Source organism: Archangium violaceum (genome assembly GCF_016859125.1).
Lineage (GTDB): Bacteria > Myxococcota > Myxococcia > Myxococcales > Myxococcaceae > Archangium > Archangium violaceum_A.
Genome location: NZ_CP069338.1, coordinates 8,417,664 through 8,533,006, shown reverse-complemented (window position 1 = coordinate 8,533,006; position 115,343 = coordinate 8,417,664). Strand labels below are relative to the sequence as shown.

Annotated in this window: 79 protein-coding genes, 2 tRNA genes and 5 pseudogenes (2 of these 86 cut by a window edge); 38 read left to right on the top strand and 48 right to left on the bottom strand. The window is 67.8% G+C overall.

Going from position 1 to position 115,343, the window contains the following annotated elements; translation table 11 throughout:
• From JQX13_RS36470 to JQX13_RS36460, 3 genes are all read right to left on the bottom strand, one after another.
• Positions 1–10,067: the 5' portion of a non-ribosomal peptide synthase/polyketide synthase gene (locus JQX13_RS36470; RefSeq protein WP_203404043.1), read on the bottom strand. Its footprint begins 5,920 nt before the window's first position; 10,067 of the gene's 15,987 nt are visible here — the first part of the coding sequence; the start codon lies at positions 10,065–10,067; its stop codon lies beyond the left edge, outside the window.
• A complete protein-coding gene (locus JQX13_RS36465; protein ID WP_203404042.1) occupies positions 10,064–20,521 on the bottom strand; it encodes a non-ribosomal peptide synthetase in 10,458 nt (3,485 codons plus the stop codon). The genes JQX13_RS36470 and JQX13_RS36465 overlap by 4 nt, the downstream gene beginning before the upstream one ends.
• Positions 20,522–20,687: 166 nt before the next feature.
• Positions 20,688–22,373 carry an AMP-binding protein gene (locus JQX13_RS36460; RefSeq protein WP_203404041.1) on the bottom strand — a complete coding sequence of 562 codons (1,686 nt, stop codon included), beginning with the start codon at positions 22,371–22,373 and terminating at the stop codon, positions 20,688–20,690.
• A 207-nt stretch (positions 22,374–22,580) separates the two neighbouring features.
• Between JQX13_RS36460 and JQX13_RS36455 the strand changes: the two genes are divergently transcribed.
• From JQX13_RS36455 to JQX13_RS36395, 13 genes are all read left to right on the top strand, one after another.
• The gene (locus JQX13_RS36455) at positions 22,581–23,438 is read left to right on the top strand and encodes a transketolase (protein WP_203404040.1); all 858 of its coding nucleotides are present in this window, start codon (positions 22,581–22,583) and stop codon (positions 23,436–23,438) included.
• Complete coding sequence (locus JQX13_RS36450) at positions 23,435–24,475, top strand: transketolase family protein (RefSeq protein ID WP_203404039.1); 1,041 nt, start codon at positions 23,435–23,437, stop codon at positions 24,473–24,475. The genes JQX13_RS36455 and JQX13_RS36450 overlap by 4 nt, the downstream gene beginning before the upstream one ends.
• Entirely contained in the window at positions 24,475–24,681 is a 207-nt protein-coding gene (gene lysW / locus JQX13_RS36445; protein ID WP_203404038.1) for a lysine biosynthesis protein LysW, read from the top strand. Before JQX13_RS36450 ends, lysW begins: the two co-directional genes overlap by 1 nt.
• A gap of 27 nt (positions 24,682–24,708) precedes the next feature.
• Positions 24,709–25,551, top strand: a complete 843-nt coding sequence (locus JQX13_RS36440) for a RimK family alpha-L-glutamate ligase (RefSeq protein ID WP_203404037.1) — start codon at positions 24,709–24,711, stop codon at positions 25,549–25,551.
• Positions 25,548–26,588, top strand: a complete 1,041-nt coding sequence (argC, locus tag JQX13_RS36435) for an N-acetyl-gamma-glutamyl-phosphate reductase (RefSeq protein ID WP_203404036.1) — start codon at positions 25,548–25,550, stop codon at positions 26,586–26,588. Before JQX13_RS36440 ends, argC begins: the two co-directional genes overlap by 4 nt.
• A 39-nt stretch (positions 26,589–26,627) precedes the next feature.
• Entirely contained in the window at positions 26,628–27,488 is an 861-nt protein-coding gene (locus tag JQX13_RS36430) for a family 3 encapsulin nanocompartment shell protein (protein ID WP_203404035.1), read from the top strand.
• Positions 27,489–27,511: 23 nt separating this feature from the next.
• On the top strand, positions 27,512–28,513 hold the full coding sequence (locus tag JQX13_RS36425) for a sulfotransferase (RefSeq protein WP_239014071.1): 1,002 nt from the start codon (positions 27,512–27,514) through the stop codon (positions 28,511–28,513).
• Complete coding sequence (locus tag JQX13_RS36420) at positions 28,491–29,264, top strand: SDR family oxidoreductase (protein ID WP_203404033.1); 774 nt, start codon at positions 28,491–28,493, stop codon at positions 29,262–29,264. The genes JQX13_RS36425 and JQX13_RS36420 overlap by 23 nt, the downstream gene beginning before the upstream one ends.
• Positions 29,261–30,112, top strand: coding sequence for a [LysW]-aminoadipate kinase (locus tag JQX13_RS36415; protein WP_203404032.1), 852 nt, complete (start codon positions 29,261–29,263; stop codon positions 30,110–30,112). Before JQX13_RS36420 ends, JQX13_RS36415 begins: the two co-directional genes overlap by 4 nt.
• Positions 30,099–31,166 (top strand): M20/M25/M40 family metallo-hydrolase, encoded by a 1,068-nt coding sequence (locus JQX13_RS36410; RefSeq protein ID WP_203404031.1) that lies wholly within the window; start codon positions 30,099–30,101, stop codon positions 31,164–31,166. The genes JQX13_RS36415 and JQX13_RS36410 overlap by 14 nt, the downstream gene beginning before the upstream one ends.
• 8 nt (positions 31,167–31,174) lie before the next feature.
• Positions 31,175–32,314: an acyl-CoA dehydrogenase family protein gene (locus JQX13_RS36405; RefSeq protein WP_203404030.1), complete on the top strand. Its 1,140-nt coding sequence runs from the start codon at positions 31,175–31,177 to the stop codon at positions 32,312–32,314.
• Positions 32,315–32,483: 169 nt separating this feature from the next.
• Positions 32,484–32,915 carry a hypothetical protein gene (locus JQX13_RS36400; RefSeq protein WP_203404029.1) on the top strand — a complete coding sequence of 144 codons (432 nt, stop codon included), beginning with the start codon at positions 32,484–32,486 and terminating at the stop codon, positions 32,913–32,915.
• Positions 32,916–32,917: 2 nt separating this feature from the next.
• Positions 32,918–33,403 carry a hypothetical protein gene (locus tag JQX13_RS36395; RefSeq protein ID WP_239014070.1) on the top strand — a complete coding sequence of 162 codons (486 nt, stop codon included), beginning with the start codon at positions 32,918–32,920 and terminating at the stop codon, positions 33,401–33,403.
• 327 nt (positions 33,404–33,730) lie between these two features.
• On the opposite strand, the gene JQX13_RS36390 is transcribed toward JQX13_RS36395, so the two are convergent.
• The 6 genes and pseudogenes from JQX13_RS36390 to sitA5 all read right to left on the bottom strand — a co-directional run.
• On the bottom strand, positions 33,731–33,940 hold the full coding sequence (locus tag JQX13_RS36390; RefSeq protein ID WP_203404028.1) for a transposase domain-containing protein: 210 nt from the start codon (positions 33,938–33,940) through the stop codon (positions 33,731–33,733).
• A gap of 280 nt (positions 33,941–34,220) precedes the next feature.
• Positions 34,221–34,619, bottom strand: a complete 399-nt coding sequence (gene tnpB, locus JQX13_RS36385; protein WP_203404027.1) for an IS66 family insertion sequence element accessory protein TnpB — start codon at positions 34,617–34,619, stop codon at positions 34,221–34,223.
• Positions 34,616–35,029: a transposase gene (locus JQX13_RS36380; protein WP_203404026.1), complete on the bottom strand. Its 414-nt coding sequence runs from the start codon at positions 35,027–35,029 to the stop codon at positions 34,616–34,618. Before JQX13_RS36380 ends, tnpB begins: the two co-directional genes overlap by 4 nt.
• Before the next feature lie 210 nt (positions 35,030–35,239).
• A complete protein-coding gene (locus JQX13_RS36375) occupies positions 35,240–35,464 on the bottom strand; it encodes a DUF2283 domain-containing protein (RefSeq protein ID WP_203404025.1) in 225 nt (74 codons plus the stop codon).
• 20 nt (positions 35,465–35,484) lie between these two features.
• Positions 35,485–35,916, bottom strand: a complete 432-nt coding sequence (locus tag JQX13_RS36370) for a hypothetical protein (protein ID WP_203404024.1) — start codon at positions 35,914–35,916, stop codon at positions 35,485–35,487.
• 330 nt (positions 35,917–36,246) lie between these two features.
• A pseudogene (gene sitA5 / locus JQX13_RS36365) lies at positions 36,247–37,267 on the bottom strand (SitA5 family polymorphic toxin); the annotation flags it as partial.
• Positions 37,268–38,241: 974 nt separating this feature from the next.
• Between sitA5 and JQX13_RS36360 the strand changes: the two are divergent.
• Positions 38,242–40,581, top strand: a complete 2,340-nt coding sequence (locus JQX13_RS36360) for a hypothetical protein (RefSeq protein WP_203404023.1) — start codon at positions 38,242–38,244, stop codon at positions 40,579–40,581.
• Between the two features lie 127 nt (positions 40,582–40,708).
• Here the strand turns inward: JQX13_RS36360 and JQX13_RS36355 are convergent, their stop codons facing one another.
• The 3 genes and pseudogenes from JQX13_RS36355 to JQX13_RS36350 all read right to left on the bottom strand — a co-directional run bounded on the left by JQX13_RS36355 (position 40,709) and on the right by JQX13_RS36350 (position 42,154).
• The gene (locus tag JQX13_RS36355; RefSeq protein WP_203404022.1) at positions 40,709–40,933 is read right to left on the bottom strand and encodes a DUF2283 domain-containing protein; all 225 of its coding nucleotides are present in this window, start codon (positions 40,931–40,933) and stop codon (positions 40,709–40,711) included.
• Positions 40,933–41,125 (bottom strand): annotated as a pseudogene (locus JQX13_RS56585) (AHH domain-containing protein); the annotation flags it as partial. The pseudogene JQX13_RS56585 and the gene JQX13_RS36355, both read right to left, overlap by 1 nt.
• A 147-nt stretch (positions 41,126–41,272) precedes the next feature.
• Positions 41,273–42,154, bottom strand: a complete 882-nt coding sequence (locus JQX13_RS36350; RefSeq protein ID WP_203404021.1) for a hypothetical protein — start codon at positions 42,152–42,154, stop codon at positions 41,273–41,275.
• 1,004 nt (positions 42,155–43,158) lie between these two features.
• Here JQX13_RS36350 and JQX13_RS36345 point away from each other — a divergent pair.
• Positions 43,159–43,596, top strand: coding sequence for a hypothetical protein (locus JQX13_RS36345; protein ID WP_203404020.1), 438 nt, complete (start codon positions 43,159–43,161; stop codon positions 43,594–43,596).
• Positions 43,597–43,640: 44 nt separating this feature from the next.
• Positions 43,641–43,763, top strand: a complete 123-nt coding sequence (locus JQX13_RS55650) for a hypothetical protein (RefSeq protein WP_275424896.1) — start codon at positions 43,641–43,643, stop codon at positions 43,761–43,763.
• Between the two features lie 504 nt (positions 43,764–44,267).
• On the opposite strand, the gene JQX13_RS36340 is transcribed toward JQX13_RS55650, so the two are convergent.
• Together JQX13_RS36340 and JQX13_RS36335 are read right to left on the bottom strand one after the other, a co-directional pair.
• Positions 44,268–44,957 (bottom strand): hypothetical protein, encoded by a 690-nt coding sequence (locus JQX13_RS36340; protein ID WP_239014068.1) that lies wholly within the window; start codon positions 44,955–44,957, stop codon positions 44,268–44,270.
• Positions 44,958–45,783: 826 nt separating this feature from the next.
• Positions 45,784–46,800, bottom strand: coding sequence for a hypothetical protein (locus JQX13_RS36335; protein WP_203404018.1), 1,017 nt, complete (start codon positions 46,798–46,800; stop codon positions 45,784–45,786).
• A 74-nt stretch (positions 46,801–46,874) separates the two neighbouring features.
• Between JQX13_RS36335 and JQX13_RS56580 the strand changes: the two genes are divergently transcribed.
• The gene (locus JQX13_RS56580) at positions 46,875–47,657 is read left to right on the top strand and encodes a helix-turn-helix domain-containing protein (protein ID WP_203404017.1); all 783 of its coding nucleotides are present in this window, start codon (positions 46,875–46,877) and stop codon (positions 47,655–47,657) included.
• Here the strand turns inward: JQX13_RS56580 and JQX13_RS54680 are convergent.
• On the bottom strand, positions 47,622–48,839 hold the full coding sequence (locus tag JQX13_RS54680) for a site-specific integrase (RefSeq protein ID WP_239014067.1): 1,218 nt from the start codon (positions 48,837–48,839) through the stop codon (positions 47,622–47,624). The genes JQX13_RS56580 and JQX13_RS54680 overlap by 36 nt on opposite strands.
• A gap of 106 nt (positions 48,840–48,945) precedes the next feature.
• On the opposite strand from JQX13_RS54680, the gene JQX13_RS36320 reads away from it, so the two are divergent.
• The 5 genes from JQX13_RS36320 to JQX13_RS36300 all read left to right on the top strand — a co-directional run bounded on the left by JQX13_RS36320 (position 48,946) and on the right by JQX13_RS36300 (position 52,260).
• Positions 48,946–49,019 (top strand) — tRNA-Ile (locus JQX13_RS36320).
• A 469-nt stretch (positions 49,020–49,488) separates the two neighbouring features.
• The gene (locus JQX13_RS36315) at positions 49,489–50,004 is read left to right on the top strand and encodes a hypothetical protein (RefSeq protein WP_203404016.1); all 516 of its coding nucleotides are present in this window, start codon (positions 49,489–49,491) and stop codon (positions 50,002–50,004) included.
• The gene (locus tag JQX13_RS36310) at positions 49,992–51,746 is read left to right on the top strand and encodes a sensor histidine kinase (protein ID WP_203404015.1); all 1,755 of its coding nucleotides are present in this window, start codon (positions 49,992–49,994) and stop codon (positions 51,744–51,746) included. Before JQX13_RS36315 ends, JQX13_RS36310 begins: the two co-directional genes overlap by 13 nt.
• A 116-nt stretch (positions 51,747–51,862) precedes the next feature.
• Positions 51,863–52,105 carry a ribbon-helix-helix domain-containing protein gene (locus JQX13_RS36305; RefSeq protein ID WP_203404014.1) on the top strand — a complete coding sequence of 81 codons (243 nt, stop codon included), beginning with the start codon at positions 51,863–51,865 and terminating at the stop codon, positions 52,103–52,105.
• A complete protein-coding gene (locus tag JQX13_RS36300; protein ID WP_203404013.1) occupies positions 52,102–52,260 on the top strand; it encodes a hypothetical protein in 159 nt (52 codons plus the stop codon). Before JQX13_RS36305 ends, JQX13_RS36300 begins: the two co-directional genes overlap by 4 nt.
• Before the next feature lie 72 nt (positions 52,261–52,332).
• On the opposite strand, the gene JQX13_RS36295 is transcribed toward JQX13_RS36300, so the two are convergent.
• From JQX13_RS36295 to JQX13_RS36285, 3 genes are read right to left on the bottom strand one after another with little or no spacing between them, the layout of a single operon-like run.
• A complete protein-coding gene (locus JQX13_RS36295; RefSeq protein WP_203404012.1) occupies positions 52,333–53,361 on the bottom strand; it encodes a lysylphosphatidylglycerol synthase transmembrane domain-containing protein in 1,029 nt (342 codons plus the stop codon).
• Positions 53,362–53,376: 15 nt separating this feature from the next.
• On the bottom strand, positions 53,377–54,114 hold the full coding sequence (locus JQX13_RS36290; protein WP_203404011.1) for a tyrosine-protein phosphatase: 738 nt from the start codon (positions 54,112–54,114) through the stop codon (positions 53,377–53,379).
• Positions 54,111–54,323, bottom strand: coding sequence for a DNA gyrase inhibitor YacG (locus tag JQX13_RS36285; RefSeq protein ID WP_239014066.1), 213 nt, complete (start codon positions 54,321–54,323; stop codon positions 54,111–54,113). Before JQX13_RS36285 ends, JQX13_RS36290 begins: the two co-directional genes overlap by 4 nt.
• 84 nt (positions 54,324–54,407) lie before the next feature.
• On the opposite strand from JQX13_RS36285, the gene JQX13_RS36280 reads away from it, so the two are divergent.
• Entirely contained in the window at positions 54,408–55,364 is a 957-nt protein-coding gene (locus tag JQX13_RS36280; protein ID WP_239014065.1) for a magnesium transporter, read from the top strand.
• Positions 55,365–55,421: 57 nt separating this feature from the next.
• Positions 55,422–56,411: an NAD(P)H-quinone oxidoreductase gene (locus JQX13_RS36275; RefSeq protein WP_203404008.1), complete on the top strand. Its 990-nt coding sequence runs from the start codon at positions 55,422–55,424 to the stop codon at positions 56,409–56,411.
• A 76-nt stretch (positions 56,412–56,487) separates the two neighbouring features.
• On the opposite strand, the gene dusA is transcribed toward JQX13_RS36275, so the two are convergent.
• Together dusA and JQX13_RS36265 are read right to left on the bottom strand one after the other, a co-directional pair.
• Entirely contained in the window at positions 56,488–57,597 is a 1,110-nt protein-coding gene (dusA, locus tag JQX13_RS36270) for a tRNA dihydrouridine(20/20a) synthase DusA (protein WP_203404007.1), read from the bottom strand.
• Positions 57,598–57,780: 183 nt separating this feature from the next.
• Complete coding sequence (locus JQX13_RS36265; protein ID WP_203404006.1) at positions 57,781–58,968, bottom strand: cytochrome P450; 1,188 nt, start codon at positions 58,966–58,968, stop codon at positions 57,781–57,783.
• Positions 58,969–59,196: 228 nt separating this feature from the next.
• On the opposite strand from JQX13_RS36265, the gene JQX13_RS36260 reads away from it, so the two are divergent.
• Positions 59,197–60,237: an agmatinase family protein gene (locus JQX13_RS36260; RefSeq protein ID WP_203404005.1), complete on the top strand. Its 1,041-nt coding sequence runs from the start codon at positions 59,197–59,199 to the stop codon at positions 60,235–60,237.
• 53 nt (positions 60,238–60,290) lie between these two features.
• On the opposite strand, the gene JQX13_RS36255 is transcribed toward JQX13_RS36260, so the two are convergent.
• On the bottom strand, positions 60,291–61,298 hold the full coding sequence (locus JQX13_RS36255) for an ATP-binding response regulator (protein ID WP_203404004.1): 1,008 nt from the start codon (positions 61,296–61,298) through the stop codon (positions 60,291–60,293).
• 131 nt (positions 61,299–61,429) lie between these two features.
• Between JQX13_RS36255 and JQX13_RS36250 the strand changes: the two genes are divergently transcribed.
• From JQX13_RS36250 to JQX13_RS36240, 3 genes are read left to right on the top strand one after another with little or no spacing between them, the layout of a single operon-like run.
• A complete protein-coding gene (locus tag JQX13_RS36250) occupies positions 61,430–62,749 on the top strand; it encodes a trypsin-like peptidase domain-containing protein (protein WP_203404003.1) in 1,320 nt (439 codons plus the stop codon).
• 50 nt (positions 62,750–62,799) lie between these two features.
• On the top strand, positions 62,800–64,890 hold the full coding sequence (locus JQX13_RS36245) for a serine/threonine protein kinase (protein WP_203404002.1): 2,091 nt from the start codon (positions 62,800–62,802) through the stop codon (positions 64,888–64,890).
• A gap of 22 nt (positions 64,891–64,912) precedes the next feature.
• The gene (locus JQX13_RS36240; protein WP_203404001.1) at positions 64,913–65,608 is read left to right on the top strand and encodes a hypothetical protein; all 696 of its coding nucleotides are present in this window, start codon (positions 64,913–64,915) and stop codon (positions 65,606–65,608) included.
• Between the two features lie 22 nt (positions 65,609–65,630).
• Here the strand turns inward: JQX13_RS36240 and JQX13_RS36235 are convergent, their stop codons facing one another.
• Both JQX13_RS36235 and JQX13_RS36230 read right to left on the bottom strand, forming a co-directional pair.
• Entirely contained in the window at positions 65,631–67,001 is a 1,371-nt protein-coding gene (locus JQX13_RS36235) for a general secretion pathway protein GspE (protein WP_203404000.1), read from the bottom strand.
• Between the two features lie 65 nt (positions 67,002–67,066).
• Positions 67,067–67,453, bottom strand: a complete 387-nt coding sequence (locus JQX13_RS36230; protein WP_203403999.1) for a VOC family protein — start codon at positions 67,451–67,453, stop codon at positions 67,067–67,069.
• A 28-nt stretch (positions 67,454–67,481) separates the two neighbouring features.
• Between JQX13_RS36230 and JQX13_RS54675 the strand changes: the two genes are divergently transcribed.
• Positions 67,482–69,506: a response regulator gene (locus JQX13_RS54675; protein ID WP_239014064.1), complete on the top strand. Its 2,025-nt coding sequence runs from the start codon at positions 67,482–67,484 to the stop codon at positions 69,504–69,506.
• A gap of 18 nt (positions 69,507–69,524) precedes the next feature.
• Here the strand turns inward: JQX13_RS54675 and JQX13_RS36215 are convergent, their stop codons facing one another.
• The 9 genes and pseudogenes from JQX13_RS36215 to JQX13_RS36185 form a co-directional block, all read right to left on the bottom strand.
• Positions 69,525–72,716 carry an MYXO-CTERM sorting domain-containing protein gene (locus JQX13_RS36215; protein WP_203403998.1) on the bottom strand — a complete coding sequence of 1,064 codons (3,192 nt, stop codon included), beginning with the start codon at positions 72,714–72,716 and terminating at the stop codon, positions 69,525–69,527.
• A gap of 13 nt (positions 72,717–72,729) precedes the next feature.
• Entirely contained in the window at positions 72,730–76,314 is a 3,585-nt protein-coding gene (locus JQX13_RS36210; protein ID WP_203403997.1) for a flagellar motor protein, read from the bottom strand.
• A complete protein-coding gene (locus JQX13_RS36205) occupies positions 76,311–78,215 on the bottom strand; it encodes a hypothetical protein (protein ID WP_203412373.1) in 1,905 nt (634 codons plus the stop codon). The genes JQX13_RS36210 and JQX13_RS36205 overlap by 4 nt, the downstream gene beginning before the upstream one ends.
• An 86-nt stretch (positions 78,216–78,301) precedes the next feature.
• A complete protein-coding gene (locus JQX13_RS36200; RefSeq protein WP_203403996.1) occupies positions 78,302–79,987 on the bottom strand; it encodes a TolB family protein in 1,686 nt (561 codons plus the stop codon).
• A 264-nt stretch (positions 79,988–80,251) separates the two neighbouring features.
• The gene (locus JQX13_RS36195) at positions 80,252–81,217 is read right to left on the bottom strand and encodes a hypothetical protein (RefSeq protein WP_203403995.1); all 966 of its coding nucleotides are present in this window, start codon (positions 81,215–81,217) and stop codon (positions 80,252–80,254) included.
• 34 nt (positions 81,218–81,251) lie between these two features.
• Positions 81,252–83,090 carry a sensor histidine kinase gene (locus tag JQX13_RS36190; protein ID WP_203403994.1) on the bottom strand — a complete coding sequence of 613 codons (1,839 nt, stop codon included), beginning with the start codon at positions 83,088–83,090 and terminating at the stop codon, positions 81,252–81,254.
• Positions 83,087–83,557, bottom strand: a pseudogene (locus JQX13_RS56575) (diguanylate cyclase domain-containing protein); the annotation flags it as partial. The pseudogene JQX13_RS56575 and the gene JQX13_RS36190, both read right to left, overlap by 4 nt.
• Before the next feature lie 105 nt (positions 83,558–83,662).
• Positions 83,663–83,965, bottom strand: a pseudogene (locus JQX13_RS56570) (response regulator transcription factor); the annotation flags it as partial.
• 162 nt (positions 83,966–84,127) lie between these two features.
• Positions 84,128–86,353 (bottom strand): annotated as a pseudogene (locus JQX13_RS36185) (response regulator); the annotation flags it as partial.
• A 251-nt stretch (positions 86,354–86,604) separates the two neighbouring features.
• On the opposite strand from JQX13_RS36185, the gene lexA reads away from it, so the two are divergent.
• The gene (lexA, locus tag JQX13_RS36180) at positions 86,605–87,267 is read left to right on the top strand and encodes a transcriptional repressor LexA (protein ID WP_203403992.1); all 663 of its coding nucleotides are present in this window, start codon (positions 86,605–86,607) and stop codon (positions 87,265–87,267) included.
• 1 nt (position 87,268) lies between these two features.
• On the opposite strand, the gene JQX13_RS36175 is transcribed toward lexA, so the two are convergent.
• The 5 genes from JQX13_RS36175 to eno all read right to left on the bottom strand — a co-directional run bounded on the left by JQX13_RS36175 (position 87,269) and on the right by eno (position 92,590).
• Complete coding sequence (locus JQX13_RS36175) at positions 87,269–88,405, bottom strand: tetratricopeptide repeat protein (RefSeq protein WP_203403991.1); 1,137 nt, start codon at positions 88,403–88,405, stop codon at positions 87,269–87,271.
• Positions 88,406–88,423: 18 nt separating this feature from the next.
• Positions 88,424–89,467: a hypothetical protein gene (locus tag JQX13_RS36170; RefSeq protein WP_203403990.1), complete on the bottom strand. Its 1,044-nt coding sequence runs from the start codon at positions 89,465–89,467 to the stop codon at positions 88,424–88,426.
• 109 nt (positions 89,468–89,576) lie between these two features.
• Positions 89,577–90,467 carry a LysM peptidoglycan-binding domain-containing M23 family metallopeptidase gene (locus tag JQX13_RS36165; RefSeq protein WP_430384112.1) on the bottom strand — a complete coding sequence of 297 codons (891 nt, stop codon included), beginning with the start codon at positions 90,465–90,467 and terminating at the stop codon, positions 89,577–89,579.
• 2 nt (positions 90,468–90,469) lie between these two features.
• Entirely contained in the window at positions 90,470–91,264 is a 795-nt protein-coding gene (surE, locus tag JQX13_RS36160; protein WP_203403989.1) for a 5'/3'-nucleotidase SurE, read from the bottom strand.
• A gap of 30 nt (positions 91,265–91,294) precedes the next feature.
• Positions 91,295–92,590 carry a phosphopyruvate hydratase gene (eno, locus tag JQX13_RS36155; RefSeq protein ID WP_203403988.1) on the bottom strand — a complete coding sequence of 432 codons (1,296 nt, stop codon included), beginning with the start codon at positions 92,588–92,590 and terminating at the stop codon, positions 91,295–91,297.
• Between the two features lie 97 nt (positions 92,591–92,687).
• On the opposite strand from eno, the gene JQX13_RS36150 reads away from it, so the two are divergent.
• Positions 92,688–93,752, top strand: a complete 1,065-nt coding sequence (locus JQX13_RS36150; protein ID WP_203403987.1) for an ADP-ribosylglycohydrolase family protein — start codon at positions 92,688–92,690, stop codon at positions 93,750–93,752.
• Positions 93,753–93,851: 99 nt separating this feature from the next.
• Here the strand turns inward: JQX13_RS36150 and JQX13_RS36145 are convergent, their stop codons facing one another.
• The 4 genes from JQX13_RS36145 to JQX13_RS36130 form a co-directional block, all read right to left on the bottom strand.
• Positions 93,852–94,031, bottom strand: coding sequence for a hypothetical protein (locus JQX13_RS36145; protein WP_203403986.1), 180 nt, complete (start codon positions 94,029–94,031; stop codon positions 93,852–93,854).
• Positions 94,032–94,415: 384 nt separating this feature from the next.
• A complete protein-coding gene (locus JQX13_RS36140; RefSeq protein WP_203403985.1) occupies positions 94,416–94,841 on the bottom strand; it encodes a type II toxin-antitoxin system RatA family toxin in 426 nt (141 codons plus the stop codon).
• Positions 94,842–94,868: 27 nt separating this feature from the next.
• Positions 94,869–95,834 carry a class II fructose-bisphosphatase gene (gene glpX, locus JQX13_RS36135; RefSeq protein WP_203403984.1) on the bottom strand — a complete coding sequence of 322 codons (966 nt, stop codon included), beginning with the start codon at positions 95,832–95,834 and terminating at the stop codon, positions 94,869–94,871.
• Positions 95,835–95,873: 39 nt separating this feature from the next.
• Complete coding sequence (locus tag JQX13_RS36130) at positions 95,874–96,275, bottom strand: acyl-CoA thioesterase (RefSeq protein WP_203403983.1); 402 nt, start codon at positions 96,273–96,275, stop codon at positions 95,874–95,876.
• Positions 96,276–96,370: 95 nt separating this feature from the next.
• Here JQX13_RS36130 and JQX13_RS36125 point away from each other — a divergent pair, with 95 nt between their 5' ends.
• Positions 96,371–97,993 carry an alkaline phosphatase family protein gene (locus tag JQX13_RS36125; protein WP_203403982.1) on the top strand — a complete coding sequence of 541 codons (1,623 nt, stop codon included), beginning with the start codon at positions 96,371–96,373 and terminating at the stop codon, positions 97,991–97,993.
• A 9-nt stretch (positions 97,994–98,002) separates the two neighbouring features.
• Here JQX13_RS36125 and nadC read toward each other — a convergent pair whose 3' ends face one another.
• The 4 genes from nadC to JQX13_RS36105 form a co-directional block, all read right to left on the bottom strand.
• Positions 98,003–98,845 (bottom strand): carboxylating nicotinate-nucleotide diphosphorylase, encoded by an 843-nt coding sequence (gene nadC / locus JQX13_RS36120; RefSeq protein WP_203403981.1) that lies wholly within the window; start codon positions 98,843–98,845, stop codon positions 98,003–98,005.
• A 23-nt stretch (positions 98,846–98,868) separates the two neighbouring features.
• Positions 98,869–102,597, bottom strand: coding sequence for a valine--tRNA ligase (locus JQX13_RS36115; protein ID WP_203403980.1), 3,729 nt, complete (start codon positions 102,595–102,597; stop codon positions 98,869–98,871).
• Positions 102,598–102,688: 91 nt separating this feature from the next.
• Positions 102,689–103,996: a response regulator gene (locus JQX13_RS36110; RefSeq protein WP_203403979.1), complete on the bottom strand. Its 1,308-nt coding sequence runs from the start codon at positions 103,994–103,996 to the stop codon at positions 102,689–102,691.
• A gap of 123 nt (positions 103,997–104,119) precedes the next feature.
• Complete coding sequence (locus JQX13_RS36105; RefSeq protein ID WP_203403978.1) at positions 104,120–104,935, bottom strand: chemotaxis protein CheW; 816 nt, start codon at positions 104,933–104,935, stop codon at positions 104,120–104,122.
• 46 nt (positions 104,936–104,981) lie between these two features.
• Between JQX13_RS36105 and JQX13_RS36100 the strand changes: the two genes are divergently transcribed.
• Entirely contained in the window at positions 104,982–106,358 is a 1,377-nt protein-coding gene (locus tag JQX13_RS36100) for a GGDEF domain-containing response regulator (protein WP_203403977.1), read from the top strand.
• A 6-nt stretch (positions 106,359–106,364) separates the two neighbouring features.
• On the opposite strand, the gene JQX13_RS36095 is transcribed toward JQX13_RS36100, so the two are convergent.
• Positions 106,365–106,757 carry a demethoxyubiquinone hydroxylase family protein gene (locus tag JQX13_RS36095; RefSeq protein ID WP_203403976.1) on the bottom strand — a complete coding sequence of 131 codons (393 nt, stop codon included), beginning with the start codon at positions 106,755–106,757 and terminating at the stop codon, positions 106,365–106,367.
• Between the two features lie 140 nt (positions 106,758–106,897).
• On the opposite strand from JQX13_RS36095, the gene sinK reads away from it, so the two are divergent.
• Positions 106,898–108,463: a hybrid histidine protein kinase/response regulator SinK gene (sinK, locus tag JQX13_RS36090; protein ID WP_203403975.1), complete on the top strand. Its 1,566-nt coding sequence runs from the start codon at positions 106,898–106,900 to the stop codon at positions 108,461–108,463.
• 81 nt (positions 108,464–108,544) lie between these two features.
• On the opposite strand, the gene groL is transcribed toward sinK, so the two are convergent.
• The gene (groL, locus tag JQX13_RS36085; RefSeq protein ID WP_203403974.1) at positions 108,545–110,185 is read right to left on the bottom strand and encodes a chaperonin GroEL; all 1,641 of its coding nucleotides are present in this window, start codon (positions 110,183–110,185) and stop codon (positions 108,545–108,547) included.
• A gap of 156 nt (positions 110,186–110,341) precedes the next feature.
• A complete protein-coding gene (locus JQX13_RS36080) occupies positions 110,342–110,698 on the bottom strand; it encodes a response regulator (RefSeq protein WP_043408217.1) in 357 nt (118 codons plus the stop codon).
• Positions 110,699–110,788: 90 nt separating this feature from the next.
• On the opposite strand from JQX13_RS36080, the gene JQX13_RS36075 reads away from it, so the two are divergent.
• The 4 genes from JQX13_RS36075 to JQX13_RS36060 all read left to right on the top strand — a co-directional run.
• Positions 110,789–111,865, top strand: coding sequence for a metallopeptidase family protein (locus JQX13_RS36075; protein WP_203412371.1), 1,077 nt, complete (start codon positions 110,789–110,791; stop codon positions 111,863–111,865).
• Between the two features lie 46 nt (positions 111,866–111,911).
• A tRNA-Sec gene (locus JQX13_RS36070) sits at positions 111,912–112,007 on the top strand.
• A 117-nt stretch (positions 112,008–112,124) separates the two neighbouring features.
• Positions 112,125–113,261 carry a site-specific integrase gene (locus JQX13_RS36065; protein ID WP_203403973.1) on the top strand — a complete coding sequence of 379 codons (1,137 nt, stop codon included), beginning with the start codon at positions 112,125–112,127 and terminating at the stop codon, positions 113,259–113,261.
• 90 nt (positions 113,262–113,351) lie between these two features.
• Positions 113,352–115,343 carry the 5' portion of an SEC-C metal-binding domain-containing protein gene (locus JQX13_RS36060; RefSeq protein WP_239014062.1) on the top strand. The gene runs 351 nt beyond the window's last position, so 1,992 of the gene's 2,343 nt are visible here — the first part of the coding sequence; it begins with the start codon at positions 113,352–113,354; the stop codon falls past the right edge of the window.

Sequence of the window (115,343 nt, the reverse complement as noted above, 5' to 3'; positions counted from 1 at the left end):
GCCAGGAAGGCCTCGTAGAGGGCCTTCAGCTCCCGGGCGAGGACCCCCATCGACCAGCCATCCGACACGATGTGGTGCATCGCCAGGACCAGCACGTGCTCCGCCTCGCCCAGGCGCAGCAACGTCACCCGCAGGAGCGGACCCATCTTCAAATCGAATGGCCGCAGGACCTCCTCGTTGAACAGCCGCCGCGCCTCTTCCTCACGATTCCCCTCGGGCAGCTCGCGCAGGTCCACCACCGCCAGGGGCAGCTCCACCGAGGAGGAGATGACCTGGAACACGCCCTGCTCACCTTGCTGGAACGTCGTCCGCAGGGCCTCGTGCCGATGCACCAGCGCACGGAAGCTCCGCTCCAGCGCGCCCACGTCGAGCGCGCCCTCCAGACGCAGCACCAGGGCGAGGTTGTAGAGCGAGCTCCGCGGATCGAAGCGATCCAGGAACCACAGGCGCTGCTGCGCGAAGGACAGTGGCAGAGCACCGTCCCTCGGCACCGGTACCAACGGAGGAGGCCGGGACACCTGTTTCCCACCTGGCATCGACTCGAGCCGGTGCGCGAGCTCCGCCACCGTCGGGGCCTCGAAGAGCACGCGTACTGGCAGCTCCACCCGGAGCTCCTCACGCAGGCGAGACGTCACCTGCATCGCCAGCAACGAGTGCCCACCCAACTCGAAGAAGTTGTCGTGTGCCCCTACTCGCCCCTGGCCCAACAGCGGAGCCCAGAGGTCCGCCACCCGCTGCTCCATCTCCGTCCGGGGGGCCACGAACCCTTCCCGCTCCATTCCCTCCACGTCCGGAGCGGGCAGCGCCCTCCTGTCCACCTTCCCGCTGGGCGTCAGGGGAAAGGACTCCAGGCTCACGAAGAACCGCGGCACCATGTACTCGGGCAGCCGCTCCTTCAGGAAGCTCTTCAGCTCCCCGGCCCCTGGCGCCTGTCCCTCCTTGCCTACGACGTACGCCACCAGCTGCTTTCCTCCGGCACCCACCTCTCTGGCAACGACAGCCACGTCCTTCACCGACGGGTGTTTGGCCAGCGCCGCCTCCACCTCCGCCAGCTCAATCCGGAACCCGCGCACCTTCACCTGCGCGTCCCTACGCCCCAGGAACTCGATGTTCCCGTCCGCCAGGTACCTCGCGTAGTCCCCCGTCCGGTACAGCCTCTCTCCTCTCACTCCAAACACATCCGGGACGAACTTCTCCTGCGTCAGCTCCGGCCGATGCAGGTAGCCCCTCGCCACCGCCACTCCGCCTATGTACAGCTCCCCCGGCACCCCCACCGGCACCGGCTCTCCATTCCCGTCCAGCAGGTGCACGCTCGTGTTCGCTATCGGCTTGCCTATGCTCGGCAGCTCCGGCCACTTCTCCGGCTCCCCCTCCATCCGGTACGCCGTCGCCACGTGCGTCTCCGTCGGCCCGTACTGGTTCTCCAGCACGCACCCCTTCATCCTCCCCAGCCACCCTCTCAGCGCTGGCGTCACCCTCAGCTGCTCGCCCGCCGTGATGACTTCCCTCAGCCTGCTCGGTGCCAGTCCCTCCCTGTCCGCCACCTCCGCCAGGTTCTGCAGCGCCACGAACGGCAGGTACAGCCTCTCCACCCCGCTGCTCTCCATCTTCTCCAGCAGCGCCCTCGCCTCCAGCCTCATCTCCTCGGCAATGAGCACCAGCTCCCCACCCGCTCCCCACGTGGAGAACAACTCCTGGAAGCTCACGTCGAAGCTCAGCGCCGAGAATTGCAGCGTCTTCTTCGCCCCCGAGCGCTCCACCTGCCACCTCATGAGGTTGAGCAGTGGCCGGTGGTGCATCGCCACTCCCTTCGGCACCCCCGTCGAACCCGATGTGTAGATGACGTACGCCAGTGCTTCCGGGCCCGCGAGGGGTTGAGGATTGGCCTCGCTGCAACCGGCCCACGCGCTCTCGTCCGCCTCCAGGTACAGCCGCTTCGCCTCACTGGCCGGTAGTGAGTCCTCGAGCATCTTCTGGGTGAGCAGCACCGGCGCCCGCGACGCATTGAGCATCAGCGCCAGCCGCTCCGCCGGGTACGCCGGGTCCAGCGGCACGTACGCGCCCCCGGCCTTCAGGATTCCCAGCACGCCCACCGCCAACTCCAGCGAGCGCTTCACGCACAAGCCCACCGGCACATCCGGCCCCACTCCCCATGTCCTCAGGTGGTGCGCCAGCCGGTTCGCCTTCCGGTTCAGCTCTCCGTAGGTGAGCCTCTCCTCTCCGAAGCTCACGGCCACCGCTTCCGGCCTCCTGTCCGCCCACGCCTCGAACAACTCGTGCACTCCACGAGCTGGCGCGTACAGCACCCCCGTGTCGTTGAACTCCACCACCACCCTCCTCCGCTCCTCCTCGCTCATCAGCGGCAGCGCCGACAGCTTCTGCTCCGGGTGGGCAACGGCGCCTTCCAGCAGTCGCACGTAGTGCGCCGCCATCCTCCCCACCGTCGCCTCTTCGTACAGGTCGGTGTTGTACTCCCAGACACTCACCAACCCGTTCGGCGTCTCTCGCACGAACAGCGTCAGGTCGAACTTCGCCATCCCGGGCTGAAAGGCGAACTCGTCCACGGACACGCCGGGGAGTGCCATCACCGTCAGCGCGGTCTGGTAGACGAACATGACCTGGAAGAGCGGAGAGCGGCTCAGGTCGCGCATGGGCTGGAGCGCGTCCACCAACTGCTCGAACGGCAGATCCTGGTGGGCATATGCCCCCAGGCACGACTCACGCACCCGGCGCAGCAACTCCCGGAAGCCCACGTCTCCCGACGCATCCACGCGCAGCGCCAGCGTGTTGAGGAAGAAGCCAATGAGCCCCTCCACCTCGCGCCGGTTGCGCCCGGAGATGGGCGAGCCCACCACGATGTCCGTCTGCCCGCTGTAGCGCGCGAGCAGAGCCTGGTACGCCGCCAGGAACGCCATGAAGCGCGTGACGCCCTCCTCGTGGCTCAGCTTCTTCACCGCCTCGGACAGCGCCGCGGGCAGGGGCATCGACAGGTAGGCCCCGCGGAAGGTCTGCACGGCGGGCCTCGGCCGATCCGTCGACAGCTCCAGCACGGGCGGAGCCTCGGCGAGCTGCTGCTTCCACCAGGAGAGTTGCGCCTCCAGCACTTCGCCCTTCAGCCACTCGCGCTGCCATGTCGCGTAGTCCGCGTATTGCACCGGCAATGGCGGCAACGCGGGCTCCTCCCCCGAGGAGAGCGCCCGGTACAGCGTCTCCAGTTCGCGCAACATCAGGTCCAGAGACCAGACGTCGCAGGCGATGTGGTGCATCACGAGCACCAGCACATGCTCGTCCGCTGCCGCGCGCAGCAGCACCACCCTCACCACCGGACCCGTCTCCAGATCGAATGGACGGCGAGCCTCCTGCTCCACCCGGAGCCGGACCGCATCGGAGGGCAATCCCTCCAGGCTCTCCACCGGCAGCGTCAGCACCTGCTCGGGGGCAATCCGCTGCACCGGCCGTCCATCCACCTGCACGAATGTCGTCCGTAGGGACTCGTGTCGACGGACGATCTCCCGCAGGCTCCGCTCCAACGCGGACACATCCAGCCGGCCCTTCAGCCGCACGGCATAGGGAACGTTGTACGTGAACCCACCGGGCTCGAGCTGCTCGATGAACCACAGCCGCTGCTGCGCGAAGGACAGGGGCAACCCGCCCTCGCGCGGGACCGGAACCAGGGGCGAGAGCTGCCGCCCTTGATGGCCCCCCGGCATCGACTCGAGTCGCGCGGCCAGCTCCGCCACCGTCGGGGCCTCGAAGAGCACCCGCAGGGGCAACTCCCGCTGGAGCACCTCACGCAGGCGCGTGGCCACCTGCGCGGCCAGCAGCGAGTGCCCACCCAGTTCGAAGAAGTTGTCGAGTGCCCCCACGCGCTGCTTCAGCAGGGGCGCCCAGATGTCCGCCACCACCAGCTCCAGCTCCGTCCGGGGCGCCACGTATCCCTCGCGCGCCGTCCCCTCCGCCTCGGGGGCCGGCAGGGCCTTGCGGTCCACCTTCCCGTTGGGCGTGAGTGGCAGGGCCTCCAGCACCACGAAGGCCGAGGGCACCATGTGCTCGGGCAGTGTCTGCTTGAGAAGGGCCCTCAGTGCTCCCGCGCCCACCTCCTGGCCTTCGCGCGGTACCACGTAGGCCACCAGCCGCTTGCCCCCGGGTCCGTCTTCCCGGGCCGTGACCACGACCTCGCCCACGCCCGGGTGCTTCGCCAGCGCCGCCTCGACTTCTCCCAGCTCGATGCGGAAGCCGCGCACCTTCACCTGCGCATCCCGCCGCCCGAGGTACTCCAGGCTTCCATCCGGCCGGTACCTCACCAGATCCCCCGTCCGGTACAGCCGGGCCTCCGGCTCCGCGCTGAACGGATGCGCGACGAACTTCTCCGCCGTGAGCTCCGGCCGATCCAGATACCCGAGCGCCAGCCCATCTCCTCCGGCATACAGCTCGCCCACCACACCCAAGGGCACCGGCTGCATCCGCTCGTCCAGCACGTACACGTCCGTGTTGGACACCGGCCTTCCAATCGGCACCACCTGCCCCACCTGCCCGGGCTCCCGCATCCCGTAGCAGCAGGTGAAGGTGGTCACCTCCGTCGGCCCATAGCCGTTCACCAGGTGCTCCGGTGCTCCCTTTTCCAGCACCTCCTTCACCCACCTCGGGTCCGCTGCCTCTCCGCCGAACAGCACGTACTTCGCCGTTCGGAACGCGTCCGGGCACTCAGCCGCCACTTGATTGAAGAGCGCCGTCGTCACGAACACCACGCTCGCTTGCTGCTCGCGCAGGAACGCGGCCAGTGCCTTCGGTGACAGCGCCACCTCCCTCGGTACGCCCAGCAGGGTCGCCCCGTTCAGCAGCGCGCCCCACAGCTCGAACGTCGACGCATCGAACGCCGTGTTGGACATCTGCGTGACGCGGTCCCGCTCCGTGAACCGAACGTAGTTCGTGTTCCGCACCGTCCTCACGATGCCCCGGTGAGGGATGCACACGCCCTTGGGCCTGCCCGTCGAGCCCGACGTGTACATCACGTACGCCAGAGCCTCCGGAGCAACTCGCTGTCCGAGGTCCTCCCCGCTCTCGCTCGCGAAGGACGCCTCCGTCAGCTCCACCACCTTCGCGCTCACCGGCGGCAGCTTCGACACCAGCTCCGGCTGCGCCAGCACCACCGGCACCGCCGTGTCCTCCACCATGAATGACAGGCGCTCCGCCGGGTACGTCGGATCCAGCGGCACGTACGCTCCACCCGCCTTCAGGATGCCGAGCGTCGCCACCACCAGCTCCACCGAGCGGCCAGCACATAGCCCCACTCGCGTCCCCACCGTGACGCCCAGCCGTCGCAGGGCCCTGGCCACCTGGTTGGCGCGCCCGTTCAGCTCCGCGTACGTGAGCCTCTTCCCCTCGTACTCCACCGCCACCGCTGCCGGCCGGTGCTCCACCTGCTCCTCGAACAGGGCGTGGACACTCGCCTCTCTCGGGTACTCCGTTCTCGTCTGGTTCCACTCCACCAGGAGCTGGCGTCTCTCCTCTTCCGTCAGCAACGGCAGCTCGTCGATGCGCCGCTCCGGGGATGCGAGGGCACTCTCCAGCAGCCGCACGTAGTGCGCCGCCATCCTCGCCACCGTCCCCTCATCGAACAGGTCGGTGTTGTACTCCCACTGGCTCTCCCACCCTTCCGCCCCCTCCCTCACGAACAGGGTCAGCTCGAACTTCGCCAGCCCTGCCTCGAAGGTGACCTCTTCCGAGGAGACACCGGTCAGCGACAACGTGGGAGATGGCTCCTGGAGGGCGAACATCACCTGGAACAGCGCCGGGCGGCTCAGGTCTCGCACGGGGTGCAGGGCATTCACCAACTGCTCGAATGGCATGTCCTGGTGCGCGTACGCTCCCAGGCAGGCCTCTCGCACGCGGCGCAGCAACGTCCGGAAGCCCACCTCTCCCGTCGCATCCACGCGCAACGCCAGCGTGTTGACGAAGAAGCCGATGAGCCCTTCCATCTCACGCTGCGTGCGCCCCGCGATGGGTGAGCCCACCACGATGTCCCTCTGTCCGCTGTAGCGCGCCAGCAGCGCCTGGTACGCCGCCAGGAACGTCATGAACGGCGTGACGCCCTCCCGTCGATTCAGCTCCCGGATGACTCCCGAGAGCTCCGCGGGCAGCCTCACCGCCAGCGTGGCCCCTCGGAAGCTCTGCACCGCCGGCCTCGGCCTGTCCGTCGGCAACTCCAGCGCGGTCGGCGCTCCGGCCAGTCTCCCCTTCCACCAGGACAGCTGCGCCTCCAGTACCTCTCCCTTCAGCCACTCCCTCTGCCACAGGGCATAGTCCGCGTACTGCACCGGCAGTGCGGCCAACGCGGGCTCGGCTCCCGAGGAGAACGCCTCGTACAGCTCTGCCAGCTCCCGCACGAGCACTCCCAGGGACCAGCCATCCCCGATGATGTGGTGCATCACCAGCACCAGCACGTGCTCTTCTACGGTGACGCGTAGCAACAGTGCCCGTACCAGCGGCCCCATCTCCAGGTCGAACGCGCGCCGGAACTCCTCCTCCACGCGCCTCTGGAGCTCTCTGGCGCGCTCCCCCTCCGGCAACGCCTCCAGGCTCTCCACGGGCAGCGCGAGCGCCGACTCCGCGGCCACCCTCTGTACCGGCTTCCCATCCACCTGGGCGAATGTCGTCCTCAGGGCCTCGTGCCGACGCATCAGCTCCGTCAGGCTTCGCTCCAGCGCGGCCACCTCGAGCTTGCCCTTCAACCTCGTTACGAACGGCAGGTTGTAGGCGAAGCCTCCCGGCGCGAACTGCTCGATGAACCACAGGCGCTGCTGCGCGAAGGACAGCGGCAGCTCACCGTCACTCGGCATCGGCACCAGTGGTGGAGGCCGAGTTCCTCGCCCCCCGCCCACCGCCGACTCGAGCCGTTGCGCGAGTTCCGCCACCGTCGCGGACTCGAAAAGCAGGCGTACCGGCACATCCAGCTGGAGCACTTCTCGAAGGCGCGAGGCCACCTGCGTAGCCAGCAGCGAGTGCCCACCCAGCTCGAAGAAATTGTCATGAGCCCCCACGCGCCCCAGGCTCAGCAGCGGCGCCCAGACCCCCGCCACCACCTCCTCCATCACCGTCCGCGGCGCTACGTACTGCGTGCCCGTCGCCTCCATCTCCGGAGCCGGCAGCGACTTCCTGTCCACCTTGCCACTGGGCGTCAGGGGGAAGGACTCCAGACGCACGAAGGCAGACGGCACCATGTACTCGGGCAACCGCTCCTTCAGGAAGCTCTTCAGCTCCCCGGCCCCTGGCGCCTGTCCCTCCTTGCCTACGACGTACGCCACCAGCTGCTTTCCTCCGGCGCCCACCTCTCTGGCAACGACAGCCACGTCCTTCACCGACGGGTGTCTGGCCAGCGCCGCCTCCACCTCCGCCAGCTCAATCCGGAACCCGCGCACCTTCACCTGCGCGTCCCTGCGCCCCAGGAACTCGATGTTCCCGTCCGCCAGGTACCTCGCGTAGTCCCCCGTCCGGTACAGCCTCTCTCCCCTCACCCCAAACACATCCGGGACGAACTTCTCCTGCGTCAGCTCCGGCCGATGCAGGTAGCCCCTCGCCACCGCCACTCCGCCTATGTACAGCTCCCCCGGCACCCCCACCGGCACCGGCTCTCCATTCCCGTCCAGCAGGTGCACGCTCGTGTTCGCTATCGGCTTGCCTATGCTCGGCAGCTCCGGCCACTTCTCCGGCTCCCCCTCCATCCGGTACGCCGTCGCCACGTGCGTCTCCGTCGGCCCGTACTGGTTCTCCAGCACGCACCCCTTCATCCTCCCCAGCCACCCTCTCAGCGCTGGCGTCACCCTCAGCTGCTCGCCCGCCGTGATGACTTCCCTCAGCCTGCTCGGTGCCAGTCCCTCCCTGTCCGCCACCTCCGCCAGGTTCTGCAGCGCCACGAACGGCAGGTACAGCCTCTCCACCCCGCTGCTCTCCATCTTCTCCAGCAGCGCCCTCGCCTCCAGCCTCATCTCCTCGGCAATGAGCACCAGCTCCCCGCCCGCTCCCCACGTGGAGAACAACTCCTGGAAGCTCACGTCGAAGCTCAGCGCCGAGAATTGCAGCGTCCTCTTCGCCCCCGAGCGCTCCACCTGCCACCTCATGAGGTTGAGTAGTGGCCGGTGGTGCATCGCCACTCCCTTCGGCACCCCCGTCGAACCCGATGTGTAGATGACGTACGCCAGTGCTTCCGGGCCCGACACGCTCTCCGGATTGGCCTCGCTGCAACCGGCCCACGTGCTCTCGTCCGCCTCCAGGTACAGCCGCTTCGCCTCACTGGCCGGTAGTGAGTCCTCGAGCATCTTCTGGGTGAGCAGCACCGGCGCCCGCGACGCATTGAGCATCAGCGCCAGCCGCTCCGCCGGGTACGCCGGGTCCAGCGGCACGTACGCGCCCCCGGCTTTCAGGATTCCCAGCACGCCCACCGCCAGCTCCAGCGAGCGCTTCACGCACAGGCCCACCGGCACGTCCGGCCCCACTCCCCATGTCCTCAGGTGGTGCGCCAGCCGGTTCGCCTTCCGATTCAGCTCTCCGTAGGTGAGCCTCTCCTCTCCGAAGCTCACGGCCACCGCTTCCGGCCTCCTGTCCGCCCACGCCTCGAACAGCTCGTGCACTCCACGAGCTGGCGCGTACAGCACCCCCGTGTCGTTGAACTCCACCACCACCCTTCTCCGCTCCTCCTCGCTCATCAGCGGCAGCGCCGACAGCTTCTGCTCCGGGTGGGCAACGGCGCCTTCCAGCAGTCGCACGTAGTGCGCCGCCATCCTCTCCACCGTCGCCTCTTCGTACAGGTCGGTGTTGTACTCCCAGATGCACAGCCACCCCTCCGGGGTCTCTCTCACCGACAGCATGAGATCGAATCTCGATACCCCGGACTCGACGACGAGCTCGCTCGCGGATACCCCGGGCAGTTCCAGCGCAGCGCATGGCACCGAGCCCTGGTGAACGAAGAAGACCTGGAAGAGTGGAGAGCGGCTCAGGTCTCGAGCGGGCTGGAGCGCATCCACCAGCTGCTCGAACGGCAGCTCCTGGTGGGCATACGCCCCCAGGCACGACTCACGCACCTGGCCCAGCAGCTCCCGGAAACTCATATCTCCGGAACCATCCACGCGCAGTGCCAGCGTGTTGGTGAAGAAGCCGATGAGCCCCTCCACTTCGCGCCGGTTGCGCCCCGAGATGGGCGAGCCCACCACGATGTCCGCCTGCCCGCTGTAACGCGCCAGCAGTGCATGGAAGCCCGCTAGCAGGGTCATGAACTGCGTGACCGCCGCCTTGCTGCTCAGTTCCTTCACGGCCCCGGAGAGCGCCGGAGAGAGCATCACCCTCCGAGCCGCACCACGCGCCGACTGCACGGGAGGCCTGGGTCGATCCGTCGGCAGCTCCAGCACGGGTGGCGCTCCGGCGAGCTGCTGCTTCCACCATCCCAGATGCGCCTCGAGCACCTCGCCCTTCAGCCACTCCCGTTGCCACATCGCGTAGTCCGCGTACTGCACCGGGAGCGCGGGCAACGCGGGCTCCTCACCCCTGACGTACGCCTGGTACAGCGCGGAGAGATCCCGCTCCAGCTGCGTCAGGGACCACATGTCGCTGACGATGTGGTGCTTGGAGAGCAGTAGCACGTGGTCGTCCGCCGTCACGCGCAACAGCCGGGCCCGGATCACCGGACCCTTCTCCAGATCGAACGCGCGCCGCGCTTCCTCCTCCGCGAGTCGCCGGAGCACCTCCTCCCGCTCGCCCTCCGCGACGCCCCCCAGGCTCTCCACGGGCAGCACGAACCCGTGTTCCGGAGCAATCCGCTGCACGGGCTGCCCGTTCACCAACGTGAACGTCGTCCTGAGCGACTCGTGCCGCCGGAGGAGCCCCGTGAAACTCTTCTGCAGGGCCGCGACATCGAGCGACCCCTTCAGCCGCACGAAGAACGGGACGTTGTACGTGTGGCCCCCGGGAGCGAGCTGGTCGATGAACCACAGCCGCTGCTGCGCGAAGGACAGCGGCAGCGGCGCGTCGCGAGACACCGGCACCATGGGAGGCGGCCTCCGCACCGGCTTCCTCATGGGTTTCGCTCCTTCCGAGCGGAATGGGCTCGCTCCAGACACGACTTGAGCCGCGCCGCCAGCTCCTCCACTCGCGGGCCGCGCAGGATGGAGTAGTGGTCACCCTCCAGCGTGTTCACCTCCACGGCGCTCGCGGCGAACCGCTTCCCGCCCTGCTGCTGGAGCGCGGACGCACTGGCCTCGAAGAGCGTGAGTGTCCCCGGGTAGACCGGTGGCGAGTACCTCCACGCCGCCCGCAGGTTTTTCTCGAACACCCGATGCAGCGCCTGCAGCGGCTGGACTCCGGCGCCTGGTGCGGTGGCCGCGGCCCTGCTGACTTCCTCCAGGGCTCCGCTCAGCGCCTCTGGCTCCATCCGGGCCAGAGTCTCTTCCGAGACAGGAGGCTCCTGGCCCGCGGCTCTCAGCAGATCCCCGTGGAACAGCGCCGCCAGTCGCGAGGCCTCTTGCTGCTCCGGAGACAACCGAGCCACCGCCGAGGACAGGTCATAGCTGTCGATGAGCGCGAGCAGCTCCACGTCCTCCCCCTGCCCTCGCAGCTGGCTGGCCATCTCCAGCGCGATGCTCCCGCCCATCGACCAGCCGCCCAACAGGTACGGCCCCGTCGGCTGCACCTTCCGGATGGCCTCGATGTAGAGCCCCGCCATCTCCTCCACCGACTCGCACGGTGGCAGGTCTCCATCGAGTCCCCTCGACTGCAAGCCATAGAAGGGCTGATCCGGGCCGAGCAACCGCGACAGCTCCACGTACCCCAGCACCGTTCCCCCGACCGCGTGCACGCAGAAGAAGGGCCGCTTGTCTCCGCCTCCCCGGAGCTCCACCAGTGGAGTCCACGGCCCCGCCTCCTGACGCAGCAGGCTGGCCAGGTGCTCCACGGTCGCGTTCTGGAACAGCGCCGCCACGGGCAGGTTTCGTCCCGTGCTCGTCCGAATGCGTGACAGTAGGCGGATCGCCAGCAGCGAGTTGCCGCCCAGCTCGAAGAAGTTGTCCTGCACGCCGACGGGCTGGATTCCGAGCAGCTCCTCCCAGATGCGCACGATCTGAAGTTCCAGCGCCGTGCGTGGGCCAACGAAGGAGCGCGACGATTCCTGGCGGGTGGAGTCCGGAGCGGGCAGGGCCTTCCTGTCCACCTTGCCACTGGGCGTCAGCGGAAACGCCTCCAGACGCACGAAGGCAGACGGCACCATGTACTCGGGCAACCGCTCCTTCAGGAAGCTCTTCAGCTCCCCGGCCCCTGGCGCCTGTCCCTCCTTGCCTACGACGTACGCCACCAGCTGCTTTCCTCCGGCACCCACCTCTCTGGCAACGACAGCCACGTCCTTCACCGACGGGTGTCTGGCCAGCGCCGCCTCCACCTCCGCCAGCTCAATCCGGAACCCGCGCACCTTCACCTGCGCGTCCCTGCGCCCCAGGAACTCGATGTTCCCGTCCGCCAGGTACCTCGCGTAGTCCCCCGTCCGGTACAGCCTCTCTCCTCTCTCCCCAAACACATCCGGGACGAACTTCTCCTGCGTCAGCTCCGGCCGATGCAGGTAGCCCCTCGCCACCGCCACTCCGCCTATGTACAGCTCCCCCGGCACCCCCACCGGCACCGGCTCTCCATTCCCGTCCAGCAGGTGCACGCTCGTGTTCGCTATCGGCTTGCCTATGCTCGGCAGCTCCGGCCACTTCTCCGGCTCCCCCTCCATCCGGTACGCCGTCGCCACGTGCGTCTCCGTCGGCCCGTACTGGTTCTCCAGCACGCACCCCTTCATCCTCCCCAGCCACCCTCTCAGCGCTGGCGTCACTCGCAGCTGCTCGCCCGCGGTGATGACTTCCCTCAGCCTGCTCGGTGCCAGTCCCTCCCTGTCCGCCACCTCCGCCAGGTTCTGCAGCGCCACGAACGGCAGGTACAGCCTCTCCACCCCGCTGCTCTCCATCTTCTCCAGCAGCGCCCTCGCCTCCAGCCTCATCTCCTCGGCAATGAGCACCAACTCCCCACCCGCTCCCCACGTGGAGAACAACTCCTGGAAGCTCACGTCGAAGCTCAGCGCCGAGAATTGCAGCGTCTTCTTCGCCCCCGAGCGCTCCACCTGCCACCTCATGAGGTTGAGCAGTGGCCGGTGGTGCATCGCCACTCCCTTCGGCACCCCCGTCGAACCCGATGTGTAGATGACGTACGCCAGTGCTTCCGGGCCCGCGAGGGGTTGAGGATTGGCCTCGCTGCAACCGGCCCACGCGCTCTCGTCCGCGTCCAGGTACAGCCGCTTCGCCTCACTCTGGGGAAGCGCTTCGCTCAATGTCCGCTGGGTGAGCAGCACCGGCGCCCGCGACGCATTGAGCATCAGCGCCAGCCGCTCCGCCGGGTACGCCGGGTCCAGCGGCACGTACGCGCCCCCGGCTTTCAGGATTCCCAGCACGCCCACCGCCAACTCCAGCGAGCGCTTCACGCACAGGCCCACCGGCACATCCGGCCCCACTCCCCATGTCCTCAGGTGGTGCGCCAGCCGGTTCGCCTTCCGATTCAGCTCTCCGTAGGTGAGCCTCTCCTCTCCGAAGCTCACGGCCACCGCTTCCGGCCTCCTGTCCGCCCACGCCTCGAACAGCTCGTGCACTCCACGAGCTGGCGCGTACAGCGCCCCCGTGTCGTTGAACTCCACCACCACCCTTCTCCGCTCCTCCTCGCTCATCAGCGGCAGCGCCGACAGCTTCTGCTCCGGGTGGGCAACGGCACCTTCCAGCAGCCGCACGTAGTGCGCCGCCATCCTCTCCACCGTCGCCTCTTCGTACAGGTCGGTGTTGTACTCCCAGACACTCACCAACCCGTTCGGCGTCTCTCGCACGAACAGCGTCAGGTCGAACTTCGCCATCCCGGGCTCGAAGGGGAATTCACTCGCGGAGACCCCCGGCAGGGACAACGCGGGTGGCATGAGCTGATGAGCGAACATGACCTGGAAGAGCGGAGAGCGGCTCAGGTCTCGCACCGGTTGGAGCGCGTCCACCAACTGCTCGAAGGGCATGTCCTGGTGGGCGAAGGCAGCCACACAGGTCTTCCGGACCCGACCCAGGAGCTCCCGGAAGCTCACGTCCCCGGACGTGTCCATCCGCAGCGCCAGCGTGTTGAGGAAGCAGCCGACGAGCCCCTCCACCTCGCGCCGGTTGCGCCCGATGATGGGCGAGCCCACCACGAAGTCCGTCTGCCCGCTGTAGCGCGCCAGCAACGCCTGGTAGGCCGCCAGGAACGTCATGAACGGAGTGACGCCCTCCTGACGGCTCAGCGTCTGGACCGAGGTGGACAGACTGGAGGGCAGTGGCAACTCCAGGTGCGCCCCGTGGAAGGTCTGCGCGGGAGGCCTGGGCCGATCCGTCGGCAACTCCAGAACCGGAGGCGCTCCGGCGAGCTGCTGCTTCCACCAGGAGAGCTGCTGCTCCAGCGCGTCCCCCTTCAACCACTCGCGCTGCCACGTCGCGAAGTCCGCGTACTGGACCGGCAGCGAAGGCAGCGAAGGCGCCGCTCCCGAGGAGAAGGCCTGGTACAGCGTCTCCAGCTCGCGCAACAGGACGCCGAGCGCCCAGATGTCGCAGACGATGTGATTCATCACGAGCATCAGCACGTGCTCGTCCGCCGCCACACGCAGCAGCCGCACCCGGATGAGCGGCCCCTTCTCCAGGTCGAACGGGCAGCGGGCCTCCTCCTCCACGCGCTGCTTGATGGCGCTGGCGGGCAACCCCTCCAGCTCCTCCACGGGAACCGAGAGCACCAGCTCGGGAGCAATCCGCTGCACGGGCTGCCCGTTCACCTCCGAGAACGTCGTCCGCAGCACCTCGTGTCGCCGGACGATCTCCGCGAAGCACCGCTCCAGCACGGTCACATCGAGCGAGCCCTTCAACCACGTGGCGACGGGAACGTTGTACGAGTACCCACCGGGCTCGAACTGCTCGAGGAACCACAGCCGCTGCTGTGCGAAGGACAGCGGGAGATCCCCGCCCCGGGGCACTGGCACCAGGGGAGGAGCCACGATCCCCGCCGTTCTCCCCCGCATCGACTCGAGGCGCGCGGCCAGCTCCGCCACCGTCGGGGCCTCGAAGAGCACGCGCACCGACAGCTCCATCCCGAGCGCCTCACGCAAACGCGTGGCCGCCTGCGCGGCCAGCAACGAGTGCCCACCCAGTTCGAAGAAGTTGTCGAGTGCCCCCACGCGCTGCTTCAGCAGAGGCGCCCAGATATCCGCCACCCGCTGCTCCAGCTCCGTCCTCGGCGCCACGTATCCCTCGCGCGCCGTCCCCTCCGCCTCGGGGGCCGGCAGGGCCTTGCGGTCCACCTTTCCATTGGGCGTGAGTGGCAGGGCCTCCAGCACCACGAAGGCCGAGGGCACCATGTGCTCGGGCAGCACCTTCTTGAGGGCGGCCCGCAGTGCTCCCGCATCCACCTCCTGACCCGAGCGTGGCACCACGTAGGCCACCAGCCGCTTGCCGCCGAGTCCCTCGTCCCGGGCGGTGACCACCACCTCGCCCACACCGGGATGCTTCGCCAGCGCCGCCTCGATTTCCCCCAGCTCGATACGGAAGCCGCGCACCTTCACCTGAGCATCCCGCCGCCCCAGGAACTCGAGGTTCCCATCCGGCAGGTACTTCACCAGATCCCCCGTCCGGTACAGCCGGGCCTCCGGCTCCGCGCTGAACGGATGAGCGACGAACTTCTCCGCCGTGAGCTCCGGCCGGTTCAGGTACCCGAGCGCCAGGCCCTCTCCACCCACGTACAGCTCGCCCACCACGCCGAACGGCACCGGCCGCATCCGCTCGTCCAGCACGTAGGCTTCCGAGTTCGAAATGGGCTTGCCGATGGACACCGACGCGGCCCTCTCCGGCACGTCCTTCACCTCGAGCCAGGTCGAGAACGTCGTGTTCTCCGTCGGGCCGTACACGTGCAGCAGTCGCTCGGGAGCCCCCTTCCGCAGCACCTCCCGTACCCACCTCGGATCCGCCGTCTCGCCACCGAACAGCACGTACTTCGCCGTTCGGAACGCGTCCGGGCACTCAGCCGCCACCTGATTGAAGAGCGCCGTCGTCACGAACACCACGCTCGCTTGCTGCTCGCGCAGGAACGCGGCCAGTGCCTTCGGTGACAGCGCCACCTCCCTCGGTACGCCCAGCAGGGTCGCCCCGTTCAGCAGCGCGCCCCACAGCTCGAACGTCGACGCATCGAACGCCGTGTTGGACATCTGCGTGACGCGGTCCTCCTCGGTCACCTGGAGGTACCGGGTGTCGCGCACCAGGCGGACGATGCCCCGGTGCGGAATGCACACGCCCTTGGGCCTGCCCGTCGAGCCCGACGTGTACATTACGTACGCCAGAGCCTCCGGAGCAACTCGCTGTCCGAGGTCCTCCCCGCTCTCGCTCGCGAAGGACGCCTCCGTCAGCTCCACCACCTTCGCGCTCACCGGCGGCAGCTTCGACACCAGCTCCGGCTGCGCCAGCACCACCGGCACCGCCGTGTCCTCCACCATGAATGACAGGCGCTCCGCCGGGTACGTCGGATCCAGCGGCACGTACGCTCCACCCGCCTTCAGGATGCCGAGCGTCGCCACCACCAGTTCCACCGAGCGGCCAGCACATAGCCCCACTCGCGTCCCCACCGTGACGCCCAGCCGTCGCAGGGCCCTGGCCACCTGGTTGGCACGCCCGTTCAGCTCCGCGTACGTGAGCCTCTTCCCCTCGTACTCCACCGCCACCGCTGCCGGCCGGCGCTCCACCTGCTCCTCGAACAGGGCGTGGACACTCGCCTCTCTCGGGTACTCCGTTCTCGTCTGGTTCCACTCCACCAGCACCCGCCGCCGCTCCTCCTCGCTCAGCAGCGGCAGCTCCGACACCGGTTGCTCTGGCCTCGCGATGGCCTCGCCCAGCAGCCGCACGTAGTGCGCCGCCATCCTCGCCACCGTCCCCTCATCGAACAGGTCGGTGTTGTATTCCCACTGGCTCTCCCACCCTTCCGCGCCCTCCCTCATGAACAGGGTCAGCTCGAACTTCGCCAGCCCTGCCTCGAAGGTGACCTCTTCCGAGGAGACACCGGTCAGCGACAACGTGGGAGATGGCTCCTGGAGGGCGAACATCACCTGGAACAGCGCCGGGCGGCTCAGGTCTCGCACGGGGTGCAGGGCATTCACCAACTGCTCGAATGGCATGTCCTGGTGCGCGTACGCTCCCAGGCAGGCCTCTCGCACGCGGCGCAGCAACGTCCGGAAGCCCACCTCTCCCGTCGCATCCACGCGCAACGCCAGCGTGTTGACGAAGAAGCCGATGAGCCCTTCCATCTCACGCTGCGTGCGCCCCGCGATGGGTGAGCCCACCACGATGTCCCTCTGTCCGCTGTAGCGCGCCAGCAGCGCCTGGTACGCCGCCAGGAACGTCATGAACGGCGTGACGCCCTCCCGTCGATTCAGCTCCCGGATGACTCCCGAGAGCTCCGCGGGCAGCCTCACCGCCAGCGTGGCCCCTCGGAAGCTCTGCACCGCCGGCCTCGGCCTGTCCGTCGGCAACTCCAGCGCGGTCGGCGCTCCGGCCAGTCTCCCCTTCCACCAGGACAGCTGCGCCTCCAGTACCTCTCCCTTCAGCCACTCCCTCTGCCACAGGGCATAGTCCGCGTACTGCACCGGCAGTGCGGCCAACGCGGGCTCGGCTCCCGAGGAGAACGCCTCGTACAGCTCTGCCAGCTCCCGCACGAGCACTCCCAGGGACCAGCCATCCCCGATGATGTGGTGCATCACCAGCACCAGCACGTGCTCTTCTACGGTGACGCGTAGCAACAGTGCCCGTACCAGCGGCCCCATCTCCAGGTCGAACGCGCGCCGGAACTCCTCCTCCACGCGCCTCTGGAGCTCTCTGGCGCGCTCCCCCTCCGGCAACGCCTCCAGGCTCTCCACGGGCAGCACGAGCGCCGACTCCGCGGCCACCCTCTGTACCGGCTTCCCATCCACCTGGGCGAATGTCGTCCGCAGTGCCTCGTGTCGACGCATCAGCTCCGTCAGGCTTCGCTCCAGCGCGGCCACCTCGAGCTTGCCCTTCAACCTCGTTACGAACGGCAGGTTGTAGGCGAAGCCTCCCGGCGCGAACTGCTCGATGAACCACAGGCGCTGCTGCGCGAAGGACAACGGCAGCGCATCCGCCCTCGGCATCGGCACCAAGGGTGGAAGCTGGGGCCCCTGCGTGCCGCCCGATATCGACTCGAGCCGCGCCGCGAGCTCCGCCACCGAGGGTGCTTCGAAGAGCACGCGCACCGGCAGCTGAACCTCGAGTGCCTCACGAAGGCGCGAGGCAGCCTGCGTGGCCAGCAGCGAGTGCCCACCCAGCTCGAAGAAATTGTCATGAGCCCCCACGCGTCCCAGGCCCAGCAGCGACGCCCAGACCCCCGCCACCACCTCCTCCATCACCGTCCGCGGCGCCACGTACTGCGTGCCCGTTGTCTCCATCTCCGGAGCCGGCAGCGCCTTCCTGTCCACCTTGCCACTGGGCGTCAGCGGAAACGCCTCCAGACGCACGAAGGCAGACGGCACCATGTACTCGGGCAGCCGCTCCTTCAGGTGGGCCTTCAGTGACGCCACCTCTACTTCCTGCCCTGGCTGCCGCACCACATAGGCAACCAGCTGCTTTCCTCCGGCACCCACCTCTCTGGCAACGACAGCCACGTCCTTCACCGACGGGTGTCTGGCCAGCGCCGCCTCCACCTCCGCCAGCTCAATCCGGAACCCGCGCACCTTCACCTGCGCGTCCCTGCGCCCCAGGAACTCGATGTTCCCGTCCGCCAGGTACCTCGCGTAGTCCCCCGTCCGGTACAGCCTCTCTCCCCTCTCCCCAAACACATCCGGGACGAACTTCTCCTGCGTCAGCTCCGGCCGATGCAGGTAGCCCCTCGCCACCGCCACTCCGCCTATGTACAGCTCCCCCGGCACCCCCACCGGCACCGGCTCTCCATTCCCGTCCAGCAGGTGCACGCTCGTGTTCGCTATCGGCTTGCCTATGCTCGGCAGCTCCGGCCACTTCTCCGGCTCCCCCTCCATCCGGTACGCCGTCGCCACGTGCGTCTCCGTCGGCCCGTACTGGTTCTCCAGCACGCACCCCTTCATCCTCCCCAACCACCCACGCAGTGCCGGCGTCACCCTCAGTTGCTCGCCCGCCGTGATGACTTCCCTCAGCCTGCTCGGTGCCAGTCCCTCCCTGTCCGCCACCTCCGCCAGGTTCTGCAGCGCCACGAACGGCAGGTACAGCCTCTCCACCCCGCTGCTCTCCATCTTCTCCAGCAGCGCCCTCGCCTCCAGCCTCATCTCCTCGGCAATGAGCACCAGCTCCCCGCCCGCTCCCCACGTGGAGAACAACTCCTGGAAGCTCACGTCGAAGCTCAGCGCCGAGAATTGCAGCGTCTTCTTCGCCCCCGAGCGCTCCACCTGCCACCTCATGAGGTTGAGCAGTGGCCGGTGGTGCATCGCCACTCCCTTCGGCACCCCCGTCGAACCCGATGTGTAGATGACGTACGCCAGCGCTTCCGGGCCCGACACGCTCTCCGGATTGGCCTCGCTGCAACCGGCCCACGCGCTCTCGTCCGCCTCCAGGTACAGCCGCTTCGCCTCACTGGCCGGTAGTGAGTCCTCGAGCATCTTCTGGGTGAGCAGCACCGGCGCCCGCGACGCATTGAGCATCAGCGCCAGCCGCTCCGCCGGGTACGCCGGGTCCAGCGGCACGTACGCGCCCCCGGCCTTCAGGATTCCCAGCACGCCCACCGCCAACTCCAGCGAGCGCTTCACGCACAGGCCCACCGGCACATCCGGCCCCACTCCCCATGTCCTCAGGTGGTGCGCCAGCCGGTTCGCCTTCCGATTCAGCTCTCCGTAGGTGAGCCTCTCCTCTCCGAAGCTCACGGCCACCGCTTCCGGCCTCCTGTCCGCCCACGCCTCGAACAGCTCGTGCACTCCACGAGCTGGCGCGTACAGCGCCCCCGTGTCGTTGAACTCCACCACCACCCTTCGCCGCTCCTCCTCGCTCATCAGCGGCAGCGCCGACAGCTTCTGCTCCGGGTGGGCAACGGCACCTTCCAGCAGCCGCACGTAGTGCGCCGCCATCCTCTCCACCGTCGCCTCGTCGTACAGGTCGGTGCTGTACTCCCAGATGCACAGCCACCCCTCCGGGGTCTCTCTCACCGACAGGGTGATGTCGAACCGCGATACTCCCGGATCGACGACGAGCTCACTCGCGGATACCCCGGGCAGTTCCAGGGCGGCATACGGCATTACGCCCTGGAGGACGAACATGACCTGGAAGAGCGGAGAGCGGCTCAGGTCGCGCACGGGCTGCAGCGCGTCCACCAGCTGCTCGAACGGCAGATCAGGATGGGCATAGGCGCCCAGACAGGCCTTGCGTACCCGTCCCAGCAACTCTTGGAAGCTCACATCCCCGGAGCCATCCACGCGCAGCGCCAGTGTGTTGGCGAAGAAGCCAATGAGCCCCTCCACCTCGCGCCGATTGCGCCCCGCGATCGGCGATCCCACCACGAAGTCCGTCTGCCCGCTGTAGCGTGCCAGCAACGCATGAAAGCCCGCCAGCAGCGTCATGAACTGCGTGGCCCCCTCCTTTCGGCTCAACTCCTTCACGGCCCCGGAGAGCGCCGGGGAGAGCATCACCCTCCGGATGGCTCCGCGAGCGGACTGCACGGGAGGCCGGGGCCGGTCCGTCGGCAGCTCCAGCACGGGCGGCGCTCCGGCGAGCTGCTGCTTCCACCAGGAGAGCTGAGCCTCGAGCACCTCGCCCTTCAGCCACTCCCGTTGCCACGTCGCGTAGTCCGCGTACTGCACCGGCAGGGCCCGCGGTAGGGGCTCGCCCGCGCTGGAGAAGGCCCGGTACAGAACGGTCAACTCACGTTCCAGCAGACCCAGGGACCAGGCGTCGCTGATGACGTGGTGCAGGGTGAGCAGCAATGCATGGTCCGCATCCGCCACGCGCAGCAGCCGCGCCCGGATGAGCGGTCCCTTCTCCAGGTCGAACGGGCGCCGCGCCTCCTCCTCCGCGAGCCGCCGGAGCACCGCCTCCCGCTCGCCCTCCGTGGCTTGGTCCAGGCGCTCCAGCGGCAACCTGAAATCCAACTCCGACACAATCCGTTGCACCGGCCGCCCATTCACCACCGTGAACGTCGTCCTGAGCGACTCGTGCCGCCGGATGAGCTCCGCCAGGCTCCGCTCCAGCACGGACACGTCGAGTGGACCCTTCAGCCGGGCGAAGAACGGGACGTTGTACGTGTGGCTCCCGGGAGCGAGCTGATCGATGAACCACAGCCGCTGCTGCGCGAAGGACAGCGGCGGGGCCTCGTTCCGAGATACGGGGACCAGGGGAGGAGGCCTGCGCCCTACCTTGGCGGCCGGCTTCGGCTCGGTTCTCTCGGAGGGGGGCAGCGGAGCAGCGCCTTCGGCCGGAAGTTGCACGTCGCGCACGTTCATATCGACTCGCGTGTCCTGAACCGGGTGGAAGCCCTCCGCGGTGCGAAGAGCCCTCGGTGTGGGAGTGGGGGGAATCCGCGCCCGGGGGGAAAGGCGCGCACGGCGAGACTGCGCCCGCTGCCCGGAGGCAGCGGGAAGACCACGAAATCAGAAGCGAAAGACAGACTCAGGAGGTGCTGCCGGACGTCTCCTTCAAGCGCTCGCGCAGGAGGAACTTGCGGATCTTCCCGGAGGGCGTCTTCGGCATCTCGGAGATGATCTCCAGACGGTCCGGCCAGTACGAGACGGACATGCCGGCCTTGCGGAGGTGCTCCCGCAGTTCATTGAGGGAGGGAGCCTCCTCGCGAGGCACCACGACGGCGCACACCCGCTCGCCGCCGATGCGGTCATCCGCGTGGGCCACGATGGCGACCTCCTTCACCTTGGGATGCGCATACAGCGCCGATTCGACCTCGATGACGGGAATCTTCAGGCCGTGCCGGAAGATGATGTCCTTGAGCCGGCCGGCGATGCGGATGCCGCCGCGTCCGTCATCTCGAGCCAGGTCGCCCGTGTCGAACCAACCTTCCGAATCCACACACGCGTTGTAGATGTCCTCGCGCTTGAAGTACCCGAGGCACTGGCTCGCGCCGCGGACCAGGAGCCGTCCCGCGCCATCCGGGAAGGGGCTCCCATCCTCCGCGGTGGCCGGGGCGATCTTCACCTCCATCCAGGGCACGGGAGCGCCGTCGCTGTTCGCCGGCCAGTCGGGGGGATCCTCGTGCCGGGTGATGGTGACGGCACCGTTCTCCGTCATGCCCCAGAGCGTGTGCAGCCGGACGCCAAAGACATCACGCACCTCGGCGATGAGGTGGGGCGGCACGGGCGTGGATCCGGTGGCCAGACACTTGAGCGTCGTGATCTTCCGGGGCCGGCGCTTCTGCGCCGCGAGCATGTTCAGGAAATACGTGGGAATCCCATACATGAACGAGATTCCATGCTCCTCGATGAGCTTCAGGTGGAACTCGGGATCCGCCACGTCCAGATAGACAGCCGTCGCCCCGAGGAGCACGGGCATCTGGAAGAGATAGGTGAAGCCACTCGAGGCGGTGAGGAGGCTCGGCAGCGAGATGACGTCATCCGCGCCCAGTCCCAGGGTCTCGTTGAGGGCCCGGGTGATGGCGTAGTTCGTGTTGTACGAGTGGACCACGCCCTTGGGCTCGCCGGTGGTGCCCGAGGTGTAGAGCACGTTGAACACGTCGTCCGCACGTGCGGTCAGCTCGTCCAGCGCGCCAGCCGGGTAGCGATCCTCCCACCGGTTGGAGACCAGCCAGGCATCGAAATCCAGCTCTCCCTCCGCCAGGCCGCTCGTCCCCGCGCCGAGGAAGATCCGATGACGCAGCGCGGGGAGCGCCGGAGCCATCTCCCGGAGCATGTCGCGGTGCGAGAACCCGGTCCAGCTCGAGGGGCCGATGTAGACCGGGGCCTCGGTCCTGCCGAGGATGAACTCCACCTCGCGTCGCCGGTAGTCGGGAGGGATGGGCGCGAGGACGGCGCCAATGCGCGCGCAGGCCAGGGCGATCGCGGTGAACTGCCACCAGTTCGGGAGCTGTACGGCGACGATCTGCTCGCGCCCGATGCCCAGCTCGCGAAGGGCTCCGGCGAACCGGTCCATGTACATCCCCAGCTCCGCGTAGCTGATCCGCGTCACGTCGCGCGCGAAGTACCGGGCCGCGACGATCGCCGTCTTGTCCGGGTGGTTCTTGATCGCGCGAAGAAGGTCATCGACAACAGTCTCGTCTCGCCACCAACCCTTCTGGCGATAGGCCGAGCCATTCACCCGCGCGACAGCGTTGCCGAACTTCTCCGCCATCTCGTTCACCTCTCGTGTTGCGGCTTTTTATGTGATTCGAGGGCGCAACCCCTAACACTTTCTGAGCAGCTGGCCAATGTCGGATTTTTTTTTTACATCGGTGCCCAACTTCACACATTGACGAGCCATCTCCTGATTTCCTATAGCGTGATCCCACTAAGCATCGAAGTCACGAATTGCACCCCCCCACAAATCATGACTCGCTCGATGATTGCCGCAACGACAGACGCAGGCCTCGAGTGCCCCTCCGATGACGGGATTGGCGCGCTCGAAGCTCACGCGAAGCACATCCGGCGGCTCATCGTCCGGCTCGCCGCGACCCCGACGGGTTGCCATCTCGGAGGCTCCCTCTCCCTGGTCGAGATCCTCGTGGCGCTCCTCGGGCGCGTCATGAGGACCCGGCCGGGAAATCCCCGCTGGGAGGAGCGCGATCACCTCATCCTCTCGAAGGGGCACGCCGCGGCGGGGCTGTATGCCGCCCTGTCTGAGTTTGGCTTCTTCGATCCCGAGGAGCTGGTCCGGCGCTACAACGCGGAAGGGAGCATCTTCACTGGCCATGTGAATGCAAAGGCTCCCGGCGTGGATTTCTCGACCGGGAGCCTCGGGCATGGGCTGGGCCTGGGGACAGGTCTCTCGCTCGGTTACCGGCTGAGGGGCCTGGGGAATCGTGTCTATGTCATCTGTGGTGACGGCGAGATGGGCGAGGGCTCGAATTGGGAGGCCATTCAGATCGCCTCGCATCAACGTCTGTCCAACCTGACAATAATTATCGACCGGAATCGTGGTCAGAACGATGGACCGACGGAGTCCATCCTGTCGCAGGCTGCGCTCGCGGACCGGCTGATGATGTTTGGGTTCGAGGCGATCGAGGTGGACGGTCACGATCTCCGCGCGCTCTGTAATGCGCTGGAGGCCCCCGCCAAGGGGACGTCCCCGCGCGCCATCATCGCGAGGACCCAGAAGGGCGCGGGCGTTCCGATGTTCAAGGGAAAGGGTCCGCACTACGCGGTCTTCACCCCCGAGCAACTCCGGCGCGCGCTCGTGTCCATGGGAGAGGTCCCATGAGCGGGCCCCAGACGGAGGGCGCGGATCTCGCGAGCGACCCGGAGGCCTGGCTGCGGGAGAACCCCAAGCTCCCCAACCGGCAGATCTTCCGGCATGCGCTGGCGCGCTTCGCGGAACAGGATTCCCGCCTCGTGCTGCTCGAGGCGGACCTCGGCGGCGCGGGAGATCCCTTCGAGGCCCGCCACAAGAGCCGCTACTTCAACCTGGGCATCTGCGAAGCCACGATGCTCGACATGGCGTGCGGCATGGCGCACGTGGGGCACGTCGTCTTCGCGCATACCTTCGCGCCCTTCGGGGCGATGCGGGCCTGCGAACAGGTGCGGCTCGGAATGGCCTACCCCCAGGCGAACGTGAAGCTCGTCTGTGACTACGGTGGCGTATCGGGTGCGTTCTTCGGGCCCACCCACCACGCCATCGAGGATCTCGCCATCCTCCGGGCCATGCCGGGGATGACGGTGTTCTCCCCCGCGGACGGGCTGGAGACGATCCTCGCCACGCGCGCGATGATCGAGCACGACGGCCCGGTGTACATGCGGCTCGGCCGCAACCGGGTGAGCCGGCTGGAGGCCCAACGGGAGGGCTTCGCGCTCGGCCGGGCGCATTGCATCCGAGAGGGCTCGGACGTGGGGCTGATCGCCCACGGCGAGATCGGCGTCTCCGTCGCGCTGGAGGCCGCCTCGCGGCTCGAGGCCCAGGGCGTCTCGGCGCGCGTGGTGAACATGCACACGCTCAAGCCACTCGACGAGGCGGCCATCCTCGAGACGGCGGAGCGGACGCGGCTCCTCGTCACGGTGGAGGAGCACAACATCCTCGGCGGGCTCGGAGGTGCTGTGTGCGAGACCGTGTGCGCGCACGGGCTCGGCCGGCGGGTGCTCCGGATGGGCATCCAGGATCGCTACGATCCGCTCGCGGGCTCCCACGAATCGCTGCTCCTGGGCCACGGGCTCGACGGCGCGAGCGTGGCCGAGCGCGTCCTCGGCTCTTTGTCGCGCCCCCACGCGGTGGCGCCGGAACCTGTCACAACGAGGAGGAACTGATGCAGGTGCAAAAGCAGCTGGAGAAGCAGGTGGACGCGGCGGGAATCAACGGTTGCCCCACGTGTGCCTTCGAGATCGTCGGCGACAGCTACATGGAGGGCGAGGTCGTCACGTGCGAGGGCTGCTCCGCCGAGCTCGAGGTGGTCGGCCTGAAGCCCCTGCGCTTCGCCGAGGCGCCCGAGGTCGAGGAAGACTGGGGCGAATAGTCACCAGACGGAGCGGCTCGTACTCCCATGAAGAAGATCGATCTGATCTACACACGGTTGCGCACGGAAGAGCGGATGATCCTCGACGCGCTCCGGAAGAGGGAGTGCGACGTCGAGCTCCATCAGGACTCCGACCTCGTCCTCCCGCTGGACGCGGAGCGCTGGTCCGGAGGCAACGTCGTCCTGATGCGGAGCATGTCGCTCACCCGCTCTCGGTATCTGGCGGCGATCCTCGAGGTCAAGGGAGCACGCGTGGTGAACAGCTCCCGGGCCATCACCACGTGTGGGGACAAGATCCTCACGAACCTGGCGTTGGCGGCCCACGGTGTTGCGATGCCGTGGTCGTTCGCGGGCTTCGAGGAGGAGGCCTGCGTCGCGGAGATCGAGCGCCGGGGCTACCCCGTGGTGACGAAGCCGGCGGTGGGCTCATGGGGACGCATGGTCGCGCGCATCGAGGGACGCAGCGCGGCCGAGGGCCTCATGCAGATGCGCTTCGAGACGGGAAGCGCGCAGGACCACGTCGGGCTCGTGCAGCAGTACATCGACAAGCCGGGCTATGACCTGCGCGTCTACGTGATGGGCAGGACGGTGGGAGGCATCCGCCGGCGCTCGGAGCACTGGGTGACGAACACCGCGCGCGGTGCGGTGCCCGAGCGGTACGAAGTGCCGGAGTCGCACGCGAAGCTCGCGGAGCGCGCGGCGGCGGCCGTCGGGGCGGACATCGCGGCCGTGGACCTGCTGGAGACCCGGGAGGGGGAGATCCTCGTGAACGAGGTCAACCACTGTGTCGAGTTCGCGCGGAGCATCGAATCCACCCGCCTTCCGCTGCCGGAGCTGATCGCGGAGTACATCGCCGGGGTGCATCCATGACGCGCGTGGCCGTGCTGGGAGCCTCGGGCTACACGGGTGGGGAGGTGCTGCGGTTGCTGCTCGGGCACCCCGCCGTGGAGGTCGTCCAGGCCACCTCGGGTCAATTCGCGGGCAAGCGCCTGGACTACCCGCATCCGAGCCTCCGGGGCATGAGCGCGCTGCGCTTCGTCCCGCATGAAGCGCTGGAGCCGTGCGACGTCCTCGTGAGCTGTCTTCCCCAGGGTGGGCTCATCGAGCGCTGGGCCCGGGTGCGCGAGCTCGCTGGCCGGGTGATCGATCTCAGCGCGGACTTCCGGTTGGCTCCAACGGACCACGAGCGCTGGTACAAGAAGCACCCGCGGCCCGCGGACGTGCCGGAGTTCACCTATGCGCTTCCGGAATGGACGGCCAGCCAGCTCCCCGAGGCCCGCTACGTGGCGGTGCCCGGCTGCATGGCGCACGCCTCGCTCCTGGGAATCCTGCCGTTGGTGCGTGCGGGTCTGGTGAAGCCGGAGATCGTCGTCGATGCGAAGACGGGCTCCTCCGGGGGCGGCGCCACGCCGGATCGCTCGTCCCATCACCCCGAGCGCGCCTCCGCCCTCCGTTGCTACCGGCCCGTGGGGCACCGGCACACGGGAGAGCTCGAGAATGTCGTCGAGCGCCTCACGGGGACGCGTCCGAGCGTGCACTTCAGCGCCACGGCCGTGCCGAGCGTGCGCGGAATCCTGTCGACGGTGCATTGCTTCGCGGCGAGGCCGATCGTCGATGAGAACGAGCCCCTCCGGGCGATCGCGACCGCCTACCGGGAGAAGCCCTTCGTGCGGCTCATCCGGCCGAACACGAGCGCCTCCCCCTTCCCCGAGCCGGGTCCACTCCAGGGGACGAACTACTGCGACCTCGCCGTGGACGTGGATCCCGACAGGAACCGGATCGTCGTCAACGTGGCGATCGACAACCTGGTGAAGGGCGCGGCGGGAACGGCTGTCCATGCCTTGAACCTGATGCTCGGGCGCCCCGAGACCGAGGGACTCGGGTTCCGCGGCCTGCATCCCATCTGAAACATCCCGCAGTCTGGAATTTCCAAACAGGGAGTAGACATGAGCACGAATGGTACCGCGGGGACCGAGGTGTCCCCCGGGCGGGCTTTTGCCGCCGCCGTTGTCTCCCAGGGCACGAAGGCATCCGTGGAGTTCTCCACGACGATCACGGACTCCTTCCCGGGCTTCAAGCGCCGTCCGCGCATCGCGGTCCGCGGCCTCTTCAAGGTCGTGAAGACGGAGCAGCAGCAGGTCAAATACTGGTACGAGACCCGTCCCCAAGCCGAAATCACCGAGCACGTCATCGACGCACAGCTGCGGCAGGAGGCCACGTTCGAGTTCCACTCGGACAAGACGCAGCTGAAGCCGACCACGGCGTGGGTGCAGATCAACCCCGCCCTGCTGGATGATCCGGAGGCGCTCGCGACGTTCATCGACTACCGGCTCCTCGTGCGTCTGTGCACGGCGGAGAACCAGGCGCTCGCGCGTGGCCCCGGTGGCGAGCGCGTGCGCGGTCTGCTGGAGACCCCGGGCGTCACCCGCCTGGCGGCGAAGGAGACTCCGGTGGCCTCGCTCCTGGCGGCGTGTGATCGCGTGGAGCAGGTGGGCGGCTCGGCCGACGGCATCCTGATGAACCCGGCGGACTACTACCGCTACTTCGTCGGACAGGGCAGCCTGCTCAAGGACCTCGCGGACATGGGCGTGCGCATCGCCCGCGCGCGCATGGTCAACCCGGGCACCATCATCGTCGGTGACTACACCGCCGCCGCGACCATCTTCGACAGCGGCCGATCCATCATCCGTTTCGCCGAGCCGCCCAAGGGCATCTTCCCCCGCGAGGGTCTCGCCGTGTGCGGGGAGATCTACGAGGCGCTCGTGGTCCACCTGCCCACGCACTTCTACGTGGCTGCACTCACCTGACGTTGAATCCGAGCGGGGCGCGCGTGTCTCAATCCAACCTCAAGGTCCTCTACATCACCGGGTGGTGCCGCAACGGCAGCACGATCATCGGAAACGTGCTCAACGAGGTGAAGGGTTTCTTTCACACCGGCGAGCTCAGCTTCCTTTGGAAGAATGCCTACGGCAACGGCTCCAACACCTTCTGTGGCTGCGGTGAGGCACTGACCCGCTGCGGCGTCTGGTCGAAGGTGCTCGAGGAGGAGACGCCCCCCGGCCAGACTCCCGCGTCCCATGCTCGGGAGATCGTGAAGCGTCAGACGCGGGCCGTCCGGACCCGGCACACCTGGAGCATCCTCCGGGACGGGACTCGCGCGGAGGATGTGCGCGAGTACGCGGCCATGCTGAGCCGGACGTACCACGCCATCGCGAAGGTGACGGGCAGCCATACCCTGGTGGACAGCGGGAAGCTCCCGTCCGAGGCGGCGCTCCTGCCGCACGTGGAAGGGATTACGCCCTACTTCCTCTACCTCGTGAGGGATCCGCGCGCCGCCGCGCACTCCTGGACGAAGACGAAGCAGTACGTCGTCCCGATGTCCGCGTTCCGCAGCACCGCCTACTGGGTTGGGTTCAACCTGGCCTCCGAGGCCATCATCCGGCGCTACCCGGATCGCTCGTTCTTCCTCCGGTACGAGGACTTCATCGCCGATCCGGCCAACGTGGTGCAGGCCCTGCTCGAGCTCGTCGGAGCGGGAGATGCGACCAATCCGGTGAAGGGCCGGACCGTCGACCTGGGGAAGAACCACACCGTCACCGGCAATCCGGATCGCTTCCGCAACGGGCCCACGCTCCTGCGCCCGGAGGACGACGGGTGGAGGAAGGAGCTCCCCGCCCGCGCGAGGAGCATCACCCAGGCGCTGTCATGGCCGCTGATGGCCCGCTACGGCTACTTCCAGCCCCCGCGCACCCAGGCCCGTCAGGGCGTGGACTCCAAGACCGCGACGAACGACACCCGGGAGGACATCCGTGGAACTGGGACTGGCAGGTAGGGTCGCGCTCGTCGCGGGAGGCTCGAGCGGACTGGGACTGGCCGTCGCCGAGGAGCTGGCGAAGGAAGGTGCTCATGTCGCCATCGGCTCGCGCGACCCGGAGAAGCTCGCCCGGGCCGAGCGCCGGTTGAAGGAGCTCGCCCGCGGCCAGGTGCATGCGACCTCCGTGGACTTGAAGAACCCCGATGCCATCCACCGCTGGGTAGAGGACATCGCCAGCCGCATGGGGGGCCTCCACATCGCGGTGACGAACAGCGGCGGGCCGCCTCCGGGCCCGGCGACGAAGTTTGGCATTTCCGCCTACAGGGATGCCGTCGACTCGGTGCTCCTGCCGCCCATCAGCCTGGCCCTGGCCGCCCTCCCCTACATGAAGTCGGCCCGGTGGGGGCGCCTGCTCTTCATCACGTCCGAGACGGTCGTCCGGCCCGTAGCCCGGTTCGCGCTCTCGGGCTTCTCCCGGCTCGGCATCGTCGGGTTCTCGTCCGCGCTCGTCCAGGAGCTCGGGGACTGCGGTGTCACCGTCAACGTGCTCGCCCCCGGCTACACCCGCACGCCCCCGGTCGAGCGCACCGCCGGAGCCGAGGGAGACATGGACGCCGGGCTGCGCGCCATGGCGGCCCACATCCCGCTGCGCCGGGTGGGACGGCCGGAGGAGTTCGCCGCCGCCGCCGCCTTCCTCGCCAGTGAGCGGGCCTCGTTCATCACGGGGACGGTGCAGCTCGTCGATGGCGGAGCGAGTGTGATCGGATGAGCGCGTCCTGCATCGTGGTCAAGATCGGCGGCGCCGCGGGGGTCGATCTCGAGAACGTCTGCAATGACGTCGCGGAGCTCGTCCGTCAGGGCGAGCGCGTCGTCGTGGTGAATGGTGGCTCGGACGCGGGAGAGCGCCTGCTGAAGCTTCACTCCATCGAGCGCCCCGAGGTGAGCACCCCCTCGGGCAACGTGGTGCGGCTCACGAACGCGGTCACCCTGCGCATCCTGATGATGGCGTGGGTGGGCGAGGTGAACAAACGCATCGTCCTGTCGCTCGGGGAGCGGGGCCTCTCCGCGGTGGGGCTCTGCGGCGCGGACGGGCGGGCGCTCGTCGCGAAACGGAGGCCACCGCTGAAGATCAACGACGGAGGGCGCATCCGGATCGACCGGGAGCACCTCGCCGGAGAAATCCAATCGGTGAACACGCTGCTGCTGGGGTCGCTGCTGGACCAGGGCCACGTGCCCGTCCTCTGCCCTCCCGCGATCACGGAGGACGGCGTCCTGGTGAACGCCGACGCGGACCAGGTCGCCGCGTCCATCGCCACCGCGCTCGGCGCCCGCTCGTTCGTGATGCTGTCGAACGTGCCTGGGTTGCTCGAGAATCCGAATGATCCGTTGACGCTCGTGCGGCACAGCGACGACGTGGAGGGCTGCATGCAGCTCGCCGCCGGACGCATGCGGTACAAGCTGGATGCCGCGCGCAAGGCGCTCCAGGGCGGAGTCCCCGCCGTCTACGTGAGCTCCTCCCGAGTGCATCGGCCGGTGTTCGTCGCCCTCACCGAGGAGTCCGGCACGAAGTTCACCCTCCCTCCGAAGCAGAAGGACGCGACGCATGCGGGCACGTGAGAAGACGATCGATTTCCTCAAGTGGATGGTGGAGCAGTACAGCCCCAGCCACCACGAGCATGCGTTCTCCCGCTCGCTGGCCGAGCACCTGGAGCGCCGCGGTTGGCGCGCGCACACCGACGAGGTGGGCAACACGATCGCGAGCATGGGCGAGGGCAACACGTGCATCGCGCTGCTCGGCCACATCGACACCGTGCCTGGCGAGGTGCCGGTGCGCATCGAGGACGGCCGTCTCTTCGGACGCGGAACCGTGGACGCCAAGGGGGCGATCGGAGCCTTCATCGAGGCCGTCGAGCTGCTCGAGGAGAGCGAGCGTGCCGGGAAGAAGTTCCTGCTGCTCGGGTGCGTCGAGGAGGAGGTCGCCATCACCCGCGGCGCGTTCCATGTGCGCGAGCGCTACCGTCCGGACTTCGTCATCAACGGAGAGCCAAGCGGCGCCCATGCCGTCACCATCGGTTATAAGGGGCTCGTCCGGGCCGAGCTCGAGTACCGCGCGATCCGGCGTCACACGGCTAGCCGCGACTACCGAGCCGCCGCCGAGCACGTCGTCGAGGCCTGGAACGCGCTCCGCGGCCACTGCGACGCGTGGAATCGCGAGCGTCCACTCTTCGAGCAGGACATCCCCTCGCTGACGTCTTTCCAGACGGGCTCGACGGATACCGAGGAGTGGGCCCGGGCCAGCGTGAACATCCGCACTGGACCGCACAGTGATGGAGACCAACTGCTGGCGCTCCTGGGCGGTGTTCCCGGTGTGAGCGTAAAGGCGGTCTCGAACAAGAAGGCGGTCAGCACGGATGGGAACGACGAGCTCTCTCGCACGTTCAAGAAGGCCATCCGCGAGCGGGGCGCCCGGCCGACGCTGCGGCTGAAGACGGGGACCTCCGATTGGAACACCGTGGCGGCGGCGTGGCAGGTGCCCACCCTCGCCTACGGCCCTGGCGATTCCTCCCTGGACCACACGCCCCACGAGCACATCGACCTCAACGAATACGAGGAGGGCGTCTCGGTGCTCGCGCGAGTGCTCGCCCTGCTGCCCGCGAAGTCGGGAGGATGAAGAGCACCATGAGCCATCCGTTCACCGAGGAGCACGAGACCTTCCGCCGGACGGTCCGCCGGTTCGTGGAGAAGGAGCTGGCCCCCCATGCCCTGGAGTGGGATCGCGCGGGCATCTTCCCGAGGGAGGTGTTCCGCAAGTGTGGCGAGCTGGGCCTCTTCGGTATCCACCATGATCCACGGTACGGAGGCAGCGGACTCGACTACTGGTTCGTGACCGTCCTGGCCGAGGAGCTGGCCCGCACGGACAACGCGGGCGTCAGCATGGCGCTGATGGTGCAGGGTCAGATGGCGACGCCGATCCTCGGCGAGGTGGGCACCGAGGAGCAGAAGCGCGAGTTCCTCGTCCCTGCGCTCGCCGGCGAGAAGATCGCCGCACTGGGGATGAGCGAGCCTGGAGCGGGTTCGGACCTGGCGAACCTGCGGACCACCGCGAAACGGGTGGGCGGGGACTACGTCATCAACGGCTCGAAGATGTGGATCACCAACGGGACCCGGGCGGACTTCATCATCCTGGCGGTGCGCACGGGTGGCCCGGGTGCCGCGGGCATCTCTCTGGTGACCCTGCCCACCGACGTGAAGGGCTTCCAGGTATCGAAGAAGCTGGAGAAGGTGGGCAACCTCTCCTCGGATACGGCCATCCTCTACTTCGAGGACTGCCGGATTCCGGCGCGCTACGCGCTGGGCCGGGAGAACGACGGCTTCTTCCACATCATGAACGGCTTCCAGTCCGAGCGGCTGGTGACGGCGATCAACGCCGTCGCGGTGATGCAGCGAATGCTGGAAGAGGCCATCCGGTACGGACGAGAGCGCGAGTCCTTCGGCAAGCGGCTCATCGAGTACCAGGTGTGGCGCCACAAGTTCGCCGAGCACCTGACCGCGGTGGCGGCCGGCCGGCAACTCACCTACCACACGGTGGAGCTCTTCCAAGGGAAGCAGAGGCCATTGAAGGAGATCTCCATGGTCAAGCTGTACACGGGAGACCTCGCCCAGCGGGTGGCCTACGACTGCCAGCAGTTCTACGGAGGCATGGGCTACATCGAGGAGACGAACATCGCCCGGGCCTGGAGGGACGTGCGCCTGCTGACCATCGGCGGAGGGACCTCCGAGATGATGAAGGAGATCATCGCCCAGACCTCCGGGATGTAGCGGCCGGAGGAAAGGCGGGAACTGGCTTCCAGCCCTCTTCCCCTTTCGCCGTGAGACGTTCTGCTCGAACGTGTTGACAACCCCACGCCGCGAGGGCTCAACCCCCTACCTGGATTGAAGATTACGGCGAGTTGCCTGAAGCTCGCATGGCAACCACCAGGGGGGATGCATGCGCCTCTTGAGGCTTTACGCCAGTTCGTCTGGCCCGCCCCTGGCGATCGTCATCGCCGTGGTGTTGGCCTCGGGGTGTGCGGGTGCGGACGCAATTCTCGTGGACAGCGAGTGCAACCAGACGGACAGCACCGTCACCTGCTGCCTGAAGATGAACCCCGGCCAGTACGAAAGGTGTGGTGTAACACCTCCGCCGCAGTCGGCTGAGCGAATCAATGCAGCGGTTCCCAAGCTCCCGACCCGCGCCGAAAAGGAGAGGTGGCGCAAGGACATCTGCACGCCGGCCTATGAGAGGTGCATCGATGCTGGCGGTGGAAGCATCGAGGGCCGCGTCTGGGACGAAACGCAGTGCAAGGCGTGCTTCGAGGCCTGCATGCGCTACGGTTCATGGCCCAAGGAGGCCAACGACAAGCCCTGTCCAGGAGCGTGACCATGCGACGCACACGAAAAGAGCGAGGGCTCGCGCGTGGACGGGAAAAGGACCAGCTCCTCGTGACGCTGCTCAAGGCCGACGCCCCCTACGAGGAGATCAAGCGCGCATTGCTGGAACTGGAGAAACGGTGGTTGCGCGAGGCGAAGACCGAGGTTGAACGCCAGCAGACCCGGCGCAGCATCGCGGAGGATCTCGTTTCTCAGGCGTACTCGTTCGACATGCCATGGGAGGAGTTCGGCCAGTGGCTTCGCCGTGTCCAGCGGCTCGGCTTCTCCAACCTCGCGCTGCGCGTCCACATCGCCTGCCTCTACGTGCAATCGCTCCACCTCTTCCCCCGCAGAGCCCGGGAAGCATGGGAGATGCTCGAGGACGCGGAGCGGAGGGTCCTGCGCATCCGCAAGGAGCACTTCCTCCGGAAGGAGAGCCTGAACGCCATTGCCCACGCGAGGACGGTGGCCACTGTGGGCAGGCCCACTTCCCGATGAAAGGAAGCTGTGCGCCTACGGGAAGGTCACGCCGTCGAGGCTCACGCTTCCGGCTCCGGCCTCTTCCGCCCACAGCTTGAGTGTGTAGGTGCCTCGGACCTCGCGCTCCGCCGCGTTCAGCTCGACCACGATGCGCCCGACCTCCCCGGCAGGAGGGGCTCCAGGGGCCACACCGTTGAGTGCCTGCTTGAGGTCCGTAAATGCTCGCCGGTCCCCGTGACCGAGGAGCTTGACGACGAGCGCAGGGCATGACGGGACGCTCACCGCGGTGCGATGGCCACTGCGGCGCCCGGTCCACTCAGGACATGCAGCAGAGAGTGCGGTGCGTCAGCCCACCTCGGACTGCTCGAGCTGGTTGGGCAGGGGAATCGGGTCTCCACGCAGAGCCGCCAGCGCGGCCTCTCGCAGGTGGCGCTTGGGGTCCACCCCGCACAGCTTCGCTGTCTCCATGAGGCTGTAGTAGAGGGCCGCCACCTCGGTGCCGCGCAGGCTCCGGCTGCCGTAGTGGTTCTTGCGGCCCAGGGCCAGCCCGCGCATGGCGCGCTGGAGCGGCCGAACAACTCCTCGGTGCGCTGGGCCAACTGCCGCTCCAACTCTTGCAAGCGCAGCTGCAGCTCCTTGGCGTCCTGGCCCTGCGCGCTCATCAGCTTGCGCGTGAGCTCCACCACTCGCGCCACCAGGCGCTTGTTCTCCGCCTCCAGCAGGAGGGCCGCCTGTCGCAGCCTCTCCACGTCCTTCTCTGTTTCCAGGTGGAAGCTCATGCACCCGGTAGTGACATGGCTTTACCCTCCCGCGCAAGTAGTCCGTGCCGCATGACTCACGAAGTCACCCCCTGCGCTGTCTGGGGTTGGAAGAGAGGCACCAGCTTGTACGGCTCAGGCGACAGCGGCGCTCGCCCCACCAGCTCGCTGCCCTCCAGGAAGAGGGCCAGCTCCGACACCGTCAGCGCCAGCGGCTGCTCGCCGCTCTCGCGCTGCCACAGCGGGGCGAAGCGTCCCTTCTCCAACCTCTTGGCGTACAGGCACAGGCCGGAGCCATCCCAGAAGAGCGCCTTGGCCCTCTTCCTGTCCCGTCCGACGAAGAGGAAGACGTCTCCCGAGAGGAAGTCCCGCCCCAGCGCCTGCGTCACCAGCCCGCACAACGCGTCGAAGCTCTTGCGCATGTCGCACGGCTGCCCGTAGGCGTACACCGCGAGCCGACGCGTCGAGCCAATCACAAAAGCCCCCGCAACAGCCGCACCGCGTCCTCCAGCGACAGCCCTTCCACCCGCACTCCCCCGGGCCCGTGCACCACCAGCCCCCCTCCTCGCACTGGGGCTCGCTCGGCCTTCACCTCCACCGGTACCAGCGCCGCCCTCGCGGGCTGCTGCTGGCCGGCTCGCCGCGCCGCGCTTCCCCACCGGCTGAGCGTCCAGCTGCTCATGCCCAACTCCTTCGCCGCTTCCTCCACGCTCGCCCCCTGCTTCTGCCGGGCTCGCACGTACTCCAACGCCTCCTGTCTCTGCTCCGTCGTGTAGCGCGCTCTCGGGCCCACTCCTCCCCTCTCGAGCACCACCTTCCGGAACTTCTCTGCCTGCTCCTTCATGTCCATCTCTTCCGCCTCCTTGGTGGTGGCGGACATGCTCATGCCTCTGCCTTCACGTCACGACGGGCTCCGGCGAGCATTTACCGCCAAGATGCACGAATGGGTCGATCGACACCGCTCCTGACTATGTCGAAAAATTTGCAAGACACTCCACTAGCCTCCGGCCCTCTTCCCCTTTCGCCGTGAGACGTTCTGCTCGAACGTGTTGACAACCCCACGCCGCGAGGGCTCAACACCCTACTCGGCAGGGCATCACGCCAGGAGCTCGATTCCGACCAGGACTCCATCCTGGTCGAAGTCGAGCACCACATCGGGGCCCGTGTAGGATCCCATGAGTTCGGCCAGCCTGATCGACTTCGACATCTTGCAGGTCTCACCGGAGTGACTCGGGAGGCGCAAATAGGCCACGGCCTGATCGTCCTCGGAGACTCGTAGCTCGAAGCGCCCGAGCTTCTTCTTGGAATCCGTCTGCTCCATTACGGCCTCCAGGCCAAGAACTACGGCGTTTCCCCCAGCTCACGGAGCTTGCCGCGTGCAATCTCGTTCAGCGGCTCTTTCTGGAGGATGCGGCGATAGAGCCGCACCTTCTCGGCCGGCTCACGTGCCAGCGCCGCCTCCAAGGTGAGAACCTGCACGTGCTCCGGGTCCAACGCCTGGGCCATGCAAAGTTGCCGACTCGCCTCGCCGTCTTCTCCCATGAGGAAATAGATGAATCCGAATTCAACCCGTGCGAGCAGATCCTTGGGCAACAGCTCCAGGAGTCGTTCATAGGTGAGCACCGATACCTCGGGCTCAGCGTAGAACTTTCCTGCAAGCGCCCGGAGTACAGCGGGGTCGGAAACGTGATGGAGCGCACTGCGGAAGGCCCGCTCTGCCTCTGCTCCTCCTGTCTCCAGCACTCGCTTCGCCAGAAATTCGAGATGGTCCATGGGCTCTTTCCCATCACGGGCCCAGGCGCGAATGCGCTCATGGGGGAATGAAAGCGGTGTTGATGGTGATTCGACCGTCCGTGTACTTGAACCAGCGAATGGTCAGGTTCGCAATCCCCCCGAACCTATCATTGATCTTGAGGGTGCTCTCGAAGATGGACCCTTGGGGGGTTGTGGCCAATGCGCTGACCTTCCCATCGAGCTGGCGGACAGCGTCGATGAGAAACCGTCGTTGCTCTGGCCACGTTGGAGCCAGGCGGTCAAGGTTGTGCTTGGGAACGTCTACGTGCGCATCTTTGACCGAAATGTCATCACCGCGCGCCGGGAGCGGAGCGCTCGTGGCACCCGACCCCTGAGCCGACATCGCCACGACGCCCGGAGCAAGTGCGATGGTGATGGTCTCGGCACTCACGGCAACCGTCTCCACCTCCCCCACTGCCGCGAGGCGGATACCCACCTGCGTCTCCGCCTGTGCCGCCGCCTGCATCGCACCGGGCAGCGTCGGCACCTTCGCCACCAACCCCGGCGCCGTGTTGCCGAGCACCACCATGGCCACCATGGCCAGCATGGCGAACGCACGCGCCGCGTTGCGGCCCATCACCTTGCCGTACCGCTCCCCGGCCTCACGCAGTTCGTTGAACGTGATGGCCCGATCCGCCTCGTCCATCAGTCGCTTGAAGCCCACGACGAGACCCCAGAAGGTGTCGACGCCCACGTACGAGATGAGTGTGGCGGTCATCACCGCCGCCAGGCCTTTCGAGACCGTCACGTCGGGAAGCGAGATGAGGACCATGTACGTGGTCCAGGTCCAGAGAACCGCCGCCACCATGGCGTGTGGATCGGCCATGTCCTTGAACGCCTCCAGCATCTCATCGAGCACGGCGCCCTTGGCGAGGGCCAGGGCCAGAGCGAAACGGCCATCCCCGTTGATGATGGGGCTCTCCGTCAACAGGCGGAGACAGTCTCCGGGTCTGCCGGTGCGCTCGCACCAGCGCAGGTAGGCGCGAGTCAACTCCACCTCCGCCGCCGGTGGTGCCCTGTCCTGATGTTCGTCCGGCCCTAGCGGAGTGACGCGACGGCTGAGTGTCTCGTACGTGTACGAACCACTCCGCGCCTCGACATCGAACAACTTCCGGGCGGCGTCCTGGGGTCGAGTGGAGGGCTGAACCTCCCAGGCACGCTTCGCCACGGCCTCCTTGAACTCGTCGCCGTTCAAGTTCACCGGCCTGGCACCAGTACGTGGGGTGAAAACGAGAGTGTCGGCCTGACCCGTGTCCAGGAGCACGGCCCGAGAAGCGGTACCACACCCGGCGAGGAGCACCAGCAGCGCCGCCGTCCAGCCCAGCTTCATGGGAATTACCCCCGATGATGGCCACACCCTGATGAGTAGCCATTCAAATCTGGTACCCTATTGGTCTGACAGTTTCCGATCCTCCCCGTTCTCGGCGGCGTCATCCGAGGGGAGCATCAAAAACGCCGGTGCTTCGGCATAAGGACCTTGTGAGCACCGCCGCCTCCTCGCGGAGCCAAGAGCAGAATGCATTGATGGCCGCGCTCCGGTACCGCCTGGCTGGGATGTCCCCACTTCCACGTCGTACCAGCCGTTGAGTGCCTGCTTGAAGTCCTGAAGGCAGAGCTGCCGCAGGCCCTTCCCGCAGAGCACCTCGGCCACTGCGCAAGGTAGTGGAGGACGTTCCTCCGGCTCCGCTCGAAAAGCTCGGCTTATGGGTACCCGGCGGAATGTCCTGGGAAGTGAAGCGGCGCGGTCCGCTGTTCCCATCCCAGGAGTGTGGAAGGCCGGTCTCGAAGCCCGGCTCCAGGGCCCGGCTGGCCGTCCCCAAGGCAGTCAGATTCACATCGGCTCACCTATCCTCTTGCAGTGGGGCGAAGGTCCCGCTATGAGAGGGCCCACTTTTTGGCCAGGTAGCTCACCTGGTTAGAGCGGCGGTCTCATAATCCCGGCACTGCCCCTCACCTGCTGAACCCCTGGCCATAACCCCCTATTCTTCCTGACCGTGGCTGTTCGCTGGCGTTCACTCGCCACCGGCCGGGTCCGTACAGAATCCGTACAGACCACGAACTCGATCTCCAGCCTGTTGGGCGACCGAGCATTGACCGGTACGGTTCCCGTTCGGGCTGTTGAAGAGGGGCGGCGGTGACCTGGAATCCGCTTGGCTAGCCCTTCGTTTTATCACCAAATAATCTCCGTCGGTACTGCGCCGCTCTACTCCCGCTTCACCCATTCTTCACGGGTGATTCGCACGATCTTGTTTCATCTCGACCTATGCCTATGCGCGCCCGAAACGCGCGCCCGAGGGTACGATTTTGGATAAGCTTCTTAACGACAAGGAACTCCGAAAGCTCGTAAAGGGATGGCCTAGTGACTGGGAGCAGGCTGCAATCCAATTCCGGCGAAGTTACACGCGCATTCTTCTAGAAGAGGATGCCGTTCGAGGTATTGGAAGCCAGCTCCAAAAGGCTGTAGCTGCCGGAAATTTGGGGGTAGCAGTCAACTGGGGACTGCTCGGGCTTCTACTTTCTGACGGCGCTCTGATTCGAATGGCCCGGTACACCGAGGCGCTGCGTGCTTCAGTGTACCCCGAGGGACAACTGCCAATCCTGACGGCGGTACTGACTCAACTCCGCCAACGCGCATCTCTCCTACCCGAGTTGGAGAAGAGCGCAGAGGCTCTCTCGGATTTTCAGAATTACGTCGAGTTGTACAGGGCGACCCGTAAAGATGAGGCAGCGCTGCTCAGCCGTCTCCAAGAGAACTCCGACGTTTCTCTCCACGCACTACTCTCCCTTGCCGAGATCGCCTTCTTTGATTGGCGACCGCGCCCATCGGTGCCACATGCGCGCTCCTTTGACTTACTAGAAAGGGAGGCAATTGCATCCGGTGTCTCCTATGCCCTCGAAGCGTACGACAAGATGCATGGTCTTTCTCTTTCCCAGTTTGGGCGTTTCAAAGAGAGCGACCCGCATCCAAGCACATTCCAAGAAGACGTCCTGCTGGCCTATCGACTGCGCGAACTCATCGATTTAGAGGCGTATGTATATCGAATGGGTTACCGCTGCACCGCTTCATCACAGGGGCACTACCAGATCAGCCCGCCCGATAGCCGTATCGGCATGGCTCTTTCGTTTGGATACGCGCGTCAAGCAGGCGCACCGTTCCTGCACGCTCCAACCCCTCCCTCCAACGCGGTCTCGCTTATTCAATTGTGCGGCGACTTTGTCGAACGACTAGGCAGCAAAGTAATGGCTCTGAAAGGCGATCCAGGAGAGGAGGCACTACGATTCCAACTTCCTGAGCCCGCCTGGAAGCTGTTGGGAAAAGAAATATTCTCAACCGAAGAATACTTCGCTGAGGAGGGAGCCGCGCTTGGATTGACCTGTCAGGAACTGATGACCGACGCGAGCACGCTGGAATCATTCCAACCCAATCCTGGCCTAACCCTGGGCGAAACAATCCGACTCCAGCGCGTCTTTGTCTTCCTGGCTATCGCGCGTCGTCAAGCTCTCGCAAAGGAACAGGTCGATGAGCGCGTGCTCTGGAATTCCCTTCTAGGTGTAATGACCGAAGAGGGCTTAACCAGCATGCTCGTCTCTCTTGGGTTTCGGGAACAGTCCGTAACTGGATTTCTTAAACTTTTCTCCTGGAAAGCGGGAAGAAAATCCTTTCTGGACCTGCAATACCAACCCTTGCTCCAGCTTGGAGATGCAGTAGCTTTGCCCTTTTTTATCTTGGCCTCATCAAATGTGGTCCGCAATGCCCTGCAAGTTTCGAAAACTCGCCTCCACTCGGACGGGCGCAATGATCCGCTCCCCAAGACCCTTGCTGATGTGCTCGAGAAATCGGGCGCCCAGGTAAAGGCTGAAGTTCAATACGAATACCCTGGACTCAATGGCGATCCTATCAATGGCGATCTTGACGTTTTCGCCAAAATCGGAAATCGCGTATTCGCATTTGAATGCAAGCGCCCACTGCATCCATGTAGTGCGTTCGAACTACGGACAACCTGGGACTATCTGGAAGAGGCCGCGTTGCAACTCGACCGAGTGAAGAATCTATGGGAGGACCCTGGATTCAGAAAGTACCTTGGCGGACGACTCGGCTGGGATCTTTCTTCGTGCGATCTTTCCACCTGCATTGTCCTCAGCCACAGATTGATGTCCGGCGCATCGTTCCGTGGGCACCCCATCCGTCAGATTCGCGAACTGTTCAACATGATCAATACTGGCGAGAGTCGCCTATTGATTGGGAACTTCAAACATGCAGTCCGAAATTGGAAGGGCGATCGCTTCACGGCGGATGATCTTGAGGATTATCTATCAGAGGATTCAAAACTATATGGCCCCGTGTGGAAGTCCTATTTCGTGGATGATGTAGTCTGGAGCTTTTCAGACGCCCGACTGACGATTCCCCGCTACGCGATGAGTCCGCTGAAGCAGCTTGCAGCATCTGGCTTGGTAAATGAAGAACTCACGGCCCGGTTGCTAGATCTTGGAGATCAGATTAGTGCAGCCGAACTCACACTCGACAGCAGCGAGCCGAGCATCGAAAAGCTCAGAGTTGCTTACGCGCAAAGAGACGAGCTATTGAAAGAGGTGCAACAGGCCCTCTCATCCTCCAAATTGGTAGACGAGAACGGTGTGGAGTGAGAACGAATCGGCGCAATACACAGATAGTGTAGACTGCTGGGGGGAGATTCATTCCCCCGGCCAGTAGAGGCCCACTACTGGGTGCTCAGCTCAAAGCGGGGCCATGCGCGTCATCATCGGCAGGGCATCACGCCAGGATCTCGATTCCGACCAGAACTCCATCTTGGTCGAAGTCGAGCACCACATCGGGGCCCGTGTAGGACCCCATGAGTTCGGCCAGCCTGACCGATTTCTGCATCTTGCAGGTCTCACCGGGGTGACTCGGGAGGCGCAAATAGGCCACGTCCTGATTGTCTTCGGAGACTCGCAGCTCGAAGCGCCCGAGCTTCTTCTTGGAATCCGTCTGCCCCATCACGGCCTCCACTGCAAAACGGTCTTCAGCTTCAATACACCATCCCTGAGCTGATAGACGACCGCACCACCTCGGCCAAAGCCAGGAACGATGACGCGGTCCGCGTGGACCATGTCCCGAATGGTTCCAGGCAGAAGCCCCAACTTCTCGATTTGCCAACCGAACTCCTGCAAGGGCCGCGCGAGCATCCTGCGCGCAAGCGCATGTTGGATGCAAGCTTCAGCCCTGCGGCAATCGGATACATCACTCCGCCGCCCCCTTGCTGCAACACAGGTGTCGGGAGGCTATCTGAAATCGGAGGCCCGGCATTCAAGGCCGTGCTTACCTCCAGCCTGCGCGTCAGCTCAGCGTAGCCACCCACAGACCGTTATTATTCTGAACCGAGCCACATGAAGTGCATTTCCACACCGCCCCGCCGCCAACCAATGTCCACGCCGCCCCGCTGCCAATTAGAGTGTTGTGCTGGTGGCAGTTGAGGCAATACCCGGTTCCGATGGTGCGACGGATCGGCCACTCCGCGATGAGTTTACCAGCGGGGTCGACCACGCGCACCCCGCCAAGTCGCAGAATTTCTTCTGCCCCCACATTTGGAACGAGAGAGCGTACGAGTTCGCGAAGGATGTCCCCCTGGTAGAATGCGAGATCTTCACGGACCTCCTTGCGCACGCGGATTGTTGTCGGCCTCCAGTCGGGACCAGCGACAACACGGAGCCTCTCCACAGCAGGGTGGGTCAGTTGGAACGAGGTTTCTTCGTCTGGCGATACTTTCATTTCAATCGTCAGCGGCTCAAGGCCACGCCAAGTTGATGCGGGCGGTGAGCGCAGCAGACGGTCCAGCCTCTCGCGGAGAGCATCGAACTCAGCGGGTCGTGCCTCTGGGGCAAGGCCTACTTCGGCGCTGAATCGGACACCTACTGCGCCCCGAAGCACGGCAGGAAGCGAGCCGAAGTCCGATGCGCGAAATCGATCGAGCGCTTGCGTAATCGCGGTCACAGTTGTCGAGTCATGAGCGACCACATCGAGATAACTGCGGACGAGATTGCCTCCGGGAGCAACCTCAACCTCATCGCTGGCGAGTTCACCGGGCTCAGTCTCAGGCACGACGGTGGGGTCCGGGTTCGTCCAATCAACCTTTGCCCCCTCGCCGTGCCGATACCGGAAGGCGTTGATTCCAGTGCGACCGGTTGCGGGTGAAAAGATGCGGTGAGCAGTCAAATACATATCACGCCACCTCGTCGAGTCGGCGCGGAGCGATGGCCCCGTGTGCGAATGCGAAAACATCTGTGTCGAGCCGGACGACTTGACCGGGCACCCGTCGCGCCATCGGTCGAGTTAACTGCATAGGCGGCGGTCGCCGCTCCAGTTCAGCGAGGTCCGACTCACTCAATGCTGCCCAAGCCTCGTCCATCCGGTCGAGCAGTGCATCCTCTTCCGGTGATTCGAACCCGGCATGAGCCCATCTGATTCGCGCCAGTTCAGCACGAAGCCTCAGGTATTGATCAAGGGGCACTGTCATGACGCGATCTTCCTCCACCGAGAACGTGTGGCGGCCAGGAGTCCTTCGTACTCGTCACGACCACAGGCCTTGATCGGCTCGACACTCGCGTGCTTATGCGGCGGCCGTTCTTGATGGATACACAGGCTGCTCGAAATTGGCACGGTAGCCGAGAATACCGGGTCGCGCCCCGTGCCGCCGAGCGAAGGTGGTCGACGATGCTCCGGCAGCGCCTTCGGATCGTCGATAGCGACGGACATTCCGCCCATCAGCGGAACAATGACTCCATCAACAAGGGGCGGCTCGCCAGGTCGGACGCCGAGCGTTCGAGCCGTTGGTGCCACAGTCGGTAGGCCATCAGGGTCCTCCTTCATGGCGCGGAAGACGCTTTGGCCGTCCTTTGCGAAGACTGCGACCACCATCATCGATCCTTACCCTCGTCAGGAAGCCGGGCATGTAGCCAAGCGAAGCAAGTTACCAAGGATAGTTGGATGCCGACCCGAAAAAGAGCCGGTGAGCGACCGTAGCCCATAGTAGGAGAACAAACCACCCCCTCTTGAACTTGCCCTCGTGGCCCCGAATCAGCTCCCATGCGGCCCGGCAACTCCGTGGAGAGTGGCCGGTTAAACCCGCGTGTTCCTCGGAATAAGGCTCATGGCGGTCATCTCCGCTGACGTCCTGACTGGTTGGCCAGTGCGTCTTCATCCAATCCACCCGAGGAGGAATCCAGATGGAACACGTCAGCCTCTCCGCCGAGTTAGGGGAAATTCGTTATGCCATTGAGGGCGCCCACTGGATCGCAGACAGCGTCGCCATGGGCGCGGTGCCCGACCCGGAGCGGGTGCACAGCGCGCCCGTCATCATCAGCGCCATCCTGCTGCTGGTGGAGACCAGGCTGCATCAGCTCGGCCGTGTGCTCCGAGGCGAGGAGAACCCGGCGCACCTGTTGACGCCGCACAACGTCACCGCCGGGGAGAACGCGGACAGGGATGATGTGGTTCTGCGGCCTTGGGACTGGAGCGCAGGGCCGAGGCCGTCTCCGTCCGAGAAGAAGGAAACCGAGCAACCCGGTCCAGTAGCGGGAATAGAGCCTCCTCGTGAGGACAGCCCTCCCGCCCAGCCCGGCACGCAGGGGGCGCAATCGCCCTCCATCGGGGAGCCGGACTGATCGGCTGCGGCCTGTATCGTGCCTGGAGTTCCAGGGGAAGGGAGGTGACGACGATGCTGGGTGCCGTGAAGAAGCTGGCCGCCTCACCAATCACCCTACGGGTGGCAGCGGCCATTTTGATCGGGCTGGCCGAGCACCTGCGCGAGGTGACGCGGCACGGGCGGTGAAGATGCCCGGAGTTGAAGCACGGCCCCTGTCGCACCAATACCAGCGATGATGCTCCCGGTCTTGGCCGGGTGGTGTGGCGGGGGCCGGTTCGTCTCCACGGGCCCCGATCCCGGTGGCACCAGCTCCGGTGCAGTTCCATCGCCGGAGGTCCCCGGTCACTTCTGCCGGTGGTCCTCCAGATTTTTAAGTATCAGGGGTGCCCTACCCCCTCGTGCGCGAGGAGCTGGAGGGCGAACACTGGGTACGGCCATCAGTAACCCCTGGGCGAAGCCCTCCAGGGATCGCGTACCGGGAGCAGCCCGCTGGAGAATCCCCCAAAAAAATCTTGAGAGCCCCCATCCCCCAGGGTCTGGAAGAAGACCAGGGGGCTTACAGGTGGACCTGCGACAAGGGAACCCCTGTCCCCCCCATCCCGGGAGTGCTCACCCAGGTTGGATAGGGCTACCGATTAGCGAGCCAGGGCGAAGAGGGCCCGGAAGAGGCGTCAGAACGAACCCGAGGAATCACTTCACGAGCCGCAGGCGCACGCGCAGCTCCTTGGCCTCGGCCGGGTTCTGGGCCTTCACGGCGGCCACCTGGGCGCGGAGCTGGTCGAGGAGCCCGAGCTGCCGCTGCATGGCGGTCTCCAGCAGCTTGCGGTGCCGCTCCAGCTTCCGCAGGTCCGCGTCGTCCAGCAGCAGCACCTCGGCGGCCAGCCGTTCGCGTACCGCCGCCAGCGCACCCTCGTCCTCAGCCAGCTTCGCGGAAAGGGCCCCCTTCAGTACCTTGGCGGCGTTTCCCAGGGCCCGGTAGGCGTCCGGGTGCATCCGCCCTTCCTTGGAGGTCTCCCGGGCATGGCCGAGCGAGAAAGCGAGGGGCTGTATCACTGCCTCCGGCAGCTCCGGCACCTCACGGACGATCTTCGTGGTGCCATCCACAGCGACCAGCAAGGCGTCGGTCTGCACCGCATCCTGCGGCGCCGGGCAGGCGTCCACGATCTCCACGAAGGCGCTCACGGCCTGGAGTGCGCGGCGGGTGAGGACGAACCTCTCGAACTCGGGCGTCTTCTCCAGAGCCTCCTCCAAACTGGCAAGGCTCCGTCCATTCTCCAGCTTACTCAATCGCTCCAGCTTCCAGGCCGTATCCCCGAGCTGCGCCACCAGGGTGGCTTCGGGCAGGCTGGTGGGCGCCAGAGTGGAGAACCACGAGTCCATGTGCGCCTCGTACTCGGCGGCATTCTCTCCAGGTAGGAGCAGATGCTTGGCACTCAGACCGTGGCGTAAGGAATTGAATGAACTCCGCTCTTTCCCCTCGGGACTTTTCGGACCACCGCGTTTCTTGAACTCGTTGATGGCGGACCTGGCGGTCTGGACAGTAGCACGGATAGAGGGGGCGGACATGCGAGAGATTGTCCAGCAGGGCCATCCTCTGTGGGAAGGGGAACTTCTCGCCTCCGAGCAGGTTGCCGAGAGCAGGGCTCTTCGAGCCTCAACGGGTCTCGGTATCCACCAGGGTTGCTCTCCCTGTTCATCAGGACGAGGCAGATGTTCCACTTCGAGCGGGTGGAGAAGACGAGGAAGAGAGCAACCGTCCCCTAATATGCTGCAATTCTCCGGGACACACTCAGGAGACGAGAGCTGCCTCCATTCCGCTGAAGCTCAGTCGAGGACAGATAGTATCCTGTAAATCCTTTGACTCTTTCTCTTCGAGGGAGGGACCTACTGTTCCCTCCCTCTCCTCATCTATCTTCTATTATATCATGTAATTACATCATATTATAGGACTAGAAGAGAACCCGAGAGAAAGCCGAGGGTTCTCTCGTTGAGAAGAAGGCAGAGGAATTCCAATATACTATGAGCCTTGGAAGGACTCCGCGGAGAAGAGAGAGGAGAACCTCCTCGACAAGTAAGGGTTGGAGGATCTGCAACATACTAGATGCCCTCGACGGGCTCTCCTCCTCTCCCTCTACTTGCTCCTCGACAGTGGAGAAGTCCCCAGATTTACAACATTCAAAGGACCTCCTCCGCTTGGCTCTCGGAATCACCCTGCCGGCCTCACCAGCCCCGTCCCTGTGAACGTCAACCCGAGGGTTTTGGCGGCCTCCTGCTCGTCGTAGCGGCCATCCTCCAGGACGAGCTTCAACCTGTAGGTAGCCGCCCTCTTCCCTGCGCGGTGCCCCGCCACCTTCTCAAGGACATGCTCCAGCAGCAGCGGCTTCAACAGGTGCTGGTACGTGGAAGCCCCTCGAATGGCGTCCGAATTGGTCTTGGCCCCACGCAACCAGGTCGAACGCCAACGGACGTGGTAGGCCCCATCCTCGGCAACCCACTTCATACAGGCTCGGATCCTCTGCATGGCGCGGAAGAAGTAGAAGGCCACCATGGGCCCGTGAACCCGGGCGATGTCCTCGGCGAGCCGCATGTGCTTATGCGAAAGCTTGGCGAAGGAGTTTTCCGGAAGCGCGTTGAGCTCGCTGTGGGTATGGGCCCGGAGCAGCCTCTCCAGGCCTCGCAACGTGCTGGCGTGCCGAACGCCGGAAGCAAGAGCCCACCAGCGGATGCAGGTGTGGAGATCGAGGTTGTGGTCCGGACGCTCCACCACCAGTTGTAGGGAGTGGTCCTGGAGGAGCACTCCCACCAGCTTGAAGAAGGGCTTGCCCTTCGTGAAGAGGGTCCCCCAGACGAGCAGGAGTGAGTTCACGTCAATACTCCTGTTCTGCTCGGCCACCCCCACCAGCGACTGGCGCATGTTGAAGAGGGGGTGACGAGGGTGGATGCCCAGGTCCAGACTCTCCAGCCAGTTGAACTCCGCATCCGATATGTCGCGCGTAGCCAGGAACCGGGAGATCGCCGCCTCTTGCCAGTAGACGTTGTAAAAGTAGGTGCCGAACCCGCGCTCGCAAAACCTGACGAGTTCCTGGACGTTGGAGATGTTCCGGAGCCCATCGTCGATGTACCCGATGAGCGGGTAGGCATCCAGCACGCTGCCAGTAGGCAGTTCCAGCAGGCGATGGAGAGGAGGCTCGTCTCCTGGGTTGTTCTTGGTTCTGAGGTTCATGGTGTCGCTCCAAAGCTCCCCACCTCCGGAGGAGCATGAGTAGTTCAGAGGGTGTGCTGTCCCCGTCTTGAGGGATGATGATGAAACCCTTGCCAGATGAAGAGGGGGCCGGTTCCTCGCTGGCTTCCCAGACACAGGACGACCAAGCTGACGAGCTGGCTCCTGCCAATCAGCGTGGCGTCACCAAGAAGCCCAAGCGCCGGAAGTCGGAGGGCATCAGCCCACCACCGCCTGTGCTCCCGCCAGATTACAGATGCCCCATCTGCCCCCCTGTAATCTCCGTCAGAAATCCCTTGATTCGGGTTATCGACGACCGTGGAAGGTGGTCCGTGTACTCGGCCCCGGCTCACTACCTCTCGGAATCCCGGCCCCAGGAGTGGGTCTGCCGAAGATGCACGGAACGGTGGAGATGGAAGCCGTACAAGTTCCCAACGGAAGCCCAACTCGATGACCCCTGTGTTGAGTGCGGTGAGGTGCTCGACCTCCAAGAGCGAGCCGTGGAGGTGCAACGCCAGCTCCTTGCCCACCTTGCAGGCAGACCTTCCCCCCTGGCCGTTCCAGGCCCGGAGGCATCCCCAGCGAGCAGCAGGCCGGGCCTGACCTGTACCGTGAAGGAGGCAGCCGCCTTGCTCGGGTGTGGGACTACCAAGGTCTATGAACTTCTGAGTCATGACCAGCTCGTGGCCTCGAAGATCGGCCGGAAGCGCCTGGTGCTCCGGGCATCCGTGGAGGCACTGCTGCAAAGAGGAGGAATCGGGTCCACGCCGGAGCGTCCGAAGAAGGCAGCTCCGGCGAAGACCCAGGCCAAGGATGCGAAGGCCCTAGCGGCTGCCATCTCGAAGCTGCCGCTCAAATAGCGAGATGGGATCCTCCGGATGCTCCAGCCGGATGGGGAGCTGAATCATCGGAGGCACCTTCACGCCCTCGTAGAACTTCTTGGTTGTCACCGCCGACTGGTGCCCGATGGTGGCCGCGATGCGCGTCAGCGGCACGCCCCCGTCCACCGGACGCACCTCGGTGCCACACTCGGCGGCCCAGGTGACGAAGGAGTGGCGCAGCTCGCCCATGCATAGCGGCTCCAGTCCCACGGACTTCGCCGCGCGCTTCACCACCTGTCGAATCCACCAGTCCGCCGGAGCCGAGCCCCTGGCCTGGAGGCGCATGGCCGCCGCGAGGGCCTGAGCATCCACGGACTGGACGTGGACCCGCCCCGACTTGTGGATGAAGGTGATGGTGCCCGCGATGGCCCCCTGCCCTTGCAGCACCTTCACCTTCCCCTCGCCGCGAGCCAGCCGGTCAATCTCGGTGCCGTGCATCCCGCACTTGGCGTGGAGCATCAGCACGTCCCGCACGCACTGCACCTCGGTGACGCGGCCCGTCCCCTTCCACCCGTACCTGGCCGACTCCCACCCGCTGATGGCGGCGTAGATGCGCTCGACGTCGCGCATGGAGTAGCCCTTGTCGCGGAGGGCCTTCTCGGGCCGGGCCGGTGGCACCTTGAGCGCGAGCGTGGCGTCCTCGGCGGTGGTGAGCACCGCCTCCTCCTCGCGGAGCCAGGAGCAGAACGCCTTGATGGCCGCGATCCGATGCCGCTTGGCCGGGATGTCCCCCGCCTCCGCGTCGAACCAGCCGTTGAGTGCCTGCTTGAGGTCCTGGAGACGGAGCGTCCGCAGGTCCTTCCCGTAGAGCACCTCGGCCCACTGCGCGAGGTAGTGGAGGACGTTCTTCCGGTGCCGCTCGGTGCGGCCCTGGCTCTTCAGGTAGCCGAGGAACCTCTCCACGGTGGGAAGGTCCAGGAGGACCGGCGCGTTGCCCGGTGTGGTCTCCTCGGCGGCCTTGGCCTCCTGGGCACGGGCCACGTAGGCGGCTGGGTCCCTCCGGAAGAGGGCCAGCTCAGCGAGCGCATCCTTCTCGTTGCCCGCCGAAAGCCTTGTGGTATAGAGCCGCCCGTGGACCTGCTTTTCGAGGACCCACACGGTGTCGCCCTGCTTGTTCACGTAGGTGCGTCCACCGTCCCATCGTCCCGTCCAGCGGGGCATCGAAGTTCTCCAGTCCGTACGAAGTCAGTACGAAGTTGCGCATCGACTGGAGGGGCGGTAGAAAGCAGTCGAAGTTCCGCAGTAAAAGCAGCCGGTTGCACCATTTGGCCAGGTAGCTCACCTGGTTAGAGCGGCGGTCTCATAATCCGCAGGTAGTCGGTTCAAGTCCGACCCTGGCCAAGGCCCCGGAGTCACTTTCCCAAGTGATTCCGGGGTTTTCTTTTGCCCGGAGCGTCCGGACGGGTTCGGAGCAGTTCCCGGCCCACCCGGAGCGTAACTGACCCAATCTCGAGCCGGCCCGGGGTTACACCACCGGGCGCCGCTGGGCACGGGACAGGTGCTCCTCGCCGCTTTCCTCGACCCAGCTGGTACGCCAGCTCCGAGGGCAGCAGCGCCTTGACGGTGACGAGCTTCACCTCCCCATACGGTGTGGAGAAGTGACTCGGCAACGTGCGTGACCCCACTCCCAACAGCACGGCCACCCTCCCCTCTTCGGTGACACTGGAGGGACCCATCCCCGTCTCCGGGTTCACTCGGTAACGAGGGTTCTTCCCACCCACTGTCGGGCGCGTGACTCCCCTGGACGATTTCTCCCCCAACGGGTCTGGAACCGGTGGACTCTGGCGCGGGGTGTGGGGTCACTCCGCCTATGGCATCCATTGCCGACCTCATCGAGCAACACCGCGAGTTCCTGCTCCAGCGCTACCTCGAAGAGGCCAGCCGCCTCCCCTCCGCTCGTGACGTCCAGCCCCAGGACGTCCTCGACAACCTCCCCGAGTACCTCGACTCCCTGATCGCCCTCTTCCGGGAGCAGCACAGGGAGCCCGACCCCATCCGGCGGCGAATGGAGGAGACCCACCTCGGCCTGCGTCTCCGACTGGGCTACACCCGGGAAGACGTGACGGCCGAGTTCGTCCTCCTCGGCCAGCTCCTCTCGCAGCTCTTGGAGTCCCTCCCTCCCGACCAGCAGCCGCCCCCCGAGGACACCCAGCGCCTCTTCGCCGAGCTCCAGGCCGCCAGGGAGCACACCGTCTACCTCTTCGGCATCAAATCCAGACCCCGCCCCCTGCCCTCCCCAGCCTCGAGGTACTGCACCTCAATGAGGAGCGCCTGCGCCTCGCCGTCGAGGCCACCCACCTGGGGACGTGGGACATGGATCCCCTGACAGGCGCGCTGCTCTGGGACGAGCGCTGCAAGGCCCTCTTCGGCCTGCCTCCGGATGCCCCCATCGATTACGACACCTTCCTCTCCCGCGTGCACCCCGAGGACCGTGAGCGCGTGCAGCTCCTGGTGCGGCAGTCCCTGGAGCCGGCCAGCGGCGGCACCTTCCGGGACGATTACCGCGCCGTGAACCCACAGGACGGGAGCGAGCGCTGGTTGGCCTCCACCGGCCGCGCCTTCTTCGATGCGAACGGCCGGGCGGTGCGCTTCCTCGGCACGGTGCTCGACATCACCGACCGGGTGCGCGAGCGCGAGGCCATCAAGCGTGAGAAGAACCGGGCCGCCACCATCCTGGAGAGCATCTCCGAGGCCTTCGAGGCCTTCGACCGGGAGTGGCGCTTCATCTACGTCAACCGCGAGGCAGAGCGCCTCCTGGGACAGCCACGCGAGGCGCTGTTGGGCCGCAACCACTGGGAGGCCTTCCCCGCCAGCCTGGGCACTCCCGTCGAGCACAACTACCGTCGCGTGGCCGCCGAGCGCATCCCGATCTTCTTCGAGAATCACTACGGCCCGTGGGATCGCTGGTTCGAGCTCCACGTCTACCCCACCGAGGAAGGGATCGCCGTCTACTTCCACGACATCACCGAGCGCAAACTCCACGACGCGGAGCGCGAGCGGCTCCTTCGCGAGCAGACCCACCTGCGCGAGCTGACCCAGAAGGTGCTACGCGAGCAACAGCGCACCCTCGAGGCACTGGAGCACGGCGAGGCGTTCTTCATGCTCGACAAGGACTTCCGCTTCATCCTGGTGAACGAGAACCAGGAGCGACTCTCCCAGACGCATCGCGAGGACACGCTCGGCCGTGTCTTCTGGGACGTCTTCCCCGCGGCCGCCACGCCCACATCGCGGTACTGGACCGAGTATCACCGCGTGGTGGAACAGAAGGTGCCGGTGCAGTTCGAGGAGTACTACGCCCCGTTGGATCTCTGGACGAGCGTGAGCGCCTTCCCCACCACCGAGGGGGGGCTGGCCGTCTTCTTCCGGGACAGCACCGAGCACAGGCGCGCCGAGCAGTTCCGCGATCGGCTGGTGGGAATCGTCAGCCATGATCTGCGCAACCCGCTCCACAGCATCTCCCTGGCCGCCGAGCTGCTCCTGCGCCGGGAGGATGTCCCCGAGCCCGTGCTCGCCGGGGTGCGGCGCATCGCCCGGAGCGCGGACCGCATGTCTCGGATGATCACCGATCTGCTCGACTTCACCCGCGCACGCATGGGCAGTGGACTTCCCCTGCAGCGCCGGCCCGGCGAGCTGGTGGAACTGGTGCGTGCCACGCTCGAGGAGTTCGAGGTGACGCACCCGGGCCGTGTCGTCTTCTCCCCGGGGCGGGGCCCGTACACCGGGGAGTGGGATCCGGACCGGCTCGCCCAGGTCGTCTCCAACCTGGTGGGCAATGCGCTGCAACACGGCTCCGAGAACCTCCCGGTGGAGATCTCCCTCCGCGAAGAGGACGGGACATACGTCCTCACGGTGACGAACCAGGGCTCTCCCATCCCCGAGGAGTTGCTGCCCCATATCTTCGATCCCTTCCGCCGCGCCGCGAGCAGCTCGCGCCAGGGACTGGGACTGGGGCTCTACATCGTGCAGCAGATCGTCCTGGCCCACGGGGGCTCCATCTCCGTGGACTCCAACGCGGCCTCGGGAACCACCTTCACCGTGCGACTGCCCCGCGATCCCACCTCACGGTGAGCCGGAGACGCTCCCTCGGAGGCATCGGTGGTTTTTTTGACGGCTCGCTCGCCTGCCCCCCTAATGCCCCCCACAGGCCAGTAGTGGCCTGTAGCAGCCCCGAGGAGGATGTTCCGATGCAGGATGCCAGCGCCAGCCCGATGAGCTCCGAGGCCACCCCCGCCTCAGCCGACTCGAACGGTGGTTCCGACGCCTCCGAGTCCGTGGTCTCCACCCACGTGCTCGTTCCGATCGAGCAGGTCCACAAGCTGCGCGAGCTCGCCCGCCGCACCCGCATCCATCAGAGCGAGTATCTCCGCGAAGCCGTGGAGGATCTGCTCGCCAAGTACGGCCGTCCGACCACTGGAGGCAACCAGTGAGGACCGCCATGCCCATGCAGGGACGCAATCAGGCGCTGGCCCGCGAGAAGGCGCCACCGCCCGCGGACTCCCGTGGGTTCGGCACCCGCGGCAGCAACGAGCGTCCCGCGTCCATCCGCGACGCCATCATCCGCTGGCTCAACGAGGAGCTGTGAGGGACCCGGGCCCGTGCTCGAGCGCGAGGCCCGTGAGCGCCCACCCCGTCCCTCTTCCCCCGGAGGGGGACGTCACGCCGAAGGCACCGAGGCCTGCTGCTCCTTGTCGAGCTTGCCGGCGATGTCCTTGAAGGACAGGTGCCCCAGCGACATCAGCACCACGCCGAAGCCGATCTGCTGCACCGTCTGGCACAGCCACATCACGTTCGCGTACGCCAGACCGCTGCCGTTCACCACCGTGGCCGGGACGAACAGCGACAGGCCCACCTTTATCGCCGCCTGGAACGTGCCCACCATGCCGGGGGCCGCGGGAATCATCACGCCCACCACCAGCACCGACATCACCACGTAGGCCTGGAACAGCGACAGGTTCAAGCCGAACGCCCGCGACAGCACCGCCATCCCCGCGCCGTTCAGCCCCCAGTACAGGGCCGTGTAGACGAAGAAGCCCACCATCTGGCGCCGATCCGGCAACTGCCGCATCGCTCCCACGAAGGTGTCCACGACGTCCGCCATCTTGTCCGCCACGCCCGGCGCCACCCGGCCCACCGTGGCCCGCACCAGATGCACCGCGCGCGCCTGGTGCCACAGCGCGAACAGGAGGAAGACGAGCCCGCCGGCGAACACCGCGAACATCAGGTTCGCGCCCAGCTTCACGTAGCGGACCTCGGGCACCTCCGCCGGCACGAAGAAGAGCAGCACCCGCATCAGCACCGCCACCGAGATGCCGTCCGTGATGCGCTCGAGCACCACCGACGTCATCGCCGCGCTGCGGCGGATGGAGCTGCGCTGGGCGATCAGCAGGGGCCGCGCGAACTCGCCCAGCCGGAACGGCAGCACCAGCAGCATCATGAAGCCGATGCCCGAGGCCTCGTTCAGCTTGCGGAAGGGCACCCGCTCCATGCCCGACAGCAGGCAGCCCCACCGCAGCGTCCTCGCCACGTGGATGAGCGTCAGGATGACGAAGTAGGGCCCCACCCAGAGGTAGTTGGCGGACTTCAGGCTCGACACCTGGGACTGCCAGTCCGTATCCCGGAAGGCCCACCAGGAGAAGACGAGGGTGACGAGCAGGCTGGCGATCAGCTTGACGGCGCGGTTCACGGCGCCCGTATATCGTCACCTTTCCCCGGACTCCAGGGGTTCCCCCGCCAGCAAGCGGGCCGGCGACGTGGCCATCAGGCGGGTGAAGGCCCGCTCGCCCACCCTGCTCCGCAGCTCCGTCAGCGCCTTCCCCACCCACTCCCGTGCGCCCACCGGCCCGTGCAGGTCCGTGGCTCCGAGGGCATACAGTCCATCCTCCAGGAAGGCCCTCGCCAGCTTCTTCGCCGTCCTCCCATACCGCCCCGTCAGCGCGCCCACATCCAACTGCAGCAGCGCCCCGGCGCGTACCGCCTCCGCCGCCCGGCCCGGACGCTCGAACTCGAGGCAGCGCTCCGGGTGCGCCAGCACCGGCGTCACGCCCTTGACGCGGATGCGGAAGAGGATGTCCGCCAGCGCTGGCACCGGCGCGGTGTAGGGCAGCTCCACCAGTACGTATTTCCCCGCGCCCAGCAGCCGCGCCTCCGGCGTGCCCAGCCCGCGAAGGAAGGCCTCGTCCAGGAAGTTCTCCGCGTTCGTCCCCAGCGTCAGCCTCACGTCCGCGCGCGCCAGCGCCTCGCGCAGCTCCGCCAGCTTCGCCTCCACCGTCTCGCGCGAGTGCGAGGGGTACTCCGGCCGCGCGTGCGGACTGGGCGCCACCGTGGTGAAGCCCAGGTCCACCAGCGCCCGCGCCATCTCCAGCGCGTCCTCCACCGTGCGCGCTCCGTCATCCACCCCGGGCACCAGGTGGCAGTGCAGATCGCACAGCCCACTCATGCGTCGCCGCCGCGCTCGGGGTGTTGATCGACGGGGAGCTCGTCCTCCTGCTCATCCGCCTGCCGATCCGGCACCCGGTACTCCTCTCCCAGCCAACGCCCCAGGTCCACCATGCGGCAGCGCTTGGAGCAGAACGGAAACGCCGGGTTCTCGGCACGCGGGGCGACCGGCTTCCGGCAGATGGAACACTCTCGGACAGTCGTGGACACGCGGTACTCATAAGCCTTGATCCCCGCTCGGGCCAGCGCGTTTACAGTCCCCGCGTGGCCACCCCCGACGAAGAACATTCGTTGTTGCGCAGTGACAGGCTCTCGCGTGACTTCGTCGCAGTGGGCGTCGAGGACACCGTCGCCCAGGCCCTCGAGAAGATCCGCTCCACCCCCGGGACCAATGAGATCTTCTACTGCTACGCGTGTGATCCGGCCGGCCGCCTGGTGGGCGTGGTGCCCATCCGCAAGCTCATCCGCGCCGCGCCCGAGGAGCGCATCTCCTCGCTCATGTTCACCCGTGTGGTGAAGCTGCCCGCGGATGCCCCGGACTCGCTGGTGGAGGACTTCTTCGTCACCTACCGCTTCCTCGCCTTCCCCGTGGTGGACGCCGAGGGCCGCATCGTCGGCGTGGTGGAGGTGGGCAACTTCGTCGACACCTTCTCCGACACCCTCTTCGACGAGGTGGAGGGCCGCGTGCGCGACGAGGTGTTCCGCTTCGTCGGCCTCCCCGAGGACGAGATGAAGGAGACGCGCCCGCTCCACATGGCCCTGCGGCGCTTTCCCTGGCTGCTCGTCAACATCGTCGGAGGCTTCCTCGCCGCCACCGTGTCCCGCCTCTTCGAGCAGACCGTGGAGCGGCTCGTCGTCGTCGCCGCCTTCATCCCCATGGTGCTCGTCCTCTCCGAGAGCCTCGGCGTCCAGACCACCGCCGTGTCCGCGACCATGCTCGCCGAGCAACGCGTGGACCCGCCCCAGGTGCGCCGCGAAGTGATCGGCACGAGCCTGGCCGGGATGATGGCCGCCGCCGTGGTGGCCCTCCTCGGGAGCCTCTACGCCCACAACCTCACCTTCCCCCTCGCCCTCTTCATCGCCATCACCTTGTCCACCGCGCTCGCCGCCGGCCTCGGCGCCGTGCTCCCCTTCCTCTTCCACCGCTTCCGCGTGGACCCCCACCTGGCCTCGGCCCCCCTGGTGCTCGCCATCTCCGACAACATCACCCTCTTCACGTACTTCACCCTCGTCACGCACCTCGTCATCTGAAGTCCCTCGTGAGGTGTGTTCGACTGCCCCGGTTCAACAAACACAGAGGTGTCCTTCATGCAGGTCCTCCGCATCACCCGCCCGGGCGGCCCCGAGGTGCTCGACTTCGAGGAGCGCCCCGCCCCCACTCCCGGCCCCTGGGAGCTCCTCGTGCGCGTCCGCGCCACCGCCCTCAACCGCGCCGATCTCCTCCAGATCCGGGGTGCCTACCCCGCCCCCGCGGGCGTCCCCGCCGATGTCCCCGGCCTCGAGTATGCCGGTGAGGTGATCGCCACCGGTTCGCTCGTGCGCCGGTTCAAGGTGGGCGACCGGGTGATGGGGCTCGTGGGCGGCGGAGCCTTCTCCGAGCAGCTCATCACCCACGAGCGCGAGGCCCTCCCCGCCCCGGAGAACCTGGACCCCACCCAGGCCGCCGCGCTCCCCGAGGCGTACCTCACCGCCTTCGACGCGCTCGTGCTCCAGGGCGGGCTGCGCATGGGCGAGTCCGTGCTCATCCATGCCGTCGCGAGCGGTGTGGGCTCCGCCGGCGCGCAACTGTGCCGCGCCATGGGGGCCCGGGTCATCGGGACGGGGCGGAACGCGGAGAAGCTCTCCCGCGTCTCCGCGTGGGGCGTGGAGAAGACGGTGCTGTGTGACACCTCGCCCCCGCGCTTCGCCGACGCCGTGCGCGAGGCCACCGGGGGACGCGGCGTGGAGCTCGCGTTGGATCTCGTGGGCGGGGACTACCTGCCGGAGACGCTCCTGGCCATGGCTCCCCAGGGACGGGTGTTGCTCGTGGGCCTCGTGGCCGGCCGGCAGGCCACCTCGGATCTGAACGTCATCCTCACCCGGCGCCTGCGCATCACCGGCACCGTGCTGCGCAGCAGGCCTCCCGAGGAGAAGATGGCCCTCACCCAGGCCGCGGAGAGGAGCCTCCTCCCCCTCTTCCAGGCCGGAACGCTCACGCCCGTCGTCGATGCCGTGTACCCCATGCGCGAGGCCCGCGAGGCGCTCGAGCGGATGGCCCGGAACGAGACCGTGGGCAAGCTCGTCCTGCGCTGGGAGTGAGTGCCGGAGGTCCCCTCCTCTGGCGAATGCCGCGAGGAGGGGTGACGGGAGTCATGGGACTGGGGGGGAACGGCGGCTACGCGCGGCTCTGCGCGGTCCCCTCCTGCGCTTCCCGCGCGACCGTGGCTGGCTGCGCTCGTACGCCGTCGGGGATTCCGTCACCGAGCGCCGGCTCGTCCAGGACGCGCTCCGGTACCTGCGCGAGCGCATCCCGGAGCACCTCCATCCCCGCCCCGGGCCGGCAGGCCCGCTCGCTCAGCACCCGCCTCCAGCCACGCGCCCCCGGCTGTCCGGCGAAGAGCCCCAGGATGTGCCGGGTGAGCCGCGACAGGTGCACGCCGCGCGACAGCAGGTCCTCGGCATACGGCAGCAGGGCCTCCACCACCTGGCGCCGCGTGGGCGCGGGGTGCTCCTCGCCAAACACCTGGGCGTCCGCCAGGGCCAGCATGTACGGATTCTGGTACGCCTCGCGGCCAATCATGACGCCGTCCGCCCACTCGAGGTGCGCACGCGTCTCCGCCAGGGACTTCACGCCGCCGTTGAGCACGATCGTCAGGTGCGGGAAGTCCGTCTTCAGCTGCCGCACGACCTCGTAGCGCAGTGGAGGAATCTCGCGGTTCTCCTTGGGGCTGAGCCCCTGCAGCCACGCCTTGCGCGCATGCACGATGAAGGTGTCACAGCCCGCCCCGTGGACCGTTCGCACGAAGTGCGTCAGCAGCTCGTACGAGTCGAGCTCGTCGATGCCGAGCCGGTGCTTGACCGTGACGGGCAGGCGGGTGGCGCCGCGCATCGCCTCGACACAGCGGGCCACGAGATCCGGCTTCGCCATCAGGCACGCGCCGAACATGCCGTTCTGCACGCGGTCCGAGGGGCAACCCACGTTCAGGTTCACCTCGTCGTAGCCCCACTGCTCCGCGATGCGGGCGCACTCGGCGAGCTGCTCCGGCTCACTCCCCCCGAGCTGCAGCGCGACGGGGTGCTCCTCCTTGGAGAAGTCCAGGTGCCGGGCCTTGTCCCCGTGCAGGATGGCGCCCATGGTGACCATCTCGGTGTAGAGCCGCGTGCGCTTGGAGATGAGGCGCAGGAAGTAGCGGTCGTGCCGATCCGTCCAGTCCATCATGGGCGCGACGGACAGACGGTGGCTCGGCACGGCGGACGCGGTGGCGGTGGGCAGGCGGGCAATCATCTGAGGCAATCCATGCCGGGGATCGGGCGTCCGCGCAAGCAGGCGTGAGTCATTCCGGGCTCGAGCCCCAGGGCATCCGTTCAGGAACGCGGAGCCCCTTCCGCCACCATCCAGCGTCCCCCGAAGGCTCGCCGCGCCGCCCGGCCCATGAGCGTTCGGGTTCCCTGCCTCCGCCCCGCGTACTCAGGCGGGGATGAGCTCCACCGGCAGCGTCGCGGGCCCATGGATGGTGTACCCGGGGAGCCACTGCACCTCCGGCGAGCGGAGCCGGATCGCGCCGACCCGCGAGACGAGCGCCTCCAGGCCCAGCCGCGCCTCCATCCGCGCCAGCTGCGCACCCAGGCAGAAGTGGATGCCGTACCCGAAGGTGAGGTGCTGGGTGCCCTTGTCCCGTCCCGGGAGGAAGCGGTCCGGCTGCTCGAACACCCGCTCATCCCGGTTGGCGGACCCCACGAGACCCAGCACGAAGCTCCCCGCCGGAATCTTCGTCCCCGATAGCTCCACGTCCTGCGTGGCCATGCGGAAGCTCAGCTGCACGGGCGACTCGTACCGCAGCACCTCCTCCACGAAGCGGGGGATGTGCGTCTTGTCCTCCCTCGCCCGCGCCAGGTGCTCGGGATGCCGGGCCAGGTAGATGATCGCGTTGCCGAGCAACTGCGACGTCGTCTCCATCCCCGCCGGCAGCAGCAGGAAGAGGAAGGACAGGATCTCCTCATCGGTGAGCTTCCGCCCGTCCACCTCCGCCCGGAGCAGATCGCTCACCATGTCCTCTCCCGGCTGGCGGCGGCGTGCCTCGATGACCTCCGTCAGGTATCCCTTCATCTCCCGCACCACGAACCGGATCTCCTCGTGCTGCTCGGGCGTCGTGGCCGAGGTGATCAGGCCCATGGCCAGCGACCACCGCTTGAAGTTCGAGAAGGTGCTCGGATCCAGCCCGAGCAGGTACCCGATGATGTCCCGCGGCAGGACGAAGGTGAAGGCATCCACGAGCTCCACCTCGCGCCGCCGTACGGCCGCCTCGGCCAGCTCCTCGCTCACCTTCCAGACCTGCGCCTCCAGTCGGGCCATCCCGGCGGGGCCAAACGCCCGGTTGACCAGCGCGCGCAGCCGGGCGTGGTTCGGGGGATCCTTCGAGATCAACGCCTGGGCCACCGGGTTGGGTCCGAGCCAGGGCGGCTCCGCGGTGATCGCGAGCGCCTCGGACGAGAAGCGCTGGGGATCCTTCAAGATGGCCGCGGCGTCTTCGTAGCGCGCCGCCGCGAAGGCCCCAAAGGGCTCCACCCGGCACAGCCCGGGCTCGCTCCTCATCTGCGCGAAGACGGCATGGGGATCGGCCAGAACCGCTGGGTCGAACAGGTTGTAGGTCCGCAAGGTGTCCTCCGTTGTAGGTGGCTCGACGGTAGAGCAGCCCTCCGACAGCTCCCAGTCACCATGGGTGGGGGGTATTCAGGCAAGGGCTCGGAGTCTTTCGTGACACGGGTGGGAACAGGGGGGCGCCTACCCTCACCCCGTCCCTCTCCCAGAGGGAGAGGGGTGATTGGATTGTCCGGGTGAAGAGGATCGTTGCTTCGCTCGCACGTCCCCTTATCCTCCGCCACCATGTCTGCCGCCTTCGACCCCAGCGCCGCCGCGGCCCCCGGCTCCGGCATCTTCGGCCTCCCCCACTCCCCCGACGAGGCCCACGTCGTCCTCATCCCCGTTCCCTTCGAGGCCACCACCAGCTACGGCGGTGGCACCTCCGATGGCCCCTCCGCCGTCCTCGAGGCCAGCCGCCAGGTCGATCTCTTCGACGTCGAGACCGGCCGCCCCTACGAGCGCGGCATCGCCATGATCCCCGAGCCCGAGCAGTGGCGCGCCTGGAACACCCGCGCCAAGGAGCGCGCCGCCCCCATCATCGAGGCCGGTGGTATCGACCACTCCAACCCCGAGCTCCGCGCCGCCTCCGCCGAGGTCAACCAGCTCTGCGAGCAGCTCCACGACGCCGTCTACCGCACCGCCAGGGAGTGGCTCGACAAGGGCAAGCGCGTCGGCGCCGTCGGCGGTGACCACTCCATCTCCTTCGGCATCATCCGCGCCCATGCCGAGAAGTATCCCGGCCTCGGCGTCCTCCACCTCGATGCCCACGCGGACCTGCGCAACGCCTACGAGGGCTTCACCTGGTCCCACGCCTCCATCATGTACAACGTCGCCGAGCGCATCCCCGGCGTGAAGTCGCTCGTCCAGGTCGCCATCCGCGACATGAGCGAGGACGAGCACCGCTACATCGAGTCCTCCAACGGCCGCGTCCGCGCCTTCTTCGATTCGGACATCAACCACAAGCGCTTCGACGGCATCCCCTGGAATCGGCAGGTGGATGAGATCGTCAAGGACCTGCCCCAGCACGTCTACCTGTCCTTCGACATCGATGGGTTGGATCCCGTGCTCTGCCCCCACACCGGCACGCCCGTCCCCGGCGGGTTGTCCTTCCCCGAGGCCATCGCGCTCATCTCCGGCGTCGTCCGCTCCGGCCGCACCATCGTCGGGTTCGACCTCACCGAGGTCGCCCCGGATCCCGATGGCGGCGAGTGGGATGGCAACGTGGGCGCCCGGATGCTCTACAAGATGATCGGCTGGATGCTGAAGTCCGAGCAGCGCAAGTAACACCCAGGGCTGGGAGACCCTCACCCCGGCCCTCTCCCAGGGGGAGAGGGGGTTCAGCCTCGGGGCAGGACCACGCTGAACGTCGTGCCCTGCCCCCTCTTCGACTCCACCGAGAGCCCGCCGCCATGCAGCCGCGCCAGCTCCGATGCGATGTAGAGCCCCAGCCCTCCTCCCGTCCCTCCCGCTCGGAACGGCTCGAAGATGTGCTGCAACTCCTCATCCGAAATGCCCGGCCCCCAGTCCCTCACCCTCAGCGTCACCAGCGAGGGCGTGTACTCCAGCTCCACCCGCACCTCGCCTCCGTGCCGCCCCGCCTGGCCCAGCAGCGCGTCCACCACCCGGTGCATCCGCTCCGGATCGAACCGCAGCTCCACCGGCCCCGTCGGCAGCTCCTCCCTCCACCCCACCTCGGGCAGCCGCTGCTTCCACGTGGCCAGCGACTGGCGCAGGTGCGCCCCCAGGTCCGCCACCACCGGGTGCAGCGTCATCGTCCTCGCCGTCAGGTGCGCCGCCTCCTGGAGATCCCTCGTCAGGTTCTCCAGCGTCTTCAGCTGCGCCCCGAGCGTCTCCAGCGCTCCTCCATCCGCCTTCCCCTCCCTGCGCAGCCGCTCCACCTCGCCGCGCGCCGTCGACAGCGGTCCCTCGAAGCCCCTCGCCACCCAGTCACCCAGCGCCTCCACCGCCGACGCACCCTCCAGCGACTTCGGCCTCGGCACCGCCGCCAACGCATCGCGGATCAACGCCTCGAAATCCGTGATCTCGAAGGGCTTGTGCAGGAAGGCGTGCGCTTCGGGTGCACCATGTGGGAGCACCGCGCTCAACAGGATGATGGGTACGCCGCCGAGGAGCTCGTCGTTGCGCAGCTTGCGGCAGAGCTCCAGTCCGCTCAGGCGCGGCATCATGTGGTCCGTGACCACCAGGTTCGGCCGGCGCGCTCGCGCGAGATTCCATGCTTCCTCGCCGTCACGCGCTTGGATGACATCGTGGCCCAGGTCCTCGACGACCTGGCTCAACACTTCGAGCACCGCGGGCTCATCGTCCGCGACGAGGACGAGACTCATGGGCCCATTCCATTCAACCCGGGGCGTGAACGTCCAGTGCGCTCGTCGGGAATGCCGCACACGCTGCGGGGTTCCCGACAATCACTGCGTCACGCATCCGACATTGCACTCATGCAGAGGGAGGACCTGACGTGAAGACCCAGGCAATCCGGTGGGGACTGTTGCTCGCGGTATGTGTGGTATTCACCGGAAGCACCAGCGCCCGAGCCGACCTGGCCCGGCGACGCAATGAGATCGTGGAAGTGGTGCAGAAGGTCTCCCCCGCCGTCGTGTTCATCGGCACCGAGCAGGTGGAGGAGTCACCCTTCCGTGGACGCCGCTCCCTCATGGAGGAGTTCTTCGGCGCGCCCCCGCAGGTGCAGCGCAAGCAGGGCCTGGGCAGCGGCGTCATCGTCGATCCCAGCGGCATCATCATCACCAATGACCACGTCATCCGCGGCGCCTCCGCCATCCACATCATCCTGGCGGACGGGCGGGAGATGGAGGCCGAGGTCATCGGCAGCGACGCGAACAACGATCTGGCCGTGCTCAAGGTGAGCTCCAAGCAGCCGCTGCCCGCGGCGAAGCTGGGCACCAGCTCGGATCTGATGATCGGCGAGACGGTGGTGGCCATCGGCAGCCCCTTCGGGCTGAGCAAGACGGTGACGTCGGGCGTGGTGAGCGCCACCGGCCGAACCTTCAAGGCGGACGGGCGCACCTACAACGACTTCATCCAGACGGACACGGCCATCAACCCGGGCAACTCGGGAGGGCCGCTGCTCAACGTGGACGGAGACGTCATCGGCATCAACACGGCCATCTTCGCCAGCGCCCAGGGCATCGGCTTCGCCATCCCCGCGGACAAGGTGCGCCGCATCATGGACGAGCTCACCCGCTTCGGAAAGGTGCGCCCGGTCTGGGTGGGCCTCGAGGTGCAGGAGCTGTCGCCGCGGCTCGCCCGGCAGTTGGGGTGGGACCGCACCTACGGTGTCGTCGTCAGCGAGGTGGAGCCGGGCAGCCCCGCCGAGCAGGCCGGTGTGCGCCGGGGCGACATCCTGGCCGAGATGGGAGGCTCGCGCATCTCCGACGCCGAGGACTACCTCACCCGTGCTCGCGGCTACCCCGCCCGCGCCGCCTTCCCGCTCGTCATCTTCCGCGACGGAGGACAGCGCACCGTGCAGGTGACGCCCGTCGAGTTCCCGCCCCATCTCGTGGAGGCGCTGGTGTGGAACCGGTTGGGACTGAGGGTGAAGCCAGCGCGTGGCGCCATGGTCGTCCAGTCGGTGCGCCCCGGCTCGGCGGCGGACGAGGTGGGACTGCAGCCCGGAGACCTGGTCCTCCGACTCAACAACCGGCCCGTGGCCGAGCCCGCGGCCTTCCAGGAGGTCGTGCTCTCCGCGCGAGGCTCACGGAGCGTGCTGCTGCTCGTACGGCGCGGGCGTTACGGGTACCACGTTACCCTGCCCTTCTGAGTCGGGGGCCCTAGCGGTCCTCGGGCTGGGGCCTCTAGCATGGGGCTCCAATGAGTCAGGTTCGCTACCATCCGCTCGGGCCCCTCCTGGCGGGCGAGGGCTCTCGGGCCTTCCTCGGGCTGGCACTCGAGGCCAGTGCTCCGCCGCGTCCCGTCGTCCTGGTGTGGGCGCTTCCCGAGGTCACACGGGACACGGAGCTGTGCGCCCAGCTCGAGCGCGAGACGCGGCGCGCCTCCGCGCTCGAGCACCCCAACATCCTCCGCGTCCACGGAATGGTGAACCTGGAGGCCGGCCTGGCCCGCGTCACCGAGTTCGCCGATGGCGAGTCGCTGCGCCGGGTGTTGGAGGTGCGCCCGCGCATTCCCCCCGCCTTCGCCGCGCTGATCGTCTCGGACGTGGCCATGGGCGTGCACTACGCGCACCTGGCTGGCAATGACGACGGCACTCCGCTCGTGCACGGGGACCTGCGCCCCGAGACGGTGATGGTCTCCTTCAGCGGCGTCTGCAAGGTGACGGGCTACGGGGCGCTGAACGTCGCCCCACGCGAGCGCAACGGCCGCCGCGTGCGCAACCGCCGCAACTACACCGCCCCCGAGCAGCTCATGGGCGGTCGCGAGGCCATCACCGCCCGCACCGACGTGTTCCTCCTGGGACTGCTGCTGCATGAGTGCCTCTCGGGGCGCATGCCCTTCCAGGACTCGCCGGACGCGGATCAAGCCGTCATCCACCGGCAACTCCCGCCCCTGCCCGCCGACATCCCGCGCCCCCTCGTCGAGGTGGTGCGCCGCGCCACCGCCAAGCTCGCCAACGAGCGCTACGCCACCGCCCTCGAGTTCCGCGAGGCCGTGGTGGCCGCCGTCGAGGGGCTCCCTTCCGCCGAGACCTTCTCCGAGTTCCTCGCCCAGCTCTTCCCGGCCGACCGCGACGCGCGCGCCACCCGGCGCCAGATGTTGGAGATCGGCCTGGTGGACATGGCCCGCCGCGCCTCGCTCACGGGAATGCCGGCCGTGCAGCCCGCTCCCGTGGCCGCGCCGCCTCCGCCCCCCACGTCCCAGCGGCCCTCCGGCAGCGTCCGCCCCCTCACCCCGCTCGCGGCCATCGACGACGCCGAGCTGGATGAGGCCTTCCATGACGTGTCCTTCGAGGAGGAGGACGCGGACGCCGTCGACTCGGTCCTGGAGATCACCGGCCGCCACGCCCGTCCCGGAGTGGCCCGACCCCTGCCGCCTCGTGAGGAGCCCCGCGCGCAGCCGCTGAACGAGGAGCCCCGGACTCCTCCCCTGGCCCAGGAGTCGCGTCCGCCGTCCGCGCGTGGGACGTCCCCCGAGGAGCCCGCCGAGGTGGAAGACGAGCCCCGGAGTCCGAAGCGGCGCTCGCGCGTCCCGCTGCTCATTGGAGCGCTGGCCACCGCGGCCGCCGCCGGTGGCTTCTTCCTGTGGACCGAGCGCCAGCAGGCCCGGGAGAAGCCCGCGGCTCCGAAGGTGGCCTCCGTCACTCCCGCTCCGCCCAAGACCCCACCCGCCGAGGTCCCCGCCCCGGAGAAGGCGGAAGGGCTCGCCCTCGCCGCCCCTGAAGTGGCTGAAGGGACCGGGAGCGAGACGCCGGCCGTGGTCGTCGCGAGTGGAGCGTCTCCCTCCACGCCGGGAGGCACCGTGGTGCCCGCCTCGGGTACGGCCCCCGCTACCCCGCCCACCTCCGCGAGCACGGAGACTCCCGAGGCGCCCAGCATCCCCCAGGCTCCGGTGACCACCCGGCTCCAGCTCTTCGTGATGCCACCCGTGGAGGTCTCGCTCGACGGCAAGCGGCTCGGCCGTACGCCCCTGGCGGTGCCGCTCGCTCCCGGCCCGTACACGTTGGAGCTGACGAACCCGACGAAGGGCGTGAGGACCACCCGGGCCATCACCGTCCTCGACAAGGGCACGACGAAGCAGCGCATCCTGCTGCGCAAGGGCACCGTGCAGGTGCGTGCCCCGGCGGGCTCCCGCATCTTCCTCAACGGACGCAAGGCGGGGCCGAAGCTCTCGATCTACGAGGGCGAGCACCGGCTCGTCGTCACCTCCGGAAAGGACCGTTGGGAGAAGTCCTTCCGGCTGGAGCCCCGCCAGAAGGTGACGTTCGACGTCGCCTACGAGAAACAGTGAGACGAATCGAGGGGGGAAGACGATGAGAGCCAGAATCACGGTGCTGTTGCTGGGCGCTCTGTTGGTGACGACGTCCGCGTGGGCCCAGGAGGCCCAGGTGCTCGCGACGGAGCCCCAGGTGGTGGAGGAGCCCGCCGCGCCCCGGATGAACCGTCTCCAGGACGTGGGCGACATCGACGCGCGCGTCATGGCCAACGCGGACATCGTGCTGGCCTTCGTCGACCTGGGCGTGGGACTCGACGTGGGCGTGCTACGGCTGGGCCCCGGCGTGCTCGCGCTCGGAGGTGAGTTCGAGGCCGGCGCCTGTGTCTCGCCCTGCATCGCGCTCAACCTGGCCACCGGCTGGAGCTTCAGCCACCTGTTCTACTCGCCCCATGCGCGCGCCACCTACCACCTGCTGCCGAGCCAATCGCCCGGCATGGAGAAGGTGGACCTCTACGGGCTGGTGCTCGCGGGCCTCACCCTCACCACCACCCGCGTGACCGGCACGGACTTCGATTACGCGGGCAGCGACGTGGGCCCCTCGGTGGGCCTGGGTGTCGGCGGCAAATACTTCTTCCAGGACGACTTCTTCCTCGGCGCCGAGGGCCGCCTGCGCTACTCGGCCGGCGAGTACACCTACTCCCTCCGGTCGGGCAACGTGACCCTGTCCGACTCCCAGTCCTCCTGGAGCCTGAGCGGCTTCAACGTGCAGTTCTTCGCCGGCCTGCGGCTCTGAGCCGCCGCGGACTCCAGCCGGCTCACACGCTCTTGCGGCGCCGGATCATCGCCTCGTACGAGCGGCCCACGCCCTGCGAGAGGATGAGCAGCTCGCCCACGTCGGGCGGAGTGAGCTGGCCGGGGCCATTGTCCACGTACAGCAGGTGCACCAGCTTCCCGCGCACCAGCAGAGGGAGGATGACGGCCGTCGTCGGATAGTCCCCGCCCAGCAGCTTGTAGAAGAAGCCCGACGCCGCGTCCTTGCGCACCGGCCCCACGTAGTGCGCGCGCGTGTCCCGTACCAACCGGAAGGTGCTCGGCGCCGCCAGGCCGATGCCGATGCGCTTCACCGCGGCCTCGCGCACCCCCTGCCCCATGCCGCGCCAGCCCGTCACGATGTTTCCCTGCACGCTCAACAACAGGCTGCGCTTCCACTTGCCCAGCGCGAAGCGCAGCACCGTGGTGGCCACCTGCTCGCGATCCGAGCTGCGCGACAGCTCGGCCTGGGCCTCGGCGAACGTGAGCGGTGTGGGCCGCGACTCCGCCGCCACCGGCACCTGTGGGCGGGGCTGAGGGCGGGGTCGCACGGGCGCCACGGGAGGTGGAGCAACGGGCGCGATGCGCGGAACCACGACCGGAGGCACGATGGGCTCCGGCGGAGGCGCGATGACGGGTTCCTCCTCCACGAGCTGAGCCTCGGGCAGGTTCTGCTCCTCGGCGGCCTCGGAGGGCGGAGCCACAGGCTCCACTGGAACCTCGGGCGCGTACCCCTCGACGATGGGCGCGGGCGGCTCCTCCTCCTCCGCCACCATCTCCACGAGGTCCAACACGGGCTCCTCGCCCAGGGCCTTGCCCCCACCCTTGAGCGCCTGGGCGTAGAGCGACTGGAACTCCTCCTCGCTGATCAGATCCTCGGATTGCGAGGCCGCCTTCAGCCGCTCCTGCTCGGCGCGCGTGGGCCGCACGGCGTTCATGTCGATGGCCCGCATCGCCCGGAACGCCTTGCAGTAACGCCGCAGGAGCTGGTTCATCCGGAACTCGGGGATGACCACCGGCACCACACGCTTGCCCGTCCTGAAGGCCAACGCGTCCAGCGTCTCGATGTCGCGGGGGTTGATGACCGCCACGCTCATGCGCGTGGCGTCCACGCGCATGGGCAGGTAGTCCTTCTCGTCCGCATGGTCGAGGTCCACCAACTCCAGCGCGCGTGGGTCCGGCGTCATCTCACCCGAGGCGGACGCCACGTTGTACTGCTTGCCCAGCACCCGCGCCAGGTCCTGCTCGGACAGCAGCCCCAGCTCGACGAGGTTCGTCCCGAGCCGCCCACCATGGACGACCTGCGACTCGAGCGCCTCCTCCAGCGCCTCGGGGGTAATGAGCTTTTCCTGAAGGAGCAGTTCGCCCAGGCGCATGACGCCTCCGGCTTGTAGCCGCCCCGCGCCGCCTTCCGCAAGGCGTGCCTGCGGCCCCGGGATGCTCAGTCCTCCGGGTGGTGACTGAGCGCCACCCGGTTCCCCTCTGGGTCCCGGACGTACACCGTCCACTTCGTCTCGTGCTCCAGCGCGAGCCCCGCCCGCGCGAGCTCCTCCACCACCCGGGCCCGCTCCGCCCTGGCGATGCGGAAGGCGAGCAGGAAGAGGCCCGGCCGCTCGTTCCGGAAGGGGCCGGGCTCGGGCTCGCCCGACACCTCCTCGAGCGCCAGGAAACCCCCGCCCGGGACGCCGACCCATACGCTGCGTAGCGAGCCATCCGGCCTGTGGTGTCTTTTGAGCTCGGATAAGCCCAGCACCTCTCTATAGAAAGCGGTGACCTTCTCTACGTCCCGAACCTGGATGGCTAAATGGTGGAAGCCCTGAACGTCCATGAACGGAATGCTATGGTGTCCGGCCCCCATGGCGCGACTGCTCATCGTCGAGGACCACCCTGAACTGGCCTCCCTCATGGTCGCCGCAGCCGAGAGCCGCGGTCATGAGGCCACTGCTGTCCACACCGGCGAGGCCGCGCTGGCACTCCTGCGCCCGGCGGCCTTTCACGCCGCGGTGGTGGACCTGTTGCTGCCCGACATGCGGGGCAGCGCCGTGCTCTCCGCGCTCCGGGATCATGCGATCCCCTCCGTGGCCGTCAGCGGTGTCTTCAAGGGAGACCGCTTCGCCCGCGAGGCCACCGAGGTCCATGGCGCGCGCGCCTTCTTCGAGAAACCCTTCGAGCTGCTCCAGCTCCTGGAATCCGTCGAGCAGCTGTGCGGCCTGACCCGCCCGCTGTCCTCCCCTGATGTCGACGAGGAGGAGGTGGTGGTCTTCGAGGACGCCTCGCTCCTGGACATGGAAGACGAGCCCGTCTTCACCTCCCAGGAAGACGAGCCCGGCTTCACCTCGCACGAGGACGAGCCCGTCTTCGGTCCGCAGCCAGAGGGGCCTGCCCCCTTGGTGCAGGGGCTCGTGGTCGTCGAGGAGGTTCAGGATCCCCTGGGCCAGGAGGCCCCAGCGGCCGCCACGGACGCGGAGGCATACGTCCCGAACTACCTCTACCAGGCCGAGGCGCCTCCAGCCGGGTCCCCGGGCGAGGAAGAGCCCGCCCCCCTCGCGCCAGACACCGTTCCGCCCGAGCAGGAGCCCTCCGACCACAGCAAGACGCCCATCACCCTCAAGCCGGAGGATCTCGAGGAGCTCGAGACGATGGTTGCGTTCGAGTCGGCCGAGGAGCAGCAGGCGGAGGCCGCCTCTTCCGAGGAGCACGCGGCGCTGGAAGCACTCGGCTCCGTCGAGGAGCAGCCGGCACCCGCGGCCTACTCCGAGGAGCACGCGGCGCTGGAAGCACCCGGCTCCGTCGAGGAGCAGCCGGCGGAGGCCGCCTCTTCCGAGGAGCACTCGGCGCTGGAGGCACTCGGCCCATCCGAGGAGCAACCGGCACCCACGGCCTACTCCGAGGAGCACGTGGCATTGGCGGCACTCGGTCCATCCGAGGAGCAACCGGCACCCGCGGCGTACTCCGAGGAGCACGCGGCATTGGCGGCACTCGGTCCGGCCGATGAAGTGCCAGCGCCGACCGCCTCGTCCGCGGACACGTCCGAGACGCTGGAACCCGAGCCCGGACTCGCCCTGCCCTTCGGTGAGCGCGAGAAGGTGTGGACCAAGACGGACCCCTCGGCTCCCGGCCGCCGTCCTCCGCCCGAGTGGTCACTCTCCGGAGACCTGAAGAACACCAGCGTTCCCCGGCTGCTCAACGCCTACTACGAGGCGCGCCACAGCGGAGAGCTCAAGCTCCGGCAGGGCTCCGTCTTGAAGGTCGTCTACTTCGAGGCGGGCCGCCCGGTGTACGCCGCCTCCAATCTCGCCCATGAGCGCTTCGCCCGCTTCTGCGTGCGCCGCGGCGTGCTGCCGGAAGCGAAGCTGCAAGAGGTGGGCTCACTCGCTCGCGAGCAGAACATCCGCACCAGCGAGGCGATGATGCGCCTGGGCCTGCTGGACGCGCGGCGGCACCCACAGCTCATCGAGGAGCAGGTGAAGGAGATCCTCTGGTCCACCTTCTCGTGGACCGAGGGCGCCTATGGCTTCAGCCCCACGCGCCCACCTCGCGCGGGACTGGTGAAGCTGTCGGTGTTTCCCGGGGATCTCATCCTCGAGGGCATCCTCCGCTCCGAGCCCCTGGAGTCGCTGCGCCAGCGGATGCCGCGCTCGCGCCGGCTCTTCCCCACCGCGGCCCCACCCTATGCCCTGCACGAGCTGAAGCTGAGGGGACCGCAGGCCCTGCTGCTGGCCTACGCGGACGGCAGCAAGACGGTGGAGGATCTGCTCACCCTCACGGAGCTCCCCGAGCGCGGCGTGCTCGCCACGCTGCGGGGCCTGGAGCTGATTGGCGTGCTGGAGGAGCGGCGCGAGGAGCCGAGCAGCCGCAACCGCATCAGCTTCGGCCTGTAGGGCGCGGGCGCCCCCTCCTCACCGACGCCGGCGGCGCACGGCCGCCACCAGCGCCCCGAGCGCGAACAGCACCGGGCCCGGACCCGAGCTCGTGCAGCCACAACCGGAGTCCGGCACCTGGGGCCCGGGAGTCGTGACGATCGAAATGGGCACGTCGCGCAGCCGGGCCTCGCCCTCCATGCGCCGCTCGCCCACCAGGTGGGGACGCGCCACGTAGGTCAACGTCCCAGGGACCTCACTCCCCAGGGACAGCCCCGTCACGGTGAGCGCCCCCTCGTTCCAGGTGGCCATCACGGGTTGGCCGTCGAACTTCGCGCTGCCCTCCACGTACGTCATGCCCTCCATGCGCTCCACGTAGCGCACGTCCGTCACGCCACACGCGGTGGTGTTGAGCATCTCCACGGAGACGCCGACGAGCCCCGTCTCCGACGCCGCCGGAACCTCGGTACGGCGGCGCAGCTTCACGAAGGGCTCCACGGTGATGGGCAGCGTGTGCGTAATCCCGGTCGATTTCTCCGGGCCCGCGTCCGCCGTCACCTGCATCACCACGGACCTGCCCACCAGCGAATCCAGCCCGGTGTCCCGCGTGGCCAACGACACCGTGTGACCGGACAGGGAGCCCTGCTCGAGCTCTGGGCCATCCACCTGTGTCCAGGTGACGGCCGGCGTCTGACAGGCTTCCGGAGGGAAGGTCTGGGTCAGCGTGGCGCGAACGCCCTCGTTGCAGCGGGCCACCAGCACTGCATCCTCTGGTGGTAGCGGCTCCAGCCCCGCATCGAACGAGGGTACAGCCACGTCCTTCGTCATCACGAGGGAACGCAGACCCGTCTCCTCCGTCATCGAGGCCTTCAACTGGAAGTCCCCGCCCTGGCAGCCCAGGCCCAGAGGGAACCGCCACTCGCCTGGAATATCCACCTGTGCCACCTGCGTCGGCCCCCCTCCGTCCATGGGCTCGAGCTGGAGGTCGGCACGCAGGCCACGCTCCGCCGCGCAGTTGAGGTTCGACATCACGCTCACGACCAGTTCGCCCGAGGGCTTCGGGTCCTCTTCGAGCACGAGCACGCCCGCGTCGAACGGCTCCTTGTCGGTCTGGATCATCACCTGACGCACCGAGGACGGACCGGCGAGACCATCGGCGGCTCCCACGTGGTGCTCGGTGCGGATCATCAGTTGGGTCGTATCGACGCAGTGCGGTGCCTCCACCACGAGCGCCGATGCTGGCGCCGGGAAGCCCTGGATCGGCGGCCCGCCGCTCCCATCCCGGAACGTGACGCCACCACCGGGCACGCCTCCGTCGGACGACGTCACGTGCCACAGGCGCACCACTCCCGGAAAGGAGGGGCTGTCCACACAGTCGTGGGGGCGCGGGTTGTCGGGCGTGAGCGCCAACGACTGCCCGGCGTTCAGGTACTCCACTCCCGAGTCCGCGCTGAACACCACGTTCGGCTGGCCCCAGGGCGCCACGTGCACCTTGTAATCCCTGAAGGTGGAGAGCCCTCCCTCATCCTCCACCTGGAGCCGGAAGCCGAAGTCCCCGCCCCCCGCCTGACAGAAGACCCGCGGAGGTGTGATCACGGCGGTCCCCCCGTCCTGCTCCAGCGACGGGACCCCCGTGCCCGAGAACCGGGGCTCCCAGCGCTTCTGGATCCGACATCCCGCGGCCGTCGTGTCGCCACCGAGCGCCCGCAGAAGCAAGGGGGCTCCGCCCGCGGCCAGCTCGATCGCGACCGGACCGCTCGGGACCTCTCTGCCATCGGGGAACACCACCGAGGGAAACCCCGGAGCCCGCGTGTGCTTCACGTACACCTGGAAGGTCTTGGAGGCGTCGTGCGCGGGCAGGCCGTCCGCGGCCCGGACCAGGAAGGTGCCCACGTGCGCCTCGCGCTGGCAGATGGCGCCGGGGGTGACCTGAAATACGACGGGATCTCCCGGCGCACCACTGACCGGAGTCACCGTCCATGGAGTCGAGCCCACGAGCTGATGCGAGGCCGTCACCAGCACCGGATCTCCCTCCGGATCATTCGCCGCGAAGGTGAGCTGGCCAGGCACGCTCTCGTCGAACGTCACCGAGGCGCCCATCGGGTCATCCACCACGGTCGCCGACAGGGCGCTCGCGGAGATGCTCGGCCCCGCATCGTTGGTATAGACGAAGATGTTGTTCCCACCAGCCCGGTCCACGGTGAAGACGCAGTAGCTCGCGCCCGTGCAGGCGACCTCCTTCAACGGAGCCGATGCGACCTCCGCCGGAAGCGGCCTGAAGCGCCAGATGCGCCCCGCCTCCGTGTCCGCGAGCATGGGCACGGAGCCCATCACCCCGGTACCGCCATCCGCCCGCGACACGACGGCCATGCCAAACCCGGTCCCGGCATCACCCCCGGCCATCACGTTCATGGACAGGCTCTTCACGCTCCAGCCGTCGAGCACCTGGACCGCTCTGAGCGGGGTCCCAGCATCCTGCAACGTCCCTTGAAGGAAGCCCTGCTGAGTGCCCACCACGGCATGGGGAGCCACCGGGCTGCCCGCGGGGAACATGTCAATCGCCATCACGGCGCCCATCGACGGAGACTGAGACCGCTTCTCCTTCAACCCGCTGCTGGTGATCCAGTAGACTAGGGAGTTGGAGCTCGGCGTACCCACGAGCGCATGGAGCCCGCCGTCCGTCCGTACCACCCCCAGGGCCCTGCTGAGCGAATCCGGCGGGCTGTAGGCCGGGGTGAAGGGGAGGGAGTCGTAGATGCTGGTTTCCGACAGATAGACCCCGAAGGAGCCGAAGCTGCTCACCAGCGCGGCGGCTCCGCCCTGGGCCGCGTGCTTCACCCGAAGGACATCCGACTCGGGAAGGGTGATGGACCTGTTATCCAGGGAGTCTTTTCCACACGTGCCCCCATCCGCCCCCAGGAGATTGCGCGTCCCAAGGCCATCCCTCCTGACCGACAGGAAGCAGTCATCGGACGGAACGTAGTAGGTGCCGGCCGACTCAGCGGAGGCCGTGGGCGCGGAGATCCTCCAGGGAACGCCCCCGTCCACGAACAGATAGGCCCCGGACCTGCCCGCCTCCGAGAACCCCAACGAGACCTTCTCGGGGCCCCACACCTCCAGGACGTCGTTGGGCCGCTCCGGCACGGACATCCCCGTGCGCCAGTCGGCATGCGCGTGGGCGGCGGCGAACATCACCAGGCCCCCCACCGCACCCAGGGAGAGGAGCCGCATGCGCGCGCTCCACCTAGTACGCCAGTTCCGCCCGAAGATAGAGCCTGTCGGAACCATTCTGTGCCTCCTCCGGCAAGCCCGTTCCCGTGAACCCCAGCAGAGTATAGCCCAGGGCCACACGCAGCTTCTCGTCCACGCGGTACGCCACCTCGCCACGTAGCGAACCCAACGATTCCTCTTCGGGCACCACCGACCGCGCCGCTCCCTCCACCGCCACCTCCAGCCCTCCCACCACCCGGACCGATGGACGCAACGAGCCGGTGAAGACCCATATCGCGACGTCATCCTGGTTGCTCCGGCTCGCGTGCAGCCCCGCCGCCAGCGCGAACCGGTCTCCCAGGCGCACCGCCGGCAGCAGTGAAAAGACCTGCTGGGCCCGCTCCCCGAAGACGGAGCGTACGCCGGGCTGCAGCTCGCGGGTGATGCCATAGCGGGCCACCAGGAGGAAGGGACCTGGCCTCCACGCGAGTGCCGTGTACCCCTCGAGCAACCGGGCCTCCGCCACCCTGCTCTCCCGCTCGTAGGTACGGCCGTAGTTCATCCGCAACGAGAGCGACAGGTCCTCGCGCAGCACCGCCTCCGCCGCGAGCACCAGGATCGCCTGGATGCGATCCACCGGCTCCGACACACCCCGCTCCGGCGTGCCGCGATCGAAGCGCATCTCCAGGCGGCCATCGGCCCGGAGGCGCTCCAGGACGAGGTTTCCGGAGACGCTCGCCACGTCGCGCCGCAGCGAGCCCGGCACGTCGAGCACGCTCCTCACGCCCCGCTCGTAGCGCACGCCCACGTCGAGCGCGCCGAAGAGGGTCTGATGGAAGCCCACCGCCCGCGCCAGGCGCACGGCGTTCGTGTCGTGCGAGGCGACGTCCTCCACGAAGAGGCTCGTCCCGTCCGCCAGTTCCGTGCTCGCCCCGCTCACCGCGCGGCTGGCGCCGAAGTCCGGCCCGTCCACATCCACCGAGTAGCCGCCGTAGTAGACGTCCTGGCCCCGTTGCCACGTGCCCCGCACCCACGCCAGCGGTCCCAGCTGGGGACCCCAGCCGCCCCGCACGCCCACCACGGCCTCGTCGACCGTCACGTCCACGCCCGCCGAGGAGAAGGTGTCGTCCACCCGGCCCGGGCCCTCGCCGCGCAGCACCAGCGCCTGCCGGTGGCCGGCCGACACACGCAGCCAGTCGTTCACCACGTAGTGGCCCTGGAGCCCCGCGGAGGTGCGTCCGCCCTCGAGCAGCGGCCCCTCACCAGGCACCTCGCTGGCGCGCAGACTGGCGTCGCGCAGCTCCGCGCTCACGCCCCACCGCTCCCATGTGTAGCCGAGCCCCAGTCCCAGCGTGCGCGCTTCCAACAGCCCCTGCTCGAAGGGCCGCCGCGGATCCGTCGAGAGCCGATCATCCCCGAGCAGCGTGAGGCGCCAGGACCCCAGCGGCTGCACGGCACGCAGGGACCACTGGCGGAAGGAGGAGGTGTCCGCGTGCGCCCCATCGGAGAAGCCCTCCGTGCGCCGGCGGAAGGCCGCGTCCACCGAGCCCTGACCGAAGAGGCCCGGCCCGCGCAGGCGCAACCCCAGGGCATCTCCGCCCCGCACGTCCCGCTCCTCGTCCGGCCGGAGGAAGGAGAGGCCTCCGTCATCCGAGACGCCGAACAGCTCCGCCAGCACCGCCGAGCCCCGGCTCCGGGCCACCTCCGCCATGAGCGTGTAGCCCCCCAGGGTGGTGCGCGCGTGCCCCGAGAGGAGCTGGTAGGGAGCCCCGGCTCGCTGCTCGTGCACGGCGGACACGGACACCCGTCCCCCCTTCCACTCCGCCCACGCCTCGCCTCCAGCGGAGTCGACCGGGGAGGCCGCCTGCAGCACGGCGTACTGCACGGTGAGGACGGGCTCGGGCGTGGCCGTCAGCGGATCCGTGCGCAGCAACGACTCGCCAGAGAGGAAGGACAGCGGGCGCGCGAGGAAGACGCGACCCGCCGTGTAGTCGATTTCATAGTCCCGCCCCCGAACGAGGTGGCGCTCGGCGAGCGGCAACCCGGTGACGCCGTCGCGCAGCTCCACGCGCAGCAGCTCCGAGCCCTCCGCCACCGGCACCGAGCCCAGGTAGTAGAGGCTCCCGCCCGTGCCGCGCAGCTCCTCGTACGCCGGCAGGGCCGAGAGCGAGCGCGTGGGATCCGCCAGCCCTCCGGCGAAGGCGTTCACGCCCGCGCGCAGTTGGCCCAGCTCCGCCGCCAGCTCCGCGAAGGGGCCGAACAGCGGCCGGTGGTAGCGGCCCACCTCCCCTTCCACCTGCAACGCCCGGTACGTCCCCAGGCCCACCCGGCCGAGCTCGTCGTGGCGAACCTCCAGCCGCAGACGGCCCTCGGCGGGGTTGGGCGTGAAGCCCACGGACGCATCTCCCCACTCGGGGATGGCGAGGTCCGGATCCGGCACCCGGCCCAACCGCGGAATGCGGGGGCGCAACCAGTCCGCCACCGGGCTCCCGCGCAGGTTGTCCACGTCCGTGTCCCGGAGATCCAACTCACCCGTCAGCGAGAAGGAACCCAGGCGCGCCTCGCCATGGGCCGCCCCCCGTCCCCTCAACCGGAAGTCCCTCGTGGAGGGAGAGAACGTGGCCTCCATGTCCAACAACCCCACCGCGAAGGACCGGGGCACCGCCTCCAGCTGCACCGACACCGTCCGGGCCGGCATGCCCGGCGGCTGGATCTCCAGCGCCACCAGGTTGCGGCCCACGGCGAGCACCACCGGCACCAGCGCGGACCCCTCGGGCCCCACCGTCACCTCGCCCCGAGGCGAGCGCACACGCGTACCCGCGGGGAACTCGACGAGCAGCGAGGAGGGACCACTGGCCGGCGGCTCGCCCTCACGGCCCGGCAGCCGCAGTGTCCCCTCGGGCTCGGGCTCACGCGGGATGACGAGCAGGTTCCCCTGTCGCGACACCACGTCGATGCGCTGACGGAAGAGGCGCAGGGAGCCCTCGGAACCGAGGACGGTGAGAGGCAGCACGTTCTCCCCGGGAACGAGCCGGACACGCGCACTCCAGCCGCCGCGCGCGTCCACCTCCGCCGGGCCGACGCCCACCGTCACCTCATCGCCCGGAGAGGCCTGCCCGGCCACGAGGAACTCCACCCCACCCGGCACCACCGCCGCCGTGGGCGGTGACGCGTCGTACGAGAGCGACAGGGGAGACAGGGCCTCGGCCCGGGTGCGCACCGCGAAGTCCTGGAGCACCAGGGCGGCCCACGGCACCTCCACCGTGACGGCCGCGGGGCTGGCCTCGCTGTCGGGCGGCAGCGTCCGTGGATCCAACCGCAGCCGTTGCCGGCCAGGCCGCAGGTGCACCCCGCCCGTCACATCCGGGCTGCGCGCGTCCACCTCGGCGAAGTGGTAGCGACCCGAGGCGTCCGTGCGCACCTCGCGGCCGGTGGCCAGCACCAGACGGACGTCGGACAGGCCCGGCTCCTCGGGGGCACACCGTCCGTCCCCGTCCAGATCCCTGCACACGCGCCCGGCGATGGCCGCCGCGAGCTCCGGGGGCTCCACCCTCGCGAGCTGCGCCCCGGCGGCACCCGGCAGCAGGGCGAGGCACAATGCCCAGGTGACCCGCCTCAAGGCAGCACCTCGGCGAGCGCGGTGACTCCAGTGGCCACGTCCCCCACCGACACGCTCACGGGCCCCCCATGCCGCACGAGGAAGCTGCCGCGTCCGTCCTTCACCTCCACGGGGCTCCGCTCACCCGCGGACTGCCACACGTGGGCCGCGCGACCCTCCAGCACCCGGCCCGAAGCGTCCTCCATCCAGAACGTGACGCGCGGGCCCTCCACCCTCAACCGCACGTTCACCGGCACGGCGGGCACCAGCCGCACCCGCTGCTCCGCCGTGGCCGGAGCCAGGGGCCGCATCAGGGGGAACACGGGCCCTCCCTCGGCCACCACCTCCACCGTCTGACGGAGCCCGGGCCACTGGCCGTGCACCACCTCCATGCGGCCCGGACGCACGGGGCCGAGCACCACCGTGCCCTCCTCCCCCGTCACCCGCTCCTCACCCCCGGCACGCAGCGGCTGTCCCGGTACCGGAAGTCCGGCCAGGTCCGTCACGCCCGCGTACAGGACGCCTCCCTCCACCCAGACGTGCAGGCGCGCCGGCTCCGTACCGACCGGGCCATACGCGAGCACCTTCACCTCCGCCTCGCCCACCTGGCCATGCGGAGGCAACGTCCAGTCGCTGGTGAACACCCCCCGGGCGTCCTCGCGTGGCGGGCTGAACGAGCCCTCGTCCGCCCGCGCCACCACCACGGCTCCCGGCCTCGGCCGCCCGAAGGCGTCCCACGCGGTGACGGTGACGGGCACCGTCGAGCCGAGGTGAACCATCGGCTCGGCCAGGGACAGGGCGACACGCGCCGCCGGCCCCTGCACGAGTTGCAGCGACAATTCCTCGCGCGAGCTGCTGCCCCGCTCCGGCCAGGTGGCCACCAGCCGCTCCGGCTCCGCGGGCAGCGTGCGCGGGGCGGTGTAGATCCACTCGAGCAGGCCTCCCTCGGCGCGCGTCGGGCCGCGCAGGGTGCCATGACGTGCCGAGGCCTTCACCCGTGCGTCCTTCACCGGCCGGCCCTGGGGATCACTGGAGGCACACAGCAGGCGCGCCTGGGACACCCCATCCGCCGGGAGACGCTGGGGGTTGAGGACGCACGCCAGCCCGTCGGTGGGAGGCAAGGCCAGGTTCATCCGCGAGCGTCGCACGTTGCCCGCCGCGTCCACCGCGCGCGCCTGCCCGATGCTGTGGCCCGGCGGAACGATGACGGGCAGCCGGAAGCGCCCGTCCGGCGCCGCCTTCGTGGGCCCGAAGGTCTCCCCGGCGATGGTGACGGAGATCTCCACGTTCGGCTCGGTGCGACCCGGCAGCTCCACCGACGTGGCGAGCGGCACCAGCACCTTGCCGTAGGCCCCGTGAATCGACTGCGGATGGGGCCACGCCGAGAGGGCCACCAGGATGGCCACCTCCGGGTAGCGCGTGTCCGGTAGCACGTAGCGAGCCTGCCAGGTACCGGGCCCGGTGCGCGCGAGCTCCTCCACCCGGCCCACATTGGCCCGCAGCACGGGGGGCGCCCCGGTGTCATCCGGTGTTCCATCCGGCTGGAGCATCCGCACCGTGAGCAGCGCCTCCTTGTCCCGGCCCTTCACGGGCGCGGGCGGATCCAACGTGAGCGACACCTGCGTGGCCGGCGGGCCCAACACGTACCGGGCCTCGGCACGCGACCCGGCGCTCTCGGCGGCCACCCTCACCTCCCGCGCTCCCGGCTCGGGGATGACGAGGAACGTCTTCAAGGGAGGCTGCTCGGGCCCTGGCGACAACCGCGCCCCGCTCGCCGACACGGAGATTCCCGCCGCGGACACGGGCGCACCCGTGGCGTCCCTCCGCACCAGGGCGATGGAAAAGCCCTCGGGTGGGACGGCCGCGGACGGCCCCAGGATGTCAAGGGTCTCCGCCGAGGCCGCAGAAGCGACGAGCAGCAGGACTGGCAGGAAACGGTTCAGAGCATTGGTAATTTATCAGCCTCCATACCGCGCCCGAAATCCTATCTCCCCGATTCGACACGGCTTCACGCCCGAGCGGCCCTGCCTCGGAGCAGCACCACGGCGAGCATCCACACCCCCAGGAGGGACGCCGAGCCGCCCCCCGCGCTGCAACCCGGAGAGGCGTGATTCGACGCTTCGTCGCCCTCCGTCAGGCCAGGAGCCGAGGCCTGTTCCCCCTCGTACCCGCTCGGCACGAAGTAGTGCGTGAAACCGCCCTTGTCCGACCCCGTCCCCAGGGACTCGGCGGGCACCAGCTCGCCATAACGGAGCTCCGAGCCCTCGAATGACTCGTCCTTCTGGCTGTCCTCGCACGACAGCGTCCCATAGAGGCGCACCCGGAAGGCGCTGCCGGGCTTGTCGTCCAGCCGGGCGGACAGCATGCGTCGGCCCTGGAGCGGCACCGCCCGCGCCATGCCCGCGACGTCCCGCCCGAGCTCGGAGGGCCCCACCAGCAGGCCCCTGCCGAGCCACACCCTCCCCGCGCTGGCACGCGTCCCCTCGAAGCCATTGTCCACGCACAGCACGCCCGTGCCGATGCCCTCGACCTCGGAGGAGACCACCTCCGACTCGCCGTTGGCGTTGCTCACCACCAGGGTGCCCAACAACGGCCGCACACCGGGCGAGGCGCACACGGCGGCGGGATCCGCGTCGGTGGGCGACAACTCGCAGTCGCTCGGCACGCGGAACATGTAGGCGTACACGTTGAGGTGGCCGTCCTGCCGCTCCGTCCACACCACCCGCGCCTGGCCATTGGCATCCACGCTGATGTCGCTGAGCGACTCGCTGCCCGGCGTCTCGGTGAGCCGGTAGTACGTCTGCGTACGCAGGTCGTACAGCATGAGATCGAAGTTGGGGGTCCCTTCGGACACCCCCCACCGCTCGAAGGCGATGATCGGACCACTGATGTTGGGGTTGGTGTCCGTGCCCGGGAGCGAGAGCCGATGGACCTCACCGCCCCCCACCGGCTGCCAGGCGATGTCCGCCTCCGGCGCGCCGTCGACGGTGCTGCGCGTCACGTACACCACGACCTCGCCGTTGGTATCGGGCAGGGACTCCTCGCCCTCCGCCCCGGTGAGCTGGGAGACCCGGTAGCCCCCTTCGACCGCCTGGGCCGCCCAGATGTCGCACCCATCGATGCTGGTGGCGCACTTCGTCCACACCACCGCCTGACCGTCCGCGCTGACCGCGGGCGCGCGATCCACGCTCGAGTCCTCGGACAGCCGGGTGAGCGCGAGCGAGTCCATGCGGTAGGCGAAGATCTCCGGCGGCGCGGACTCGGCGGTGTAGCCCAGCTCCTGCCAGACCACCGTCTGGCCTCCCACCGTGGCGGCGCGCCGGTCCGCGCCGGAACGGGGAGCGAGCTCCTCCGCGAGGCCGCCCTTGCTCACATCGAAGCGGAAGACGCGGCTGGAACTGGTGGAGCGGGTGAAGACCACCACCTCGCCGCTGATGTCGGAGATGGCGTCGTATCCCCCCTCGGTGGGGATGGCCTGGTCCCTACCCGAGGCCAGATCGTGATAGCGAATCTCACTGCTGCTGAGGCTCAGCTGATTGGTGTAGGCCACCAGCGACCCGCTCACGTGGGGATCCGTCTGGTCTCCCGGCCCTTCGTTGACGACCAGGGACGTGCCCCGCAGGGGCGCCCCCACATTCTGGCCCAGGGCCATCACAGGCATCAGACACGCGAGGGTGGTGAGTGTCCGCAGCATCGTGGCTGACCTCCGGTTGCACTTCGGGCGACAGGCCCCAAACCCCTGTGACCAAGGGCAATCCCGGGCTCAGCCCCCCCCAAGCGCCAACCAGCGCCAGTTCCCACGGCAGCCACAGCCGGCCGTACTCCGGGCCCCACGGCTTTGCGCACCCGGGCTTTCGCTCGGGATTGCCCTTGAACAAGGGTGATTCTCGGGTCAGGAGGTCATGCAAGTAACAGGCCTGGCAATCAGGCATCAAGGCGCTCGTCTGTCAGCCTGCCCTCACGGGGCCTTGGAGGGTGGGTCATCCCATATCCCTGGGTCAACCGTGACCTTCTTGGGCGGAGTGGTGTCCACGGTCAGCTCACGCTTCTCCTCCTGACGGAGCCCCCCGACGGACGAGGCATGGACCCGCACGGCATTCGTGCCTTCCTTGAGGGAAACGACTTCGGAGAAGTGACCCTGATCGTCGGTGGGGACGACGCGACCCGCCACCTCCACCCGGGCACCGGGGTCGCTCTGTCCGGAGACGACGACCTGACGCCGGGGACGGGCGGGCCAGTTCACCTTGAGGAGGAGGCTGGTGGGGATGGGGGTGGGATCCGAGGGACCGCGGCCCGGACGGACGATGGACTGCTGGCCGGCACGAACGATGACGACCTTGCGCGCGCCACTGAAGGAGGCCTCGCCCGCGAGGGTGGCCAGGGCGACGGTGCCCGCGCCGTTGTTGCTCAAGGTGAAGGTACCGCCCTCGGTGCGGGCCACGGCGTCGCTGCCCGCGGCCATCACCTCGATCGCCTGTCCGGCCTCGGGTTTGACGCGGACCGTCGTCATACCGTTGCCGAGCAGGAGGCGGGAGAGCGAGTCGGTGAGATCCTCCACGGACACCTCGGTGCCGGCGTCCATGCGGACCTCCACGGCCTCGCCACCAATGAGCACCGCGTAGGCGCCGTCCAGGGTGCGAACCGCGTCCGAGGGGCGCAGCGCCTCGCCGACGCTGGCGGCGCGCCACTCCCCACCGCGGCGCACCTGCACCGTGCCGCGGATCTCCTCCAGCGTCAGACTCTCCGGACGCTTGACCGGAGGAAGCGTGGGGCCCGGGGCCTCCACCACACGGGGCGGAGGCGGAGGCGGAGGCGCGGGGGGTTGATGCAGGAAGAGGAAATAGCCCAACGGCAACGCCGCCAGGATGGCGACGAGGCCGATCAGGAAGGGCGCGCTGCGCCGGCTGGAGCGAGGGGCGTCCATGGGGCTCCGAAACTACCTCACCCGGCCCCCTCGCTCACGCCTTTGGCAACCACACGGTGAAACAAGTGCCCTGCCCCACTTCCGTGCGCAGCTCGATGCTTCCGCCCGCCTCGCTGACCACCCGCCATGCGACCGACAGGCCCAGACCCACGTTGGACCAGATGTCCTTGGTGGTGAAGAAGGGCTCGAAGATGCGCGAGCGGTGCTCGGGGGCGATGCCCTTGCCCGTGTCCTCCACCTCGAGGAAGCCGCGCCCATCCCGCTCGCCCGTGCGCAGGGTGAGTCGCTTCGTCTGGGTCTTCAGCATCGCGGTACGCGCGTTGGACAGCAGGGCCAGCACCACCTGGGACAGGTGTCCCGGGTCCGCCTTCACCCGCACCGGCGGGCAGACCAGCTCGGTGGAGAGGACGACTCCCTCCCCCGAGATCTGATTCTCCGTGAGCGTGAGCGCGTCACGGATGACGGCGTTGAGGTCCACCGAGCGCAGCTCGGGTTTCGCGCGCTGCTGGGAGAAGCGCAGCAGGTTCTGGGTGATCTCCTTGCAGCGCTTGGCGCTCAGCTCGATCTTCCGCAACGTGTCGAAGTCGGGATCCTTCTCGTCCCGCTCGAGCATCAGGAGCTGGGTGTTGCCCAGGATGCCAGCCAGGGGGTTGTTGATCTCATGGGCCACGCCGGCGCCGAGCTGACCCACGGCCGCGAGCTTATGGGCCTCGAGCAGCTGGGCCTGGGCGGCCTTGAGCTCGGCGGTGGCCTCGTCCACCCGGGCCTCGAGCTCGTCGTTCCAGCGCAGCATCCGGGCACGGGCGGCCTCCAGCTCGGAGCCCATGCGGTTGAAGGTGGCGGCCAGGTCGGTGAGCTCGTCATCGCCCTCCACCGTGACGCGCCGCTCCAGCTCGCCGCGGCTGAAGGCCTCGGCACCGGCCACCACCTCGGACAGGCGGCGGTTGAGCCTGCGGGTATAGAGCGCCCCCAGGCCGAGCAGCACGGCGAAGGCGCCCCCGATGGACACCAGCACCGTGCGGCGCATGGCGCGTACCGGGGCCAGCGCGACGCCCTCGTCCACGGCCGCCACCACCTCGAAGCCGGGCACCTTGGGCACCCGCGCGGCGCTCACCCGCATGGCGGGAGCGTCCAACCGGAAGCTGCGCACCTGCGCGTCGTCCGAGACGAGCCGGGTGGCCAGCGGGGCCTCCAACGACCGCAAGCGGCGCTCTGGGACGGAGCTGGCCAGGATGCGCCCGGCCGAGGAGTCCACCAGCTCGAGCTGTCCCGGCTTGCCCCCGGCGCGCCGTGCCAGCAGCGCCTCCAGGTCGGAGAAGACGATCTCGGCGAGCGCGAAGGGAGCGTCCTCGCCATCCGCCAGCTTCACCGCCACCGCCACCGCCGCGCGTCCGCTGGGGGCGTGCGCGTAGACACGGCCCAGGGCGGCCTGTCCCTTGTTCCCCCGGCGCAGCGACTGCACCGGCACGGCCTGGGCGAGCGCCATCGTGGCGGAGGGATCGAACCCCGGGTGCTCACCCTGGCCGAGCTCCTGGAAGACGGGCGTGCCGCGCGGGTTGCCCTGCGCGTCGAGGTGCAGCACCGCGCTGACGGCGGGAGACTGGCCGTAGAGCAGCTGAAGACCGCCCTGGAACTCCTCGGGGGTGATGCTCTCCCAGTTGAAGAGCTCCGCCGAACGCGCGAGCGCGTCCACCGTCTTCATGAGCTCCACGGACACGCTCTCGGCGGTGGCCTCGGCGAGGACGCGCTGCTCGGAGACGATGCGCTCGGTCAGCTCCGCCTCGGCGCGAGACAGCAGCATGAACCCCACGGCCGCCAGGGGCAGGACCGTGGCGGCGAGCATGAAGAGGATGAGCTGCTGATAGAGCCTCATCCAGCGGCCGTCCGGAGGACCGCGAGCTCCTTGTCACTGCGCAGGTAGACGGAGCCCTGGATGGCCTTGGCGCGCTTCTTCATGTCCGCGGCCCGCCGGGCCAGCTCGGCATGATCGTTGGACACGCCATCGCTCAGCACGGCCACCACGGACACGCTCATGATGGGGAACTTGCGCTTCTCCCCGTAGCGGTCGTCCGTCTCGATGTAGCCGCGCTCCCGGTCCTGCTTGTCGTAATAGAGCGGGATGATGCGATCGAAGGCCTCGATGGCGCGCTGGCAGATGCGATCCACGCTCTCAAGGGCGGTGACGAAGACGAAGTCATCCCCCGCCACGTGCCCGAGGAAGTCACCGGGCAGGCCCTCCTGGCCGAACACCTCGCGCAGCAGATCGCCCGTCTGGCGGATGACGCCGTCGGCCTTCGCGAAGCCGTAGTAGTCGTTGTAGGCCTTGAGGTTGTCCAGGTCGAGGTAGCAGAAGGCGAAGGGCTTGCGCTCGACGAGCCGGCGATGCACCTCGCGCTCGATGGCGCCCGAGCCGGGCAGCTGCGTGGTGGGCGAGGCGCCCAGCTCCTGCTCCTTGCGGCGCAGCACCGTCTCCACGCGAGCCCCCATCTCCAACGCGTCGAAGGGCTTGGTGAGGTAGTCGTCGGCACCGAGCTTGAGGGCGCGCACCTTGGCGCTCGTCTCCGCGAGGGCGGAGATGAAGATGACGGAGATGTAGCCGCTGGCGCGCTCGGCCTTGAGCTCCTCGAGGAAGTGGTAGCCGTCACCGTCGGGCAGCTGCACGTCCAGCAGCAGCACATCCGGGCGGCGCTCGCGCAGGGCCCGGTGAGCCTCCGCGAGGGTGAAGCATGCCTCGACCTCGTAGCCGAGGCTCACCAGCACCTCGCGGCAGATGGCGGCCACCTTCTCGTCGTCGTCCACCACCAGCACGCGCCCGTGGTGCTGACCGGCGCGCCCGCGCACCAGCGAGTCCACTGTGGCGAGCAGCCTGTCGGCCTGCAGCGGCATGGACAGGAAGGCATCCGCCCCGGCCCGGAAGGCGCGCTGGCGCTCGTCGAAGGCGGAGAAGAGCAGCAGCGGCACCTGACGCGTCTCCGGATCATGCCGGAGGATCTCCGCCAGGCGCAGGCCGTCGATGACGGGCAGCCGGGCGTCCACCAGCAGGGCGTCCGGGCTGTGGGCGCGCGCCAGGGTGAGACCCTCCTCGGCGCTGGTGGCCAGACGCACCTCGTAGCCGCGCGCACGCAGCAGGGCCTTGGTGATGTAGCCGATGTCCGGCTCGGCCTCGACGAGCACCAGCGATCCGCGCCGCTCGGGGCTGCGCTTCTGCGTGAAGTCCAGGCCGTCCGGCCGCAGGTACTCGGCGGGCGGCTCCACGGGGAGCACCACCACGAAGCGCACGCCATCGTGACAGGGCTCGCACCAGATGTGACCGGCGTGGGCCTCCACGATGTTGCGGCAGATGGCCAGACCCAGCCCGGTGCCGCGCACGGTGCGATTGGCCTTGGTGCGCGCCTGCTCGAAGCGGTCGAAGATGCGCTCCAGGTTCTCCTCGGCGATGGGCTCGCCGCTGTTCCAACACGTGAGCGCCACGAAGCCGGGCACCGCCGAGGTGGCCTTGAGCTCCAGCCGGACCTCACCGCCCTCGGGCGTGAACTTGGTGGCGTTGGTGAGCAGGTTGTTGAGCACCTGGGTGAGCCGGTTGGGATCCGCCAGCGCCCGCAGACCGTGCTGGGGCAGCCCGGCGGACACCTTGATGCGCCGATCCATGAAGGCGGGGCCGTACTTCTCCACCGCGCGGCGCACCTGCTCGTCCACGTAGGCCCACTCGAAGTTCATCCGCAGCCGGCCCTTCGCGAACTTCGCCAGGTCCAGCAGGTCATCCACGATGGCGTTGAGCTTCTCCGTCGAGTCGCGCGCCAACATCAGGTACCGGCGCTGCTTCTCGTTCATGTCGCTGGAGAGGAAGTTGAGCACCAGATCCAGCGAGCCGGAGATGGAGGTGAGCGGCGTGCGCAGCTCGTGGCTCACCATGTGGACGAACTCGTCCTTGCGCTCCTCGAGCTGCTTCTGCTCGGTGACGTCGCGCAGCACCACGCACACGCCGCGCAGCACCCCGCGCGCGTCGTTCACCGGGGTGATGGTGGTGTGGATGGTGCGCTCGTCGAGCTTGAGCTCCTCGCGCAGCACCTGGGCGCCGCCGTACTCCCAGCCCCGCACCAGCTCGAAGGGATCGAACCCGAGCTTCTCCCGCAACCGCTTGCTGGCGTCCGGGGTGGTGGGGCCCTCCCCCAGCATCAACATGCGGCGCGCGGCGGGGTTGAGCACGACGATCTCGTTCTTCTCGTCGGTGAGGATGACACCATCGGCCATGGACTCGACCATGCGGTCGATGCGCTGGCGCGAGGCCTCCTCGGAAGCGCGCAGGGACTGGATGGCGTCCGCCGTCTGGTTGGCGAGCGTGTCGAGCAGCGCGCCATCCTCCTCGGAGTAGACGTTGGGACGCTGGGAGAAGAGCGACAACAGGCCCACCGGGCGGCCCCCGGCGGTGAGGGCCACGGTGACCTGGCTGGCCCAGGCGGCCGGGGCGGCATCGTCCTGGGAGGTGGTGCCGGCGACGTGGGTGATGACGCGATCCTCGGGCAGCACCAGCCCCGAGCGCTGTCCCCACGCGGCCAGCATGGACTCCTTCACGCCCAACAACGACTGCTCGCCGACGACGGTGCCCTGGCAGCGCAGGCGCAGGGTGGCGGTGCGATCCCAGCCGAGCGCGATCAGGGCCGCGCCACAGTCATAGGGCAACACACGCGACACCGCGGTGAGGACGCGGTCGATGATGGCGTCGTAGCCGAGCGGCTCGCCCGCGCTGGCACGGCTCACCTCGTAGAGGACGCCGAGCGCCTCCACCCGCTGGTGGAGCTTGCGCAGCAGCCGCTCCTTGTCCCGCCGCAGCTGGGTGTACTCCACCGCGTTCTTCACGGTGATGAGGAGGTCGTTCAGGTCCCAGGGCTTGGTGATGTAGCGGTACACCTGGCCCCGGTTGATGGCCGCGATGATGTCCTCGGGATCCGTGTAGCCGGTGAGGAGCAGCGCGGTGACGTCGATGCCCTCGGCACGCGCGGCCGCCACCAACTCGATGCCCGTCATCTCCGGCATGCGCTGATCGGTGATCAGCACGTCCACGCAGTGCTGCCTCAGAAGCCCCAGTGCCTCGCGGCCGGAGTTGGCCGACAGCACGTGGTAGCGCTTCTGGAACATGCGTACGAGCAGATCGATGACGTCGGGCTCGTCATCGACCAACAGAAGGGTGTTTCGAGGCTCGGACAAGATGTTGGGAATTCTACGCCTAGACGCAGGGGGACCCCAGACCCTGTTGGGCACCGGAGGACCCACACGGATTGTACGTGCTCAACCTTGAACGAATTGACTCTATACGTATGTTCAGGGAGCATGACGGTACTGAAAGCCTGTTGCGCCGGTGGGCTGCCCACCGAGCGAGGGAGCGAGGCATGGAAGAGCTGACCGAACGCCAGCGTGAGATCCTGGCCTTCATCGTCAAGGAGACGGAGTCACGGGGCTTCCCGCCGACCATCCGGGAGATTGGCGAGGAGATGGATATCCGCTCGACCAACGGGGTGAACGATCACCTCAAGGCACTCGAGCGCAAGGGGTACCTCAACCGCGGCGAGCAGCAGAGCCGTTCACTGGTACCGACCAAGCGGGCCCGGCTGCTGCTGGGCCTGGGGGTGAAGAAGGAATCCGGGATGGTAGAAGTCCCCCTGCTCGGCAAGGTGGCGGCGGGCGCTCCCCTGCTCGCCCAGGAGAACGTGGAGGACTCCGTCCGGATCGACAGCTTCCTGCTGGGCGGCCAGGGGCGCGAGGTCTTCGCACTTCGGGTGAAGGGCAACTCGATGATCGAGGACGGCATCTTCGACGGGGACTACCTCTTCGTGCGCAAGACGCCGCAGGCCCAGGCCGGGGACATCGTGGTGGCGCTCATCGAGGACGAAGCCACGGTGAAGCGCTACTACCCCGAGGGGGAGCGCATCCGCTTCCAGCCGGCGAACGCCACCATGCAGCCCATCTACGTGAGCAAGGCGGACTTCCGCTCGACGATGATCCTGGGCCAGGTGGTGGGCGTGTACCGCAAGCTGCCGGGCGGAAAGGTCTAGCTCAAGGGCACTTCTTGAGCTTCACCCCGCTGCTGGCGATCCGGTTGCACACGGTGGTCACGATGGCCTCGTCCTCGAGCTCCCGGGCGAGGGCCGCCGTGCGCAGTTGTAGCTCCAGGTCCTTCGCGTGGTCCGGCTCGGCGCTGAGGTTGGAGAGGATGCGCAGGGCGTCCGGCTTGCGCCCGAGCGTGGAGAGCAGCTCGGCCAGCGCGGTGAGCTCGTGCACGTCGGAGCCGGAGACGGACTCGAGCGCCTGCCCCAGTTGCTCCTCGGCGGCCTGACGCTCGTTGCGCCCCAGGTGGAGGCGCGCCATGGCCACGTGGACGACGGCCCGGTCCTTCACGCGCAGGGACTCGCGGTACGCCGCGAGCGCCTCCTGCGGCTTGTCCAGCTTCGTGTAGATCTCCCCAACGAGCTCCCACAGCGTGGGATCCCTGGGCGATTTGCTGGCGGCCTCACGGTAGGACGCGGCGGCGGGAAGGAGCTGGCCGTCGCGCACCTGCTCGTCGCCGAGCGCGGTGAGCAGCTCGGGGGTCCGCACGCCCTTCCCCACCCAATCTCCCAGGAGCAGGAGGGCCTCGGCGCGGCGCCCCTCTCCCGTGAGCACCTCGACGGCGCGCAGCACGAGGGGGCTCTTGCTGGCATCGGGGCTGGCCTCGGCGGCGAGGACGAAGTGCTTCACCGCGGCATCCTTCTCGCCGCGCTTCACGTGAATCTCCGCGAGTTGCTCGAGCGCGTTGAAGTCCTTGGGGTGGAGGGCGAGGGCCTTGTTCAGGGCGCTCCGGGCCTCGTCGAGCTTGCCGAGCTGGGCCTGGATGAAGCCGAGCCGGCTCCAGTTGGTGGAGCGCTTGGAGTCGCGCGTGAGGGCGAGCTCGAACTGGGCAGCGGCCTCGTTGAGACGGCCCATGGACAGGTAGACCTCTCCGATGGCCGCGGGCAGGCGGGGATCATCCGGAGAGAGCTCCTTCATGGTGTTGAAGGAGGTCAGGGCCTCCTCGAACCGGCCCTGGAGGTAATCGGAGGTGCCCTTGACGTAGTAGCCCTCGGCCTGCTCCTTGGGGCCAGGCTGTGAAGGACGCTCCTCGCAACCAGCGGCGAGGAGGGCGAGCAGCGGCAGGACACGCCAGCGCGAGTGCATGTGCGGGAGACTCCGGGCTCAGAAGTGCCAGGCGATGCCGGCGTTGAGGTCGAGGTTGAGACCACTGCCGAGGCCCCCGTCGGTGAGACCGAGCATGGCCTGGGCGATGTTGGTGGAGGCCTCGAGCTGGAGCCCGAGGTGGCCGATGATGAGGTACTCGAAGCCGACGAAGCCGATGACGGTGGGGAGCGGGCCGGTCTGCCGGAAGATGCCGAACTCACCGAAGGACAGCTGCACGCCGAGCCCCAGCCCCCAGTACGGTCGGAAGGGACGCTCGACGTTGTGGTAGTGGCGCAGGCCGAACACGCTGGGCAGGATGCTGAGGCCGCCCTTGCGGCCCTCTTCCGTGGAGGTGACGTAGGAGAAACCCACCTGCCCGAAGACGACCCACTCGGGATGGAACTGGAAGCCGAGCTCCACGTCGCCGCCGGGGTTGAACGTGGAGAGGCTGGTGATGGCGCTGTTGCTGAACCGCAGGCCGACGAGGAACGAGCCCGCTCCGGGATCCTTCGTCGCGACGGCCGGAGATTCCCCGGCCTCCTGCCCCTCCTCATCCGGAACGAGCGTGGCGAGGAGCTGGTCCGCGATCGACACGGCGGCACGAGGCAGGGCCTCCCTGGCGGACACCTCGATGCGAGGCCGACGCAGGGCTCGACCACTCTCCGCGTCCACGACGCTGCTCGTGAGCACGTAGCGCGAGCCGAAGCCATCGAGCCGGCCGGTGATGATGTAGCGCGCCCTGGTGGAGCCAGGGGTGCCCGGAGTGGCTTCGTCGCAGGGGTCCTCCGCGCAGTCTCCCGCGACGCGCACGGCCGCCTGATCCGACGTGGTGGACACCGCGAGCTGGGGAGACTCGGCGAGCCGGCTCACCATGAGCGCCGTCACGCCCGGCGCCTGGTCCCGGGCCTCTTCGTTGGACTCCAGGGGCAGGAAGGTGACGACGAGAACCTGTGAGGGAGCCGCCTCCGAGGGCGTCGCGGTCTCCGGTTCCGCGGAGGACGACTGCGCCCGGGCAGCCGGGACGAGCAGAAGGGCGAGGAGTAGCGGCGAGAGACGGCTCACGGGGCCGCCACTCTAGTACCAGACAGCCTAACGTGGAGCGGGGAGAGAGGCCACGCGCGGCACACCTGCTCGCCCGGTCTGCCACCGGGCCCCGAGGCCCACCAGGGCCTCACGAGGAGGGCAGCGGACCCAGATAGTCGAGGGGGTCCACCGGCTTGCCGTCGACACGGACCTCGAAGTGGAGCTGCGGACCACTCGTCTTGCCGGACTCGCCCACGGTGGCGACGACCTGCCCGCGCCGCACCTTCTGGCCGGTGCGCACACGCAGGTCGCGGTTGTGCGCGTAGAGCGTGATGAGCCGGTCCGAGTGCCGGATGATGACGATGAGGCCGTAGCCGCGCTGCTCGCCCGCGTACAGCACCACCCCTTCCTGGGCGGTCTTCACCGGGGTACCCACCGGCACGGCGAGGTCGATACCGTCGTGAGGCTCGCGTCCCTTCTTTCCGAAACGGGCGTACAGCACACCCCGCAGAGGCCAATCCAACATCCCCTTCGTCTCCGGCTCGGGGCGCGCAGGCGCTCGCTGGGAAGCGGGCCGGGGCACCTGGCGCGACGGAGCCGTGACGACGACCGGAGCCCTGGCCGGAGTCCTGGACGGGGGTGACTTCACGTCCCGCGCCGGAGTGGGAGAGGATTCGGTGGCCACCGGAACCAGCCTCTCGATGCCGGGGATGATCAACTCCTGGCCGACGGCCAGGGTGCGCGGATCATCGATGCCGTTGGCCTCGGACAGCTCCTGAACGCTGATGCCGTAGTTCCGGGAGATCCGATACATCGTCTCGCCGGGAGCCACCTTGTGCCGGACGGAGACGAGCTCCGGCTCGGGGTGGGGCTCGCGCAGTTCCCCGAGGATGACGGGGGGCGGCGGCTCGGAGACGAGCTCCAGGGAGGAGGGACGGGTGGCAGCGGACGTCGGCCCCACCGCGCAGCCGGTGGCACCGAGAAACGCGAGCAGCAGGAACAACGCCGGCCGCGCCTGGATGACACCCGCCACCGCCAACCTCAGTCGCCTCCCCTGCCCACATCGAAACGTGGGAAGCCCTCGAGGTTCCAGCTCATCAGCGCCGTCATGGCCTGGGTATCGGTGCGCTCGAAGTTGAGCGGCGTCACCGAGATGCGGCGCTCCAGGTGCACGACGTTGCAGTCACTCCCGGGGATGTCCTCGTGCTCATACTCGTTGCCGCCGATCCAGTAGTACTTGCGACCGCGCGGGTCCTCCTTCTCCACCACGTTGTAGCCGTACGAGTGCCGGCCCAGCCGGGTGATGGCATAGCCCGCGGGCTCACCGCGGGGGACGTTGACGCTGAGCAGCATCCGCGGGGGCAATTGGGGCTGGGCGAGCGCCGCCGCCACCAGCGAGCGGGCGAACCGGGCCGCGTGCTGGAAGTCGAACGGCGCGCGCGACACCAGGCTGAAGGCAATCGACGGGATGCCCAGCAACGCCGACTCGCGGGCGGCGGCCACCGTGCCCGAGTAGTTGACGTCGTCGGCCAGATTGGCCCCGTGATTGATGCCGGACACCATGAGCTGCGGGCGATCATCCTTCAAGAGATGGTTGAGCGCCAGATAAGCGCTGTCCGCCGGGGTACCGTCCACGGCGAACCAGCGCTCACGCACCTCGGTGAGGCGCAGGGGGCGGTGCAGGGAAATGGCGTGCGAGGCCGCGCTCTGCTCGCGATCCGGCGCCACCACCCACACCTCCCCCAGCGGGCTCACCGCGTCCACGAGGGCGCGCAAGCCCTCGGAGAAATAGCCGTCGTCGTTGGAGACCAGGATGCGGGGTTTCTTGTCGGCCACGGCTCTTTCTCCCTCTCTTTCGTTCGTTGTCTACTTCGCCCGCAGACCCTTGAGGGCCTTCATGCCGCCGTAACGGGCGCCGGCGCCCAGCTCCTGCTCGATGCGCAGCAGCTGGTTGTACTTGGCGATGCGGTCCGAGCGCGATGCCGAACCCGTCTTGATCTGTCCGCAATCGAGCGCCACGGCCAGGTCCGCGATGGTGGTGTCCTCGGTCTCGCCCGAGCGGTGGCTCATCACCGAGGTGTAGCCGGCCTTGTGGGCCATGCGCACCGCCTCGAACGTCTCCGTGAGGCTGCCGATCTGGTTCACCTTCACCAGGATGGAGTTGGCCACGCCGCCCTGGATGCCGCGGCCCAGGCGCTCCACGTTGGTGACGAAGAGGTCGTCACCCACGAGCTGGATCTTGTTCCCGAGCGCGTCGGTGAGGCCCTTCCAGCCCTCCCAGTCGTCCTCCGCCATGCCGTCCTCGATGGAGACGATGGGGTAGCGCGACACGAGCTGCTGGTAGTAGTCCAGCATGCCGGACCCGTCGAACTCCTTGCCCTCGCCCTTGAGGCGGTACTTCTTCGTGCCCTTGTCGAAGAACTCGCTGGCGGCCACGTCCAGCGCGAGGAAGATCTGCTCGCCCGCCTTGAAGCCCGCCGCGGAGATGGCCTCCATGATGAGCTTGAGGGCCTCCTCGTTGGCCGGCAGGTCCGGGGCATAGCCGCCCTCGTCGCCCACGCCGGTGGCCAGCTTGCGGCCCTTGAGGATCTTCTTCAGCGCGTGGAAGATCTCCGCGCCCCAGCGCAGCCCCTCGGAGAACGAGGACGCGCCCGCGGGCACCACCATGAACTCCTGCACGTCCACGCGGGTGTCGGCGTGGGCGCCGCCGTTGAGGATGTTCATCAGCGGCACCGGCAGGGTGCGCGCCTGGGCACCGCCCACATAGCGGTAGAAGGGAATGCCGAAGGCATCCGCCGCCGCGCGCGCCGTGGCCATGGACACCGCGAGGATGGAGTTGGCGCCCAGCTTGCTCTTGGTGGGCGTGCCATCCATCTCGATCATCTGCATGTCCACGGCGTACTGGTCCGCCGCGTCCATGCCCACGAGCTCGGGAGCGATCGTCTCCATGATGTTGGAGACGGCCTTGCGCACGCCCTTGCCCAGGTAACGGCTCTTGTCATCGTCACGAAGCTCGAGCGCCTCGTGCTCGCCGGTGGAAGCTCCGGACGGCACCGCCGCACGGCCCTTGGCCCCACCCGCCAGAAAGACCTCGGCCTCCACGGTCGGGTTGCCACGGGAGTCGAGCACTTCACGCGCCACGATTTGAGCGATCTCGGTCATAGGCGCGCGGTTCTAGAGGACGCTCCCGTCACTCGCAAGCTTGCTCGTTGGTGGGACTGCTACACTGTCGACCCACCGAAGCCCCCCCGCTCACCTCATGCCCCCCCGCCGCCCTCCCCCACCCGAGCCCGATCTGTCCCCCCACCTGCGTGGCCGGGGCGCGCTCCTGGGGCTCGCCGTGGGCAATGCGCTCGGTGTCCCCTTGAAGACACGGGCCCTCTTCGCCCCCGCCTTCCCCCAGCTCGTGGAGGGGCCCCACCGCAAACTCAAGGGCGGCGGCCCCTTCGAGCTCCGGCCGGGCCAGGTGGGCGAGAGCGGGCAGATGGCGAGCTGTCTGGGCGTGGGCCTGCGCGAGCTGGGGAGCTACGACGCGACCCACATGCTGGGCCGCTACCTCGCCTGGCAGGGCCACGCCGTGGGCATGAGCGATTCCACCCAGGAGGTGCTGACCGAGATGCTCGAGTCCGGCCTGCCCAAGGCGACGGCCGGGCGCCGCGTCTGGCTGCGTGGCATGAGGCGCGTGGCCGGCAACGGCAGCCTCGCGCGCACCGCGCCCATTGGCGTCTTCTTCCACGAGGACACCCAGGCCCGGGTGCAGGCCTCGCTGGCCGACTCCGCGCTCACCCACTTCGACCCACGCTGCCAGCTGGCGTGCGCCGCCTTCAATGGCTCCATCGCACACGCCCTCACCGCGGGCGAGCAGCTCCGCAAGGAGGATCTCCTCACGGCCGCGCTGAGTGGACTCACGGTGGCCAGCGCGACCCTGGGCCGCTCGGCGGCCGAATTCGTCCACGAGGTCTCGACCGCCACCGCCTTCCTCAAGGAGGACCTGGCCGCGGCGCAACGGGATGATCCGATGCTCTACTGGCCGGAGCTGCACATGCTCCGGAAGCAGGACCATGTGCGGGTGGCCTTCCGGCTGGCGTATTGGGAATTGCTCCACGCCCCCAGCTTCGAGGCCGGGCTGGTGGACGTCGTCAACCGGGGCGGGGACGCGGACGTGAACGGGGCCGTCGCGGGAGCGCTCCTGGGCGCATTCCATGGCGAGGACGCCATCCCGTCGGACTGGCGGCACGGGGTGCTGGAGTCCCCGGGCCCGAGCGCGGGAGCCCTCTGGAGCCTCTACCACCCTCGAAACCTGCTGCTGCTAGCACCGGAGTGACGGGCTTATACCCGTGCCAGGAAGCACGAAGCCCGCGTGGAACCGTCCCCGGGAAGGGACGTCCACTGCGGGCCTCGGAAGACGGAGCGGAGCGGTCGCTCAGCCGAGCATGTCGATGATGATGACGCCGCGCTGGGGCTTCTCGTCATCCTCGGCCTCCGACCGGCGCCGGGGGCGCTCCTCGGGCACCGGAAGCGGAATCTCGAGCACGGGACGCTCCCGCTCCTCCCGGTTCCTCTCCCGGCGCTTGATTTCCTCGATGATGAAGGCGTCGAGCATGGGTTCGATTTCTCCCTCAGCCTACGTACCCGGATGTGTACGCCCGCCATCCCGCTCCTGGTTTCCTGCCACCCTATCGGCTTCTGAGTTCTTCAGATGCAAAGTAAGGGCCCTGGTTCCTTTCTGAGTACGTGCCTGCAACCTCGTATGCCTGCCCGTCTACCACCCGACGACCAGACCTGGCGGAAATGTCTGGTAGTCGAAGTGGCCTTGAACCACTGGACGCCGAGAACGTTGACTCGATTGTAATCGAGCCAGCGATCCCCGCAAGCGCTCCAACTCGTAGGAGTCCTGAGCACATCCAATGTCACGGGACCGTCAGGCCCTGGCCCGGCCTCCCGCCTGCCCCCCGGTCGTACCGGGGGGTACTTGCCAGATGGCGGACTAGGCGCCCTCGGCCCGGCGCTTGAAGGCCTCCAGCATCTTCGGCAGCGACTGCTCCACCAGCCCGTTGATGATGGCCTTGGGCACCAGGGGCCCCAGGGCCATGTCCACCGTGTAGGTGGCCTTGGTGCGACCCTCGCCCTCGGGCTCGAGCACCCAGCTGCCCTGGTTGTCCTTCATCACCTCGCCCTCGACGAAGGTCCAGGACATCCGCTTGGGCCGCTCCTCCTTGGCGAGGAGGGTGTAGTGGATCGTCTTCACGATGTTGACTTCGTAGTGGAGCTTGACCTCGTTGCCCTTGCGGTCCGAGGTCCGGAGCTTCTTCACCTCGGGGATGAATTCCGCGTAGTGATCATAGTCGACGATGACGTCGAAGACCTTCTCCGGGGGAGCGTTGATGACGATGGAGCGAGTGGCGCCAGCCATGGTTCGTACCTCCGCAATCGGGGTTGCCTAGAAGTTGTAACCCGGTTTCTGGTCGAACCGGTGCCGGGATTGAACGAAGCGCACCGTGCCGGTCTTGCTACGCATCACCACCGAGTGTGTCTCGCAACCACTGCCGAAGAAGCGCACACCGCGCAGGAAGTCGCCCGTGGTGACGCCGGTGGCGGCGAACATCACCTCGCCGCCGGCCAGCTCCTCGGCCGAGTAGATCTTCGAGATGTCGGAGATGCCCATGCGCCTGGCGCGAGCGATCTCATCGTTGTTGCGGGGCACGAGCCGGCCCTGCATGTCACCGCCCACCGAGCGGATGGCCGCGGCGGTGATGACGCCCTCGGGAGCGCCGCCGATGCCCATCAGCACGTCCACGCCGGTGTCCTCGAAGCAGGTGGCGATGCCGCCGGCCACGTCCCCGTCCTCGATGAGGCGGATGCGCGCGCCCGCGGCTCGCACCTCCTTGATGAGGTCCGCGTGCCGCTCACGGTCGAGGATGACCACCGTGAGGTCCGACACGTAGACCCGCATCTTCTCCGCGATGGCGTGGAGGTTCTCGGTGGGGCTGCGGCGCAGGTCGATGGCGCCCTTGGCGCGCGGGCCCACGGCGATCTTCTCCATATAGGTGTCCGGCGCGTTGAGCAGATTGCCCTTGCTGGCCATGGCCACCACGGAGATGCCACCCGGCCGGCCGTAGGCGCACAGGTTGGTGCCCTCGAGCGGATCCAACGCGATGTCCACTTCCGGATCCTCCGGATTGCGCCGGCCCACCTTCTCGCCGATGTAGAGCATGGGGGCCTCGTCGCGCTCGCCCTCTCCGATGACCACCGTGCCGTTGATCTGCAGGGCGTCGAAGGCCTTGCGCATGGCGTCCACGGCGACCTGATCCGACTCGTTCTTGTTGCCGCGGCCCATCAGACGGGCGGAGGCGATGGCCGCCATCTCGGTGACGCGCACGGCCTCCATTGCCAGGTTGCGATCCATTGTGGGTGTCTCCTTGAAACGCTGGGAAGAAGTGGGAACTCAGGGCGCTTCCTGCAACATGCGCACGATGGCTTCCGGCAGACGGGTGGGCTTGCCTTCGCGGCTCACACAGGCATGGACGGTGCGCCCCGTGCACAAGGGGATGTCCGGGCTCCCCTCACGGAAGATCTCGTAGGTGAAGGTCAGTGACACCCTCTTCACCTCGCTGACGAGGGTGCGCACGACCAGCACGTCCTCGTAGCGGGCAGGCGACTTGTAGGAGGCGGTGGCCTCCACCACGGGCAGCATCAGCCCGTCGCGCTCCAGCTCGCGATAGCTGCCGCCACGCGCGCGGAAGTACTCGCCACGTGCCAACTCGAAGTAGCGGAAATAATTGGCGTGATACACGACCCCCATCTGGTCCGTATCGCCGTAGATCACTCGAACGCGTGCCTCGACCATGAGTCGCGGCGACCGTAACAGGGCAGTGTTCGACCGGAAAGCGTGACGCTCGGGAGTTGGTTGCTTCTGAGCACGAGGCATGGAGGATCGAGGCCATGTTCCGCTTCCGCGCCCTCCCCTTCCTGCTGCTGCTCATCACCCTGCCCGCGCTGGCGAAGCCGCCCCGGCTGACGCTCTTCATCACCGTGGACGCGCTGGGCTCGGATCTCCTGCTGCGCACCCGGCCACGCCTCAAGGGAGGGCTGCGGCAGCTGACCGACTCGGGGGCCTTCTACCCGTACGCTCGCTATGACTACGCCAAGCCGCGCACCGCGCCCGGCCACGCCACGTTGGCCACCGGGGCAAATCCCTGGCGCCACGGCATCGTGGACAACCGGATCATCAACCGGGCCACGGGCAAGCCGGAGCGCGTCTTCCCGGATCCCTCGCACCCGGTGCTGGAGGCGCCGCTCTCCCAGGAGGACGTGAGCCCCGCCAACCTCCTGGCGGAGACGGTGGCGGACAAGCTCCGGCTCGCCACGCAGGAGCAGGGCAAGGCCATCGCCCTCTCGGGCAAGGCGCGCTCGGCCATTCCACTGGCCGGCAGACTCGGCCAGGCCTACTGGTACGACGAGACGGTGGGGAAGTTCGTCACGGGGACCTGGTACACGAAGGAGCTACCCGGCTGGTTGAAGACCTTCAACGCCGCCAACCCGCCCGATGCCTGGTTCAGCAAGACGTGGGAGCCGCTGCTGCCACGGACCGGGTACATGGGAGAGGATGACCGGAGCTACGAGGGCGAGTTCTACGGGCTGGGCCGCACCTTCCCCCATCCGCTCACGGGCGGCCTCACCGCCCCCGGCCCCCTGTCGTACTCCGCCTTCGCCATCTCCCCCCTGTCCCTGGACCTGATGGTGAAGGCCGCCCGGGCCGCCATCGAGGGCGAGAACCTGGGCAAGGACGAGGTGCCGGACCTGCTCGCGGTGAGCTTCAGCGCCACCGATCGCGTCTTCCACCAGTACGGCCCCAACTCGTGGGAGATGCAGGACACGTTGTACCGGCTGGACAAGGCGGTGGGCGACCTGGTGGCCCTGGCCGAGCGCGCCGCGGGAGGACGGGCCAACCTCCTCGTGGTGCTCACGGCGGACCATGGCGGCGCGGCGGTGCCCGAGCAGTGGGCCGCCTCGGGAGTGGCCGCCGAGCGCGTGAATCCCGCCGCGCTCTCCAAGCGGCTGACCGAGGCGCTGCGCGCGCAGTTCGGCGGGGACATCACCGCCACCATCGAGGAGCTGGACGTGTACCTGGGTGGCAAGACGCTGGAGGGCGGCAAGGTGGACGGAGCGGCGGTACGGAGGGCCGCGGCGACCTGGCTGGCGAAGCAGCCCGCCGTCACCCTGGCGGTGGCGAGCGATGACCTCTACACGATGCCGGACGTGGCGGGGCTGGTGGCGCCGCTGCGGCGCGGCTACTTCCCGGGGCGCAGTGGCGACGTGCTCTTCGTGGTGAAACCCTTCCACGTCATCAGCACCGAGTCCGTCGGCACCAACCACGGCACCCCGTATGCGTACGATCAGCTGGTGCCCCTCATCCTTGCGGGCAAGGGGGTGAGGCCGGGCACGTACATGCGGGAGATCAGCACCACGGACGTGGCGCCCACCGTGGCGGCGGCGCTGGAGATGGGCCTTCCCTCGTCCGCCGAGGGAGAGCCCCGCTACGAGGCTCTCGGCGCCGGCCGCTGAGCGGCCGGGCTAATGCGCCTGGACGATCTCCAGGGATAGGTCCATGGCGCGCGCCGAGTGGGTGAGCGCGCCCATGGACACGAAGTCCACACCGAGCTTCGCCAGGCGAGGCAGACGCTCCAGGGTGATGCCGCCGGAGACCTCGAGGGGAATGCGGCCACCGGTCAGCTCCACCGCGCGGCGGATCTGCTCGTCGTCCATGTTGTCGAGCATCACCACGTCCGCGCCCTCCTCGAGCGCGGCGGCGAGCTGGTCCAGGTTGGTGACCTCGATCTCGATCTTCACCAACTGGGGCGCGTTGGTGCGGGCCCGGCGGAGCGCCTCGCGGACGGAGCCGCCCACGGCCGCGATGTGGTTGTCCTTGATGAGGACGCCATCGAAGAGACCGAAGCGGTGGTTGAAGGCGCCACCGGCCTTCACGGCCAGCTTGGACAGCGAGCGCATGCCGGGAGAGGTCTTCCGCGTATCGAGGATCCGCAGCTTCGTGCCGCGCACCGCGGCCATGACCTGCTGGGCCATGGTGGCCATGCCCGAGGTGCGCTGGACGATGTTGAGGGCGGTGCGCTCGGCCGTGAGGAGACCGCGCATGCTGCCACGCACCCGGGCCACCAACGCCTTGGATTGCACCTCCTGTCCGTCGCGCGTGAGGAGCTCGACCTTGGAGGAGGGATCCACGCGCTCGAAGACGCGAGCGAAGGCGTCCAGGCCCGCGATCACGAGCCGCTCCTTGGCGATCAGCTCGGCGGTGCCCTGTGCATCCACGGGGATGAGGGCGTCGGTGGTGATGTCACCCGCCGCCCCGAGGTCTTCCTCGAGGGCGAGCGAGATGAGGCGGTCCAGGAAGGCGTCCATGCGAGTCGCGTCTCCGATTGAGGTCAGCGCCGGGTCTTGGCTACACGGGAAGCCGCCGACTTCTTCCGGGCGGGGGCCTTGCGAACCGCCGGCTTCACCTTCGTCTTGGCCGAGCCCCGGGCAGGCACCTTGGCCTTGGCCGCGGCCTTCTTGGCCGTGACCTTCTTCGCCGCGGCCTTCTTCACTGGCGCCTTCTTCGCCGCGGCGGCCTTCTTCGCCGGAGTCTTTTTTGCCGGAGCCTTCTTCGCCGCGGCGGCCTTCTTCGCCGGAGCCTTGCTGGCGGGAGCGGCCTTCTTCGCCGGAGCCTTCTTCGCTGCGGCCTTCTTCGCCGGAGCCTTGCTGGCGGGAGCAGCCTTCTTCACCGTGGCCGCCTTCTTCGCCGGAGCCTTCTTCTCCGCCGGAGTCTTGATGGGCGTGACCTTGGCCTCGGGCGCAGCCTTGGTCTTCACCGCGCCCTTGGCGATGCCGCCCTTGCGCTCGGGCTTCGCGGGAGCCTGCTCCTCCTCGCTCTCGACGGCCTCCGCCTCGGATGGTTCCTCGCTCTCGACAGTCGCCACCTCGGGCTCGCTCTCCTTGTTCTCGACGGCCTCCGCCTCGGGCTCGCGCGCCTCGCTCTCGACAGCCTCCGCCTCCACCTCGGGCTCGCTCGCCTCGCTCTCGACAGCCTCCGCCTCCACCTCGGGCTCGCTCGCCTCGCTCTCGACAGCCTCCGCCTCCGCCTCGGGCTCGCTCGTCTCGCTCTCGAAAGCCTCCGCCTCCGCCTCGGGCTCGCTCGCCTCGCTCTCGACAGCCTCCGCCTCGGGCTCGCTCGCCTCGCTCTCGACGGCTTCCGCCTCGGCCTTGACGACCTCGCCTTCGACGGCACCCGATTCGGCCTTGACGACCTCGGCCTCGGCGTCCGCCTTCTCGGCCCTGGGCTCAGGGGTGGGCGCGGGCGCCTCGTCCACACGGGCCGGCGTCTCCTGCTCGCTGGCGGGAGTGGCCGCCTCTGGCTCGAGCCGGGACAGGCTGTCCTTCAGCTTGGAGATGCGCGCATCCAACTCCTCGACGCGGGCGCGGTCCTTCTCCACCACGTCCGGAGGCGCCTTGGCGACGAAGTTGGGGTTGTCCAGCTTGCGCTTGATGCCGCCCAGTTCCTGCTCGGAGCGGGTGATCTCCTTGCGCAGGCGCTCGCGCTCGGCGTCCACGTCGATGAGGCCCGCGAGCGGCACGAAGACCTCCATCTGCGGACCCACGAAGGCCGCGGACTGCGCCGGCTTGGGACCCGGAGCCCCGATGCGCAGCTCGCCCAGTCCGGCCAGCGGCATCAGGTAACCGCGCCACCGCTCGAGCAGCTCGCGGGTGCGCTCGTCCGGACTCTGCACGTACGCGGTGATACGGGCCGAGGGCGGCAGGTTGCTCTCGCCGCGGATGTTGCGCAGCCCCTCGATGGCCGCGATGACCGGGCCCATCTCCGCCTCGGCGGCGGCGTCCTCGAGCGACGCGTCCGGCTTGGGATACGGGGAGATCATGATGGAGTCGGCCACCCGCGACATGGGCAGCTTCTGCCAGATCTCCTCGGTGATGAACGGCATGAACGGGTGGAGCAACCGCAGGATGCGGTCCAGGCAGAAGACGAGCACCGCGCGGGTGTTGTCCTTGGCCCGGGCGTCCTCGCCGTAGAGCGCGCCCTTGGAGAGCTCGATGTACCAGTCGCAGAACTCGGCCCAGAGGAACTGGTAGAGCGTGGAGGCGGCCTCGCCGAAGTTGTAGGCCTCCAGCGCCTGATGGGCCTCCACGGTGGCGCGCTGCAGCCGCGAGAGGATCCACCGGTCCGCCAGGGTGAGCTCACGCTCCTTGATGGGGCGCTCGTCCAGCTTGAAGTCGCCCATGTTCATCAGGGCGAAGCGGCTGGCGTTCCACAGCTTGTTGGCGAAGGCCTTGTAGCCGGCCACGCGGTCCAGCGAGAGCTTGATGTCACGGCCCTGCTGGGTGAGCGACGCGAGGGTGAAGCGCAGCGCGTCCGCGCCGTGGGCGGGCATGCCCTGGGGGAACTTGTTGCGCAGGTTCTTGGCGAGCTGCTCCGGCGGGGCGCCCTGGATGATGTCGAGGGGATCGATCACGTTCCCCTTCGTCTTGGACATCTTCTCGCCCTTCTCGTCGCGCACCATCGCGTGCAGGTACACGGTGCGGAAGGGCACGTCCTTCATGAAGTGCAGGCCGAACATCATCATCCGGGCGACCCAGAAGAAGAGGATGTCGTGGCCCGTCTCCATGACGGAGTTCGGGTAGAAGGTCTTCAGCTCGGGCGTCTGCTCGGGCCAGCCCAGGGTGCTGAAGGGCCACAGTCCCGAGGAGAACCACGTGTCGAGCACGTCCGGATCCTGCTCGAGGCGCGAGCCCTCGCACCTGGGGCACTTCTCCGGGGCCGTGCGCGAGACGAGGGGCTCGGCGCGCGAGAAGTCGATGCCACCCGTCGCCTCCAGGCGCGGGCTGCAGTCCACGCAGTACCAGGCGGGGATCTGGTGGCCCCACCACAGCTGGCGGCTGATGGTCCAGTCGTGGATGTTGCGCATCCAGTGGAAGTACGTGTGGGTCCACGACTCCGGGATGATCTTCGTGCGGCCCTGCTCCACCGCCTCGATGGCGGGCTTCGCCAGGGGCTCGATCTTCACGAACCACTGCGGAGACAGGCGAGGCTCCACCACGGTGCCGCAGCGCTGGCAGCCGCCGACGGACAGCTTGTGCGGCTCCTCCTTCTCCAGCAGGCCCTGCGCCGTGAGGTCCTCGAGGACCTTCTTGCGAGCGGCGAACCGGTCCAGGCCCGCGTACGCCCCACCCTCCTGGTTGATGCGCGCGGACTCGTCCAGGACGTTGATCATCGGCAGCTGGTGCCGCAGACCCGTCTGGTAGTCATTGAAGTCGTGGGCCGGCGTCACCTTCACCACGCCGGTCCCGAAGGCCGGATCCACCAGCTGGGCGTCGGCGATGATCGGGATCTCCCGGCCGGTGAGCGGCAGCACCACGCTCTGGCCGGCGAGCCCCAGGTAGCGCTCGTCCTCGGGGTGGATGGCCACGGCGGTATCACCGAGCATCGTCTCCGGACGGGTGGTGGCGACGGTGAGCTTCCGGTCACTGCCCTTCACCGGGTACTGGAGGTGCCAGAGCGAGCCCTGCTTCTCCTCGTGCTCGACCTCCAGGTCGCTGAGCGCGGTGTGGCACGAGGGGCACCAGTTGATGAGCTTCTGGGCCCGGTAGATGAGGCCCTCCTCGTGCAGCCGCACGAAGACCTCGCGCACGGCGGCCGAGACGCCCGGATCCATGGTGAAGCGCTCACGGCTCCAGTCCAGGCTGGCGCCGAGCACCTTCTGCTGCTCGTTGATGCGCTGGCCGTACTTGTTCTTCCACTCCCAGACGCGCTCGAGGAACTTCTCGCGGCCCAGGTCGTGACGGCTCTTCTTCTCCTTCTCCTTGAGCTCGCGCTCCACCACCATCTGCGTGGCGATGCCGGCGTGATCCGTCCCCGGCACCCACAGCGCGTTGAAGCCGCTCATGCGCTTCCACCGGATGAGGATGTCCTGGATGGTCGCCGTGAGCGCGTGTCCCAGGTGCAGGCTGCCCGTCACGTTGGGCGGAGGCAGCACGATGCAGAAGGACGGCTTGTCGGAGGTGGCCTCGGCGCGGAAGTAGTTCCGCTCCATCCAGCAGGCATACCAACGGGCCTCGACCTCCGTGGGGTCATAGGCCTTCGGAAGTTCGGTCGTATCGCTCATGGAAAACGAGAACCGGCCCACGCGGGCCGGTGGAAGGACCGGCCCGACGGGGGCCGGTCGGGGTGTAGAAGCCAGTTACGACGAATCGAGCTCAGTGTTTCGTCTCGCGATCCTTGATCAACCGCTCCAGCTCCTCGCGGATGATCGTCTCGGCCAGCTGGGGAACGACCTCCCAGGCGATCTTCTCGATGACCTCGCGAGAAGCCTTCGAAAGAGCCTCGCGCAGCTGCGCCTCGCCACCATCTGCGGCGGGAGCGTGCCGGGCCTCCACGGCGGGAGCCGGGGTCGGCGCCGCGGGCTCATCGAGCGACAGATCTTCCAGCCCTCCCACCTCGGACACCGGCTCCTCGACGGGAGCGGGCTGGTGGGCAGCGGGTGCCGCACCGAGTCCGAAGGGATCCTTGCCGCGAGCGGCGGGCATCGCTCCGGGAAGGGGCGTGGCACCCGGCGGACGAGGCAGACCCCCGCCCACGGGAGCAGCGCCCGGCCCCGGGGGCATGCCTGGACGCGCCATGCCCGGCGGAGGAACGCCACCCGGTCCCGGAGGCATGCCCGGACGCGCCATGCCCGGCGGAGGAACGCCACCCGGCCCCGGCGGCATACCCGGACGCGCCATGCCCGGCGGAGGAACGCCACCCGGCCCCGGAGGCATGCCCGGACGTGCCATGCCCGGCGGAGGAACACCCCCCGGCCCCGGCGGCATACCCGGACGCGCCATACCCGGCGGAGGAACACCCCCCGGCCCCGGCGGCATACCCGGACGCGCCATACCCGGCGGAGGAACACCCCCCGGCCCCGGCGGCATACCCGGACGAGGACCCGCCCCCGGAGGCATCCCCGGCCCGGGGGGAACACCCGGACGCGCCATGCCCGGAGCGCCCGGCCCTGGCGGAATACCCGGCCCCGGAGGCCGCGGCATGCCCCCCGGACCGGTGGGACCCGCGGCGGGAGGACGCGGCTGGGCGGGGGCGGCGGTCGCGGCGGAACCGGCGATCACCTGCGTGGCGGCGGAAGCGGGCATCGTGTTGGACTTCTGCCCCACCAGCGTCTTCACCTTGTCCAGGAGGACCTGACTCTCGAAGGGCTTGGTGATGTGGTCGTCCGCCCTGGCCGCGCGCGCACGGGCCTCGTCGAAGGCCTCGAAGGTGCCGGCCAGCAACAGCACGGGGATGTTCTGCGTGGCCGGATCGTTCTTGAGCGCCTCGCAGACCTCGTAGCCGTTCTTGCCCGGCATCATCACGTCCGCGAGCACCACGTCCGGACGCAGCTCTCGCGACCGGGTAATGGCGTCCAGCCCGTTGTCGACCGCGGTGACCTGAAAGTCCTCGGTCGCGAAGATCATCCCGATCACCTTGCGGATGGTGAGCGAGTCATCGGCGACCAGCAGATTCTTGGGCATCGGTTCGGGCCTCGGGGGATCCAACCCCCTAGAATTCGGTGAGAAAAGGGGACGCGAAGTCCCACTGTCAGGCCGGGCAGCTTACGGTTCGACACCCGGGCCTTCAAGAAAACAAGCGGAAGCTCAAGAAAACATGCGCCGGAGGTCCAGAAAGAGCACGGGGGCCGACACGCCGGGTGCGGTGAACTCCCCCGGCTCCCCGGCGGGCACGAAGCGCGGATGGACCCCCAGCACCCGGCAGGCACTCAGCCCTAGGCGCCGCCCCTCCACCTCGGCGAGGACGAGGAAGGACTCGGCGGTGGCGGGAGCGGCCCCCAGCAGGGCCGGAGCCGAGTAGAGGGGCCAGAGCGTCTGATCATGGGGCATGACACCGGCGACCGCTCCACTGCGCCCCGGCAGCGCGCTGAAGGCGGGCCCCCGCATCACCACCTGGGAGATGAGGGGAAGCGGGAGACCGAACAACCGCCCCTGCGACTCGAAGACGAGCGAGCGTTCAGGAGTCGACTCGAGCCGATGCACGGGGCGCTCCGGTGGAGGGCTCACGGGGCCAGGCTCGTGCGGCAGCGAGTCGGGGTTGAGCTCCAGGTAGAGCCGCTCCTTGTGGAGCACCGCGCTGCGGCTGAGCGCGGCCAACGTGTCCCCCAACCCCGACGGCAGCAGGAAGTGGGGAGCCGGGGCCACGTCCACCACCTCGACGATCGAGCGGACGCGTACCGCGAGGGAGGGGCTCACGTCGAACACCACGACCATGCCGGGCCCCTGCTCCGGTTCACCCCCGAGCAGCACGGACAGGTCCACCACTTCCTGCACTCCACGCAGGCTGGTCTCATCGGGTCCCGGCGCGGCGACCTCCATGACGGAGGTGGCCTCGACGGAGAAGCGCGTGTCACCCGCTTCCATCAGGAGACAGAGCCGGCGTCCGCTTTCGTAGGGAGGCACGGTGGCAGGCTAGCAGCCCCGGGGCCTTGGTGCTAAGCCCTTCGCGATGGCGCGCCTGCTCCTCGTCGATGACGAAAAGATGGCCAGGACCCTGTACGGGGACTACCTGCGCGGCGTGGGTCACGAGGTCACCGCCGTGGCCACCATCCCGGAGGTCAAGGAGGCGCTGGCCTTCGGCCGCTACGACGTCGTGGTGACGGACCTCATCCTCGCCCAGGGGGACGGGATGGAGGTGCTGCAGCACACGAAGGCGCACTATCCGGGCATCGAAGTGATCGTCATCACCGGCGTGGACAAGGTGGATCCCGCGGTGCGTGCCATCAAGAGCGGAGCCGCCGAGTACCTCGTCAAGCCCGTGGCCCCCGAGGTGCTCCAGCACGCCGTGAACCGGGCACTCGCCACGCGCGCGTTGCTGCAGGAGAACGCCGCGCTGCGCCGGTACGTCTCCTTGTTGGAGACGGGACAGCGGATCTCCACCACGTTGGATCGCATCCGGCTGGCGGAGACCGCTTGCGCCGCCTTCCTCGCCATGAGCTCGGCCAGCGCGGTGATGCTGTTCCAAGCCGATGGCAGCGGCCGGTCACGGCTGCTGGGCACGCAGCAGCTGAACAACCCGGAGCAGGAGGCCGCCCTCATCGCCTTCCTCGCGCCGCGCCTCGGGGAGTCCCGGGAGCTGCGGGTGCTGGAGGGCCTGCCGGGCATCCATCCGCTCGCCCTGCTCGTCCCCGCGGTGGAGGGGGAGGATCTGCTCGGGTACGCCCTGCTCCTCTACCCCGGCTCGCCGCCCGAGGGCATCGCCGAGGCCACGAGCTTCCTCGCCCGCTGCCTGGCGCTCGCCCTGCGCAACCTGGGCCGCATCGCCGAGGTGGAGGACCTGGCCTACCTGGACGACCTCACCCACCTCTTCAACACCCGCTACCTGCACCTGGTGCTGGACCGGGAGGTGAAGAACGCCCAGCAGGCCCACGGCGTCTTCAGCCTCCTCTTCCTGGACCTGGACTACTTCAAGTCCATCAACGACACCCACGGGCACCTGGTGGGCTCGCAGTTGCTGGTGGAGATGGCGCGCGTCCTCAAGGGCTGCGTGCGCGATCGCGACGTGGCGGTGCGTTACGGAGGGGATGAGTACGTGGTGCTGCTGCGCGGCACCGACTCGGGGGGCGCGCTGAAGGTGGCCGAGCGCATCCGGCGCACCGTGGAGAACCACCGCTTCCTCGCGCGCGAGGGGCACTCGTTGTCGCTCTCCACCTGCATCGGCGTGGCCAGCTTTCCCGAGCACGCATTGGACAAGGCCACGCTGTTGGATCTGGCCGACCGGGCCATGTACCGGGGCAAGAAGGGCACCCGCAACGTCGTCTACGTGGCGGCCAAGGACCTGGAGGCCACGCCCCCGGCTCGCCACAGCCAGCCCACCGGGAGCTGAGCCGGGCTAGCGACGCAGCGAGCCCACGGTCAGCCGCTTCGCCAGACCGGGCTCGGTCGACGCGGTACCCTCCTCGCCCTCGCCCACCGCCTCCACGGCCTCGTGCGAGGCGCCGGAGACGATCAGCTGGTACTTCCGCGACATGACCTTGACGTGCTCGGCCTGCGCGGGATCCAGGCGGGCGATGAGCTGCCAGAAGAGCGCGGCGTGCTCGCGCTCCTCGTCCATGATGTGGTGGAGGATGGCCTTGGCCTCCTCGTTGTCCGTGGCGTCGATGTGAGCGGCGTAGAGGTTGATGGCGTCCAGCTCCGACTCCATGTCCAGCCGGATGGCGCGGGCCAGCTCCGAGTCCGTCAACTTCCTGGGAACCATCGAATGGAACGGGTTGGTTTGCGGCATGGAGGCTCTCCGGGGACACACGGCCAGTATGAGCGGACCGTCAGGAAGCCGGGAGCATCCGTGCGCCGGGGGGAGATGGTCAACGGAATCCGGTGCCTCGCGTTGCGGCCGGGCGGGTGCGTCGGCCATGCTGATGACCCATGGACATCCCGGCCCCGCTCGCGCACCTGCTGCAGGCCCTGGAGGCGGGTGATCTGCCCGCGGCGAAGGCAGCCGCCGCGGAGCTGCAGCGCACCAGCTCGGGCTCCACCCAACTCGCCGCCGAGGTCCTCCACGAGTTGCGCCAGCCGCTGTTGGGCGTGAAGGCCTATACCCAGCTCCTCTCCGAGGAGATCGGCATGCGCGGCCCGCTGAGGCAGATGCTGGCCCAGGTGGAGCGGATGGAGCAGATCATCTCCGACTTCACCCGGCTGGCCAGCGAGCGCCCCGCGCCGCAACAACCCGTGTCGTTGGTGACGCACGTGCAGGCGGCGGCGCGCTCCTTCGGACTCAACCCGGACTCCTCCCGCGTCACGCTCCAGGTGGAGGCGCCCGAGGACTTCCGCATCCAGGGCAATGGCCGGCTGCTGGAGCAGCTCACCCTCAACCTCCTCAACAACGCGCGCGACGCGGTGTCGGGGCCAGGCCGGGTGAAGGTGGTGCTGACGCGCGAGGGCACGTCGCCGGTGATGTACGTGGCGGACTGGGGTCCGGGAGTCCCCGAGGCCGTGCGCGGCCATCTCTTCGAGCCGTACGTGACGGGCAGCAAGCGCGGCACCGGCCTGGGGCTCGCGGTGTGCAAGCGCATCGCGCAGGAGCACCATGCGCGGTTGGAGCTCGTCCCGCCCTCGGTGCTGCCGGATCAACCGCCGCCCACCACCGTCTTCCGCGTCCTCTTCCCCGCCCCGGGCTCCCTTCCCTCTGCGCCTCCGGTCCGCGCCTCGACTCCCGCCCCCACCGCTCCGGCCACCTCGCGCCGCCGCATGTTGGTGGTGGATGACGAGGACATCATCCGCAGCGTCTTCAAGGACTTGATGGGCAGGGAGTGCGAGGTGCTCGAGGCCGCCAACGCCGAGGAGGCGCTCGCGCACCTGAAGCGAGGGCCGGTGGACCTGCTCGTCACGGACAAGAACCTGCCGGGCCTCTCGGGCCTGGAGCTGGCGCAGCGGGCCCGCCAGCTCGACCCTGGCTCACGCGTCATCCTGATGACGGGCTACCCCTCGCTGGTGACGGCGCAGCAGGCGCTGGAGCTGGGGCTGCTCGACTACCTGCTCAAACCCTTCGACGACATCCGCGAGGTGCGCGCGAAGCTGCGCGAGGCCCTCGCCGGAGCCACCCCCACCCGGAGAGGCCTGCGCCCCGGCAGCCGCCGCGTGGACGTGCTCGATGACAGCCCCGCCTCCGCGAGGCAGCTCACCGAGGCCCTCTCCCGATTGGGGCTGGAAGCACGGGTGCTGACCACCGCACCCGGAGAGCCCGCCGCGGAACCACCCGCGGCCGTGGTGGTGAGCTGGGACTTCAGCCCCGCCTACGGACGCCAGGCGTTGGAGCTGGCGCGGAAGCTGGGCCAGGGAGCGCCCTTCGTGGTGCTCGCCGAATACCTCTCCCAGGAGACGATGCTGGAGGCCCTGCGCGCCGGCGCGTCCGGCTGTCTGCCGCGAGAAATGGAAGCCCGCGAGCTCAGCCACGAACTGTCCCGCATCCTGGAGCAGGCCCCCTCACCCTGAAACACCACGGCCCCGAGCACCTTCCGCTGAGGGAGACACCCGGGGCCGCCGTGCGACGTCAGCCCTCTACGGGGCGGAGTCTCAGTACTCCAGGTCGTCGCCGCCGTAGTCCGGGGCGCCGCCAGCCGCACCGGCCTTGGCCTTCTTCTTCGGGCGCTCGGCGACCATCGCCTCGGTGGTCAGCAGCAGCGAGGCGACGGAGGCCGCGTTCTGCAGCGCGGTGCGCTCCACCTTCGTCGGGTCGATGACGCCGGCCTTCTCCAGGTCCTCGAACACGTCGGTGCGGGCGTTGTAGCCGAACGCGCCCTGGCCCTCGCGGACCTTGTTGATGATGACGGCGCCCTCGAGACCCGCGTTGGAGGCGATCTTCCGCAGCGGCTCCTGCAGGGCCTTGCGGATGATCTCCACGCCGAAGTCCTGCTCACCGCCCAGCTTCAGCTTCTCCAGCGCCGCCAGGCAGCGCAGGTAGGCCACGCCGCCGCCAGGGACGATGCCCTCCTCGACGGCCGCGCGGGTGGCGTGCAGCGCGTCCTCGACGCGAGCCTTCTTCTCCTTCATCTCGGTCTCGGTCGCGGCGCCCACGTGGATGACGGCCACGCCGCCCGCCAGCTTCGCCAGCCGCTCCTGGAGCTTCTCGCGGTCGTAGTCGCTGGTGGTGGTCTCGATCTGCGAGCGGATGAGCTTGATGCGGCCCTCGATGTCCGGCCGCTTGCCCGCGCCGTCGACGATCGTGGTGTTGTCCTTGTCGATGGTGATGCGCTTGGCGCGGCCCAGGTCGTTGAGCGTGAGGGACTCGTACTTGTGGCCCAGCTCCTCGCTCACCACCATGCCGCCCGTCAGCGTGGCGATGTCCTTGAGCAGCTCCTTGCGGCGATCACCGAAGCCCGGCGCCTTCACCGCCGCCACGTTCAGCACGCCGCGGATCTTGTTCACCACCAGGGTGGCCAGGGCCTCGCCCTCGATGTCCTCGGCGATGATCAGCAGCGGCTTGCTGGCGCGCGCCACCTGCTCGAGGATGGGGATCATGTCCTGCATCGACGAGACCTTCTTCTCGCTGATGAGGATGTAGGCGTCGTCGAGCACGACCTCCATGCGCTCGCGGTTGGTGACGAAGTACGGCGACACGTAGCCGCGGTCGAACTGCATGCCCTCGACCACGTCCAGCGTCGTCTCGAGGCCCTTGGCCTCCTCCACCGTGATGACGCCCTCCTTGCCCACCTTCTCCATGGCGTCGGCGATGATGTTGCCGATCGTCTCGTCGCCGTTGGCGGAGATGGTGCCCACCTGGGCAATGGCCTTCTTGTCGGCGGTGGGCTTGGACAGCTTCTTGAGCTCCTCGACCACCGTCTCCACGGCCTTGTCGATGCCGCGCTTGAGATCCATCGGGCTGTGGCCGGCGGCCACCAGCTTCAGGCCCTCCTCATAGATGGCGCGGGCCAGCACGGTGGCGGTCGTGGTGCCGTCACCCGCCTTGTCCGAGGTCTTGGACGCCACTTCCTTCACCATCTGGGCGCCCATGTTCTCGAACCGGTTCTCGAGATCGATCTCCTTGGCGACCGTCACACCGTCCTTGGTCACCGTGGGCGAGCCGAACGACTTCTCGATGACCACGTTGCGGCCCTTGGGACCGAGCGTCACCGCCACCGCGTCCGCGAGGATCCGCACGCCGCGCAGAATGGCGTCACGGGCCGACTGGTGGAAGAAGATCTCCTTCGCTGCCATCGCAACCTCCTGAAAAGATTGAAGAATGTACTACGGGGGCCGGAGTACTGGGGTTGGCACTCGACCCAGGCGAGCGCCAAAATAAGAGCCGGCTCCGGGTTGTCAACACGGAACACAGCGCGTGTGGGGGAAAGGACGGCCCGGCTGCCGGGTGGGCTACTCGGCGAAGCGCACGAGGTTGAGAAGCTGATTGAAATCCAGGGGCTTCTCGAGCGTCATGGCCACGCCCTTGCGCAGGCCCTTGTCGTGCACGTTGCCGTCGGCGTTGCCCGTCATGAGGATGACGGAGGTGCCCTGGTGACGCGGATCTGCCTTGAGCATCTCGGTGAACTGGATGCCGTCCATGTGGGGCATCCGGTAGTCGCTGATGACCAGGCCCACGTCGTGCCGCTCGAGGATGTCCAGGGCCTGCAAGGCATCGGCCGCGGAATAGACGGTGTACCCGTGCTTCTCGAGGAACCGAGAGAGCAGCGTGCACAGCTCGACATCATCATCCACGACCAGAATGTTCACGGACCCTTATGAGCGGTGACGGAGGTCGCGGAACGTAACAGCCGTGCCGCACGTTGACAACGCGCGGAAGGGGTTCGTATGTCGCCGCACATGGGGAAGCGGACGTCGAAGTGGGCGGCGCCGTCGGACATGGAGGTTCGACTCGGCGCGGTGGCGGCGGCCTTCGAGGAAGGGTCCTTCGAGGAGGCCCTGGCCAAGGTGGAGGCACTGCTGGCCGAGGCCCCCGGGCTCGCGGAGGCCCTGCACTGGCGGGCGGCGATCCTCGCGGAACTGGGGCGCATCGAGGACGCCCTGGAGGCCTACGCGAGGGCCCTGAAGGCGGCCCCGGAGGACCTGGAGCTGCTTCTCGGGGCGGCCGAGTGCCTGGTGGGCCGGGTGGGAGACGATCGCGAGGCGGTGGAGGAAGGCCTCGCCCTGTGCGCCCGGGGAAGGAAGCTGGCCCAGCGGACGGGCGACGTGGAGCTCCTCTTCGAGTTCCTCCTGCTGGAGGGCACCGGACTCAATCAGGTAGGTGAGTGTGCGCGAGCCATGGCGAGCCTGGAGGCGGCGCTGGGGCACGTGCCGAGGTCCGTGGAGGCGCGGCTGGAGCGGGCCATCGCCCTGTTCGAGCTGTGCCGGTTCCCGGAGGCGCAAGCGGCGTTCGAGGAGGTGCTGAAGGACGCCGCGGACGAGCCCTGGGCGCACCACTACCTGGGGCTGCTGGCGGAGCGGCGCGGAGACGGGAAGGAGGCGCGCAAGCGGTTCGGGAAGGCGCAGGCCCTGGCGCCGGAGGAGTTCCCCCCACCCGTGGAGCTGGGCGAGGAGGCCTTCGACAAGGCGGTCGAGGACGCGGTGAAGGCACTGCCCGGGCACGTGAAGGAGTACCTGGACAACGTCACCATCGCGGTGGAGGACATCCCCAAGGACGAGGATCTGCTGGGGGAGTCGCCACCGCTGTCACCGTGCATCCTCGGGGTGTTCAGGGGCTCGCCGGTGGGCGAGCGCAACAGCATCCTCGGGGGGTTCGATCCCTACCCCGCGTCCATCGTGCTGTACCAGCGGAACCTGGAGCGCTTCGCGAAGTCGCGGGAGGAGCTCATCGAGCAGATCGGTATCACGGTGATGCACGAGGTCGGACATTTGATGGGGCTCGACGAGGATGACCTGTGGCAACGCGGGCTGGATTGAAGCGCGACGTTGACGCGGAACACGCGGCCCGGCAGTAATCGCGAGTGGTAGGACCTCCGGACCTGGTGGCCGGCCCGGTCTTCAAAACCGGTGGGGGGCATGGAGACATGTCCCTGGGAGGTTCGATTCCTCTGTCCTACCGTCCTGTTTTCATTGAGGTTTTCTGAAACCGCTCCGGTGGGGTTGCGGGACGCCCTACCCTCCGTTAGCTCTTGTACCCAACTTTTACCCAAGTGGGGGTTGGGTACGGGAGCCGGACATGCCCAAGTGGAGCGGGAAGTGGCTCGGGGGCCGCACGTACACGGCCAACGACGGCAGCACGCGGTGGATCATCCGCAAGACCGTTGCCGGGACCGCCTACAACATCACGCTGGACGTGCGAAGCGAGGCCGAGGCCCTGGCCGAACTGGCGGTGTTCCGCCGGAACCCGGCCGCGTACCGGACCGCGAGCCAGGAGCGCGTGGAGGAGGCCCAGAAGGCCCAGGAGGACGCCGCGAAGGCTGTGTTCCTGGACGAGAACCGTGCCCAACGGTTCCTCCAGCACTTGAAGGCCAGCGGCAGGTCCGTCGAGTACCTCAAGAGCACGCGCAGCTACCTGGCCGCATGGGCGACGGCGCTCGCGGGCAAGGATCTGCGTGCGTTAACCGGTCCGGCGCTGAAGAAGCTGCTGGCCACCTGGGACACGGGCAAGAAGTGGCGCATCATCGTCTTCAAGTCCTTCACCTCGTACCTCCAGGAGGCCGGCGAGCTAGACCCGATGGAGAACCCGGGACGCTTCCTGAAGGTGCCTCCTGCGCGCCGGAACCACGAACTCAAGGGCTACGGCATCGAGCACATCCAAAAGCTCTACGCGGTCCTCGGCTCGCAGGCCATCCGCGACGTGCTGTGCCTCCAGGCCAAGAGCGGGATGCACGGCACCGAGGTGGATCGGCTGGCCAGCGGTGACGGCAAGATCGCGGTACTGAAGGATCAGGGCGAGATCGCGGGCACCGTCACATTCAAGCACAAGACGGGCAAGCGCTTCACCGTGTCCCTCGATACCCAGGCGCTCGCCGCCGCCCAGCGTCTCCAGGTACGAGGCTCAGCACCGGATCGGCAGACCATCCGCGAGGCCGTCGAGCGGGTGTGCAAGCGCACGGGCCTGGAGTTCGTCCACTTCGGCGCCATCCGGCACAGCTTCGCTACGTGGCTGGTTGAACGGGGCAGCACCTACAATCAGAAGGGCGGCGGCTTGCCCCTGGAGGCCGTCGCTCAAGCGCTCAACCACAGCAGTACACGTACCACGGCTCTCCACTACGTCAGCGCCACCGTCCCGCCGATGTACGTCGTGCCCATCCGCCTGGAGCACCCAGAAGATCCCGTCGTACTGAGTGCGGTCCAGGCCCATGTTGGCTGATCAATTCAATTTCACTCCTGACGCACTTGGAGGCCCCAAATGACTCGTCGCTCTCGTCGCCGAAGCCCAGGATGGACAATCAAGAAGGACATGTCTCCTGAAAAGCACAAGAAGGTCATGGCCCGACTGGCCAATGAATACCCAGCAGTGGTCAAGAGCATAGACAACCTAGTCGATCAAATTGCTGATCGCGTCACGCAATTCCACCCACCAGCGCTCTTACAACGCAGCTATCTAGCACATGCACTTTCCGCGCTTAAAGAGCAATCCAAAACCAAAGAAGAGCTTGGCCTCAATGAAGCGTCACCGCTTCTAGTATTGGATTACACGCAGAGCATAATAGCCGCCCGACCTCCGACCGATACAAGGATCCCCTCGGACGAGGAATACTTCGAACTTCAATCGCTAATTGGGAATCTCTACGCAACAATCAATCTAAACTATCACATACACAAGAGCGCACACTCCCAACTAAACGATCCATCCTATGACACCCAACAAGACTCCTTTTACGTCAGAGCACAAATGCTCTGGATGAACGTCTCCGTCGATCGGTACCTCATACACAACATCCCGCATATTCGGGATTTCATAACGCCACACAGCGACATTCTGAAAGAACTCTTCGGAATTTCAAGCGACGACCTGATTGAAGCACTGTCGTCCATACAAAAAAGCCTGACTGAAGAACTATTTACCGCATATTTCGACATCCGAGAAATACAGAAAAAGACCCTAAGCGTCCTCAAACCAAGCTCCGTCGGCAGCAAAGAAGAGTTCCAAAAGCAATTAGGCAAAGCAATAGACGAAATGGGGCTTCGCGAAAAACTCATCGAAGCTCAACACAAGCTCACTCAATACGATCTTTTCGACCTCCAAAAAACCACCAAGCTACCCACAAAACTATTGGACGCGCTCTCCTGGGGCCCTGGCGAAGAACAATCATTCTTTGCCCCTGGCGAGTACAGAGGGTGGCCTCTCAGACTCCTACCCGTTCGAACTCGTCCGTTTCTCAAATTCGACGGCCGGTACTACTGCTTCAACAACAACAACCTACAAGACCACATATACAGAACACTTCAGATGCTGGTCACCAGCATCAAGCCCGAATACAGACCCAAGTGGAATTCGCACCAGCGAGAGGTCTCGGAACAACTTCCTCTCGAAATGTTTGGACGACTCCTCCCTGGAGCAAAGTGCCATTCATCCATCCAGTACCAGTGGACCAACAAGTCAACCAATAAACTAGAGTGGGCAGAGGCCGATGGGCTTGTTGTTTTTGATGAAGTCCTCCTTGTTGTTGAAGTCAAAGGAGGCATATTCACCCCTGTCTCCCCAACGACTGATCTTCAAGCCTATGTGGCGTCAATACGCAACCTCGTTTGCACTCCAGCAACCCAAGCTCGCCGATTCATAAATGAGCTTGAGTCACGCGGGGAAGTCGAGATCTTCGATCAAAAGAGACAATCCATCGGACGTATACGCAAGACCGACTTTTGGAGGATCTGGGGAATTTGCGTTACCGTTGACAACATTTCGGATGTGGGAACGCGTCACGCTGACTTCAAGAACGTCGGGTTGACCTTCGCTGAAAATCCGACGTGGATCGTCTCACTGGACGATTTGCGTGTATTTTGCGACCTGTTCGACTCTGCGGCCGTCTTTATTCACTACTTAGAGCAACGGCTCCGGGCATTCCATAACCCGCTGGCTCATCCGGATGACGAGCTTGACTTTATTGGCATGTTCTTCGCGCATAACAACATCGACCTACATGCAAAAAAGTTCGGCAACCTAGACCACATCGCATGGCATGGGTACAGACAGGTTGTTGATAAGTATTATGACGAATTGATCTCGGGAGGAGCGCCGCAGAAGCCAAGCCAAGGCTTTTACGATTTCTTTTCCACGGCACTGTTGAAATTGGAGAAATCTGGGCGACCGGGCTCAACAAGATCTTGTAGCTGGCTTTTGGAGCTAGCAGACGAGAGTCGGAGACAATTTGACGCTCTTGTGCGCCACTGCATTGAGCTTCAAAGTGCTGAGAGGACAATCAAGCCGGCCTCAATGTTATCCGATGAC

Excerpts from the sequence above, each read along its gene's own strand:
- JQX13_RS36355 (WP_203404022.1), bottom strand. The coding sequence starts at position 40,933 with ATGGGGCAGACGGATTCCAAGAAGAAGCTCGGGCGCTTCGAGCTGCGA.
- JQX13_RS36065 (WP_203403973.1), top strand. The coding sequence starts at position 112,125 with ATGCCCAAGTGGAGCGGGAAGTGGCTCGGGGGCCGCACGTACACGGCC.
- JQX13_RS36190 (WP_203403994.1), bottom strand. The coding sequence starts at position 83,090 with ATGAGGCTCTATCAGCAGCTCATCCTCTTCATGCTCGCCGCCACGGTC.
- JQX13_RS36100 (WP_203403977.1), top strand. The coding sequence starts at position 104,982 with ATGGCGCGCCTGCTCCTCGTCGATGACGAAAAGATGGCCAGGACCCTG.
- JQX13_RS36150 (WP_203403987.1), top strand. The coding sequence starts at position 92,688 with ATGCCCCCCCGCCGCCCTCCCCCACCCGAGCCCGATCTGTCCCCCCAC.
- JQX13_RS36200 (WP_203403996.1), bottom strand. The coding sequence starts at position 79,987 with ATGCTGCGGACACTCACCACCCTCGCGTGTCTGATGCCTGTGATGGCC.
- JQX13_RS36145 (WP_203403986.1), bottom strand. The coding sequence starts at position 94,031 with ATGCTCGACGCCTTCATCATCGAGGAAATCAAGCGCCGGGAGAGGAAC.
- JQX13_RS36390 (WP_203404028.1), bottom strand. The coding sequence starts at position 33,940 with ATGCGCGGGCTGGCCCTGGGCCGCAAGAACCACTACGGCAGCCGGAGC.
- JQX13_RS36110 (WP_203403979.1), bottom strand. The coding sequence starts at position 103,996 with ATGCCCAAGAATCTGCTGGTCGCCGATGACTCGCTCACCATCCGCAAG.
- JQX13_RS36345 (WP_203404020.1), top strand. The coding sequence starts at position 43,159 with ATGGAACACGTCAGCCTCTCCGCCGAGTTAGGGGAAATTCGTTATGCC.
- eno (WP_203403988.1), bottom strand. The coding sequence starts at position 92,590 with ATGACCGAGATCGCTCAAATCGTGGCGCGTGAAGTGCTCGACTCCCGT.
- JQX13_RS36305 (WP_203404014.1), top strand. The coding sequence starts at position 51,863 with ATGCAGGATGCCAGCGCCAGCCCGATGAGCTCCGAGGCCACCCCCGCC.
- JQX13_RS36125 (WP_203403982.1), top strand. The coding sequence starts at position 96,371 with ATGTTCCGCTTCCGCGCCCTCCCCTTCCTGCTGCTGCTCATCACCCTG.
- sinK (WP_203403975.1), top strand. The coding sequence starts at position 106,898 with ATGGACATCCCGGCCCCGCTCGCGCACCTGCTGCAGGCCCTGGAGGCG.
- groL (WP_203403974.1), bottom strand. The coding sequence starts at position 110,185 with ATGGCAGCGAAGGAGATCTTCTTCCACCAGTCGGCCCGTGACGCCATT.
- JQX13_RS36260 (WP_203404005.1), top strand. The coding sequence starts at position 59,197 with ATGTCTGCCGCCTTCGACCCCAGCGCCGCCGCGGCCCCCGGCTCCGGC.
- JQX13_RS36195 (WP_203403995.1), bottom strand. The coding sequence starts at position 81,217 with ATGGACGCCCCTCGCTCCAGCCGGCGCAGCGCGCCCTTCCTGATCGGC.
- JQX13_RS36290 (WP_203404011.1), bottom strand. The coding sequence starts at position 54,114 with ATGAGTGGGCTGTGCGATCTGCACTGCCACCTGGTGCCCGGGGTGGAT.
- JQX13_RS36275 (WP_203404008.1), top strand. The coding sequence starts at position 55,422 with ATGCAGGTCCTCCGCATCACCCGCCCGGGCGGCCCCGAGGTGCTCGAC.
- JQX13_RS36315 (WP_203404016.1), top strand. The coding sequence starts at position 49,489 with ATGGCATCCATTGCCGACCTCATCGAGCAACACCGCGAGTTCCTGCTC.
- JQX13_RS36175 (WP_203403991.1), bottom strand. The coding sequence starts at position 88,405 with ATGCACTCGCGCTGGCGTGTCCTGCCGCTGCTCGCCCTCCTCGCCGCT.
- glpX (WP_203403984.1), bottom strand. The coding sequence starts at position 95,834 with ATGGATCGCAACCTGGCAATGGAGGCCGTGCGCGTCACCGAGATGGCG.
- JQX13_RS36370 (WP_203404024.1), bottom strand. The coding sequence starts at position 35,916 with ATGGACCATCTCGAATTTCTGGCGAAGCGAGTGCTGGAGACAGGAGGA.
- JQX13_RS36350 (WP_203404021.1), bottom strand. The coding sequence starts at position 42,154 with ATGTATTTGACTGCTCACCGCATCTTTTCACCCGCAACCGGTCGCACT.
- nadC (WP_203403981.1), bottom strand. The coding sequence starts at position 98,845 with ATGGACGCCTTCCTGGACCGCCTCATCTCGCTCGCCCTCGAGGAAGAC.
- JQX13_RS36245 (WP_203404002.1), top strand. The coding sequence starts at position 62,800 with ATGAGTCAGGTTCGCTACCATCCGCTCGGGCCCCTCCTGGCGGGCGAG.
- JQX13_RS36340 (WP_239014068.1), bottom strand. The coding sequence starts at position 44,957 with ATGGACTCGTGGTTCTCCACTCTGGCGCCCACCAGCCTGCCCGAAGCC.
- JQX13_RS36095 (WP_203403976.1), bottom strand. The coding sequence starts at position 106,757 with ATGCCGCAAACCAACCCGTTCCATTCGATGGTTCCCAGGAAGTTGACG.
- JQX13_RS54680 (WP_239014067.1), bottom strand. The coding sequence starts at position 48,839 with ATGCCCCGCTGGACGGGACGATGGGACGGTGGACGCACCTACGTGAAC.
- JQX13_RS56580 (WP_203404017.1), top strand. The coding sequence starts at position 46,875 with ATGATGATGAAACCCTTGCCAGATGAAGAGGGGGCCGGTTCCTCGCTG.
- JQX13_RS36075 (WP_203412371.1), top strand. The coding sequence starts at position 110,789 with ATGGGGAAGCGGACGTCGAAGTGGGCGGCGCCGTCGGACATGGAGGTT.
- JQX13_RS36115 (WP_203403980.1), bottom strand. The coding sequence starts at position 102,597 with ATGAGCGATACGACCGAACTTCCGAAGGCCTATGACCCCACGGAGGTC.
- JQX13_RS36430 (WP_203404035.1), top strand. The coding sequence starts at position 26,628 with ATGAGCACGAATGGTACCGCGGGGACCGAGGTGTCCCCCGGGCGGGCT.
- JQX13_RS36375 (WP_203404025.1), bottom strand. The coding sequence starts at position 35,464 with ATGGAGCAGACGGATTCCAAGAAGAAGCTCGGGCGCTTCGAGCTACGA.
- JQX13_RS36215 (WP_203403998.1), bottom strand. The coding sequence starts at position 72,716 with ATGCGGCTCCTCTCCCTGGGTGCGGTGGGGGGCCTGGTGATGTTCGCC.
- JQX13_RS36235 (WP_203404000.1), bottom strand. The coding sequence starts at position 67,001 with ATGCGCCTGGGCGAACTGCTCCTTCAGGAAAAGCTCATTACCCCCGAG.
- JQX13_RS36395 (WP_239014070.1), top strand. The coding sequence starts at position 32,918 with ATGCGACGCACACGAAAAGAGCGAGGGCTCGCGCGTGGACGGGAAAAG.
- JQX13_RS36465 (WP_203404042.1), bottom strand. The coding sequence starts at position 20,521 with ATGAACGTGCGCGACGTGCAACTTCCGGCCGAAGGCGCTGCTCCGCTG.
- dusA (WP_203404007.1), bottom strand. The coding sequence starts at position 57,597 with ATGATTGCCCGCCTGCCCACCGCCACCGCGTCCGCCGTGCCGAGCCAC.
- JQX13_RS36455 (WP_203404040.1), top strand. The coding sequence starts at position 22,581 with ATGATTGCCGCAACGACAGACGCAGGCCTCGAGTGCCCCTCCGATGAC.
- JQX13_RS36335 (WP_203404018.1), bottom strand. The coding sequence starts at position 46,800 with ATGAACCTCAGAACCAAGAACAACCCAGGAGACGAGCCTCCTCTCCAT.
- JQX13_RS36415 (WP_203404032.1), top strand. The coding sequence starts at position 29,261 with ATGAGCGCGTCCTGCATCGTGGTCAAGATCGGCGGCGCCGCGGGGGTC.
- lysW (WP_203404038.1), top strand. The coding sequence starts at position 24,475 with ATGCAGGTGCAAAAGCAGCTGGAGAAGCAGGTGGACGCGGCGGGAATC.
- JQX13_RS36230 (WP_203403999.1), bottom strand. The coding sequence starts at position 67,453 with ATGGACGTTCAGGGCTTCCACCATTTAGCCATCCAGGTTCGGGACGTA.
- JQX13_RS36310 (WP_203404015.1), top strand. The coding sequence starts at position 49,992 with ATGGATCCCCTGACAGGCGCGCTGCTCTGGGACGAGCGCTGCAAGGCC.
- JQX13_RS36140 (WP_203403985.1), bottom strand. The coding sequence starts at position 94,841 with ATGGCTGGCGCCACTCGCTCCATCGTCATCAACGCTCCCCCGGAGAAG.
- JQX13_RS36240 (WP_203404001.1), top strand. The coding sequence starts at position 64,913 with ATGAGAGCCAGAATCACGGTGCTGTTGCTGGGCGCTCTGTTGGTGACG.
- JQX13_RS36405 (WP_203404030.1), top strand. The coding sequence starts at position 31,175 with ATGAGCCATCCGTTCACCGAGGAGCACGAGACCTTCCGCCGGACGGTC.
- JQX13_RS54675 (WP_239014064.1), top strand. The coding sequence starts at position 67,482 with ATGGCGCGACTGCTCATCGTCGAGGACCACCCTGAACTGGCCTCCCTC.
- JQX13_RS36440 (WP_203404037.1), top strand. The coding sequence starts at position 24,709 with ATGAAGAAGATCGATCTGATCTACACACGGTTGCGCACGGAAGAGCGG.
- JQX13_RS36460 (WP_203404041.1), bottom strand. The coding sequence starts at position 22,373 with ATGGCGGAGAAGTTCGGCAACGCTGTCGCGCGGGTGAATGGCTCGGCC.
- argC (WP_203404036.1), top strand. The coding sequence starts at position 25,548 with ATGACGCGCGTGGCCGTGCTGGGAGCCTCGGGCTACACGGGTGGGGAG.
- JQX13_RS36255 (WP_203404004.1), bottom strand. The coding sequence starts at position 61,298 with ATGAGTCTCGTCCTCGTCGCGGACGATGAGCCCGCGGTGCTCGAAGTG.
- JQX13_RS36410 (WP_203404031.1), top strand. The coding sequence starts at position 30,099 with ATGCGGGCACGTGAGAAGACGATCGATTTCCTCAAGTGGATGGTGGAG.
- JQX13_RS36450 (WP_203404039.1), top strand. The coding sequence starts at position 23,435 with ATGAGCGGGCCCCAGACGGAGGGCGCGGATCTCGCGAGCGACCCGGAG.
- lexA (WP_203403992.1), top strand. The coding sequence starts at position 86,605 with ATGGAAGAGCTGACCGAACGCCAGCGTGAGATCCTGGCCTTCATCGTC.
- JQX13_RS36130 (WP_203403983.1), bottom strand. The coding sequence starts at position 96,275 with ATGGTCGAGGCACGCGTTCGAGTGATCTACGGCGATACGGACCAGATG.
- JQX13_RS36380 (WP_203404026.1), bottom strand. The coding sequence starts at position 35,029 with ATGAGCATGTCCGCCACCACCAAGGAGGCGGAAGAGATGGACATGAAG.
- JQX13_RS36400 (WP_203404029.1), top strand. The coding sequence starts at position 32,484 with ATGCGCCTCTTGAGGCTTTACGCCAGTTCGTCTGGCCCGCCCCTGGCG.